The organism is Bradyrhizobium sp. 18BD (assembly GCF_054185225.1).
Window position 1 is genome coordinate 275,031 of the sequence record NZ_JAVAYL010000003.1, and the last position, 113,861, is coordinate 388,891.

105 protein-coding genes and 1 pseudogene are annotated in these 113,861 nt (G+C 63.9%); 47 read left to right on the forward strand and 59 right to left on the reverse strand.

Annotated features, from left to right (window positions below):
- Nucleotides 1–48: 48 nt before the first annotated feature.
- The 4 genes from RAD16_RS07465 to RAD16_RS07480 form a co-directional block, all read right to left on the reverse strand.
- Entirely contained in the window at nt 49–1,101 is a 1,053-nt protein-coding gene (locus tag RAD16_RS07465; RefSeq protein ID WP_458157224.1) for a hypothetical protein, read from the reverse strand.
- Nucleotides 1,102–1,162: 61 nt separating this feature from the next.
- Entirely contained in the window at nt 1,163–2,302 is a 1,140-nt protein-coding gene (locus tag RAD16_RS07470; RefSeq protein ID WP_458157225.1) for a hypothetical protein, read from the reverse strand.
- Nucleotides 2,303–2,405: 103 nt separating this feature from the next.
- On the reverse strand, nt 2,406–2,702 hold the full coding sequence (locus RAD16_RS07475; RefSeq protein WP_458157226.1) for a hypothetical protein: 297 nt from the start codon (nt 2,700–2,702) through the stop codon (nt 2,406–2,408).
- 224 nt (nt 2,703–2,926) lie between these two features.
- Nucleotides 2,927–3,889 (reverse strand): cupin domain-containing protein, encoded by a 963-nt coding sequence (locus tag RAD16_RS07480; protein WP_458157411.1) that lies wholly within the window; start codon nt 3,887–3,889, stop codon nt 2,927–2,929.
- 215 nt (nt 3,890–4,104) lie between these two features.
- On the opposite strand from RAD16_RS07480, the gene RAD16_RS07485 reads away from it, so the two are divergent.
- Nucleotides 4,105–4,875: an alpha/beta hydrolase gene (locus RAD16_RS07485; RefSeq protein WP_458157227.1), complete on the forward strand. Its 771-nt coding sequence runs from the start codon at nt 4,105–4,107 to the stop codon at nt 4,873–4,875.
- A 415-nt stretch (nt 4,876–5,290) separates the two neighbouring features.
- On the opposite strand, the gene RAD16_RS07490 is transcribed toward RAD16_RS07485, so the two are convergent.
- Together RAD16_RS07490 and RAD16_RS07495 are read right to left on the reverse strand one after the other, a co-directional pair.
- Nucleotides 5,291–7,036, reverse strand: coding sequence for a GYF domain-containing protein (locus RAD16_RS07490; RefSeq protein WP_458157228.1), 1,746 nt, complete (start codon nt 7,034–7,036; stop codon nt 5,291–5,293).
- Nucleotides 7,037–7,592: 556 nt separating this feature from the next.
- Nucleotides 7,593–8,489: a LysR family transcriptional regulator gene (locus RAD16_RS07495; protein ID WP_458157229.1), complete on the reverse strand. Its 897-nt coding sequence runs from the start codon at nt 8,487–8,489 to the stop codon at nt 7,593–7,595.
- 291 nt (nt 8,490–8,780) lie between these two features.
- On the opposite strand from RAD16_RS07495, the gene RAD16_RS07500 reads away from it, so the two are divergent.
- A complete protein-coding gene (locus RAD16_RS07500; RefSeq protein ID WP_458157230.1) occupies nt 8,781–9,515 on the forward strand; it encodes an SDR family NAD(P)-dependent oxidoreductase in 735 nt (244 codons plus the stop codon).
- Nucleotides 9,472–10,125: an NADPH-dependent F420 reductase gene (locus RAD16_RS07505; RefSeq protein ID WP_458157231.1), complete on the forward strand. Its 654-nt coding sequence runs from the start codon at nt 9,472–9,474 to the stop codon at nt 10,123–10,125. Before RAD16_RS07500 ends, RAD16_RS07505 begins: the two co-directional genes overlap by 44 nt.
- Nucleotides 10,126–10,284: 159 nt before the next feature.
- Here RAD16_RS07505 and RAD16_RS07510 read toward each other — a convergent pair whose 3' ends face one another.
- Nucleotides 10,285–10,938: a glutathione S-transferase gene (locus RAD16_RS07510; RefSeq protein ID WP_458157412.1), complete on the reverse strand. Its 654-nt coding sequence runs from the start codon at nt 10,936–10,938 to the stop codon at nt 10,285–10,287.
- Nucleotides 10,939–11,052: 114 nt separating this feature from the next.
- Here RAD16_RS07510 and RAD16_RS07515 point away from each other — a divergent pair, with 114 nt between their 5' ends.
- The gene (locus RAD16_RS07515; protein ID WP_458157232.1) at nt 11,053–11,616 is read left to right on the forward strand and encodes a TetR/AcrR family transcriptional regulator; all 564 of its coding nucleotides are present in this window, start codon (nt 11,053–11,055) and stop codon (nt 11,614–11,616) included.
- Between the two features lie 37 nt (nt 11,617–11,653).
- Here the strand turns inward: RAD16_RS07515 and RAD16_RS07520 are convergent.
- The 6 genes and pseudogenes from RAD16_RS07520 to guaA all read right to left on the reverse strand — a co-directional run.
- A pseudogene (locus tag RAD16_RS07520) lies at nt 11,654–11,794 on the reverse strand (GMP synthase (glutamine-hydrolyzing)); the annotation flags it as partial.
- Between the two features lie 11 nt (nt 11,795–11,805).
- Entirely contained in the window at nt 11,806–12,666 is an 861-nt protein-coding gene (locus RAD16_RS07525; protein WP_458157233.1) for a hypothetical protein, read from the reverse strand.
- 14 nt (nt 12,667–12,680) lie between these two features.
- A complete protein-coding gene (locus tag RAD16_RS07530) occupies nt 12,681–14,237 on the reverse strand; it encodes an AAA family ATPase (RefSeq protein ID WP_458157234.1) in 1,557 nt (518 codons plus the stop codon).
- Nucleotides 14,234–15,961, reverse strand: coding sequence for a restriction endonuclease subunit S (locus RAD16_RS07535; protein ID WP_458157235.1), 1,728 nt, complete (start codon nt 15,959–15,961; stop codon nt 14,234–14,236). The genes RAD16_RS07530 and RAD16_RS07535 overlap by 4 nt, the downstream gene beginning before the upstream one ends.
- A gap of 3 nt (nt 15,962–15,964) precedes the next feature.
- Entirely contained in the window at nt 15,965–17,428 is a 1,464-nt protein-coding gene (locus RAD16_RS07540; protein ID WP_458157413.1) for an N-6 DNA methylase, read from the reverse strand.
- Nucleotides 17,429–17,682: 254 nt separating this feature from the next.
- Nucleotides 17,683–19,281 (reverse strand): glutamine-hydrolyzing GMP synthase, encoded by a 1,599-nt coding sequence (gene guaA / locus RAD16_RS07545; RefSeq protein ID WP_232956165.1) that lies wholly within the window; start codon nt 19,279–19,281, stop codon nt 17,683–17,685.
- Between the two features lie 148 nt (nt 19,282–19,429).
- Here guaA and RAD16_RS07550 point away from each other — a divergent pair, with 148 nt between their 5' ends.
- The 3 genes from RAD16_RS07550 to RAD16_RS07560 all read left to right on the forward strand — a co-directional run bounded on the left by RAD16_RS07550 (nt 19,430) and on the right by RAD16_RS07560 (nt 20,999).
- On the forward strand, nt 19,430–19,801 hold the full coding sequence (locus tag RAD16_RS07550) for a nuclear transport factor 2 family protein (protein WP_458157236.1): 372 nt from the start codon (nt 19,430–19,432) through the stop codon (nt 19,799–19,801).
- Nucleotides 19,802–20,189: 388 nt separating this feature from the next.
- Nucleotides 20,190–20,522, forward strand: a complete 333-nt coding sequence (locus RAD16_RS07555; RefSeq protein WP_458157237.1) for a DHCW motif cupin fold protein — start codon at nt 20,190–20,192, stop codon at nt 20,520–20,522.
- 267 nt (nt 20,523–20,789) lie between these two features.
- On the forward strand, nt 20,790–20,999 hold the full coding sequence (locus RAD16_RS07560; RefSeq protein ID WP_008141931.1) for a cold-shock protein: 210 nt from the start codon (nt 20,790–20,792) through the stop codon (nt 20,997–20,999).
- A gap of 165 nt (nt 21,000–21,164) precedes the next feature.
- Here RAD16_RS07560 and RAD16_RS07565 read toward each other — a convergent pair whose 3' ends face one another.
- Nucleotides 21,165–22,463 carry an RsmB/NOP family class I SAM-dependent RNA methyltransferase gene (locus RAD16_RS07565; protein WP_458157238.1) on the reverse strand — a complete coding sequence of 433 codons (1,299 nt, stop codon included), beginning with the start codon at nt 22,461–22,463 and terminating at the stop codon, nt 21,165–21,167.
- A gap of 34 nt (nt 22,464–22,497) precedes the next feature.
- Complete coding sequence (locus tag RAD16_RS07570) at nt 22,498–22,920, reverse strand: MAPEG family protein (protein WP_458157239.1); 423 nt, start codon at nt 22,918–22,920, stop codon at nt 22,498–22,500.
- 173 nt (nt 22,921–23,093) lie between these two features.
- On the opposite strand from RAD16_RS07570, the gene RAD16_RS07575 reads away from it, so the two are divergent.
- The 11 genes from RAD16_RS07575 (at nt 23,094) to RAD16_RS07625 (ending at nt 32,434) form a co-directional block, all read left to right on the forward strand.
- Nucleotides 23,094–23,720: an acriflavin resistance protein gene (locus tag RAD16_RS07575; RefSeq protein WP_458157240.1), complete on the forward strand. Its 627-nt coding sequence runs from the start codon at nt 23,094–23,096 to the stop codon at nt 23,718–23,720.
- 4 nt (nt 23,721–23,724) lie between these two features.
- Nucleotides 23,725–24,594, forward strand: coding sequence for a tetratricopeptide repeat protein (locus tag RAD16_RS07580; RefSeq protein WP_458157241.1), 870 nt, complete (start codon nt 23,725–23,727; stop codon nt 24,592–24,594).
- Between the two features lie 89 nt (nt 24,595–24,683).
- Nucleotides 24,684–25,526 (forward strand): metallophosphoesterase family protein, encoded by an 843-nt coding sequence (locus RAD16_RS07585; RefSeq protein ID WP_458157242.1) that lies wholly within the window; start codon nt 24,684–24,686, stop codon nt 25,524–25,526.
- Between the two features lie 141 nt (nt 25,527–25,667).
- Complete coding sequence (locus tag RAD16_RS07590; RefSeq protein WP_458157243.1) at nt 25,668–26,963, forward strand: amino acid deaminase; 1,296 nt, start codon at nt 25,668–25,670, stop codon at nt 26,961–26,963.
- A gap of 8 nt (nt 26,964–26,971) precedes the next feature.
- Nucleotides 26,972–27,631 (forward strand): amino acid ABC transporter permease, encoded by a 660-nt coding sequence (locus RAD16_RS07595; protein ID WP_458157244.1) that lies wholly within the window; start codon nt 26,972–26,974, stop codon nt 27,629–27,631.
- Nucleotides 27,632–27,641: 10 nt separating this feature from the next.
- Nucleotides 27,642–28,292 (forward strand): amino acid ABC transporter permease, encoded by a 651-nt coding sequence (locus RAD16_RS07600; protein ID WP_458157245.1) that lies wholly within the window; start codon nt 27,642–27,644, stop codon nt 28,290–28,292.
- Nucleotides 28,279–29,007: an amino acid ABC transporter ATP-binding protein gene (locus RAD16_RS07605; protein WP_458157246.1), complete on the forward strand. Its 729-nt coding sequence runs from the start codon at nt 28,279–28,281 to the stop codon at nt 29,005–29,007. The genes RAD16_RS07600 and RAD16_RS07605 overlap by 14 nt, the downstream gene beginning before the upstream one ends.
- A gap of 31 nt (nt 29,008–29,038) precedes the next feature.
- Nucleotides 29,039–29,836 carry a transporter substrate-binding domain-containing protein gene (locus RAD16_RS07610; RefSeq protein ID WP_326901849.1) on the forward strand — a complete coding sequence of 266 codons (798 nt, stop codon included), beginning with the start codon at nt 29,039–29,041 and terminating at the stop codon, nt 29,834–29,836.
- Between the two features lie 56 nt (nt 29,837–29,892).
- A complete protein-coding gene (locus RAD16_RS07615) occupies nt 29,893–30,237 on the forward strand; it encodes a RidA family protein (RefSeq protein WP_458157247.1) in 345 nt (114 codons plus the stop codon).
- Nucleotides 30,238–30,298: 61 nt separating this feature from the next.
- Complete coding sequence (locus tag RAD16_RS07620; protein WP_458157414.1) at nt 30,299–31,330, forward strand: succinylglutamate desuccinylase/aspartoacylase family protein; 1,032 nt, start codon at nt 30,299–30,301, stop codon at nt 31,328–31,330.
- A 39-nt stretch (nt 31,331–31,369) separates the two neighbouring features.
- Nucleotides 31,370–32,434, forward strand: a complete 1,065-nt coding sequence (locus tag RAD16_RS07625; protein WP_458157248.1) for a LacI family DNA-binding transcriptional regulator — start codon at nt 31,370–31,372, stop codon at nt 32,432–32,434.
- A 9-nt stretch (nt 32,435–32,443) separates the two neighbouring features.
- On the opposite strand, the gene RAD16_RS07630 is transcribed toward RAD16_RS07625, so the two are convergent.
- The 3 genes from RAD16_RS07630 to guaB all read right to left on the reverse strand — a co-directional run bounded on the left by RAD16_RS07630 (nt 32,444) and on the right by guaB (nt 35,663).
- Entirely contained in the window at nt 32,444–32,770 is a 327-nt protein-coding gene (locus RAD16_RS07630) for a hypothetical protein (RefSeq protein ID WP_458157249.1), read from the reverse strand.
- Nucleotides 32,771–32,954: 184 nt separating this feature from the next.
- Complete coding sequence (locus tag RAD16_RS07635) at nt 32,955–33,992, reverse strand: NADP-dependent oxidoreductase (protein WP_458157250.1); 1,038 nt, start codon at nt 33,990–33,992, stop codon at nt 32,955–32,957.
- A gap of 180 nt (nt 33,993–34,172) precedes the next feature.
- A complete protein-coding gene (guaB, locus tag RAD16_RS07640) occupies nt 34,173–35,663 on the reverse strand; it encodes an IMP dehydrogenase (protein WP_458157251.1) in 1,491 nt (496 codons plus the stop codon).
- A gap of 475 nt (nt 35,664–36,138) precedes the next feature.
- Here guaB and RAD16_RS07645 point away from each other — a divergent pair, with 475 nt between their 5' ends.
- Nucleotides 36,139–37,629 (forward strand): MFS transporter, encoded by a 1,491-nt coding sequence (locus RAD16_RS07645; RefSeq protein ID WP_458157252.1) that lies wholly within the window; start codon nt 36,139–36,141, stop codon nt 37,627–37,629.
- Between the two features lie 96 nt (nt 37,630–37,725).
- On the opposite strand, the gene RAD16_RS07650 is transcribed toward RAD16_RS07645, so the two are convergent.
- From RAD16_RS07650 to RAD16_RS07660, 3 genes are all read right to left on the reverse strand, one after another.
- Nucleotides 37,726–39,546 (reverse strand): hypothetical protein, encoded by a 1,821-nt coding sequence (locus RAD16_RS07650; protein WP_458157253.1) that lies wholly within the window; start codon nt 39,544–39,546, stop codon nt 37,726–37,728.
- A gap of 143 nt (nt 39,547–39,689) precedes the next feature.
- The gene (locus tag RAD16_RS07655; RefSeq protein WP_458157254.1) at nt 39,690–40,382 is read right to left on the reverse strand and encodes an RlmE family RNA methyltransferase; all 693 of its coding nucleotides are present in this window, start codon (nt 40,380–40,382) and stop codon (nt 39,690–39,692) included.
- 1 nt (nt 40,383) lies between these two features.
- Complete coding sequence (locus tag RAD16_RS07660) at nt 40,384–41,454, reverse strand: Ppx/GppA phosphatase family protein (RefSeq protein WP_458157255.1); 1,071 nt, start codon at nt 41,452–41,454, stop codon at nt 40,384–40,386.
- Between the two features lie 209 nt (nt 41,455–41,663).
- Here RAD16_RS07660 and RAD16_RS07665 point away from each other — a divergent pair, with 209 nt between their 5' ends.
- Both RAD16_RS07665 and RAD16_RS07670 read left to right on the forward strand, forming a co-directional pair.
- Nucleotides 41,664–44,036, forward strand: coding sequence for a xanthine dehydrogenase family protein molybdopterin-binding subunit (locus RAD16_RS07665; protein WP_458157256.1), 2,373 nt, complete (start codon nt 41,664–41,666; stop codon nt 44,034–44,036).
- A gap of 72 nt (nt 44,037–44,108) precedes the next feature.
- Nucleotides 44,109–44,966, forward strand: a complete 858-nt coding sequence (locus RAD16_RS07670) for a tetratricopeptide repeat protein (RefSeq protein WP_458157257.1) — start codon at nt 44,109–44,111, stop codon at nt 44,964–44,966.
- A 191-nt stretch (nt 44,967–45,157) separates the two neighbouring features.
- Here the strand turns inward: RAD16_RS07670 and RAD16_RS07675 are convergent, their stop codons facing one another.
- Nucleotides 45,158–45,958: a hypothetical protein gene (locus tag RAD16_RS07675; RefSeq protein ID WP_458157258.1), complete on the reverse strand. Its 801-nt coding sequence runs from the start codon at nt 45,956–45,958 to the stop codon at nt 45,158–45,160.
- Between the two features lie 106 nt (nt 45,959–46,064).
- Between RAD16_RS07675 and RAD16_RS07680 the strand changes: the two genes are divergently transcribed.
- The 3 genes from RAD16_RS07680 (at nt 46,065) to RAD16_RS07690 (ending at nt 49,570) form a co-directional block, all read left to right on the forward strand.
- A complete protein-coding gene (locus RAD16_RS07680; RefSeq protein WP_458157259.1) occupies nt 46,065–46,568 on the forward strand; it encodes a YaiI/YqxD family protein in 504 nt (167 codons plus the stop codon).
- A 2-nt stretch (nt 46,569–46,570) separates the two neighbouring features.
- The gene (locus tag RAD16_RS07685) at nt 46,571–48,382 is read left to right on the forward strand and encodes an ABC-F family ATP-binding cassette domain-containing protein (RefSeq protein ID WP_458157260.1); all 1,812 of its coding nucleotides are present in this window, start codon (nt 46,571–46,573) and stop codon (nt 48,380–48,382) included.
- Between the two features lie 108 nt (nt 48,383–48,490).
- Nucleotides 48,491–49,570: a D-TA family PLP-dependent enzyme gene (locus RAD16_RS07690; protein ID WP_458157261.1), complete on the forward strand. Its 1,080-nt coding sequence runs from the start codon at nt 48,491–48,493 to the stop codon at nt 49,568–49,570.
- 175 nt (nt 49,571–49,745) lie between these two features.
- Here the strand turns inward: RAD16_RS07690 and RAD16_RS07695 are convergent, their stop codons facing one another.
- The 8 genes from RAD16_RS07695 to RAD16_RS07730 all read right to left on the reverse strand — a co-directional run bounded on the left by RAD16_RS07695 (nt 49,746) and on the right by RAD16_RS07730 (nt 59,347).
- Nucleotides 49,746–50,978 carry an NAD(P)/FAD-dependent oxidoreductase gene (locus tag RAD16_RS07695; protein ID WP_458157262.1) on the reverse strand — a complete coding sequence of 411 codons (1,233 nt, stop codon included), beginning with the start codon at nt 50,976–50,978 and terminating at the stop codon, nt 49,746–49,748.
- Nucleotides 50,979–51,123: 145 nt separating this feature from the next.
- Complete coding sequence (locus RAD16_RS07700) at nt 51,124–52,041, reverse strand: SDR family NAD(P)-dependent oxidoreductase (RefSeq protein WP_458157263.1); 918 nt, start codon at nt 52,039–52,041, stop codon at nt 51,124–51,126.
- Nucleotides 52,042–52,274: 233 nt separating this feature from the next.
- A complete protein-coding gene (locus tag RAD16_RS07705) occupies nt 52,275–52,754 on the reverse strand; it encodes a MaoC family dehydratase (RefSeq protein WP_458157264.1) in 480 nt (159 codons plus the stop codon).
- A gap of 6 nt (nt 52,755–52,760) precedes the next feature.
- Nucleotides 52,761–54,479, reverse strand: coding sequence for an AMP-binding protein (locus RAD16_RS07710; RefSeq protein ID WP_458157265.1), 1,719 nt, complete (start codon nt 54,477–54,479; stop codon nt 52,761–52,763).
- 127 nt (nt 54,480–54,606) lie between these two features.
- Nucleotides 54,607–55,512, reverse strand: a complete 906-nt coding sequence (mmsB, locus tag RAD16_RS07715) for a 3-hydroxyisobutyrate dehydrogenase (RefSeq protein WP_458157415.1) — start codon at nt 55,510–55,512, stop codon at nt 54,607–54,609.
- A 7-nt stretch (nt 55,513–55,519) separates the two neighbouring features.
- Nucleotides 55,520–56,587: an enoyl-CoA hydratase/isomerase family protein gene (locus RAD16_RS07720; protein WP_458157266.1), complete on the reverse strand. Its 1,068-nt coding sequence runs from the start codon at nt 56,585–56,587 to the stop codon at nt 55,520–55,522.
- Entirely contained in the window at nt 56,584–57,729 is a 1,146-nt protein-coding gene (locus RAD16_RS07725; protein WP_458157267.1) for an isobutyryl-CoA dehydrogenase, read from the reverse strand. Before RAD16_RS07725 ends, RAD16_RS07720 begins: the two co-directional genes overlap by 4 nt.
- Before the next feature lie 121 nt (nt 57,730–57,850).
- On the reverse strand, nt 57,851–59,347 hold the full coding sequence (locus tag RAD16_RS07730; protein WP_458157268.1) for a CoA-acylating methylmalonate-semialdehyde dehydrogenase: 1,497 nt from the start codon (nt 59,345–59,347) through the stop codon (nt 57,851–57,853).
- Between the two features lie 102 nt (nt 59,348–59,449).
- Here RAD16_RS07730 and RAD16_RS07735 point away from each other — a divergent pair, with 102 nt between their 5' ends.
- Entirely contained in the window at nt 59,450–60,358 is a 909-nt protein-coding gene (locus tag RAD16_RS07735; protein WP_458157269.1) for a LysR family transcriptional regulator, read from the forward strand.
- A gap of 113 nt (nt 60,359–60,471) precedes the next feature.
- On the opposite strand, the gene RAD16_RS07740 is transcribed toward RAD16_RS07735, so the two are convergent.
- Nucleotides 60,472–61,089: a TetR/AcrR family transcriptional regulator gene (locus tag RAD16_RS07740; RefSeq protein WP_458157270.1), complete on the reverse strand. Its 618-nt coding sequence runs from the start codon at nt 61,087–61,089 to the stop codon at nt 60,472–60,474.
- Between the two features lie 70 nt (nt 61,090–61,159).
- Nucleotides 61,160–61,690, reverse strand: a complete 531-nt coding sequence (locus tag RAD16_RS07745) for a PaaI family thioesterase (protein WP_458157271.1) — start codon at nt 61,688–61,690, stop codon at nt 61,160–61,162.
- Nucleotides 61,691–61,843: 153 nt separating this feature from the next.
- On the opposite strand from RAD16_RS07745, the gene RAD16_RS07750 reads away from it, so the two are divergent.
- The 3 genes from RAD16_RS07750 (at nt 61,844) to RAD16_RS07760 (ending at nt 65,531) form a co-directional block, all read left to right on the forward strand.
- Entirely contained in the window at nt 61,844–62,614 is a 771-nt protein-coding gene (locus RAD16_RS07750) for an enoyl-CoA hydratase (RefSeq protein WP_458157272.1), read from the forward strand.
- Nucleotides 62,615–62,925: 311 nt separating this feature from the next.
- On the forward strand, nt 62,926–64,122 hold the full coding sequence (locus RAD16_RS07755) for an acetyl-CoA C-acyltransferase (protein ID WP_458157273.1): 1,197 nt from the start codon (nt 62,926–62,928) through the stop codon (nt 64,120–64,122).
- Between the two features lie 113 nt (nt 64,123–64,235).
- Entirely contained in the window at nt 64,236–65,531 is a 1,296-nt protein-coding gene (locus RAD16_RS07760; RefSeq protein WP_458157274.1) for an MFS transporter, read from the forward strand.
- Here the strand turns inward: RAD16_RS07760 and RAD16_RS07765 are convergent.
- From RAD16_RS07765 to RAD16_RS07775, 3 genes are all read right to left on the reverse strand, one after another.
- On the reverse strand, nt 65,528–66,880 hold the full coding sequence (locus RAD16_RS07765; RefSeq protein WP_458157416.1) for a carbohydrate porin: 1,353 nt from the start codon (nt 66,878–66,880) through the stop codon (nt 65,528–65,530). The two genes, RAD16_RS07760 and RAD16_RS07765, sit on opposite strands and share 4 nt — an antisense overlap.
- 46 nt (nt 66,881–66,926) lie before the next feature.
- On the reverse strand, nt 66,927–67,943 hold the full coding sequence (locus tag RAD16_RS07770; protein WP_458157275.1) for a transporter: 1,017 nt from the start codon (nt 67,941–67,943) through the stop codon (nt 66,927–66,929).
- A 121-nt stretch (nt 67,944–68,064) separates the two neighbouring features.
- On the reverse strand, nt 68,065–68,841 hold the full coding sequence (locus RAD16_RS07775) for an acetoacetate decarboxylase (RefSeq protein WP_458157276.1): 777 nt from the start codon (nt 68,839–68,841) through the stop codon (nt 68,065–68,067).
- A gap of 286 nt (nt 68,842–69,127) precedes the next feature.
- Here RAD16_RS07775 and RAD16_RS07780 point away from each other — a divergent pair, with 286 nt between their 5' ends.
- The 3 genes from RAD16_RS07780 (at nt 69,128) to RAD16_RS07790 (ending at nt 71,964) form a co-directional block, all read left to right on the forward strand.
- Nucleotides 69,128–70,303 (forward strand): patatin-like phospholipase family protein, encoded by a 1,176-nt coding sequence (locus RAD16_RS07780; protein ID WP_458157277.1) that lies wholly within the window; start codon nt 69,128–69,130, stop codon nt 70,301–70,303.
- 516 nt (nt 70,304–70,819) lie between these two features.
- Entirely contained in the window at nt 70,820–71,623 is an 804-nt protein-coding gene (locus RAD16_RS07785; RefSeq protein ID WP_458157278.1) for an acyltransferase family protein, read from the forward strand.
- A complete protein-coding gene (locus RAD16_RS07790; protein WP_458157279.1) occupies nt 71,605–71,964 on the forward strand; it encodes an acyltransferase family protein in 360 nt (119 codons plus the stop codon). Before RAD16_RS07785 ends, RAD16_RS07790 begins: the two co-directional genes overlap by 19 nt.
- Before the next feature lie 270 nt (nt 71,965–72,234).
- On the opposite strand, the gene RAD16_RS07795 is transcribed toward RAD16_RS07790, so the two are convergent.
- Nucleotides 72,235–72,441 carry a hypothetical protein gene (locus RAD16_RS07795; RefSeq protein WP_458157280.1) on the reverse strand — a complete coding sequence of 69 codons (207 nt, stop codon included), beginning with the start codon at nt 72,439–72,441 and terminating at the stop codon, nt 72,235–72,237.
- A gap of 625 nt (nt 72,442–73,066) precedes the next feature.
- Here RAD16_RS07795 and RAD16_RS07800 point away from each other — a divergent pair.
- The 3 genes from RAD16_RS07800 to RAD16_RS07810 are packed head-to-tail and all read left to right on the forward strand — an operon-like array spanning nt 73,067 to nt 76,426.
- The gene (locus RAD16_RS07800) at nt 73,067–73,531 is read left to right on the forward strand and encodes a (2Fe-2S)-binding protein (protein WP_326901899.1); all 465 of its coding nucleotides are present in this window, start codon (nt 73,067–73,069) and stop codon (nt 73,529–73,531) included.
- Between the two features lies 1 nt (nt 73,532).
- Complete coding sequence (locus RAD16_RS07805) at nt 73,533–75,785, forward strand: xanthine dehydrogenase family protein molybdopterin-binding subunit (protein WP_458157281.1); 2,253 nt, start codon at nt 73,533–73,535, stop codon at nt 75,783–75,785.
- A gap of 8 nt (nt 75,786–75,793) precedes the next feature.
- Nucleotides 75,794–76,426 (forward strand): hypothetical protein, encoded by a 633-nt coding sequence (locus RAD16_RS07810; RefSeq protein WP_458157282.1) that lies wholly within the window; start codon nt 75,794–75,796, stop codon nt 76,424–76,426.
- Between the two features lie 131 nt (nt 76,427–76,557).
- On the opposite strand, the gene RAD16_RS07815 is transcribed toward RAD16_RS07810, so the two are convergent.
- The 3 genes from RAD16_RS07815 to RAD16_RS07825 all read right to left on the reverse strand — a co-directional run bounded on the left by RAD16_RS07815 (nt 76,558) and on the right by RAD16_RS07825 (nt 79,834).
- Nucleotides 76,558–77,094: a hypothetical protein gene (locus tag RAD16_RS07815; RefSeq protein WP_458157283.1), complete on the reverse strand. Its 537-nt coding sequence runs from the start codon at nt 77,092–77,094 to the stop codon at nt 76,558–76,560.
- A gap of 276 nt (nt 77,095–77,370) precedes the next feature.
- Complete coding sequence (locus RAD16_RS07820; RefSeq protein ID WP_458157284.1) at nt 77,371–78,930, reverse strand: acyl-CoA carboxylase subunit beta; 1,560 nt, start codon at nt 78,928–78,930, stop codon at nt 77,371–77,373.
- The gene (locus RAD16_RS07825) at nt 78,860–79,834 is read right to left on the reverse strand and encodes an IclR family transcriptional regulator (protein ID WP_458157285.1); all 975 of its coding nucleotides are present in this window, start codon (nt 79,832–79,834) and stop codon (nt 78,860–78,862) included. The genes RAD16_RS07820 and RAD16_RS07825 overlap by 71 nt, the downstream gene beginning before the upstream one ends.
- Before the next feature lie 94 nt (nt 79,835–79,928).
- Between RAD16_RS07825 and RAD16_RS07830 the strand changes: the two genes are divergently transcribed.
- The 4 genes from RAD16_RS07830 to glsA all read left to right on the forward strand — a co-directional run bounded on the left by RAD16_RS07830 (nt 79,929) and on the right by glsA (nt 85,641).
- Complete coding sequence (locus RAD16_RS07830) at nt 79,929–80,150, forward strand: acetyl-CoA carboxylase biotin carboxyl carrier protein subunit (RefSeq protein WP_458157286.1); 222 nt, start codon at nt 79,929–79,931, stop codon at nt 80,148–80,150.
- 216 nt (nt 80,151–80,366) lie between these two features.
- Complete coding sequence (locus tag RAD16_RS07835; RefSeq protein ID WP_458157287.1) at nt 80,367–81,530, forward strand: TAXI family TRAP transporter solute-binding subunit; 1,164 nt, start codon at nt 80,367–80,369, stop codon at nt 81,528–81,530.
- Nucleotides 81,531–81,573: 43 nt separating this feature from the next.
- Nucleotides 81,574–83,772, forward strand: coding sequence for a TRAP transporter permease (locus RAD16_RS07840; RefSeq protein WP_458157288.1), 2,199 nt, complete (start codon nt 81,574–81,576; stop codon nt 83,770–83,772).
- Between the two features lie 21 nt (nt 83,773–83,793).
- Complete coding sequence (gene glsA / locus RAD16_RS07845; protein WP_458157289.1) at nt 83,794–85,641, forward strand: glutaminase A; 1,848 nt, start codon at nt 83,794–83,796, stop codon at nt 85,639–85,641.
- 152 nt (nt 85,642–85,793) lie between these two features.
- On the opposite strand, the gene RAD16_RS07850 is transcribed toward glsA, so the two are convergent.
- The 14 genes from RAD16_RS07850 to RAD16_RS07915 all read right to left on the reverse strand — a co-directional run bounded on the left by RAD16_RS07850 (nt 85,794) and on the right by RAD16_RS07915 (nt 98,729).
- A complete protein-coding gene (locus RAD16_RS07850; RefSeq protein ID WP_211403189.1) occupies nt 85,794–86,096 on the reverse strand; it encodes a nucleoside triphosphate pyrophosphohydrolase family protein in 303 nt (100 codons plus the stop codon).
- A gap of 26 nt (nt 86,097–86,122) precedes the next feature.
- A complete protein-coding gene (locus RAD16_RS07855; protein WP_458157290.1) occupies nt 86,123–86,650 on the reverse strand; it encodes a carboxymuconolactone decarboxylase family protein in 528 nt (175 codons plus the stop codon).
- Between the two features lie 611 nt (nt 86,651–87,261).
- Complete coding sequence (locus tag RAD16_RS07860; RefSeq protein WP_458157291.1) at nt 87,262–87,621, reverse strand: Zn-ribbon domain-containing OB-fold protein; 360 nt, start codon at nt 87,619–87,621, stop codon at nt 87,262–87,264.
- A complete protein-coding gene (locus RAD16_RS07865; RefSeq protein WP_458157292.1) occupies nt 87,618–88,754 on the reverse strand; it encodes a thiolase family protein in 1,137 nt (378 codons plus the stop codon). Before RAD16_RS07865 ends, RAD16_RS07860 begins: the two co-directional genes overlap by 4 nt.
- Before the next feature lie 11 nt (nt 88,755–88,765).
- Nucleotides 88,766–89,965, reverse strand: coding sequence for a CaiB/BaiF CoA transferase family protein (locus RAD16_RS07870; protein ID WP_458157293.1), 1,200 nt, complete (start codon nt 89,963–89,965; stop codon nt 88,766–88,768).
- A 119-nt stretch (nt 89,966–90,084) separates the two neighbouring features.
- Nucleotides 90,085–90,291: a hypothetical protein gene (locus RAD16_RS07875; protein ID WP_458157294.1), complete on the reverse strand. Its 207-nt coding sequence runs from the start codon at nt 90,289–90,291 to the stop codon at nt 90,085–90,087.
- Between the two features lie 122 nt (nt 90,292–90,413).
- Complete coding sequence (locus RAD16_RS07880; protein ID WP_458157295.1) at nt 90,414–91,583, reverse strand: acetyl-CoA acetyltransferase; 1,170 nt, start codon at nt 91,581–91,583, stop codon at nt 90,414–90,416.
- Nucleotides 91,584–91,642: 59 nt separating this feature from the next.
- Entirely contained in the window at nt 91,643–92,293 is a 651-nt protein-coding gene (gene eda / locus RAD16_RS07885) for a bifunctional 4-hydroxy-2-oxoglutarate aldolase/2-dehydro-3-deoxy-phosphogluconate aldolase (protein ID WP_458157296.1), read from the reverse strand.
- Nucleotides 92,294–92,311: 18 nt separating this feature from the next.
- On the reverse strand, nt 92,312–93,268 hold the full coding sequence (locus RAD16_RS07890; RefSeq protein ID WP_458157297.1) for a sugar kinase: 957 nt from the start codon (nt 93,266–93,268) through the stop codon (nt 92,312–92,314).
- A 29-nt stretch (nt 93,269–93,297) separates the two neighbouring features.
- Entirely contained in the window at nt 93,298–94,284 is a 987-nt protein-coding gene (gene denD / locus RAD16_RS07895; RefSeq protein ID WP_458157298.1) for a D-erythronate dehydrogenase, read from the reverse strand.
- A gap of 75 nt (nt 94,285–94,359) precedes the next feature.
- Complete coding sequence (locus RAD16_RS07900; protein WP_458157299.1) at nt 94,360–95,235, reverse strand: carbohydrate ABC transporter permease; 876 nt, start codon at nt 95,233–95,235, stop codon at nt 94,360–94,362.
- Between the two features lie 2 nt (nt 95,236–95,237).
- Nucleotides 95,238–96,185, reverse strand: coding sequence for a carbohydrate ABC transporter permease (locus RAD16_RS07905; protein ID WP_458157300.1), 948 nt, complete (start codon nt 96,183–96,185; stop codon nt 95,238–95,240).
- A 66-nt stretch (nt 96,186–96,251) separates the two neighbouring features.
- Nucleotides 96,252–97,565 carry an ABC transporter substrate-binding protein gene (locus RAD16_RS07910; RefSeq protein WP_458157301.1) on the reverse strand — a complete coding sequence of 438 codons (1,314 nt, stop codon included), beginning with the start codon at nt 97,563–97,565 and terminating at the stop codon, nt 96,252–96,254.
- 102 nt (nt 97,566–97,667) lie between these two features.
- A complete protein-coding gene (locus RAD16_RS07915) occupies nt 97,668–98,729 on the reverse strand; it encodes an ABC transporter ATP-binding protein (protein ID WP_458157302.1) in 1,062 nt (353 codons plus the stop codon).
- Nucleotides 98,730–98,931: 202 nt separating this feature from the next.
- Between RAD16_RS07915 and gntR the strand changes: the two genes are divergently transcribed.
- The 6 genes from gntR (at nt 98,932) to RAD16_RS07945 (ending at nt 105,197) form a co-directional block, all read left to right on the forward strand.
- Complete coding sequence (gntR, locus tag RAD16_RS07920; protein ID WP_458157303.1) at nt 98,932–100,026, forward strand: HTH-type transcriptional regulator GntR; 1,095 nt, start codon at nt 98,932–98,934, stop codon at nt 100,024–100,026.
- Nucleotides 100,027–100,148: 122 nt separating this feature from the next.
- The gene (locus RAD16_RS07925) at nt 100,149–101,978 is read left to right on the forward strand and encodes an IlvD/Edd family dehydratase (protein ID WP_458157304.1); all 1,830 of its coding nucleotides are present in this window, start codon (nt 100,149–100,151) and stop codon (nt 101,976–101,978) included.
- Between the two features lie 134 nt (nt 101,979–102,112).
- Nucleotides 102,113–102,844: an SDR family oxidoreductase gene (locus tag RAD16_RS07930; protein WP_458157305.1), complete on the forward strand. Its 732-nt coding sequence runs from the start codon at nt 102,113–102,115 to the stop codon at nt 102,842–102,844.
- 16 nt (nt 102,845–102,860) lie between these two features.
- On the forward strand, nt 102,861–103,607 hold the full coding sequence (locus RAD16_RS07935; RefSeq protein WP_458157306.1) for an SDR family NAD(P)-dependent oxidoreductase: 747 nt from the start codon (nt 102,861–102,863) through the stop codon (nt 103,605–103,607).
- A gap of 62 nt (nt 103,608–103,669) precedes the next feature.
- A complete protein-coding gene (locus RAD16_RS07940; RefSeq protein WP_458157307.1) occupies nt 103,670–104,803 on the forward strand; it encodes a serine hydrolase domain-containing protein in 1,134 nt (377 codons plus the stop codon).
- A gap of 1 nt (nt 104,804) precedes the next feature.
- A complete protein-coding gene (locus tag RAD16_RS07945) occupies nt 104,805–105,197 on the forward strand; it encodes a GFA family protein (protein WP_458157308.1) in 393 nt (130 codons plus the stop codon).
- Nucleotides 105,198–105,199: 2 nt separating this feature from the next.
- Here the strand turns inward: RAD16_RS07945 and RAD16_RS07950 are convergent, their stop codons facing one another.
- Complete coding sequence (locus RAD16_RS07950; protein WP_458157309.1) at nt 105,200–106,111, reverse strand: DMT family transporter; 912 nt, start codon at nt 106,109–106,111, stop codon at nt 105,200–105,202.
- A 97-nt stretch (nt 106,112–106,208) separates the two neighbouring features.
- On the opposite strand from RAD16_RS07950, the gene RAD16_RS07955 reads away from it, so the two are divergent.
- The 3 genes from RAD16_RS07955 (at nt 106,209) to RAD16_RS07965 (ending at nt 108,321) form a co-directional block, all read left to right on the forward strand.
- On the forward strand, nt 106,209–107,081 hold the full coding sequence (locus RAD16_RS07955; protein WP_458157310.1) for a LysR family transcriptional regulator: 873 nt from the start codon (nt 106,209–106,211) through the stop codon (nt 107,079–107,081).
- A 71-nt stretch (nt 107,082–107,152) separates the two neighbouring features.
- Nucleotides 107,153–107,833 carry a site-2 protease family protein gene (locus RAD16_RS07960; RefSeq protein WP_458157311.1) on the forward strand — a complete coding sequence of 227 codons (681 nt, stop codon included), beginning with the start codon at nt 107,153–107,155 and terminating at the stop codon, nt 107,831–107,833.
- A gap of 62 nt (nt 107,834–107,895) precedes the next feature.
- Nucleotides 107,896–108,321, forward strand: a complete 426-nt coding sequence (locus tag RAD16_RS07965) for a hypothetical protein (protein ID WP_458157417.1) — start codon at nt 107,896–107,898, stop codon at nt 108,319–108,321.
- On the opposite strand, the gene RAD16_RS07970 is transcribed toward RAD16_RS07965, so the two are convergent.
- Genes RAD16_RS07970 through RAD16_RS07990 form a run of 5 tightly spaced genes read right to left on the reverse strand, consistent with a single transcriptional unit; the run spans nt 108,309 to nt 113,789 of the window.
- The gene (locus RAD16_RS07970) at nt 108,309–109,136 is read right to left on the reverse strand and encodes a TonB family protein (RefSeq protein WP_458157312.1); all 828 of its coding nucleotides are present in this window, start codon (nt 109,134–109,136) and stop codon (nt 108,309–108,311) included. The genes RAD16_RS07965 and RAD16_RS07970 overlap by 13 nt on opposite strands.
- Nucleotides 109,137–109,145: 9 nt before the next feature.
- Nucleotides 109,146–109,610, reverse strand: coding sequence for a TonB system transport protein ExbD (exbD, locus tag RAD16_RS07975; protein ID WP_458157313.1), 465 nt, complete (start codon nt 109,608–109,610; stop codon nt 109,146–109,148).
- A gap of 3 nt (nt 109,611–109,613) precedes the next feature.
- Nucleotides 109,614–110,534, reverse strand: coding sequence for a tonB-system energizer ExbB (gene exbB, locus RAD16_RS07980; RefSeq protein WP_458157314.1), 921 nt, complete (start codon nt 110,532–110,534; stop codon nt 109,614–109,616).
- A complete protein-coding gene (locus tag RAD16_RS07985) occupies nt 110,531–111,220 on the reverse strand; it encodes a Fe2+-dependent dioxygenase (protein WP_458157315.1) in 690 nt (229 codons plus the stop codon). The genes exbB and RAD16_RS07985 overlap by 4 nt, the downstream gene beginning before the upstream one ends.
- Before the next feature lie 19 nt (nt 111,221–111,239).
- A complete protein-coding gene (locus tag RAD16_RS07990; protein ID WP_458157418.1) occupies nt 111,240–113,789 on the reverse strand; it encodes a TonB-dependent receptor in 2,550 nt (849 codons plus the stop codon).
- Nucleotides 113,790–113,861 lie beyond the last annotated feature (72 nt).

Consider the following 113,861-nt stretch of genomic DNA (forward strand, 5'->3'; position numbering starts at 1 on the left):
CGGCCGCTATTCAAATGCCAACAGACTTCACCTGGTTTGGCGACCGCCCTACCCCTTTCGTCCCGTGCGCTTCTTCGCCTTTGCCGCGCGCTTGCGTCCCGGCGCTGCGGCTCGCGCAGGTCCACGTGTCGTACGGCCGCCGGTGTCGGCGGTCAGTTCGGGATACAGCCTTGCGAGCTTGGCGCGGTCGGGCAGCAGGTCGGCAAAGCCGTCGATCACGCGTGGCGCGGGTACACCATCGCCCGCGGCCATCGCTGCGGGTGATGCGGTCTGGCTCAGCGCCTGCAGGCGCCGGCAGGCTTCGTCGAGGTGATAGGCCTCGCCGCCGAGCGCCACCCATTTTCCGACGTCGGGATGCAGCACGAGGTTGGCCGAATGGTTGTCGGCAGAGCTGGTCGGATAGTCGACGAAAACGTCGATGCCCGACTGCACGCCGACCATCACGCCCTGCGCCGACCAGGACACCGCGACGTCGACGCGGTAGCGGCCGGGCTTCTCGAAGGCAAAGCCCGCCGTGCTCCAGAACACTTTTGCGGAGGCCGTGACGCTTTGGCCGGGCTCGAGCTCGGCAAGCTTGGCGTGCTCGCACAGGATCACGAAGGGCCGCACCGGACGCTCGTGCCCCTCGCCATCGGTGACGGTGATCGAGGCAAACAGGGCCTCGATGCTGACGTCGTTCGGCGCGCGCAGCGACACGCCGCTGTTGTTCGTCATCGTCCAGGTCAGATCCAGCGGCTGGCCGAGCGCGACGCGGTCGGTTGCCGCGGTCACCGTCAGCGCGAGCTCGGAAGGCTCGAAGTCGTGGCGGTCGGCGGCCTGCGGCGCGCCGGTCGGGAACCAGCTTGCGAACGGCCATCCGCCCGGACGAATGACGGGATCGGGCATGTGGTTAAGGTGATGACGCACATTGGTGTTGTGCGCGAGCTTGATCTGGTCCGGGAACACGCCGGGCTCGCCGGTGGCGGGACCGCCGAGCACGTCCGCGACGCTCGGCGTCGTGGTCATGATCGAATTGTCGGCCGCCGTCTCCTGCTCCTGGTGGATCTGGTTCAGCGTGTGCGTCAGCTCGTGGGTCGCGCTGCGCAGGAACGCACGCGGCACGTCGCGCTGCTTCTTGTTGGCGGCGAGCCCGAAGTTAGAGGAATCCGAGACGGGATAGCCGTCATCGGAGAAGCTGGCGCAGCCCTCGCGGGGTGTCGTACATGATGCCGCGCGAGCAGCCGAGCTTTGCGGGCACCACGATCATGTGCACGTGCCATTCGGTGTCGAGGTTGGTCGCGGGATTGCGCACGGTCGTCATCAGCGCGTGCAGATTCGCCGAACTCCAGCAATTGGTCGGCACCACGCCTGTCGGCACCGGGACGTTGACCTGGTCCTGCACCACCGTGAGCTGCCAGCCGGTCCTGGCAAAGACCGTGTCGAAAAACTCCGTGCCGCCGGCGCCGTCGGGCACCGGTGCGGGCCGCACAGCCCCGACCAGCGTGTCGATCTCCAGCGTTGCCCTGCGGAAGAACTTTGACACCCAGGCGAGCGTGACGCTGCCCTTGTCGACGCCGCCGTCGAACAGCCGCCCCTCGTAGAACGGCCCGCCGGTCAGCGAGAACGGGAACGGCGCCGGCACTTTTGAAAGCCGCAGCGTCACCGTGCGCGAGGGCGTTGCCGGGAACGTGCCCTGGAACTGGCCGGCCGGCGGCTGCGTGTAGTTGAACTGTTCGGCGACGATCGTCAGCTCGCACTTCTTCGGAAACGGTACCGCGACCGGCGCCGACACGCTGGTCACCCGGAGATAGGAGTGATAGCGCGCGCGGGGGAAGATCGGGATCTTGGGCCTGCGGATCGGAAACGGAATCAAGGGCTCATCGACCGCGCTGAGCGACGCGGCGATGCTCGTCAGGCCTGCCTCCGCGTCGCCTTCATCTTCATCCTTGTTGCCGACGGGCGGCAGCGGCGGGATCGGCGGCTTGATCACCGGTAGGCGCGAATAGAGATCGCCGCTGACGATCAGATGGTCCGCGCCGCCGTCGGGCGCCGAGCGATCGACGCGCAACGTGCCTTCGAACGACACGAGGCCGGCGATCGGCCTGAAGTTGATCTGGTAGCAGCCCTCGCGGAAATCGAGCTTGCACAGCCTGAACGGCGGAATGGGCTGCAGATCGGTCGAGGCCGGATGATCGCCGGACTCCTCATCGGTAAAGCTGATCTGGCGCGAGATTGGCGCGAGCGGCTGCATGGCCGGCGCGACCGAGGCCGCCGTCATCTTCGAAAGGCTACCACTGGCTTCATGCTCTGAGCAATTGCACATGTCGTCTTCTCCTCGTTGAAAGGTCGAGGCGATCGACGTGAGCGGCGGGCTCATTCGCGGGTACAGCCGCGTTATTCTGGTCGGCCAGGGTGTCCTTGCAATCCTACGCGCGCCGATAGGTCACAAGACAGCCCTCTGAATCCGTAAACTCAAACCGGTCGGCCTCGCGTGAGATGTGATAGGTCACAAGTTCATCGTTCGCCGTCCCGACGACGAGTGTGCTTGAGTCTTCGAGACGGTAGATTCCCGCGTCCCACCACACCATGCCCTGCCCTGCTCCGCGCAGGCCGCGGTAGGTGCCGGTCGAGAATGTGATGGTGGCAGGATATTTGTCCGCACACGCGGCCGCCGTGGTTTTGGTCCACGTCCCAACCATGCTCTGTCCGTGTTTGTCAGCCATAGTGTCTCCATAGCTTTCATCGGCCGGCGTGAGGCCGGTCGATGGCCATTTCAACATGTCATTCTGACGTGTGCAGCTCATTTGAAGCTGATGTCGCGGCAATTCACCGCGCACAATCACAACACGTATTTTGTCGCATGATTGATGTGGGCGTGCGTGTGAAGGATTTCACAGCGAGGGTGCGACAAATTGGGCGGCGGGCGTGGGCACCTACTTACGCACGTTCAATCGGAGACTTTCACTTCCGCCCCCTGCGGTTGACCTTGGCCTCCATCAAGGCGTTGAGCGGCGCGGTAGCGGCCGGGCGACAGGCCATGATGTCGATGAAAGAGTTTTGAAAACGCCGCCGCGGTCTCGTAACCGACCAGGATCGCAATCCGTGCGATCGGCTCGTCGCTGGTTTCGAGCAGGAACGCCGCTTCCGCCATGCGGCGTTCGATCACATAGCGATGCATGGACTGGCCGACGAGCTTGGTGAACCGCGCCGAAAATACCGAGCGGCCAAGCCCCACGCGGTGGCCGAGGTCGCTGAGGGTCCAGGGCCGCTCCGGGTTCTCGTGGATCAACTTGAGCGCCGGTCCGATATGCGGGTCCGAGATGGCCCCGAGCCAGCCGCCTTGTCCGGGACTGAGGGACGCGATCCAGCTTCGGAGCACCTCGACAAAGAGCACTTCCGTCAGTCGTGAAAGCGCAACACGCTGGCCCGGACGTTCGAGCGCGGATTCGCTGACCATGCGACGCAGGATCGCTTCGAGCCAGCCACCGTCCGCATTCGGCTTCAGCAGCAGCACGGGCGGAAGCAGCTCCAGCACGTTGCCAAACAGCGGCCGTGAGACCGTGAAATTGCCGCAGATCATGGTCGACAGCGGCTTTACGCGGCTGCCGTGACGAACGACGCCAAAGCGTGACGACGATCGATCGAGGTCCACGATCTGCAACGGCTTGGCGCGGCGATCGGAATAAAACACATGGGGCTCGCCGCGCGTGATGACGACAAAATCCCCCTCGGTCATCTCAAATTCTTGTCCCTGCTTCAGCGCGAGGGTCGCCGAGCCCCGGCTGAGATAGTGAAACAGGGCATAGGGCCGCGCCGGCAGCGCCAGATTCCAGGGATGACCGAGCTCGAAATGAAACAGCAGCGTCCCGCCGAGACGAACGCGATCGAGCACCTGGGCGAGGATGTCCATGCCGCCGAAGTTAGCCGGGTGGACGATCGGACACAACATCCGGACGATTGATCCCTACCGTCCGAAAAGTGGGCGAACTACGTCATGTCGCGCCGGGCCGACATCACGTGCGGCAACCATTCGCCAACGGCGGATGGAAGAACCGCGACCTGGCTGGAAACGCCCGTCCATTCCTCCGGACCTCATTCCGTCCAACATACCAACAGGAACATTCGATGCTAAATATCCTCCTCTCGGCCGCCACCGTGCTCCTGGCCGGAACGACATTGGCCGGCTCCGCTTCTTCCGCCGAACTGCCCAAGGAAGCAGCCCACAACATCGTGCTCGTCCACGGTGCTTTCGTGGACCAGACGAGCTGGCAGCCCGTTGCCGATATTCTCTCGAAGAAAGGCTACAACGTCACGCTCGTGGAAAATCCGCTCACGTCGCTCGCCGCCGATGTCGATGCAACCAAGCAGGCCCTCTCGACGCAGGACGGTAAAACCGTTCTCGTCGGCCATTCATGGGGCGGTGTGGTGATCACGCAAGCGGGCAACGATCCCAAGGTCTCGGCGCTGGTCTATGTCTCCGCCTTCGCGCCCGAGGTCGGGGACTCCCTGGCGTCGCTGGCCAAGGCCGGCCCGCCGACCGAAGGCGGCAATGCGATCCATCCCGACGCGAAGGGCAATCTGTATATCGATCCCAAGGTGTTTCCGTCGGCCGTCGCGGCCGACCTTCCTCCTGAAATCGCCGAGCACCTCGCCAACTCGCAGCTTCCGCTGAACCACGTTGCGTTCGAAGCGCCCGTCAGCATTGCGGCCTGGCGCGACAAGCCGACGTTCTACGTCCTCACCACGAAGGACAAGGTCATCGCGCCCGAGGCCCAGAAGTTCTTCGCAACCAGGATGAAGGCTCAGACGACGGAAGTCGCCGGCAGCCATGCCTCGCTCGTCGTGCATGCGAAGGACGTCGCCGAGGTGATCGAAAAGGCGGCACTCGCGAAGTGAAGGATCTGCTCCCGGCGCTTGGCGTCGGGAGCAGCTTACTATGGCTCAGAGGACGAAGGCGGGTGAAAGACTCCGGCGCCTGGCACGCGCCGGCCGCAACCGCCGGCGATCCTACGTGCCGTTCGCAAACTGCGAATACACGTGCAGCTTTCCGCGCGTACCGCGGCAAGTGGCGGTCGAACGCTATTTTAAGAATGCGGCCTATGTCGATCGTGCAACAGCACACAAGACAATTGGAACACGCTGTTGGTGGAAGACAGACGTTCGCGCTCGCCGCCAACCAACGGACGTTGTTCGGGGCTCAGCGTTCGAAGAAGCAGCGGAGGAAGAGCTGCTCCGGAGAGATGGTGCGGTGCAAGTACGAGCGGAAGACCTTTATCGAGCAGAGAATTTCGGGGGCAATTCACCCTGCACGTTATGACTGAGAAAAGAATTCGCGAAGAATGGCCGCCGCCTCTGTAGGAGGCAAATTCGTTACCTCTTGGTACATCACAATGACCAAGTCACAGTACCGAGCATAATCCGAGGAGCTAACAGCGCTCGTCAAAAGCTGGAGGTCTTTGGCTGAGTACCCCCTTGAGTTAAGCCGCGCGACAATTTTGCCCCAAGTCTGATCGTTGCTGGGCGACGCGTATTGATTTTGGCTCGAAGAGAGAATCCGCGCGTCTAATTCCAACTCTCGCTCTGTGAGTGCCGCAGGGATCGATCGAATTACACCTTGATCGCCTTGCCCCGATGCAAATCGGTAGCACGCGACCTTATCCTGACTCTGAAGCGCACGATATTGGTCAACAACAAGACGTCCGAAATCGATCAAGACAGTATCGTCAGCGCGAGGCAACAGCAGTTTTACAAGTCTGTTCAGTCTGGCTCGAGCCTCCGCGATAACTTGAGCGCGCGGCGTTCCTTTGATTGTCCCATCCGCAAAAATATCGAGTATCTCGTCATAGGATTTCGGATATTTCTGCTTCATTACCCTATAGACCGGTGCGGCTTGCTGTAGACCTTTATCCCATTCCTCGCGTGTTAGCCTGCCACCATCGCCGGCGATCGCATACTCGTCGCCATTTGTTATCCTCGTCACGACCCCGGCCGACACCAACTCCGCCTCCGGCGGTCGCCACATGTCGGCGTTTTTTGTCGCCAGCGCTCGATCAATGAACGCCGCGCTTATGCCAGACGCCGCGTATATCGACCTCTCTAGATTGCCGTCTATCTGATCTTCTCCTGCGAAGGCTCCTCTGTGAAACCCTAACCGGGCGCCCTGCTTCAGAATTCGCTCCCGACCGGCAACGAAGGCCAAGGTGCAAGCAGACAGACATTTTACATCCACATAAGTACTTAGGCCTCTGGCCTTGATTAGGGCGTTAAGCTTCTGACCTTCACCAATGCGGCCGCCGATGCTGTCCAGATGCAGGACGCGCACGCCTCTCGATGCATTTAGGACCTTCTCAAACTCATCAGAGAGCCCGAACTTTATGCCGCCGGATATCTCAGCTTCGGATCCGTTGCTCATGACTCTTATGGAGTACGAGGGGATGTCTGGATCATCCAAAAACGCGATGCGAGTTGCCTCAGCGATCTGCGGTATAGCAGTCCTTATAAGAACGCCAATTGTCTGCAAAACTCCAAGGCAAACCATGACCTTGGCTAACCCGGCCCAGGGAGCCCTCTTCCCCAGCGTAGCACGTTGATCGATCCGACGTTGCGCAGACCGCCAAATGCCAACTGATTGCCAGACCCAGAGTCCGACAATGAACGACCAGAGCGAAACATAGAAAAGCAGGATGCCGACGGGATTAATTGTCCCGCCAGTGAAGGCAGAAGCTAATGCAATGACGACAAATGCGAAGACGTTGCCAACAAAACCAATTACCCAATACGAAACGCCAAGCGGGTATTCACCGCGCCAGTGTTGAGCAACGAAGTTCTGTCGTTTCGAACTGCTCGATTGCTCAAAGGGCTCCTCGAAGGTCGAGGGGTCCAATGGACTCTTCCGCGCTACTCCAAACGCGTCATCGACCTTCTGCCAATCAGAAAATCCATTACGCCAAACCCGAACGAGACTTGGGTTCGGATGGTATTGAATGCGGTTATCCAGTTCGCGGCGGTCCATCGGGCCGCGCTGGTTTTCACCGTCCCATAAGTACCATTCAGTCATTTCCGGCCCCCCGGGAATGGAACGACACTATTGGTTTTAGTGACCTCATGCAACGTATGCGCGAGAGAGCCGCCTCTACGACTTATTGCGAAGCAGAATAGTCCAGACTGCCCGCTGTTGAGCCCCTAGGTACTCCGCACTACACGTGACGCCAAGTGTCAACGTATTCGCATCGACTTCGATCAATCGCACTTGTTTAGCCCGAATTGTCGTGTCAATTGCAGCGGCCACTTCGTTGCGAAATCTCTCGGATCTGCGGGTGAGTTACGGGCCCCCCTACTCCCACTCGATTGTTCGCATCGTGCCTAATGAGTTGATTTTTCGTTGCAAAAAATTCTCCGCCTTGAAAATTCCCGTCGCCCGAACCGTCAGATGTGCATGGCTTTTGAATTCAAACAGGAATTTGATCGCTTCAGAAAATCTCCGCTTTCAGCGACTATCAATATCGATCGGTCCACCCTTCACGGATCAACCAGCAACGCCGCACCGCCGACATAACCGAAGTCTACCGTCAGCAGCGCGACTACGGCAAGCGCCGCCGGCGACCGGCCGCGCGTCAGTCGCGCGATATGGACAGTCCCGAGAGAAGCGGCGCGTACGCGGCGAGCCTGCGGGATACGAACTCGGTGAAGAGCCGCACGCGCTTCGTCTTGCGTGTCTCTCCCTGTGTGAGAAGCCAGAGCGTTCCGTACATGTGCAGTTCGGTGCCCGGCACCCTCACCAGTAGGGGGTCGGCGTCTCCGACGAAGCACGGCAGTGTCGTCATCCCGAGCCCTTGCCGTGCTGCAACGATCTGCGCCTCGGCGTCCGTAGTCCCGAACGGAACCCCCGTGGTGCGAACCTCACCCTCGTGGGCCCAGTCGGGGATTCCATGAATGCTTATGACGATCCACCGGATGGGATCGGGTGCGCCCGCACGCCAGGCGGCCAGTCGATCGCGGGAGATGTAGACGCCGCCGAACAGCTCCGGTCCCTTCACGCCATGAAGATTGAGCGGCAGGGTTTTGCGGTCGTAGACGACGCGGATCGCGACGTCGGCCTCCCGGTTGGTCAGATTTGCCAGCTCGCCGGACGACAAGATGTCCATCTCGATGTCCGGATGCAGACGCGCGAAATCGGCGAAATCAGGCATGAGCAGGTGTGTCGCGAGGGGCGGCGCCAGCGTCACCCGCAGGAGCCCGCGCACGCTCTGATCGCGCCCGAAGATGCGCGTCTCCAGCAGGTGCGACGACGTCTCCATCTGGTCTGCGAACTCGAGGACCTCCTCGCCCGCGGCCGTCAGGCGGTAGCCCGACGGCAGCTTTTCGAACATGTGCACCCCGAGGCGTTCCTCGAGCTGGGCGATGCGTCGCAGCACGGTCGAGTGGTTCACACCGAGGCGCTCGGCGGCGGCCCGCACCGAGCCTCCGCGCGCGACGGCTAGAAAGTAGCGAACGTCATCCCAGTCAATCATGGTGCAATCCAGCACCGCCGGGGGTGCGCCTTTCCAAGTCCGTGTCCAACACAGCGAACCGCATCTCGTATGTGAGCAGCATGGGGGGCCATCATAGCCTAGCCGACACGCGCGGCCCAATTCCGAACGGCTGACATCGATCGTCGCGGCTGGCGTCAGTCGTCCAGCCGGATCGATTTCGCACCACCGATGTGCGTGCTTCCGCACTCAACGCCCGACGGCGGCAGGCCTATGTCGACGTTCTCGGGGGCCTCCCCGAACGACCAAAGGCGGAGCCTGAAAGGAGAAATCATGGGAAAGCTTGAAGGTAAGGTTGCAGTCATCACGGGTGGATCGAGCGGCATGGCGCTGGCGAGCGCCAAGCGGTTCGTTGATGAAGGCGCCTATGTCTTCATCACGGGCCGTCGGCAGGAGGCGCTCGACGAGGCCGCCAGGCTGATTGGCCGCAACGTGACCGGCGTGCGCGGCGACGCGGCCAATCTCGACGACCTCGACCGCCTGTTCGACACGGTCAAGCGGGACAAGGGCAAGATCGACGTCCTGTACGCGAGCGCCGGCATGGGCGAAGCCGTCCCATTGGGCGAGATTACCGAGCAGCATTTCGATGCGGCCTTCGGCCTGAATGCGCGCGGCACGCTGTTTACGGTTCAGAAGGCGCTGCCGCTGTTCAGCGATGGCGGATCGATCTTCATGACCGGGTCGGTTGCTTCGGTGAAAGGCTTTCCTGGCTACGGCGTGTATGCGGCGAGCAAGGCGGCGTTGCGCTCATTCGCACGCACGTGGCTCAACGAACTGAAGGGCAGGAATATACGGGTGAACGTGCTGAGCCCGGGGCCGATCGCCACGCCGATGCAGGACCAGGTTCTCACCGAGGAGGCGAAGCGGATGTTCGAATCCCTGATCCCGCGGGGAAAGATGGGGCGTCCTGAGGAAATTGCGGCGGTCGCGGTGTTTCTTGCTTCCGACGATTCCAGCTTCGTGAATGGGGTGGAGCTGTCTGTCGACGGCGGCTTCTCGGCCATCTGAAAATCGGAGACGTATTATGAGCTACGCGATTATAGGATTCGGCAAGGTTGGCCAGGCCCTCGCCCACGCCTTCGCCCGTAAGAACATCAAGGTGGCCGTCGCGAGCCGCCGGCCTCCCGAGGCGTTGGCGCCGCAGGCTCAAGCGATTGGACCCATGGTCGTCGCCAGGTCGCTGCGGGATGCACTCGAGGCCGACACAATCATCCTGGCGGTGCCGTTCGGGGAGCATCGCGAGGTTGCGAAGGCCCTGCCGAGCTGGAAAGGCAAGACGGTGATCGACGCGATGAACGCGTTTGGAGAAGAGCTGGACGGCCTCCCGTCCTCCGCCTTCGTCGCGAAGGCGTTCACCGGCGCCAAGCTCGTGAAAGGCTTCAATCACCTGGTTGCGGCCAAACTGGCTGCCGATCCGGTCGTCGAGGGCGGGCACCGGGTCGTCTTTCTATCTGGTGACGACGAGGACGCGATCGCTCCCGTGGCGGCTTTGGCCAAACAACTCGGGTTCGCACCCGTCAAGCTCGGAAAGCTCAACGAGGGCGGCGCGCTGGTGGGGGCACGTGGCCGCATTTGGGGCCAGCTCATCTTCCAGGATTTGTTCAGGAAGGAGCAGTAGTCGACCTGCGACCGTGTGGTTGGCCCGAGGAGCGAGTAGCCCGCATGAGCACAGCGATATGCGGGACACCACACGACGTGCTGATCGGAAGCACCCGGATGTCGCTGCGCTCCATCCGGGCTATGCTTGCCGGTCCGCCCTTGCGCAAGACGATCTCAATCAAGATGCCGTGGTCGGCTCGGACATTGTTATCCGGTTCTTGACGCTAGGACGTTCCTGCATCCTTGCATACCATGCCAAAAGAGCCTCGCACCCCATCGGCACCGGCACGCTCACGAGTCCCGCGAAGATCAAGCCGCCTATGAGGGTGATATCGGCCATCGTAAACGCCTCGCCGGCGACGAACGGCTGTTCTTTCAGAATGCCGTCAAAGTAGTGCATCCCCCTGAGTGCCTTGTCGCGCTGGCGGAATCCCCATTCGGGGTTCTGATAGATCTCGACATGAGGCCCAAGACCCGGCGTGGCATGGTGGAAATAGACACTGATGGCATCGAGTACTTCCAGTTCGGCGCGCTTGCTCATCATGTGAATAACGCCCTTTTCGCGCGGAGTCCGGCCGGTCAGCGTCGGCGCGCCATCGAGCGCATCAAGGTACTCGGTAATTGCCGTGCACTCGCCAATGAAGGTCCCGTCGTCGAGTTCGAGCACCGGCAGGGTGCCGGAGTAGTTCTTCGCGAGGAATTCGGGCTTCTTGTGCTCGCCCTTGTAGAGATCGACCAATACGAACTGCACGCGCGACCGCAGGTTCTTTTCGGCTAAGGCGATGCGAACGCGAGCCGGATATGGACCTCTTGGCCAATCGTAGATCTTCATCATGACACCTATTTTGTCTACCTGTCACTTGGTAGGCCCGATATGAAGGCTTCCAATTCGGTTGGTCAATCCCTACCTGTCACTTGGTAGATAACGAAGCAGCGAGGCGACGAAGTGAGTTCAAGCGCTCGGGAGGCCATCTTGGCGGCCGCAAAGCGGACCGCGCAGGCGCACGGCTATGGCGGCCTGAATTTCCGCGATCTCGCGGACGAAGTCGGGATCAAGGCCGCCAGCATCTACCACCATTTCCCAAGCAAGGCCGATCTCGGCGTGGCCGTCGCACGGCGCTACTGGGAGGACACCGCCGCCCAACTCGAGGCGATGCTGGCAGAAACCGCCGATCCCCTCCGCTGCCTGCGTCGATATCCCGATGTGTTTCGCAGAGCCCTCGAGAGCAACAATCGCATGTGCCTCTGCAGCTTCATGTCCGCGGAAGTCGAGGACCTGCCGGGCGCAGTAAAGAAGGAGGTCCAGATATTTGCCGACGTCAACGTGGCGTGGCTGAGCAAGCTGTTGGTGGCTGCGGGCCTGGTCAGTTCCAGAAAGAGCGAACAGCGGGCCCGCGCCATTTTCGCCGCCATCGCCGGCGCGCAGCTCATCGCCAGAAGCCGCTCCGATATTTCGCTCTACGACGCGACGATCGACAACTATCGCGCCGCGGGTCTTCTGCCAGCATAGATGGTCCCAACATCGGACCGCAGTGAGGCGGTGCCCCCTACTCCCACTCAATCGTGCCCGGCGGCTTACCGGTCACGTCGTACACCACCCGGTTCACGCCCTTCACCTCGTTGATGATGCGCTTGGCGGTCTCGCCCAGGAAGCGCATGTCGAAGGGATAGAAATCACCATCAATGCCAAGTCACGACATCAGACCATCTGATCGACCCAGTCGTGTTCACGATATCCTCTGAGCACGATTTCGCAATATCTTGAGAATTCTGCCGTTGGATCGATCATACGCTTGAGATCCGCCTTGATATCTCGCAATCGAGCTTTGGCACTCGGCTCCCCGTTTCTCAGATCGCGGTGAGCTTTCGTGCCATTTCTAACTAAACGTTTTATCTGCCGAGCGAGCCTTGCGCGTTCCTTCACAAAGTCCGGATGATCAAGATTGAGCAACGATATGCCCAGGATAGTTCTTTTGTATTCCCAAGCATCCTTATCGCGAGATCTCGGCCTCGGGCGGCCAAATTCATCGAACGTCAGTAAATCTACGTCATCAGCATCGGTTGGATCAAGAATGACCGCATGTTCATCGTAGAGAAGCTCGACATCACACTCATCTTTTACACGGGCGGCCTCGTCTCGAACTGGGAAATAGTTCCACTTTCCTCCCAGACTCTCGGTCTCCGGATTGCGTCGCGGAGCATTGCAAAACCGACTGCTATAACGATAATTCCTCCAATTGAATGCGAGCCACCAGTAGCCGTTATGATCCGGATTCGCCTCGACTTCCGGCCAGCTAGGATAGCGGCGAATTTTTCCTTTCGGGCGGAAGTGGTCAACATCCCGATCACCGCCTCGAGAGCGACATTCACTGTACCAACACTTACCATGAAAAAGATCGGCCAACGGCTGCTTGAGATCCGACCAATTCGCGTTATCGGAGATGTACTGGTTGCGCTGGTCGGCCGACATCTCCCGAAGCTTTTCAAGAAGTTCCCCGGCTTTCGCCTCGAATGCCTGAACTTTTTCGCCCCAAAGCTCGTCGATATCGATGAAACGCATGCGGCAGCCTGGACCTATTCTTTGCTCTCGATCTCGTTGAGAATCTCTTGCGCAACGCGGATCTCCTCCCGCCTCTGCTCAGTGGTCAGCAGCGTCTGATGCGGTAGCAGCGCACCTCGGCGAGCCTTTGCATTAAGATAATCTGCATATTCAGGATCATCGACACTCTCATCATAAAAACCGCGAGTGCTTAGCAGGCGATTCAGGCGACGCAATTTGCGTTTGTCAGCCTCGGTGAGTTTGTCCTTAGCAATCAACTCGGTTTTTGCGTCGAGAAGCCGCTGGGTACCGCGATCAAGCGTTGTCGGTAGATCGAACAGTTCACTTCTTAAGATCGTTGCAACACCCATTCCTCGTGGATCGCTCATCGGTTGGTGAGCAAATACAGCGCGGGTTACTGGATCACGATCGGTGATAAGGACCTGCTCCCTACGGAGGTCGCTTAAGACTAGTGGGTCGTGGGAACTCATGATGATGTGGCTATGTCGGTCTGCACCGATGAACTGGCTGACCAACTCGATATACTCCGTACCCCACCGAGGATTAAGATGCGTATCCGGTTCATCGAGTAGAAAGAGCGACTCTTCCTCACTGTTAAAACGCAACAGACCAAGCACCATGAGCAATTGCTGCTCGCCCTCGCTCAACTCCCGAAAGGTAAGACCGCCTTCAACATGCTTTGCCCGCACCCGCACTCGCACTTCCGCTAGAAGCTCGTTGATATAGGTGCTCTCCAACCGGGCAAAAAGTTCTGCTGGTGACTGATAGTGTCCGATCAATGTTGAAAGACGTGTTGCGTCGGGCAAGAAAAGATAGATTTCTTCGCGACGCTCCTTCCTCCTAAAGTCCAAATCGACAGAATGCGATAATCTCATCGGTGCCAGGGCAAGGGCGTAGAGCGTTGATAGGAAATCGGCAACGACTCCGCGTGCGCGCCAAAAGCGAGAGTCACCCACCGCACTTTTCCAGCCAGGTTGGCGCATGATGAAGAGCACGGACTCGAGTCCCTCGATGCCAAGCTTGTCTCGCAGCAATGAAATCGTGCTCTCGTCCTCGTAGCCAAAGAATGCCAGGAGAGCAAATTGACTATGCACCAACCGACCGTAAAAGAGATAGCGATGCGCATCCTCTCTGCCGTTCAGCAACGCGTCGTAAAATCGCTTCTGATGACGCCGAAAGTGTTCTTCAAGGCGTAAACTCATCCCCGAATAGTAACCGAATACTGTCCGCGGCAGATATGGGGAACGCTCCTTCCGTAGATCACCGGCCGGAACACGGATACGCCCACTGTCACTCTTCATAACATTGACAACTAAGCGCGAGCTCCGTCGGTCAGGATCGCAATCGACTTCGACCTCAATTCCATTGCACTCGTAAGCCAATTGATAACGGAATTTAGAAGGTTCACCGAAATCCAGGTCGCGGAAAATTTCGACAATTGCTTCGATAAGGTTGGACTTTCCTGAACCATTCTTCCCAACGAGTGCGGTTATCGGCGACCTAGTATCAAACACCACTTCAAAAGCCCGAAGATTCCTGTAGTTCCAGAGCTTCAGCGATCGTAGCCTCACCCGACGCTCCTTAGCACAATCAGCGGTAGCCCTGAACGATCCTCGATTATCTCGCCGTTCCGAATAGCGTCACGTAGAGCGAGAAAAAAAGACTCGATTTCATCGGGGGAATAGCCAGACGCAGCGAACAACTGCTCCGGGCTGAGTGCACCACCTCCATTAATCAAGGCGACGCTGATTTTCAAAGGCTGCGCTTCGGATTTTTGGGCTATGGTTGGCCTCCTAGACACTCGCCTATCGGATGCGGGCGATCGCGATCGTAATTCACTCTTTGAGTTGATTTCTGTTTTCGGAGAGAGCCGCTTCTCAAGATCTGCTCCAAGAAGATCGGCAATCTCAGCAAGCGCGGCATCAACGTTCGTGGTCGGTATCACTAGTTGACCTTGCAGAGCTTCTTCAATCATGGTGCTGCCAAGCCGTTCAATGACCTGTCCTGCTTCTTCTCCTTTGACCAGTACACCGGCCAACGACGCGAGCAATTCGTCGATACGCTTGACCACAAGCTCGGCTTCGGCCTGCGGTGCCAACGGCAGCGCTATTTCCATGACGCGAGCTTTGTTAAGTGCAGGCTGGCTATTACCTTCCGCAAGACGACGCGTTTTCTCATAGTTGTACCAGAGGAAATAAAACAGATACCCAGAAGGAAAACCGGCGTCTCCAACGCGGATGGCGGCGGAATTTTGATTGTTGCAAGCATCAATATCGAGGATCGCGACCTGGCCCCTCGTTTTCCCTTCCCCGATCATTGCTAACAATACCGTGCCAGCTGGGTGCAGCAGAGCGGAGGACCGTTTGAGGCCAAGCGTCGTGATCGTCTCCCGAGTGGAACTAATCCGATTGAATTTGATTTCGCCACTGCTCACCCACGGGATTGCGCCACCCCAATATGCAGCGTTGCTCCGGCTCGGCGTTGCGCCGACGTACACGTCGAATAGCTCACCAATGCACCTCGTTGTCCACGTCGGGACGGCAAGATCCAAAGCCTCGTTTAAAGCGGGTCTGATCTCCGCAGTCTCGTCGCGGCGTGGCAGCTGTGCGGCGTTAGGCTTGCGTCGATTGACGATCGGGCGAGCCTCTATAATCCGCGCCGCCCAAGCTTCTCCAGACTCGACATTGGCATTATCGCGCCGCCAGTCGGCTGTAATTTCGCCCCGGAATGCAGACCCAATCACCTCCTGACGGTAGGCTGCGACTCTCCCAGGCAAGCTTTGGAGGAGATCTTTCGCACTAAGTAGCTGGTACCAATAACTTTGGAGGATCGTAGCGATCCTTCGCTGCTCCACGAGAGGAGGAAGCCTGACTACGAAACTCGACAGCTGCGAGAAGCTTACTCTCGGACGGTCACCCTTGGAAAGTTGCACCGCAAAGTCGGTAAAACCAGGTGACGCGAGCAGGAATTTGAGAAACTCGGCGGAAACCATCTCTCGTCGCAAAAATACGATGAACTCAGTCGAGCAAACGCCATCGAAATCTGGACAAACTACTTTCACAAGATTCGGACGCAAACGAGCGTACAGCACATCACCCGCTGAGAAGCAAAAAACACCGGCTTTCACATCGTTGCTGCGGCCAGTCCCCAGCAGCCGCATCCCCTTCGCTTCGACGTGCTCCAGACCGATAAACGGTACACCAGGGAGTGTGGCAGGATCGACTCTCACGACTCGCGGTTCAACGAGCTCCCCAAGCATCACCTCGATCCAGTCAGGAGGAAGCGTCTCGCTCAAGGATCACCGCCGCAAGGATCGAAGCGATGTCTGAACCGCTTGAACGCGCTCAAGCGCCTCGCTCAGCGTTCCCATGACATCGCTGACGAGTTGCTCCGATGTGCTTCCACGTAAGAAACGCGCATCTCCATCGTCCAACCAAGCCAAATTGAGGCTGTCACCCCTTGCGGCAATTTCCTTCCTCGTGAACCGACGAAACCGACCGCGTTCACCAGTATCCCGCCGCTGAGAAAGACCGTAGGGATCGTCGCCGAAGGCGCTTACGAATTCGTCGAACTGTGAACGTTCCAATCGAGCCCGCTTGGTGAACCGCTGAGAATTCGCTCTCAAATCGTAAAACCAAACCTCTTTGGTCGAATCCTGGCCTTTAGTATTTGCCTCATCGCGACAGAAAAACAGCACATGAGTTCGAACATCCGGTGCATAAAAAATACCGGTGGGGAGTCGTAGGATTGTATGCAGACGACAATCCCGCATTAATTCACGCCGGACAGCTGCACCTGCACCATTCTCGAAAAGCGCATTATCGGGTAGCACGACTGCTGCGCGGCCGCCGTCAGGAGATAGACTACGGACAATATGCTGAAGGAAATTAAGTTGCTTACTTGAGGTCCGAACCGAAAGATCTGAGCGCACCGGCACCTCGCTTCGTTTCGTACCGAAGGGCGGGTTGGACAACACGACGTCCGCCAACGCCAATCCTTGACCGTCGTTTCCCAGCGCGTCTCCGATTTTGAGATCTCCGCCGATCCCATGCAGCAGCATATTCATTCGACCGAGACGGCATGTGCTGGGAACAAGCTCTAAACCATAGAACGCGTCGCGTCTCTGGAACTGCCTCTTCTTTGGAGACAGAGCAACAAGGTCCTTGGTCCGTTGCTTGATAAAACGATCCGCCGCCACCAAGAATCCCGCGCTACCAGCCGCCGGGTCCTGCACGCGCTCTCCCGGTCTCGGCTGAACAACATCGACTATGCAGTCGATGAGCGGCCTCGGTGTAAAATATTGCCCCGCGCCAGCCTTAGACTCCTCCGCGCTCTTCTGTAGCAATCCCTCATAAGCGGTGCCGAACTGGTCTACATCAGCTCGGTACCAATCGACTTTGTCAAACTCTTCGAAAATCCTCTGCAATGCCAACGGACTCCGAATGGAAGTCCTCGCATTCTCAAAAACTGACCGAACGTAGCGCGACCTGGCTCGCCCCAGGCGAGCAAGAAGCTGGCGATAGCCGTCGAGAAGATCGTTCCCCCGCAGACTACGGAGCTCGTGCCAATGACATCCCTTCGGCAAGCGCAACTCGTCCACTACCCCAGACGGACTAGCGGTGTGGGTTCGGTGTTCGTCGGCCATCTTCAAAAAAAGTAAGAACGTCAGCTCGCCCACATACTCATGATAAGTAATCCCGTCATCACGGAGAAAATGACACAGCCCCCATAACTTCTGAACGATATCGGATTCTCTAAGCATATTATCGTGTTTCGACCCTGATATTCGATGCTCGATTGACAAGAAGGAAGGGATCTGGAGAACAACCGCCGAGTGCAATCGAACCTCCCCATGGATCCTCGCCAAGCTGCTACTCCGGTATACTAGATCTAGATGAGTCGCGCGTTGTAGCTTCGTTTGTATACGAAGTCCTAAAGACAATAGGTGACAAAGATGTTCTCGGAGCGGCTTAAGGCAGAGGCTCCAGCAGGCCTCTCACAGAACGACTCTCCCCCTCACTCCCACTCAATCGTCCCCGGCGGCTTGCTGGTCACGTCGTACACCACCCGGTTCACGCCCTTCACCTCGTTGATGATGCGCGTGGCGGTCTCGCCCAAAAACTTCATGTCGAACTGGTAGAAGTCCGCGGTCATGCCGTCGGTTGAGGTGACGGCGCGCAGGCCCACCACATAGTCGTAGGTGCGGCCGTCGCCCATGACGCCGACGGTCTTGACGGGGAGCAGCACAGCAAAGGCCTGCCAGATGTCGTCGTAGAGCCCGTGCTTGCGGATCTGGTCGATGTAGACGGCATCGGCCTTGCGCAGGATGTCGAGCTTGTCCCTGGTGATGTCGCCGGGGCAGCGGATGGCGAGGCCCGGGCCCGGGAACGGGTGGCGGCCCACGAAGATTTCGGGAAGGCCGAGCTCGTAGCCGAGCTTGCGCACCTCGTCCTTGAATAGCTCGCGCAGAGGCTCGACGAGCTTCATGTTCATGCGCTCGGGCAGACCGCCGACATTGTGGTGCGACTTGATCGTCACCGAGGGGCCGCCGGTGAAGGAGACGCTCTCGATCACATCAGGGTAGAGCGTGCCCTGCGCCAGGAAGTCGGCGCCGCCGAGCTTCTTGGCTTCCTGCTCGAACACCTCGATGAAGAGGCGGCCGATGGTCTTGCGCTTCACTTCCGGGTCGGTGACGCCTTCGAGCTCGCCCAAAAACTGCTTGGACGCGTCCACGTGCACGAGCGGGATGTTGTAATGGTGGCGGAACAGGTCGACGACGGTCTTGGCTTCATCGAGGCGCAGCATGCCGTGATCGACGAACACGCAGGTGAGCTGGTCGCCGATGGCCTCATGGATCAGCACGGCCGCGACGGCTGAATCGACGCCACCGGAGAGACCGCAGATCACCTTGCCCTTGCCGACCTGCTGGCGGATCTTCTGGATCTCCTCCTCGCGGAAGGCGCGCATGGTCCAGTCGCCGGTGAGGCCGGCGATCTTGCGCACGAAGTTGCGGATCAGCTTGGCGCCGTCGGGCGTGTGCACCACTTCGGGATGGAACATCAGGCCGTAATATTTGCGCTTCTCGTCCTGGATGATCGCGAACGGCGCGTTCGGCGAGGTGCCGGCGACGGAGAAGCCCGGCGGCATCTTGGTGATGCGGTCGCCATGGCTCATCCAGACCTGGTTCTTGCTGCCTGACGACCAGACGTCCTCGAACAGCTTGCTGTCGGCCTTGACCTCGACGTCGGCGCGGCCGAACTCGCGGTGATGGCCGCCCTCGACCTCGCCGCCGAGCTGGGCGGCCATGGTCATCTGGCCGTAGCAGATGCCCATCACGGGCACGCCGGAGGCGAAGATCAGTTGAGGGGCGCGGGGCGAGCCGGCCTCATGCACCGACTCCGGCCCGCCGGAGAGGATCACCGCCTTCGGCTTCATCTCCTTGAAGGCCTCTTCGGCCTTGTTGAACGGGACGATCTCGCAATAGACGCCGTCCTCGCGCACGCGACGCGCAATCAGCTGCGTCACTTGGCTGCCGAAGTCGACGATGAGAATCTTGTCGTGCGCCGAGGCCACGGAGGGCGTCGACGCGGAGCGGTCGTTCTGTGCTGCTGTCATGGCAAGCAGATACGCGATGAGCCCCCTGCCCGCAACCGCACACGGAGCGCGCCCACATGCTTCTTTGGGCATGGACAAATCTATATAGGTAAGTAATATTGACCTAATTGCCCCAATGCCAAACAGGGGCCAATCAGGGAGATTGCTCATGTCACAGCACCATCAGCCATCGACGCTCGCCGCGCTCGGCCGGACCTGGGTCGAGGCCTGGAACGCGCGCGATCTCGAGCGCGTGCTGACGCTCTACGACGAGGCCGCCGTGATGACCTCGGACCGCATTCCCGTGATGGGGTTCGACGCCAGCGGGACCGTGCGCGGCAAGGACGCGCTGCGGGCGTATTGGGGCAAGGCGCTCGGGCTGTTGCCGGGGCTGCATTTCACGCTGATCGACGTGTTCGTGAGCCCGGATAGCGTGGTGGTGTTTTACGAGAACGAGCGGGGGACGAAGATCTGCGAGTATCTGCGGGTGAATGATGCGGGGCTGATCGTGCAGGGATCGGCGAACCATTTGCTGCATTAGTCGCGGCCCTTCTGGCGCAGCGATTTCGCTCTCTCACCGTCATCCTGAGGTGCGAGGCATGGGACGCAACGCGTCCCATGGGGAGCCTCGAAGGATGCGCGGCCCGGATGCAGGATGCAGCCGGGCTGTCGCCCTTCGAGGCTCGCCCTGCTTCGCAGGACGAGCGCCTCAGGGTGACGGTCAAATAATGGAGCACGCTGCTTCCACATCGTCATTGCGAACGGAGCGACTTGTCCGCCGAAGCCTTGGGCGAAGGCGGAAGCAATTCACGCTGCCGCCGCGGAGACAGTCCTGGATTGCTTCGTCGCAAGTGCTCCTCGCAATGACGGAGACTGCGGCCGGCGCGTGCGCTAACAACAGCCCGCCGGCTTTGAGACAGGATCCTCCCATGAAACTCCCCACCTCCCCCTTCACCGTCACCGACTGGAGCAAGGTCGAGGCCACCACGCATCCTGGCGAGACCGGGCAAGCCCTCTGGCGGACGCTCAATATCGGCGAGCTCCGGGTGCGGATGGTCGAGTATTCGCCGGGCTATCTCGCCGACCATTGGTGCGACCGCGGCCACGTGCTGTATGTGCTCAAGGGCGAGCTCTGTTCGGAGCTGCGCGACGGGCGCAAGTTCAAGCTGACGCCCGGGATGAGCTACCAGGTCTCGGACTTCGGGGACGCCGCGCACCGGTCCTCGACAGCCACCGGGGCGACGCTTTTCATCGTCGATTGAGGTACCCCAAACGGCTTATATGCACCGCAAAATAGCAAAGTTACGCGAGGTGCCGGGTCGCGGGTGGTGCCTTGAAGTGGCCCCAAATTCTCGCTATATTGTGATCATCGATACTTGGCCGAACGACTGGGCCGCTTCGCCTCGTCTCAGACAGGCGCGCACGCTTCAGATGATTTCTCCAAAACATCGACTCATCAGGACTATGGGCGCAAGGCTGCGTACCGGTCCGCGTGCGTACCGTCTCTAACTAACTAAAGGAAATTTCCCATGGCTATGGGCACCGTGAAGTGGTTCAACACCCAAAAGGGTTATGGTTTCATCCAGCCGGATGACGGCCAGAAGGACGTTTTCGTCCACATCAGCGCCGTCGAGCGCGCTGGCCTCTCGTCCCTCAACGAGGGTCAGAAGGTCTCGTTCGACATCGTTGCTGACCGTCGCAGCGGCAAGTCGTCGGCTGACAATCTCCGCGTCGGCTAATCGCCCGCGCACCAGCGTTCTGACCACGGACGTACTGGCAGAACGCCAGAGCTAGAAAGCCCCGCGACCGGGATCGGTTGCGGGGCTTTTGTTTTTGGGCAATCTCTCTACCGTCGTCATTCCGGGGCTCGCGAAGCGAGAGCCCGGAATGACAACGTTGATCAGCTACGCCTTCTTCAGCATCGACACGAAGAACCCGTCCGTGCCTGTGCGCCGCGGCGTCATCAGCCATCCCTCAGCCGACTGCAGCGCGGCTTGTGCAAAATCGTCCGCCTTGTCCCAGAGTACGCTCGCGGTCTGCTCGGGCGGCACCACCTTGAATTCCGGATGGCGGTCCGTGAACGCCCTCACCTGCTCGCCGTTCTCCTCCGACAGCACCGAGCAGGTGATGTAGGCGATGCGGCCGCCGGCCTTCACCAGCGGAACCGCTCGGTCCAGCACCTCGGCCTGGTCGCGCAGGCGGATCTCGAGCGCGCCGGGGCGCATGCGCCATTTGGCGTCGGGGTTGCGACGCCAGGTTCCGGTTCCCGTGCAGGGCGCGTCGATGACGACGAGATCGGCGGTGCCGCTGATGTCGGCCAGGGGATCGGCCTCGCCCTTGGGCGTGCGGACGTCGGCGTTGTGGACGCCGGCGCGCGACAGGCGCTCGTGGATCGGCACAAGCTGGCGCTTGTCGCGGTCGGTCGCGATCAGCCGGCCCTTGCCCTGCATCAGCGCTGCGAGCGCCAGCGTCTTGCCGCCGGCGCCAGCGCAGAGATCGATCACCTGCTCGCCGGGTTTTGCCGCGGTGAACTGGGCCGCAAGCTGCGATCCTTCATCCTGAACTTCAACGCCGCCCTTGATGAAATCCTCTTCCGCCTGGATGCCGGGGTTGCGCGCATCGGCCGAAAGCTCGATGCGGAGGCCAGTTGCGGACCACGGCGTCGGTTTCGCATGAAGATGAGCAAGCGCCTTCAGCACCTTGTCGCGATTGGACTTTAGCGTATTGACGCGCAGATCCAGCGGCGCCCGGCTCGCCATCGCGGCGGCCTCCGCGGCGCGGTCCTCGCCGAACATCTTTGCCAGATGCGGATCGAGCCATTCAGGATAGTCGCCGGCGATCGCAGCCGGCGCGTCCTTCAGCGAGCGAGATGCGAGCGCGGCCTGCTCGGCCTCCGTCAGCGGCGCCGGCGCATACCGGCTGCCGTCGAACAATGCGGCCATGGTCGCCGTGTCCATGTCGCGCTCGAGGCGGAGCATGCCGATCAGCCGCGCCCGCGCGGTGTCGGCGTCCATCAGGAAGGCGCTCGAGGCATAGCGGCGCAGCACGTCCCAGACGAGGCCGGCGATCGCGGCGCGATCGCCGGAGCCGGCGAAGCGGTGCGCGGTGCCCCACTCCTTCAGCGCCTTGGCCGCAGGCACGCGGTCCTTCTCGATGGTGTCGATGAGTTCAATGGCTGCGGACAGCCGGGCAGCGGGAGTCATTTGAATCTTTCAGGTAAGGTCCGACGGCTAACCGTCAGATCAACAACAGCATCTTCAGCGCGAAGTAGATCCACATCGCGAGCAGCACCAGCACGCTGGCGAGCCAGATCGTGGAGCGGCGGCCGAGATCGTTCGAGGAGACGAACACGCCGGCATGGGCAAACCGCGTCACCACGAACACCCAGGACATCAGCACGATGAAGAGATCGGCATGGCGTAAGGGGAGTGCCAGCGCGATCAGGACGTAGAACAGCACCGGCAGTTCGAACTGGTTGCGGTAGCAATTGGCGATTTGTGTGGCGCCCTTGGGCCAGTTCGGCTCGCCGAGCGCAATGTCGCGGATCTTGGTCTCGCCCGAGACCAGCGCCTTCCGGCGCCCGAGCACCATGCCGATCAGAAGTGCGAAGGTAAGGCCGACCTGCACGAAGACAGGCAGCAGGACCATTTGGATGGACATCGGAACTTTCCCGTAAGGCGGACGGCCGCGGACCGTCATTAGCCGCGACTGCTGCCGCTGACAATCAACGAGTTGAACCGGCGTTCCCGATCTTGCGACCAACCGGCGATCGTCAAAGCGATTTTGGGCCCGCCGGGCCGCAAGACGAACCAGCGCCAAGCCGAGCCAGCGCCATGAACGCCCTGTCCAGCCTGTTGTCCGAATCCGCTGACGGCCAGCTCGGCATCCTGATGTCGGCGCTGTCAGGCATCGCAGCCGCGCTCGCCGTCGCGCTGGCGATGACGGTTTACTTCCGCCTGAGCTACAGAACGATCTATTTCACTTGGCGCGACGTCGTCAGGCACGGGCTGACGGCGCTCGCCGCCATCGCCCTGCTCGGCTTTGCCGCCTACGACATGCGCCACGCTGCGCTCGCCTATCTCGGCCTCAATCCGTCGAAGCCGGCGGTCGAGTTCGAGATCCGCATGCCGAGGGAAACGCTGACTTCGGTGTCCGACAGCCAGATCGAGCTGCACACCGTCCGCAACCAGACCCAGGCGCTGGTCGATGGGGTGCGCGACCTCGCCGACGGGCGCGCGGTGCTGCGAGGCGCGGTCGCGCTCAACCATCGCACCGCCGATCGCGTGCTGGTCGTGAACCTGCCCGGCAAGGGCACCTTCGAATTCCGCCTTCGCCTGCCCGCCGAGCCGCATCGCACCGAGCAGTTCGGCCCCTGGCATCTCGCCGACCGCATCGCCTCGCCCGCAACGGGCAACGTCACCCCTCTGGACGCCTACACCATCCGCTATCGCGTGCTCTGACATCATGCTCCGAACGAAATACCGCGCCGTCGCCGCGCTTGCCCTCGCCGCGCTGCTTTGCCCCACACTGCGTTCGCCCGCCATCGCCGGGCCAGCCGACATCGCCACCTGCGACCGGCTCGCCGCGCATCCCACCGATCCGGACAAGCCTGCCGACGTGACAGGCAATCTCGATATCGCCGATGCCGACATCCTCGTCGCACGGAACGCCTGCAAGGCCGCCGCCGCTGCGCCCGATGCCCCGCGCCGCATCTGGATGGAGCTCGGCCGCGCCTATGATTTCAACCGGCAGATGGCCGAGGCGGCAAATGCCTATCGCAAGGCGGCGGATGCCGGCAGCGCGACAGCGATGACCGGGCTCGGCGTGCTCTTGATCAAAGGCGACGGCATCAAGAAGAACACCGCGGAGGGACGGATGCTGATCGAGAAAGCGGCAAATGCCGGTGATGTCGACGCCATGGGCAACCTCGCCGCGCTCTGCGGCGCCGGCATCGGCGGCAAGGCCGATGCCGGGATGGCGCGCAAATGGTACGCGAGGGCTGTCGAGGCGAATTCGAGCGAAGCCATGTATCAACTGGGATTGATGACCCAGGACGGCGATGGCGGCCCGAAAGACGATGTCGCCGCCAAGGCCCTTTTCGAAAAGGCCGCCGCGCTCGATCACGCCGACGCAATCGAGCGGCTCGGCGCCTATGCCGAAGCCGGCCGCGCCGGCGAGAAGGACGCCAAGGCCGCGATCGCCTATTACAAGCGCGCTGCCGCGCTCGGCAATGAAGATGCCGCCAAGGCGCTGGAGCGCCTGCGTTGCCCGTTCCAGCTCAAGGACCGCAGCAATGGCAAACCCGTCGGACGGATCTGCTTTGACGGCGGATAGATCCGCCATCGCCTGCTTTAAACTTTGTTTCATCGCAGGTTTTGCGCGCGCGTCATCGTTCCGACGTTTGGCCGCGCGATACTACGCCCATGTCCGAATTTCGCCTCACGCAGATTTCCGACACGCATCTCGGCCGGCGCTTTCCCGGCCTGATCGCAAACTTCCACCGCGTCAGTGAGCACATCGACGCGAACAGACCCGATCTCGTGATCAACACCGGCGACGTCTCCTTCGACGGGCCGACCAGTCGCGACGACATGGAATTCGCAAAGGGCCTGCACGAGGCCCTGCCCGTCGACTGCCGCTACATTCCCGGCAATCACGACATCGGCGACAATCCGACCGCGATCGGGCCGGCGCCGAAGCCGCCGGTCACCGAAGCCCACCGCCGACAATTCTGCGACATCATCGGCGAAGACCATTGGTCGTTCGAAGCCGCCGGCTGGTGCTTCATCGGCCTCAACACGCTGGTGATGAATTCGGGCCTCGCCTTCGAGGCCGAGCAGTTCGACTGGCTGGCTTCGGAAGTCGCGCGCGTGAACGGCAGGCCTGTCGCGCTGTTCCTGCACAAGCCGCTGTTCCTCAACCTGCCCGATGATCCCGAACTGCCTGAGACCTCGATCCGCTATGTGCCGCAGCCGGCACGCGCACGGCTGATCGAGATGTTCGCGCGTGTCGATCTGCGCCTCATCGCCAGCGGTCACGTGCATCAGCGCCGCGACTTCACGTTCGGCCACACGCGCCACGTCTGGGCACCGTCCGCCGGCTTCAGGATCAACGACCAGCGGCAGGACCGGATCGCGATCAAGGAGACGGGCTTCGTCGAGTACCGCTTCCAGGCCGACAGCTTCGAGGTCCGCCACCTCAGGGCGGCCGGCCAGGTCGATGTCGACATCGAGGAGCTGCTCGCCCAGATGGGCGGCGAGCACTAGCCCAATTGGCGGGCAAGAATCCCTACCAAAATACCTCAGTGCATCGAACTTGACCGGAAAATGGCTAAAATGGCCTAATGACAACGTTGTCATTACGACATATCGTTCATTTGGCGGTCGAGAACCGCTGAGGGAGCGACGATGCAGTTCTTATCCCCATGGGATAGCCAACGCCTTTCGAGCACGACACGGGGCATTCCCCTGGTCGATGGCCTGTCCCCCAAGGACATCGGCAATCAGCGCTGGTCGCCTTCGCGGGGTGATCTCGCTTTGCCCGCCCTCACCCTCGACGAAACCAGCTTCGCGGCCAACCGCGACCTCTTCCTGGCCTGGTGCGCGAGCGCGGGCGTCAGCGTCGCGCCTCACGCCAAGACGCCGATGTCGCCGGAGCTCGCCCGCTCGCTGCGCGCAAATGGCGCGTGGGGCACGACGGTTGCGAACATCCAGCAGGCCGCCGTGCTGCTCGCAAGCGGCGAGCGGCGCCTGCTGCTGGCCAACGAGATCGGCGGGCTCGCAGCGGGCCGGCGGCTCGGCGCGCTGCTCAGCGCCTATCCCGACGTCGAGCTTCACGCTTTCGCGGATTCACCGGCCGCCGTCGCAGCGCTTGCCGAAGCCGCGCGGATCGCGGACCGCAGTGAATTGTCGGTGCTGGTCGAGCTCGGCGCAGGCCGTGCCGGCGCGCGCGACCACGCCGCGATCGAGGCGACGATCGCAGCGGTGCTTGCCGCCGATCGCCTCGTGCTCGCCGGCGTTGCGACCTATGAGGGCGCGGCTGCGACCGCCGATGCCGACGCGACGATGCGCGCCATCGCGGCGCTGCTGGCGCGCACCATCGAGACCTTCGCGCTGGTGCGCGCCGCCGTCCCGCAGCGGCCGTTGATCATGAGCGCCGGCGGCTCCGCCTATTTCGACATCGTCGTGAAGAGGCTCGCGCCGGTCGCGCAGGCCGATGGCAATGCCAGTGTGATCCTGCGTTCGGGCGCGCTGTTCTTTGCCGATCACGGCATCTATGCGCGCGCCTTCGCGGAGCTGGACCGGCGCGGCGGCCTTCTCATCGACGGGCTGCGCCATTCCGCCGTGGAGAGCTTTCGTCCCGCGCTGACGCTCTGGGCCGAGGTGCTGTCGCGCCCCGAGGCGGGCCTTGCGATCGCCGGCTTCGGCATGCGCGATGCGTCCTTCGACCAGGGCCTGCCCGTCCCCTTGCGCGTCTTCCGCGACGGTGCCGAACAGCGGGCGCTCGCAGAAGCCTTGTCGGTCACACGCCTCAACGACCAGCATGCGTTCCTTTCCATCCCGCCCGACAGCGCACTCGCGGTCGGCGACGTCATCGCCTTCGGCATCTCGCATCCCTGCACCTGTCTCGACCGCTGGCGCGTGATCTTCGGCCTCGACGCCGACGGCGTCGTGACGCGCGCCCTCCCCACCCAGTTCGGCTGAGCGCGGCGATGAATTTCCTGCCGCTCTGGCGCTATCAGAACCAGCTCATCGACGGGGCCATCGTCACGCTCGAGCTGACGGTGATCTCGGCGCTGGCCGGGCTCGTGATCGGCATTGCCGGCGCGGTCGCGCTGAACGGCCGCATCAAGCCGTTGCGCTGGCTGGTGCGCGGCTACATCGAGCTGTTCCGCAACACGCCGTCGCTGATCCAGATCTTCATCGTGTTCTTCGTGCTGCCGAACTTCGGCTTGAAGCTGCCGGCCTTCGAGGCCGCCGCCGTCGCGCTGTCGCTCTATTTCGGCGCCTATTCGGTCGAGATCATCCGCGCCGGTCTCGACTCCATCCCACGCAACCAGGTCGAGGCCGGCCAGTGCCTTGGGCTGTCGGGCTGGCAGGTGTTTCGCCACATCGTGCTGCCACCGGCGCTGCGCAACGCCTATCCGGCCGTGACCAGCCAGTTCGTGCTGCTGCTGCTCGGCACCTCGCTCGCCTCGCAGGTCGCCGCTGACGAGCTGTTTCACGTCGCCGGTTTCATCGAGAGCCGCACCTATCGCAGCTTCGAGGTCTATGCGGTGATCTGCGCGGTCTATTTCGCGATGGCGATGTCGTTCAAGGCGCTGTTCGCCATCATCGGTCTGGTGGCCTTCCGCTGGCCGCGGCGGCGCTGAGGGCAAGGCGATGCGATCCTTCACCCTCATCGATTTCGTCTCGCTGTTCGCGGCGCTGCGCTGGACCGTCGCGCTCGTCGTGCTCGCGCTCGCTTTCGGCGCGCCGCTGGCGCTTGGGCTCGCCATGGGCCGCATCAGCCGCTTTGCGGGCCTGCGCTGGGCGATGGCGGCGTGCATCCAGGTGATCCAGAGCGTGCCGCTGCTTGGCCTCCTGTTCTTTTTCTATTTCGGCATGCCTGTTTTCCTCGGCATCCAGGTGCCGGCCCTCCTTGCCGTGACCGTCGCCTACACGCTCTACACCGCCGCCTTCCTCGGCGAGATCTGGCGCGGCGGGCTGGAGGCGGTGAAGCAAGCGCAATGGGAGGCCGGCGCCTGTCTCGGCCTCTCCGCCTGGCAGCAATTCCGTCACATCATCGCACCGCAGGCGTTGCGGCTGTCGCTGCCGCCGACGGTCGGATTCCTGGTGCAGCTCATCAAGGGCACCTCGCTCGCCTCGATCCTCGGCTTCGTCGAGCTCGCCCGCGCCGGGCAAGTGGTGAGCGCAGCGACGTTCCAGCCGCTGCTCACCTATGCGCTGGTCGCCGCGATCTATTTCGCGCTGTGCCTGCCGCTCACGCTCTGGTCCCGCTCCTTGGAGGCCCGCCTCGATGGCTCTCGTTGAAATCCGCGACGTGCACAAGGCATTCGGCAAGGTCGAGGTGCTCAAGGGCGTCTCGCTCGACGTCGAGGAAGGCGAGATCGTCACGATCATCGGCCGCTCCGGCTCGGGCAAGTCGACGCTACTCCGCTGCATCAATGCGCTGGAGAGCGTCGATTCCGGCGAGATCCGCGTCGAGGGGCAGAAGGTCCACGCGAGGATGCCCGACCTCAAGAAATTCCGTCAGCGCGTCGGCATCGTGTTCCAGGCCTTCAACCTGTTTCCGCATCTGAAGGTCGAGCGCAACATCACGCTTGCCCCGCTCCTCACCGGCCGCATCGAGAAAGCCAAGGCGCGGGCACTCGCGCAGGACGTGCTCACCCGCGTCGGCCTCGCCGACAAGATCGACGCCTGGCCGGAGCAGCTCTCCGGCGGCCAGCAGCAGCGCGTCGCCATCGCACGCTGCCTCGCCATGGCCCCTCACCTGATGCTGTTCGACGAGGTGACGTCCGCGCTCGACCCCGAGCTCGTCGGCGAAGTGTTGAAGGTAATGGAGGCGATGGCGAAGCAAGGCATGACCATGATCCTGGTCACCCACGAGATGGGCTTTGCCCGCAACGTCGCCAACCGCATCGTCTTCATGCACCAGGGCCGCGTCTGGGAACAGGGACCGCCGGCAAAACTGTTCGCCAACCCCGAGACTCCCGAGCTCGCAAGCTTCATCACTTCCGCAAAATGATCATCCAGCCATCCGCCACCAGGAGAGAGTCATGAGACCACTGAAGTCGCTGTTTGCAATCGCAGCCACCGCGCTCGCCGTGATCGCCGCCCCCGGCCTCGCGCAAGCCGACAAGCTGCAGGACGTGCTCGGCTCCGGCAAGCTGCGCGTCGGCCTGCTGACCGATGCCGCGCCGTGGGGCTTCAAGGATGACAAGGGCGAGATCGCCGGCTTGGACGCCGATCTCGCCAGGCTGATCGCCGCCGACATGGGCGTGAAGCTCGAGCTCGTGCCGGTGACGGGCGCAGCGCGCATCCCGAGCCTGCTCTCGGACAAGATCGACATCCTGATCGCCGGCCTCGGCGCAACGCCCGAGCGCGCCCAGCAGGTGATGTTCTCGCAGCCCTATGCGGTGGTGAATCTCGGCGTCTACGGCGCAAAATCGCTGCCCGCCGCCACCGGCAAGAAGCCGGACAATCTCGACGGCCGCAGCGTTGCGGTGGCCAAGGGCTCGACGCTCGACGTCTGGCTCACCGACAACGCGCCGAAGGTGAAGCTGGTGCGCTTCGAGGACACACCGGCCGCCATCGCGGCCTATCTCGCCGGACAGGCCGACACCTTCGCCGAGAACAGCGCCATCGCGCTGAAGGTACAGGACCAGAACCCGACCAAGGAGGTCGAGCTCAAGTTTCTGATCCGCCAGTCGCCGGCCCATGTCGGCGTCCGCCAGGGCGAGCAAAACCTGCTCAACTGGATCAACACCGACATCTTCACCAACAAGCTCAATGGCAAGCTCGGCGCCCTGCAGCTGAAATGGTTCAAGGAAGAGCAGACGCTTCCGACGCTGTAAGCTCGCACACGGCTCCCGCATCATGCGGGAGCCGGCCTTCACGAGGAGAATTCGAGATGATCAAACGTTACGTCGTCGGCTCGCGCATGAGCCAGGCTGTCGCCGCGGGCGGCATGGTGCATATCGCCGGCCAGGTCGCGGACGACCGCAAGGCCGGCATCGTGTCGCAGACCCAGCAGGTGCTCGCCAAGATCGACGCGCTCTTGAAGGAGGCCGGCTCCGACCGCTCCAAGCTGATCGCGGTCAACGTCTTCCTGCCGCATATCACCGACTTCGACACCATGAACTCGGTCTACGACGCCTGGATCGATCTGGCCAATCCGCCGGCGCGTGCCTGCGTTGAGGCCCGTCTCGCCGATCCCGATCTGCGCGTCGAGATGACCGCGGTCGCCCTGCTCTAAAGGCACAGTTTAATTTCCACCTTCGGCCGGCGTCGGCGACGACGCGGCCATGAGGCCTCTCATGCATACCGGACTGTTTCACGACATCGACTTCGAGAAGGACCAGAAATGGTCCGGCCATCTCGGCATTCCCTTCTCGATCGATCGCTCCCCCTACTTCCAGCTCAAGATCCCGATCTTCCGGATCAAGAACGGCGCCGGCCCAAAGCTGCTGTTGATGGCCGGCAATCACGGCGACGAATATGAGGGCGAGATCACGCTGACGCGGCTGTACCGCCTGCTCGATGCCAGGGCCATCAAGGGCGAGATCACCATTCTTCCGTTTGCCAACCTGCCTGCCGTGATGGCGGCGCGCCGCCGCTCGCCGCTGGACGAAGGCAATCTCAACCGCGCCTTCCCCGGCGATGCCACGGGCACGCCGACGTTTCGTCTCGCGCATTTCCTCGAGCACGAGCTGTTTCCGCGGCACGACGTCGTGTTCGACCTGCATTCCGGCGGCACCTCGATGGCGCATCTGCCCTGCGCGCTGATCGAGCGGCAGGGCCCGCCCGAGATGTTCGGCCACGCGCTGCGCCTGATGGAGGGGCTCGGGATGCCCTTCGCTTTCGTCGCCGAGAACGGTGCGACTGCGCCGACCTCGATGGCTGCGGCCGCACGCGCCGGTGCCATCGGCCTCTCAGGCGAGTTCGGCGGCGGCGGTACCGTCACGCCGCAGACCATGGCGCTGACCGCGCGCGCGGTCGATCGGCTGCTGCTCGCGATCGGCATCGTCCAGGCGCCCGTGCTGGGACCACATGCGCCGGTCGAGCGCGCCACCGAGCTGCTGGCGCTGCAAAGTCATGCGCAAGCGGTGTTCGCCACGCGACGCGGCTGGTTCGAACCTGCGGTCATGGTCGGCGCGCGCGTTGCGGCCGGCGACATCGCCGGCTGGTACCACGATTTCGAGCGCCCGGAGCTGACCGAGGAGGTGCTGCGCTTCCCCGCCGACGGCATCGTGATCTCGCAGCGCCTGCACACCGACAGCCAGAGCGGCGATTGCCTGGTCCAGGTCGGCCGCGCCTTGAAGCGCGAGGAGGTTTTGACGACGGGCTGAGTTCGATTAGCCTCATCTCGCATCACCGATCAGGATTCGATGACCGATCCGGCAAAGCCAGGCTATGACGACGTGGTGCGCATTCCGGCGCCGCCCGGCCGCGCGAGCGCGACGGGACGGCCGCCGCGCATCGAGGAGGTGGCGGAACGCGCCGGCGTTGCGCCGATCACGGTGTCGCGGGTGCTGCGGCACCCCGAGAAGGTCAATCGCGAGACCCGCGAGCGCATCCTCGAAGTGATCGAGGCGACCGGCTACGCCTCCAACCCGCATGCGCGCGCGCTGCGCTCGGGCCGGTCCAACCTCGTCGTCGCCTTCGTCTCCAACATCCTCAGCCAGCAGTTCGGCCTCGCGGTGCGCAGCTTCGCCGCCACGCTTGAGCCGGAAGGTTTTGAGGTGCTGGTCGGCCAGACCTCCTACTCCTATGCCAAGGAGGTCGCGATGATCCAGTCGCTGCGCGGCATCCGCCCCGCAGCGGTGCTGTTCACCGGCGTGATCGAGCTCGAGGAAAACCGCGCGGCGCTTGCCGAGCTTGGCATTCCCGTGATCGAGACCTGGGCGTTTCCGCGCGATCCCATCGACATGCTGGTCGGCCTGCCCAATGCGGACGCCGGCGCGATGGCAGCACGGAGGCTGGCCGAGGCTGGACATCGCCGCGTCGCTTTCGTGGGCCGCAGCAGCGGCCGTGGCGCGCTGCGCCGCGACGGCTTTCGCAAGGCGGCCGCACGGCTCGGCCTCGATATCGTCCACGAGATCGGCGTCGGCGAGATCACCGGGCTGGTCGACGGACGCGCCGCCTTCACCACCCTGCTCGCGCGCGGCGGCGACGTCGATGCCGTGTTCTGCGCCAACGATCTGCTCGCGACCGGCGCGCTGATCGAGGCTCGTGCCCGCGGCCTGTCGGTGCCGCGCGACCTCGCCGTGCTGGGCTTCGGCGACAACGACGTCGCCGACCAGATCACGCCCGGCCTCACCACCATCTCGTTCGACGCGGCGGCGGTGGGACGCATCGCGGCGGAATTGCTGCTGGCGCGGCTCTCCGGCGCGCCGATGGCCGCGCAACAGCTTGCGGTCGAATTGTCCCTGATCGAGCGCGGCAGCGTCTGAAGCTGCCGCTTACGCGACGCTCTTGAGATCCTGCTGGATCGCAGCCAGCAGCGACTGCAGCGCCGCGCTGTTCACGGGCTTGGCCTCGGCGACGACAGGCTGGACGCTGGCGCTCGGCGCACTGACGGTCTGGACACTCGCACGCGGCGCAGCCTTGACCGGACGCTTCGGGAATGGAGGCCGTGGAGCGGGCAACGGGCCGAGAGCGAAATCGCCCTCCTCCTCGCTATGCACGAACTTGCCATGGATGACGTCGTCATGGCGGCCCATGACGAACATGGTCGCCCAATAACCGGCGGCCAGGAGAATTATGCAGAAAATACCAATCTCTAACATCGCGACACCTAAAATATGCGCGATGATTCAATGCCTTCGCCGGCCCGTCAATGAACCGACGGTCACACCTGCGGCTTTTGCGGGCAGGTGTGGCCAATCGGTAACTCATTATTAACCATCGATGTCCGGTGTGTGACGCCCGTGCAACGATGGGTCGTCCAGACCTTGCAACTAGGCCTTGCAGCTATGTCTTATCTTGCCCGACCCGGACCAGCTGCTTGCCGAAATTGGCCCCCTTGAGCAGGCCCATGAAGGCGCCGGGCGCGCTTTCCAGGCCCTCGGTGACGAACTCCTTGTACTTGACCTTGCCGTCGCGGACCCAGCCGGACATGTCGCGCAGGAAGTCGCCGTGGCGATTGGCGAAGTCGGAGACGATGAAGCCGCGGAAGGTGAGCCGCTTGGTCAGCGTCGCACGCATCATCGCGCCCGCCCATTTCGGCGGCTTAGCCTCGGTGTCGTTGTAATGGGCGATCAGGCCGCAGACCGGCACGCGCGCGAATGGATTGAGCAGCGGGAACACCGCCTCGAACACGGCGCCGCCGACATTCTCGAAATAGACGTCGATGCCTTTCGGGCAGGCATCCTTCAACTTCGCGGCCAGATCGGGATCGCGGTGACCGATGCAGGCATCGAAGCCGAGCTCCTTGACGACGTAGTCGCACTTGTCCTTGCCGCCGGCGATGCCGACCGCGCGCGCGCCCTTGATCTTCGCGATCTGGCCGACGGCCGAGCCGACCGCGCCGGAGGCACCGGCGACGACGACGGTCTCGCCTGCTTGCGGCTTGCCGATGTCGAGCAGGCCGGTATAGGCGGTCATGCCGGGCATGCCGAGCACGCCGATCGAGGTGGAGATCGGGCCGAGCTTGGGATCGACCTTGATCAGGCCCTTGCCGTTCGAGATCGCGTTGGTCTGCCAGCCGGTCCGTGCGCGGACGATGTCGCCGACAGCGAAATCAGGATTGTTGGAGGCCACGACCTCGCTGACCGCCTCGCCTTCCATCACGCCGCCGATCGGCACTGGCGCTGCGTAGGACGGCCCATCACTCATGCGGCCGCGCATATAGGGATCGAGCGACAGCCAGATCGTGCGCAGCAGCACCTCGCCCGCGCCGGGCGCCGGCACGGCGAATTCCTCCAGACGAAAATCAGACGGTTTTGGTTCGCCGACGGGACGCGCGGCGAGTACGATGCGCTTGGCTTGCTGAGATTTGCCTTGGGACATGATGGCTTCCTCCACTTTACTGTCATTGCGAGCGAAGCGAAGCAATCCAGTCGCGTCAACACAAAAGGCTGGATTGCTTCGTCGCTAATGCTCCTCGCAATGACGAGCTCGCGGGGCATGACACCGTCATTTTGGCGAGCGCGTCGCAATCGACACGCAGCCGAGAGTGGAGCGAAGCGACTAACCGCCGCCCGGATAGTTCGGCGCCTCGCGCGTGATGGTCACGTCGTGGACGTGGCTCTCACGCAGGCCCGCGCCGGTGATGCGGACGAACTGGGCCTTGTCGTGCAGATCCTTCATGTCCTTGGCGCCGACATAGCCCATCGCGGCGCGGAGGCCGCCGGCAAGCTGGTGCATGACGTTGCCGACCGGGCCCTTGTAGGGCACCTGGCCCTCGATGCCTTCGGGGACGAGCTTGAGCGTGTCCTTGATGTCCTGCTGGAAGTAGCGGTCGGCAGATCCGCGCGCCATCGCGCCGACCGAGCCCATGCCGCGATAGGCCTTGTAGGAGCGGCCCTGCCACAGGAAGACTTCGCCGGGCGTCTCGTCGGTGCCGGCGAGCAGCGAGCCGACCATCGCGATGTCGGCGCCGGCGGCGAGCGCCTTGGCGAGATCGCCGGAGAACTTGATGCCGCCGTCGGCGATGACGGGGATGTCGGACTTCTTCGCAGCCTCGACCGCATCCATGATCGCGGTGAGCTGGGGAACGCCGACGCCGGCGACGATACGCGTGGTGCAGATCGAGCCCGGGCCGATGCCGACCTTGATGCAGTCGGCGCCCGCATCGATCAGCGCCTGCGCGCCGTCGGCGGTGGCGACGTTGCCGGCGACGACCTGCACCGAGTTGGACAGACGCTTGATGCGGTTCACGGCGTGCAGCACGTGGCGCGAATGGCCGTGCGCGGTGTCGACGACGACGAGATCGACGCCGGCATCGATCAGCCGCTCGGTGCGCTCGAAGCCGGTGTCGCCGACGGTGGTGGCGGCGGCGACGCGGAGGCGCCCCTGGGCGTCCTTGCAGGCGAGCGGATGGGCGACCGCCTTCTCCATGTCCTTGACGGTGATCAGGCCGACGCAGCGATATTGCTCGTCGACGACGAGCAGCTTCTCGATGCGATGCTGGTGGAGCATGCGCCGCGCTTCGTCCTGGCTGACATTCTCGCGCACCGTGACGAGGCCTTCATGCGTCATCAGCTCGGAGACTTTTTGCCGGCGGTCGGTGGCGAAGCGCACGTCGCGGTTGGTGAGGATGCCGACCAGCTTGCCGGGCGTGTTCTTGCCGGCGCCGGTGACGACGGGAATGCCGGAGATGCCGTGGTCGCTCATCAGCTTGAGCGCGTCGTCGAGCGTCGCATCGGGGCTGATGGTGAGCGGGTTCACCACCATGCCCGACTCGTAGCGCTTGACCTGCCGCACCTGGGCGGCCTGCCCTTCGGGATCGAAATTGCGATGGATGACGCCGAGGCCGCCGGCCTGCGCCATGGCGATCGCCATGCGGGCTTCGGTGACGGTGTCCATGGCGGAGGCCATGATCGGAATGTTGAGCGGAATGGCGCGGGTCACGCGGGAGCGGATGTCGACCTCGCCTGGCATCACGTCCGACAGGCCCGGCTTCAACAGCACGTCGTCGAACGTAAAGGCTTCGCGAATGCCTTGTTGCACCGTGGCCATGTGCCAACTCCTTCCTGCGGCCCTGCCGCAAATAGCAATGGATGAGCGCCGCCCTCGGCGTACCTTGCGGCATCGCCGTCGAATCGGAGCCCATCGGTGGGGTTGACGCGGGTCGATAGCACGCCCGCGTGACGAATCAAAGCAATTCGGCCCGCCGGCCAGCCATGCACAGGCTTTTTAAGTAAATTCGGCGTGGAAAGCCCATCCGAACAGTCATTCCGGGGCGCGACGAAGTCGCGAACCCGGAATCCATCCCGCAACGGTTGCTGCAGCCCAATGGATTCCGGGTCGCGCCAGGAGGCGCGCCCCGGAATGACGGAGAGCGACGCCGGCATCGAGCGCAACCCTGAGGAGACGGTCACACCGTTGTTACGCAGGATTTAGGTGCTATGCGTTGATCCGCAATGGCCCGCACAAGGCGACGGTGATAAGCCGCAAGTCCACCCCTCCTTCTGATTTTCATTACCAATCCGTCATGGTCGACAAGCAACGCGTCATTCCGCTGATCGTGGCCACTGCTCTCTTCATGGAGAACATGGACTCGACGGTGATCGCCACCTCGCTGCCGGCGATCGCAGCCGATATCGGCACCAGCCCGCTGACGCTGAAGCTCGCCATCACCTCCTACCTGCTGTCGCTCGCGGTGTTCATTCCGGCGAGCGGCTGGACCGCCGACCGGTTCGGCGCGCGGATGGTGTTCGCGATCGCGGTCGGCGTGTTCATGGTCGGATCGGTCGGCTGCGCGCTCTCGACCTCGGTGACCGACTTCGTGTTCGCGCGCATCCTGCAGGGCATGGGCGGGGCGATGATGACCCCGGTCGGCCGCCTCGTGCTGCTTCGCTCGGTCGACAAGAGCGCGCTGGTCAACGCCATGGCCTGGGTGACGATCCCTGCCCTCATAGGCCCCGTCATCGGCCCGCCGCTCGGCGGCTTCATCACCACTTACGCGTCCTGGCACTGGATCTTTCTGATCAACATCCCGATCGGGCTGCTCGGCATCTTCATGGCCTTGAAGTTCATCGACCCGATCAAGAGCGAGAACCCGGAGCCGTTCGATCTCTACGGCATGGTGCTCGCGGGCGTCGGGCTTGCCGGCATCGCCTTCGGCCTATCCGTCGCAGGTCTCAATCTGCTGCCCTGGGGCACGGTCGCGGCGCTGGTCGTGGGCGGCGCGATCTCGATGACGCTCTATGTCCTGCACGCGCGGCGCACGGGATCGCCGGTGCTGGACTTCTCCCTCTTGAAGCTTCCGACGCTGCGCGCGGCGATCCTCGGCGGCTTCCTGTTCCGTCTCGGCATCGGCGCGCTGCCGTTCCTGCTGCCGCTCCTGATGCAGATCGGCTTCGGCCTGTCGCCGTTCCATTCCGGCCTCGTCACCTTCGCCTCCTCGCTCGGCGCCATGGGCATGAAGACGCTGGCCGCGCGCCTGATCCGCGCCTTCGGCTTCCGCAATCTGATGACGGTGAACGCGATCGTCAGCGCGTTTTTCCTCGGCGTCTGCGCGCTGTTCACGGTGACGACGCCGCTGCTGATCATCATGGTGATCCTGGTGGTCGGCGGCTTCTTCCGCTCGCTCGAGTTCACCGCGATCAACACGGTCGCCTATGCCGACGTCGAGACGCCGCAGATGAGCCGCGCCACCACGCTCGTGAGCGTCAACCAGCAGCTCGCGGTCTCCGCCGGCGTCGCGGTTGGCGCGGCCTCGGTGGAGACGACGATGTGGCTCAGCCATGTCAGCGAGCTCAATGCCGCCGTGTTCATGCCGGCCTTCGTCGTGGTGGCGCTGACCTCGGCGGCCTCGAGCTGGTTCTTCTGGCAGATGCCCGCCGATGCCGGCCACGAGATCTCCGGCCGCAAGGCGGTCGAGATCGCCAGCCGCAAGGGCGCCGGCAAGGGCGCGGCCAAGGCCGCCGTGAAGGCGGCGACCGAGGATACGCAGGACGTGCGGGACCAGCGGCTCGGCTAAAGCGCGATGAGATTAGGATAGATCGTCATCGCGCTTTAGGTGTTGTCTGAGCATGATCTTTTCGGAAAACCGCTGCGCACTTTTCCGGATCATGCTTTAGGGCCCGACGACCGACGGCAACACCCGGTAGAGCGAAACGCCCAGACCCAGCGTGTCGGACAGAGTGAGCTTTCCGTTGATGACGGTGCCCGTCAGCGTGGTCTTCTGCAGCTCGGACGAATGGTTTGCATCAACCAGGAAGAGCGCCAGATTGCTGTGCGTCGCATCGATCAGGTAGCGCTCCGCCGTCACCGGCCCGTTGACGAAAGGCAGATTGTCGACGTCGAGCGAGAACGCCTCCGGCGTCTCGGCCGAAATGTTGGTACCGAAGACGCGCGTCGCGTCGTAATTGTACAGCATGATGTTGGCGGTGGAGCTGCTGCTGTCCCATGTCGCGAACGCATTGAGGTGGGAGCCGGATCCGCCGGTCAGAGCAGCCTGCACGCGCTGGCCGGACATCTTGTTGTACATCCTGAAGAGGTTCGCGACCGGCTTCGGATAGTAGTCGGCCGGATTATCGCCGTGCGGCACCTTGTGCAGCAGGCTGGCCTGTCCCGTGTAAGGCGCGATGTTCGGATCGCCCTGGCCGTCGCCGATGATGAGGTACGATCCCATCGAGATCTTCTTCTTCACCGCTTCGAGCAGGAACGCCGCCGTCCAGGCTGCCCCCTTGTGCGAGTAGTTGACGTCAGTCGCCTCATAGGCCGTAGGGCCCCATTCCGACAGGAACAGCTTCACGTCGGGCATGTTGGCATTGCTCGTCTTCAGCGCATCCAGCTTGGCCTTGACCGTGTCGACCAGCTTGTCGAAGAACGCAAATCCAGCGGTACCGTCCGTCGAGCCATAATAGTGGAACGAGAAGCGATCGAGCCGCGAGTTGAATTTTGACAGGAAGGTCTCTGCCAGCGGATTGAAGGTCTGGTCGAGGAAGACTTCCTCCAAGGTCGGAAGATTCTCCGCCGGATAATAGTTGAAGCTCAGTCCAACCAGGGCCGGCCCGGCCATTTCCAGCGTCTTGCCGTTATAGTTCGGGTTGGCGGCGAGTTCGTTCCTGATGTTCACGATCGCCTGTGAGAAGACCTTCTGAACCGGCAAGAGCTGCCTGGGCAGACGGCGCACGTCGAGCTGATAGGGATAAGACAAGGTCGGGTCGTCGGCATTGGACATCGTGTGGGATTGCAGCGGGGGCCACTGTTTGAGGACATATTTGGCCGGGTCCATCCACCACAGCCAACGGCCCCATGATCCCAACGGCTTGAGCGTATAGGCGGACGGATTGGTGTCGCTCCAGTTCTCCGGGGCCGTATCGGCGATATCAACCTCGTTGCTGACCTCGAAGATGACGGATGGCGCCCCACCGTCGAACGACTTCTTCGCGATATAGCGCACGAGAGCATCAGCATATTTCTGGAAAAGTGCCGGAGCGGGTCCGTTCGCAGCCCAACTCTCGCCAGGGCCGTATTGCACGAAGCGCGGCGGCATGAAGGCCCCGACCGCCACGTGAGGCGAGAGCCCGCGATTCAGGGCCCAGTCAAGATGCCACCCCAGAGGCTGGCAGTCGCCCGGATGGAAGACGCCGTCCATGGTGTAGCCGAACACATCGCCGGTCTGATCGACGTCGCAATAGACATCGCTGAGCAGCAGGCGCGTCCGCTTCATCCCGGTATCGGTGATGATCTGGTTGAACTGGTCGAGCGCCTGTTCGGACGGGCTGTTGGCGCTCTGGTAGATCTTCTTGAGATCACCGAGATCGTCATTGCCGCTGAGACCGATATTGTAGGGCGTCTGCGTGCTGACAACGATCGAGGTGTCTGCACGCGACGTCGTGGCCGAACCGAGGCAGAGCGACGCAAAGGCCAGGAAGGACACCGAGACCAAAAAGAGGCGATGCTTGCAAACGCGCAAGCGCTGACGACACAGGCACTGCATGGATTGATCTCACCCGCTTGAATTGCAAGTGAAGGATCTACCAGCTCAAGATGTTATCGATGTGAATGTTATGTTAGTGCGAGAGTGACACGTCAGTTTGTGTCCGGCTGCCCACCCCGAAACCCTGTCGCGAGCACATAGCGCTCGGACGAATCCTGCCGGCTTGCAGCGGGCTTGACGTGGCGCACCGTGGCGAAGTCGCGCTTGAGCTGGGCGAGCAGATCGGCGTCAGCGCCGCTCTGGAACGTTTTTGCCAGGAACGTGCCACCGGGCTTGAGCACATCGCAGGCAAACGCAGCCGCGGTCTCGACCAGGCCGACGATGCGGAGCTGGTCGGTCTTGCGGTGGCCGGTGGTGTTGGCGGCCATGTCGGACATCACGATATCGGCGCCGCCGCCGAGCATCGCGGTCAACTTGTCCGGCGCGTTATTGTCCATGAAATCGAGCTGCGCGAAATCGACGCCGGGAATCTCGGGCATCTCCAGGAGGTCGATCGCGACGACCTTGCCCTTGCCTTCGGTCGAGCCGACGCGCTTGGCGGCGATCTGGCTCCAGCCGCCGGGCGAAGCGCCGAGGTCGACCACGGCCATGCCGGGCTTCAAAAGACGAAACTTGTCGTCGATCTCGAGCAGCTTGAACGCGGCGCGCGAGCGGTAGCCTGCGGCCTTGGCCTTGGCGACATAGGGATCGTTGAGCTGCCGCTCAAGCCACAGCTTCGACGACAGCTTGCGCTTGCCGCCCGTCTTGACCTGGACGTGCAAGCGGCCGGTGGTGTCTTTCGCCATCTCACCAGCTCCTGAGCGCGCCGTCCTCGCGCATCATCTCGACCAGCATGCCTTCGCGCAGGCCCCGGTCGGCGACGCGTAGGCGCGGCAGCGGGAAGGCGCGGCGGATAGCATCGAGGATGGCGCAACCGGCCAGCACGAGATCGGCGCGCTCGACGCTGATGCAGCTGTTGTTGGCGCGGTCCTCGTAGCTCATGCCGAGCAGCTTGTTGATGGTCGCGGTGATGTCGGCATCGTTCATCCAGATGCTATCGATGCGGCGACGGTCGTAGCGCGCCAGATTGAGATGGATGCCGGCGAGCGTCGTCACGGTGCCGGACGTGCCGAGCAGATGCATGTCGGCGAGATCGCCGCCGTGCTGTTCCGCGAACGGCGCCACGTGGTGTGCTACCTCCTGCTCCATCGCGGCATAGATCTCCGGCGTGACGTCGCGGCCGCCGAACTGTTCGGCGAGCGTGACCACGCCGTACGGGATCGACATCCAGGCCTTGATGCGCGGCTCCGGGTTTTCTGGATCGCGCTCGATCCGCACCAGCTCGGTCGAGCCGCCGCCGATGTCGAACAGGATCGCGCCCCTGCCCCGGGGATCGACCAGCGGCGAACAGCCGAGCACGGCAAGCGAGGCCTCGGTCTCGCGGTCGATCACCTCGAGCTCGATGCCGGTCTCGGCCGCGACGCGGCTGCGGAAACCTTCGGCGTTCGAGGCCGCACGGCAGGCCTCGGTCGCGATAAGCCGCAGCCGCCGCGCTTTCCGCAGGTTGATCTTGTCGCGGCAGATGCTGAGCGCGGCGATGGCGCGCTCGATCGCGGCCTCGCTGATGTTCCCCGTCGCCGAGACGCCCTCGCCGAGCCGGATGATGCGCGAGAAGGAATCGACCACGCGAAAGCCATCGCTGGTCGGACAGGCGATCAACAGCCTGCAATTGTTGGTGCCGAGGTCCAGCGCCGCATAGACGCCGGTTCCCGCTTGCGCGGGGACGGCCGGTTCGGGGGCAAACGCCACCGCCGCCATCGACCCCTCCAGCTCACCGTGCGGCACATGGCCGTCGCGGAGCCGCGTGTGGTCATTCATACAAACTGTCTTTCCGCGGCCGGTCGGGCCGGTCTGGAATTGATTTTTCGCCTGAAACATTAGCAGCGCGGCGGGTATGCGCAACATCGCATCACATGGGACCATGCCCATTCGTGCGTTGTCGTGAACGCGGTGGCGGGTTATCTGAACGGGGTCCGGTCCCCCGCTGCCGCGAAAATGCGCAAATGCCGGCTTTTCAGGTCATTTCCATGCAAGAACACACCAAATCCTCCACGCTCGAAAACGCTATTGCACTGCAAAAATATGGCGTCGGGCAGCCGGTCCGCCGCAAGGAAGACGACACGCTGGTGCGCGGCAAGGGCCGCTATACCGACGATTTCAACCTCCCCGGCCAGGCCTACGCCGTGATCGTCCGCTCCACCCATGCCCATGGCGTGATCCGCGGCATCGGCACCGATGCCGCCAGGGCGATGCCGGGCGTGCTGGGAGTGTGGACCGGCAAGGACCTCGATGCCGCCGGCTACGGCCCCTTCACCTGCGGTCTGCCGCTGAAGAACCGCGACGGCTCGCCCCTGCTCCAGACCAACCGCCAGCCGCTCGCGACCGACAAAGTTCGCTTCGTCGGCGATCCCGTCGCCTTCGTGGTCGCCGACACGCTGGCCCAGGCGCGCGATGCGGCCGAGGCGGTCGAGCTCGATATCGAGCCCCTGCCCGCGGTGACCGATCCCGAGGAAGCCGCCAAGCCCGGCGCGCCGCAGCTTTACGACCACATCCCCAACAACGTCGCGCTCGACTACCACTACGGCGACATGGACAAGGTCAATGCCGCCTTCGCCGGTGCCGCCCACGTCACGAAGATCGACATTGAGAACACCCGCGTTGCCGTGGTCTCGATGGAGCCGCGCGTGGGGTTCGCCTCCTACGACAAGAAGACCGAGCGCTACATCATCCAGATGCCGACGCAAGGCGTCGCGGGCAACCGCGCCAACCTCGCCAAGAACCTGAAGGTGCCGAACGACAAGGTGCGCATCCTCACCGGCAATGTCGGCGGCTCCTTCGGCATGAAGAACGTCAACTATCCCGAATACATGTGCATCCTGTACGCGGCGAAGGAGCTTGGAAAACCGGTGAAGTGGCTGGACGAGCGCTCCACCAGCTTCCTCTCCGACAGCCATGGCCGCGCGCAGAAGATCCATGCCGAGCTCGCGCTCGATGCCGAGGGGCACTTCCTCGCGGCGAAACTCTCCGGCTACGGCAATCTCGGCGCCTACATCACCGGCGTTGCGCCCGGCCCGCTCTCGCTCAACACCGGCAAGAATTTTTCCAGCGTCTACCGCACGCCGCTAATGGGCGTGGACATCAAGACGGTGCTGACCAACACCACGCTGATGGGCGCCTATCGCGGCGCCGGCCGGCCCGAGGCCAACTACTACATGGAACGCCTGATCGACCGCGCCGCCGACGAGATGGGCATCAACCGCCTGACGATGCGCAAGCGCAACTTCATCAAGCAGAACCAGATGCCGTTCGCGGCCTCCTCGGGCGTCACCTATGACAGCGGCGACTTCCAGGCCGTGTTCAACAAGGCGCTCGAAATCTCCGACCACGAGAACTTCGCCAAGCGCAAGAAGGAGAGCAAGAAGGCCGGCAAGCTGCGCGGTATCGCGGTCGGCTCCTATCTCGAGGTCACGGCGCCGCCGAGCGTCGAGCTCGGCAAGATCGTGTTCGATCCTGACGGCACCGTGCAGCTCATCACCGGCACGCTCGATTACGGCCAGGGCCACGCTACCCCATTCGCGCAGGTGCTGTGCCAGCAGCTTGGCGTGCCCTTCGAGAGCGTGAAGCTAGTGCAGGGCGACAGCGACATCGTCCATACCGGCAACGGCACCGGCGGCTCGCGCTCGATCACCGCCAGCGGTCAGGCCATCGTCGGGGCCTCGAAGCTCGTGATCGAAAAGGGCAAGCGCGCCGCCGCGCACATGCTGGAGGCGTCCGAGGCCGACATCGAGTTCGCCGACGGCAGCTTCACGATTGCCGGCACCGATCGCAGCATCGACATCATGGAGCTGGCCAAGCGCCTGCATGACGGCAAGATGCCGGAGGGCGTGCCTGATAGCCTCGATGTCGATCACACCAGCGAACCGGTCGCCTCGGCCTTCCCGAACGGCTGCCACGTCGCCGAGGTCGAGATCGATCCCGATACCGGCGTGGTGCAGATCGTGCGTTACAGCGCCGTCAACGATTTCGGCACGGTGATCAACCCGATGCTGGTCGCGGGCCAGCTCCATGGCGGCGTCGTCCAGGGCATCGGCCAGGCGCTGATGGAGCACGTCCGCTACGACGAGAGCGGCCAGCCGATCACCGGCTCGTTAATGGACTATGCGCTGCCGCGCGCCGAGGACGTCCCGTTCATGGAAGTCGGCGATCACCCGGTGCCGGCCACCACCAATCCGCTCGGCAGCAAGGGCTGCGGCGAAGCCGGCTGCGCCGGCAGCCTGTCCACGGTGGTGAACGCGGTGGTCGATGCGCTCTCCGACTACGGCATCAAGCACATCGACATGCCCTTGACCCCGGAGCGGGTGTGGCGCGCGATTCAGGATGCGAAGGGCAAGGCGGCGTAGGGCAGATCTTCAGCCGCACGATCAGGGCGGCGACGCGTCGCCGCCCGACATTCGACCCTTGGCAGTGACGGCATGCTGCGACGACTGAAGATCATCTTCCACTATTTCCAGGCCGACGCCGCCGCGCGGCGCGGCAGATTCGATCGCGCCGCGGAGTGCCTCAGCAAGGTCCTGACGTTCGACCCTGCCAACCCCGCCGCCTATCATGACCGGGGCGTGGCCCAGCAGGGAATGGGCGACTACCGCGGTTCGATCGGCGACTTTGACAAGGCCATTGCCATCGCTCCGAAGACAGCGGCCGCCTATTCCAGTCGCGGGGTTTCCTGGAAACTGCTGGGCGATTTCGATCGCGCCCTCGCGGATCAGCTCGCGGCCATTGCCCTGTCCCCGCGCCTCGCAATTGCCCACGCGGAACTCGGTGCGGTCAGTCTGTTCAGACAAGACTTCGACGGCTCCATTCGCAGCCTGACGACAGCGGTTGATTTGGCGCCTCGTGAGGCCAGCCATCTGATGCTCCGCGGAGTGACACTCTTCTGTCGCGGAGATTTCAAGGCCGCCGTCCCTGACCTGCAACGCGCCTTCGAGATCGGGAACGACACCTATGCTCTGTTGTTTCTGCATCTAGCGCGTGCCAGGGCGGGCGCGAATGCCTCAGCGGCGCTGGAGGCGGACGCAAGCAAGGTGAGAATCTGGCATTGGCCGTCCGCGGCCGTCGGACTTTACCTCGGACGGCTCTCGGCCGACTCGACGATCGCGGCCGCCGGCACGCCCGAGGAAATCGGTGAGGCCCACTTCTATCTCGGACAATGGCACCTGCTCCAGGGCGATCACGCCGAAGCAAGGACGGCATTGCAGGCGGCCACCCAGGCGTGCCCGCCATGGTTCAACGAGCACGTCGCTGCCGTCGCGGAATTGCAGCGCCTCGGATAGAGCGAGGCCGGTTGAGGGTGCAGCCTGCGCCTACGCCGCTTCCGCACCCACAACTGTCGTCGCCCGGCTTGACCGGGCCGCCCAGTACTCCGAGACAGTAGTGATTCTCGGATAGGCCGCGGCGTACTGGATGCCCCGCCTTCGCGGGGCATGACAGCGGGTGTGAGGACGCAGAGTGCCTCTTCCCGCTCTTAAGCCGCCGCCTGCTCGCGCGGCTGGTAGATCGCGGTGTGCTGGCAGTGCGCGATCGGCGTCGTGCCGTTGGCGACGACGAGAGCGTCGAGCTCGACGAAGCGGTGGCCCTTCTTTTCGTAATTCGCGGTGACTTTCGCCCGCGCGGTGATCTCGTCACCGGCGCGTGCGGCTGACAGGAGCTGCATGCGGCTGCCGACATGGATCCACGGGCCCAAAATCGTGTTGTCCACCAGCACGCGGTTCATCACGCGCTGGATCAGGCCGGGATGGCCGAGCCCCTCGCGCACGAAAACCGGATCGGTCTCCCTGACGTCAGTGAGATAATCGGCGGCGTCCTGCCCGGCCCAGCGGCGCGGCGTGGTGCCGAGCCATTTGCCCATTTCGAACGTCGCGGGGCTGACCGGCTTGCGCTCGGCCACAACGGGGGTCTCGACATAATCGCTCAACGACACCACCGGCGCCGCCGCCGGCAGCGAGGCCGTCCCGGTGGCACACAGCTCGGTGCGGCTGAAGACCTCAATCGTCAGCAGGCCGTTGTGCTCGGTCGCATCGACATCGGCGGTCTCGCCGTCATAGACCGGCTTGATGAAGCGCGCCTCGACCAGCCCGCGGGACAGGAAATCGCGGCCCCAGCGCGCCACCGGCACGTGCATCATGTAGGCGAAGACGTCGACGCCCGGCACCAGCCCGCCGGAAAAGCCGAAGCGGCGCGCCACCGTGTCGTCATGCATCTTGTTTTCGGACTGTTTGGCGGTGTTGTAGGCCTCGACGCGCCAGGTTTCGAGCCGGTTCGGCATGGGGCATATTCCCTGTATTCTTGTTGTTTCGGGACCGATCGTAGGCCCCCGGGAACATCGGTCAATCCCCTCGCCTTTAGGGCCCGAATGGGGTACCACGCGGCGAATGACTGACACCCCCACCCGCATCTATGTCGACGCCGACGCCTGTCCCGTGAAGGACGAGATTTACCGCGTCGCGCTCCGCCACGGCGTGCCCGTGAGCGTCGTCGCCGGCAACTTCATCCGCGTGCCCCACGATCCCCTGATCGAGCGCATTGCCGCAGGTAGCGGCATGGACGCGGCCGACGACTGGATCGCCGAACGCGCCAGGCCGGGTGACGTCGTCATCACCTCCGACATTCCGCTGGCGAGCCGCTGCGTGAAGGCCGGCGCCGACGTGATCGCGCCGAACGGCAAGCCGTTCACGGAAGAGTCGATCGGCATGACGCTGGCGGTCCGCAATTTGATGACGGATCTGCGTTCGGCCGGCGAAGTCACCGGCGGCCCGCGCTCGTTCTCGCCGCGCGACCGCTCTGCCTTCCTCTCGGCGCTCGACCAGACGTTGCGCCGGATCCAGCGCCGCCGCGCTGACCAGGCCGCTACGAGCCAGAATTTGGGTCAAGGCTGATCATGGCGCCCCCGCTGATCCAACTCAAAGACATCAAGCTCACCTTCGGCGGGACGCCGCTGCTGTCAGGCGTCGAGCTCAACGTCGCGCCGAGCGAGCGCGTCTGCCTGATCGGCCGCAACGGCTCGGGCAAGTCGACGCTGCTGAAGATCGCGGCCGGCCTGGTCGAGCCCGACGGCGGCACGCGCTTCGTGCAGCCGGGCGCGACCGTCCGCTATCTGCCGCAGGAGCCCGATTTCGGCGAGCACAAGACCACGCTGGCCTATGTCGAGTCCGGGCTCGCCCCCGGCGACGACCAGCACCAGGCGCGTTATCTGCTGGAGCAGCTTGGCCTCACCGGCGATGAGGACCCGCATAATCTCTCGGGCGGCGAGGCCCGCCGCGCGGCGCTGGCCTATGTGCTCGCGCCCTCGCCCGACATTTTGCTGCTGGACGAGCCGACCAACCATCTCGATCTCGCCACCATCGAATGGCTGGAGCAGGAGCTCGACAGCCGACGCAGCGCGCTGGTGATCATCAGCCACGACCGCCGCTTCCTCACCAATCTGTCGCGCTCAACCGCCTGGCTCGACCGCGGCAAGATCAAGCAGATCGACCGCGGCTTTGCTTCGTTCGAGAGCTGGCGCGATGAGGTGCTGGCGGAGGAAGAGCGCGACCAGCACAAGCTCGACCGCAAGATCGTCGACGAGGAGCACTGGCTGCGTCACGGCGTCTCCGGCCGGCGCAAACGCAACGTCAAGCGGCTCGCCAATCTGCATACGCTGCGCGACCAGCGCCGCAACTATCGCGGCACCGCCGGCAGCGCCTCGCTCGCCGCCGCCGAAGCCGAGCAATCCGGCAAGCTGGTGATCGAGGCGAAGGGCATCACCAAAGCCTATGGCGAGCGCAAGATCGTCGAGAATTTCTCGACCCGCATCCAGCGCGGCGACCGGCTCGGCATCATCGGCCCGAACGGCGCCGGCAAGACCACGCTGGTCAATCTGCTCAGCGGCGGCGCGCAGCCTGATTCCGGCATCGTGCGACTGGGCGCCAATCTGGAGACGGCCACGCTCGACCAGCACCGCGAAAGCCTCGATCCCAAATCGACGCTGGCCGAGGCGCTGACCGGCGGCCGTGGCGACCAGATCATGGTCGGTGGCAAGCCGAAGCATGTGGTCGGCTACATGAAGGACTTCCTGTTCGCCCAGGAGCAGCGCGGCACGCCGGTGGAGGTGCTCTCGGGTGGCGAGCGCGGCCGGCTGATGCTGGCGCGCGCGCTGGCCAAGCCCTCGAACCTGCTGGTGCTGGACGAGCCGACCAACGATCTCGACCTCGAAACGCTCGACGTGCTCGAAGAGATGCTCGGCGACTACGAGGGCACGGTCATCCTGATCAGCCATGACCGCGACTTCCTCGACCGCGTCGTCACCTCCGTGATCGCGCCCGAGGGTAACGGCAAGTGGATCGAATATGCCGGCGGCTACAGCGACATGCTGGCGCAGCGCGGCGCGGATCTGAAGCGCGAGACCGCGAAGGCGCAGCCGGTTGCGGAGAAGAAAGAGGAGCGCACGGCTGCGCCCGCCTCCGCGCCGAAGCGCAAGCTGAGCTTCAACGAGAAGCACGCGCTGGAAACGCTGCCGAAGAAGATGGAAACGCTGCAGGCGAACATTGCCAAGCTGCAGCGGGTGCTCGACGATCCCAATCTCTATGCGAAAGATCGCAAGAAATTCGACGACACGTCGGCCGCCATCGCCAAGGCGCATGAAGAACTATCCACCGCCGAAGAACGCTGGCTCGAACTTGAAATGTTGAGAGAAGAGATCGAGCAAGCATAGATCGTAGGATGGGTAGAGCGCAGCGAAACCCATCGCGTAACGGGAATTGGTCCTGATGGGTTTCGCTTCGCTCTACCCATCCTACGGGGCCGAAAATAGAGAGAGCCAATGACCACTCCCCTCGCCGCAAAAATCGCCCGTGAATATGGCACGCCCTGCGCCGTCATCGACATGGACAGGGTCGAGCGCAACATCGCGCGCATCCAGAAGGCCTGCGATGACGCCGGCGTTGCCAACCGGCCGCACATCAAGACGCACAAGAATCCGACCATCGCCAAGATGCAGGTCGCGGCCGGCGCCAAGGGCATCACCTGCCAGAAGATCGGCGAGGCCGAGATCATGGCCAATGCCGGCATCGACGACATCCTGATCAGCTACAATCTGCTGGGCGAGGAAAAGATGGCGCGTCTCGGCGCGCTGAATGCCAAGACCAGGATGACGGTCGCCGCCGACAATTCGACCGTCGTTGCGGGCCTGCCGAAGGCCGCCGCGGCCTCGGGCCGTCCGCTCTCGGTCGTCGTCGAGTGCGACACGGGCCGCAAGCGCGCGGGCGTCGAGACGCCGGCGGAGGCGATCGCGCTGGCGCGCGAGATCGCAGCCTCCAAGGGATTGGAGTTCGCCGGTTTCATGCTCTACCCGACCGAGACCGGCTGGGGCGATGCGCAGAAGTTCTTCGACGAGGCGCTGGTCGGCGTCCGCGCGCACGGGCTGGACGCAAAAATCGTCTCGACCGGGGGCACGCCGAACCTCGTCAATATCGGCAAGCTCAAGGGCGGCACTGAGCATCGCTTCGGCACCTACATCTACAACGACCGCATGCAGGTCGCGGCCGGCTCGGCGACCTGGGACGACTGCGCGCTGCATATCTATTCGACCGTGGTCAGCCGTGCCGCGCCCGAGCGCGGCATTCTCGATGCCGGCTCGAAGACGCTGACGACGGATACCGGCGGCCTCGACGGCCATGGCCTGATCCTGGAGCATCCCGAAGCCAAGATAGCGAAGTTCGCCGAGGAGCACGGCTTCCTCGACCTCTCCCGCAGCAACACACGGCCCAACGTCGGCGACATCGTCCGCATCGTGCCGAACCACGTCTGCGTCGTCGTCAACATGATGGACGAAGTCGTGATGGTCCGCGGCGAGGAGATCATCGGCACCCTGCCGGTGGCGGCGCGGGGGAAGCTGCGGTAGGCGGTTCAGCGCCCGCACATCCTTCGAGGCTCCCGGCGCGATGCTTTGCATCGCGCCACTCGCACCTCAGGATGACGCTCTCTCTTGAGCCATGCTTGGGGTGAGACCGCGCTCTCTCGTAGCCGTCACCCTGAGGTGGCCGCTTCTTCAGCGGCCCTCGAAGGGCGACGGCGTTCTACGAGCGCTTCAACCACTCCAGCATACCCCTGCCCGCCGCAGCCCCGGTCGCGAACGAGGCCTGGAGCAGATAGCCGCCGGTCGGGGCTTCCCAGTCCAGCATCTCGCCGGCGGCGAATACGCCGGGCAATTTGCGTAGCATGAAGTTTTCGTCGAGCTCGTCGAAGGCGATCCCGCCCGCGGTCGAGATCGCGCGATCGATCGGCGCAACACCGCTGAGCTGAACCGGAATCGCATTCACCAGATGCGCCAGCTCCGCCGGCGACAGCGTTGCCAGCGACCGGCCGGATGCAATGGCCGCCTCCTGCATCAGCCCGATGCCGACAGGTGACAATTGCGCGGCCTTGCGCAGGAAGTTTGCCAGCGATTGCTTGCCGCGCGTGCCTGACAGGCGCGTGGTCAGCGCCGCAGTGGTGAGATCCGGCCGCAATGCAATGGTCAGCGTTGCCTGCCCGAGACCCAGCACCGCCTCGCGCAACTCGGCCGATAGCGCGTAGATCGCGCCGCCCTCGATGCCGGCGCGCGTGATCATCGCCTCGCCGCGGATCGTGTACACACCGACCGACAGCGCCACACCCTTGAGCGGCTGGCCCTCAAAACGATCACGGAAAACGTCGGACCAGGCGACAGTGAAGCCCGAGTTCGCGGGCCGAAGCTTCGAGATGGCAACACCTTTCGCGGCAAGATAATCGACCCACGCACCATCCGATCCGAGCCGCGGCCAGCTCGCGCCACCGAGCGCCAGCACCGTTGCGCCGGCGGCGATGGCACGCGGGCCATCAGCCGTTTGGAACTGGAGCCGCCCCTCCGCATCCCAGCCGGTCCAGCGATGCCGGAACGCGAATTGCACGCCCGACGCATCCAGCCGCCGCAGCCAGGCACGCAGCAAGGGCGAGGCCTTGAACGTCTTTGGAAACACCCGCCCGCTGCTGCCGACGAAGGTGATTTGCCCCAGGCCTGCGCTCCAGTCGCGCAGCGCATCGGGCGGAAACGCCTCGACCGCGGCGCGCAGATGCGGCAGCGCCTCGCGGTAACGGGTGAGGAACTCTGCTAGCTGCTCGCTATGGGTGAGATTGAGCCCGCCCCGGCCCGCCATCAGGAATTTGCGGCCCGCGGACGGCATGGCGTCGTAGATGGTAACGCGGACGCCTCCCTGCGCCAGCTCCTCCGCCGCCATCAAGCCGGCGGGGCCGGCACCGATGACGGCGATGTGGGTGTCACGTGAGGTCATGGCGGGAGTTTAGGGCAGATTCTCGCGCCGGAAACAGCGTCATTCCGGGGCGCGCGCGGCGCGAACCCGGAATCCATGGAGCGGCAGAGACGGTGGCGCGATGGATTCCGGACTCGATGCTTCGCATCGCCCCGGAATGACGGCCTCAGAGCTTGATCCCTGCCCGCGCCGCGGCCTGCGCGACATATTTCTGCGTCTGCTCGAACGCACCCTGCAACGCCCTGGCCTTCGACATGTCGCTGATCTCGGCGAAATGCGCGGCGATCGCGTCGGGCGTCCATTCAGCTTCCGGCAGGTTGATGCCTTCGCTCTCCAGGATCTTGATGACCGCGAACGATCCTGCACCGGCGCCCATGATGGTGCGGGTCGGCGCGTCCTCGCTCAGCATGTACTCGACCGCGGGCGTGATCGCGTTCGGCTTCATCAGCTGCAGCGCCTGCGGCGGCAGCAGCTCCTCGGTCATACGGGTCGCCGCCGTCGGCGAGATGATGTTGACGCGGATGTTGGTCTTGCGGCCCTCTTCCGCAAGCACGTTCATCAGGCCGACCATGCCGGACTTGGCCGCGCCGTAATTGGCCTGGCCGAAATTGCCGTAGAGACCGGAGGACGAGGTCGTCAGCACGATGCGACCGTAATTGCGGTCGCGCATGCCGGCCCAGGCTGCCTTGCAGCAGTAGAAGGTACCGACGAGATGCACGTCGAGCACCTTCTGGAAATCGGCAGGCTCCATCTTGCCGAACGACTTGTCGCGCAAGATGCCGGCATTGGCGCACATCAGATCGACGCTGCCCCACTCCTTGGTGGCGCGCTCGACCATGGCGGTGACCTGCTCGAAATTCGAGACGTCGGCGCCGTCGGCCATCGCGGTGCCGCCCGCTTTCCGGATCTCCTCGACCACGGCCTCCGCCGGCGAGAGCGAGCCGCCGGTGCCGTCGCGCGCGCCGCCGAAATCGTTGACGACGACCTTGGCGCCGCGGCTGGCGAGCCCCAGTGCATGCGCCTTGCCGAGACCATTGCCCGCGCCGGTGACGATGGCGACGCGTCCGTCGAACCTGATTGCCATTTTGCAGTTCCTGCTTCTTCTTCCTTCTCCCCTTGTGGGAGAAGGTGGCGCGAAGCGCCGGATGAGGGGTATGTCGCCGCAGTAGAGATCGTGGAGAGAGACCCCTCACCCGGCTTCGCTTTCGCGAAGCCACCCTCTCCACAAGGGGAGAGGGTTAGAGGGCTCCGCATCGATTTGGACAGCTTTTGAGCAGCGATAGATGGCCGGGTCAAGCCCGGCCATGGCGGCCCGCCTCAGGCGAAATAGGTCAGCCCTAGCCACTCCGCGACCAGCGCGGGCTTGTCTTCACCTTCGATCTCCACCGTGACGTTGGTGCGAGTCTGGAATTCGCTTGGCTTGCGCAGCTTGGCTTCGGCCAGCACGAACCGGCCGCGGACGCGCTTGCCCGAGCGCACCGGGGAGATGAAGCGCAGCTTGTCGAAACCGTAGTTCACCCCCATCGTGGCGCCCGCAACCGCGGGCATCACCTCGTAGGACATGATCGACAGCAGCGACATCGTCAGGAACCCGTGCGCGATCGTGGTGCCGAACGCCGTTTCCTTCCTGGCTCTTTCAGGATCGACGTGGATGAATTGGTGATCCTCGATCACGTCGGCATAGGCGTCGATGCGGGGCTGGTCGATCAGGTGCCACGACGATCCGCCGATCTCCTTGCCGACCATGGCCTGATAGGCTTCGAGGGAAATCGGCGGCTTCTTCCAGACTTCGTTCATATCGTTTCAGGTCTCACTTCTTGTTTTCGGCAGCTCCGGAAAATCCTCCTCGCGGAATTCCCGGCCGCGCAGCGGATCGTTGCGATCATCGTCGCGTTCAAGCCGTCGTAGCTGCACCCGGCGGATTTTGCCAGAGATCGTCTTCGGCAGCTCAGTCACGATTTCTAGCCGGCGGATGCGCTTGAACGGCGCAAGGCGCGTGTGCAGGTGCTTGAAGATGGAGAGCGCCGTCTCCGGCGTCCGCTCCGCGCCCGAGGTCAGCAGCACGAAGGCCTTGGGGATCGCGAGCCTGATGGGATCGGGACTCGGCACGACAGCGGCTTCCGCCACCAGCTCGTGCTCGAGCAGCACGCTTTCCAGCTCGAACGGACTGATGCGGTAGTCGGATGATTTGAACACGTCGTCGGAGCGTCCGACGAAGGTGAGATAGCCGTCCTCGTCCTCGAAGACGACGTCACCGCTGCGATAGAGCGCGCCGTCCGCGCCGGACAGTTTTCCGTCGTCGCCCTGATAGCCCTGCATCAGACCGGCGGGACGATCGGCGCCGAGCAGCAGCGCCACCTCGCCTTCCTTGGCCGGATGGCCATCAGCGTCACTCACCTGCACGCGATATCCCGGCAGCGGCCGGCCCATCGAGCCGACCTTGATCTTTTGCCCCGGCGAGTTGCCGGCAAGCGCGGTGGTTTCGGTCTGGCCGTAGCCGTCGCGGATGGTGAGCCCCCAGGCGGCCTGCACCTGGTCGATCACCTCAGGATTGAGCGGCTCGCCGGCGCCGCAGACTTCGCGAAGGGCGACGTTGAACGAGGCCAGGTTCTCCTGGATGAACAGCCGCCACACCGTCGGCGGCGCACACAGCGTGGTGACGCCGCAGCGGCCGATGGTGGCGAGCAGACCTTTCGCATCGAAGCGCGGCTGGTTGACCACGAACACGGTCGCGCCCGCATTCCACGGCGCGAAGAAGCTGCTCCAGGCGTGCTTGGCCCAGCCGGGCGAGGAGATGTTGAGATGGACGTCGCCGGGCTTGAGCCCGATCCAGTACATGGTGGAGAGATGACCGACCGGATAGCTGCGCTGGCTGTGCCGCACCAGCTTTGGCTTTGCCGTGGTGCCTGAGGTGAAATAGAGCAGCATCGGGTCGTCGGCCTTGGTCACACCGTCGGGCGCAAAACGCTCCGGCGCTTTCGCTGCCTCGTCATAGGCGAGCCAGCCTTCAGAGGCGGCGCCCACCACGATGCGCACGATATTCTCGGCACCGAGGCTTGCGAATTTCGCGACCTGATCGTGCGCGGCGACCACCGCCCTCGCCTTGCCGCGATCAAGCCGGTCGCGCAGCTCGTCGGCGGTGAGCAGCGTGGTTGCGGGAATGACGACGACACCGAGCTTCATCGCCGCGAGCATCGTCTCCCACAGCGGAACTACATTGCCGAGCAGCAGCAACAGGTGATCGCCGCGCTTCAGGCCCTGCGCGCGCAGGAAGTTGGCGACCTGGTTGGAGCGCTGCGAGAGCGCCGCGAAGGACAGCTTTGTCTGCTTGTCCTGCGCAGCATCGACGATCCAGAGCGCGGGCCGATCCTTGCTGTCCGCATTCGTCGCCAACTCGGCGTCGAACCAGTCGAGCGCCCAGTTGAAGGGAGCTGGATCGGGCCAGCGGAAGTCTCTGACCGCCGTCTCGTAGTCCATGCGGTGCTGCAGCAGAAACGCGCGCGCTTCCAGAAATGTCGTCATGATCAGAGCCCGTCGAATTGATCTTCGAGCGTAGCCCGGATGGAGCGAAGCGCAATCGGGGCCAGCCAGGGCCCCGAACGGAACTATCCCGGATTTCGCTTCGCTCCATCCGGGCTACGAAGCCCCGCTATTTTCCAGCGAGGCCGCGAACGTGCTTGATAATTCCGGAAAAATCCACCCCGCCTTGGCCGGCTGCGTCGAAAGACTGATAGATCTCCTGCGCATGCTTGCCGAGCGGCGTCGCCGCGCCCGCGGCCTTGGCGGCGTCCTGCGCCAGGGTCAGGTCCTTCACCATCAGCGCCGAGGCGAAGCCCGGCTTGTAGTCGTTGTTGGCCGGCGAGGTCGGCACCGGGCCCGGAACCGGGCAATAGGTCGTCAGCGACCAGCACTGGCCCGACGAGGTCGAGGCGACGTCGAACAGCGCCTGGTGCGAGAGACCGAGCTTCTCGCCGAGCGCAAAGGCTTCGCTCACCGCGATCATGGAAATGCCGAGGATCATGTTGTTGCAGATCTTGGCCGCCTGCCCTGCGCCGGCGCCGCCGCAATGGACGATCTTCTTGCCCATCTTCTCCAGCACCGGCTTTGCCGCCGCGAACGCATTCTCCTCACCGCCGCACATGAAGGTGAGCGTCGCGCCCTTGGCGCCGCCGGTGCCGCCGGAGACCGGTGCATCGACCGAGAGCACGCCGTTCTTGGCGGCCAGCGCATGCGCCTGCCGCGCGCTCTCGACGTCGATGGTCGAGCTATCGATGATCAGCGTGCCCTTGGTCATGGCGGGGACGACCTCGTTCCAGACGCCGAGCACATGCTTGCCTGCGGGGAGCATGGTGACGACGACATCGGCGCCCTTCACCGCGCCCGCGGCGCTGTCGGCGATGCCGGCACCGTCGGCCTTGGCTTGCGCGCGGGAGGCTTCGACGAGGTCGAACGCGACAACCTTGTGGCCGGCCTTGACGAGGTTGGCCGCCATCGGGCCGCCCATGTTGCCCAGACCAATGAATGCGATCGTGGCCATCTTCGTATCCTCCGCTATAGCGTTGTTAGTTGAACGTCAGCTCGTCAGCGCCGATCTCGGCAAGATACGGCGCCAGCATCTGCGGCGTCACGTCCTCGACGCGGGGCGGCGACCAGGTCGGACTGCGGTCCTTGTCGATCACGGCGGCGCGCACGCCCTCGCGGAAATCGTCGCTGCGGAACACCTCCAGCGCGGCGCGATATTCGCGCACCAGGCACTCTTCGAGGCTCGACGCGGTACGCGCGAGCCGCAGCAGCTTCAGCGTCACCACCATGCCGCGCGGGGATTTCTCGTTGAGCGTCTTCAGCGTCGCCAGCGCGAATTCCGAACCATCGCGCTTGAGCGCCGCAAAAATGTCTTCCATGCGGTCGAAGCCGAACAGCGCATCGATAACAGGCTCCTTCGCGGCGACCGGTCCCGCGGCATCACGAGTCGCAAAGCCGTTGATGAGCTTGGTGACGTCGGCTGCTGTTACGCCAGGGCTAACCTTCGTCAGCGCCTCGCGCAGCTCCGGCCACTTTGCGGCCGGCACCACGGCATCCGCGAATTTTGCGTGGATCGCGTCCGGCCCATTCATGGTCTGGCCGGTCAGGCCAAAATAGGTGCCGATCTCGCCAGGCGAGCGCGACAGCAGCCAGGTGCCGCCGACATCGGGGAAAAAGCCGAGGCCGACCTCGGGCATCGCCAGTTTGGTGCGATCGGTGACGACGCGATGGCTGGCATGGCCTGACAGCCCGACGCCGCCGCCCATGACCAGGCCATCCATGAATGCGACATACGGCTTCGGATATTTCGCGATCCGCGCGTTCATGACGTATTCCTGGCGCCAGAACCGCGCGCCGAGGTCGCCGCCTCCGCGCGAGCTCTCCCAAAGGCCGCGGATGTCGCCGCCGGCGCAAAGGCCGCGCTCGCCGGCGCCTTCCAGGATGATGACCGCGACCTCAGGATCGGTCTCGAAGCGGTCGAGCGCCGCGTCGATGCCCTTGGACATCTCCAGCGTCATGGCGTTGATCGCCTTGGGCCGGTTGAGCCGGATCACGCCCGCCGCGCCCTCGCGGCGAACGATGAGATCGCCCTCTTCCACTGAACTCATCGCGCGCCCTCGATCAATTTGCGCGCCACGATGAGCCGCATGATTTCATTGGTGCCTTCGAGGATCTGGTGCACGCGCAGATCGCGCACGATCTTCTCGATGCCGTATTCGCTCAGATAGCCGTAGCCGCCGTGAAGCTGCAGCGCGTGGTTGGCGACCTCGAAGCCGACATCGGTGCCGAAGCGCTTTGCCATCGCGCACAGCATGGTGGCATCAGGATCCTTGCGGTCGAGCGCGGCGGCAGCGCGCCACAGGAAGGTGCGCGCAGCCTCGAGCTCGATCGCCATGTCGGCGAGGCGGAACTGCAGCGCCTGGAATTCGTCAAGGCGCTTTCCGAACGCCTTGCGCTCCTTCATGTAGGCGCGCGCCTTGTCGAGCGCGGTCTCCGCGCCGCCGAGCGAGCAAGCCGTGATGTTGAGGCGGCCGCCGTCGAGGCCGGCCATCGCGATCTTGAAGCCGACGCCCTCCTCGCTCAGGCGGTTCTCGACCGGCACGCGGGCGTTCTCGAACATCACCGCGCGGGTCGGCTGCGCGTTCCAGCCCATCTTGCGCTCATTGGCGCCAAAGGACACGCCCGGCGTCTTGCCATCGATGACGAGCGTCGAGATGCCGCCCGGGCCATCGCCGCCGGTGCGCACCATCGCGACCAGCAGATCGGTGCCGCCGGCGCCGGAGATGAACTGCTTCTGGCCGTTGAGGACGTAATGATCGCCGTCGCGCACCGCACGGGTGCGCAGCGCCGCCGCGTCCGAGCCGGCGCCCGGCTCGGTCAGGCAGTAGCTGGCGATCAGCTCCATGCTGCAGAGTTTCGGCAGCCATTTGTGGCGCTGGGTGTCGCTGCCGAAGGCATCGATCATCCAGCTCGCCATGTTGTGGATGGAAATGAAGGCCGAGGTGGTCGGACAGCCCGTCGCCAGCGCCTCGAAGATCAACGCGGCGTCGAACCGCGTCATGGCGGAGCCGCCGACATCCTCGCGGATGTAGATGCCGCCCATGCCGAGGGCTGCAGCTTCGCGCATCACGTCGACGGGGAAATGCTTCTCCTCGTCCCAGCGCAACGCGTGCGGCGCGATCTTCTCCGCCGCAAACGCCAACGCCATATCGCGAACCGCGACCTGATCCTCGTTCAGAGCGAACTGCATGCTGCCGCCTACCCTTTCACTTCATCGTCATTGCGAGCGCAGCGAAGCAATCCAGACTGTCCCCGCGGAAAGACGCTGGATTGCTTCGTCGCTACGCTCCTCGCAATGACGATCGAGAGGACTACTTCATCAGCGGGATCGAGAACTCCGCACCTTCCTTGACGCCGGACGGCCAGCGCGAGGTCACCGTCTTGGTCTTGGTGTAGAAGCGGACCGAGTCCGGGCCGTGCTGGTTGAGATCGCCGAAACCCGACTTCTTCCAGCCGCCGAAGGTGTAATAGGCGATCGGCACCGGGATCGGCACGTTGATGCCGACCATGCCGACGTTCACCTTGGCCGCGAAGTCGCGCGCGGCGTCGCCGTCGCGGGTGAAGATGGCAACGCCGTTGCCGTAGTCATGGTCGGACGGCAGCGCCAGCGCTTCCTTGTAGTCGTGCGCGCGCACGACCGAGAGCACCGGGCCAAAGATCTCTTCCTTGTAGATCCGCATGTCCTTGGTGACGTTGTCGAACAGCGAACCGCCGAGATAGAAGCCCTTCTCGTAGCCCTGCATCTTGAAGCCGCGGCCGTCGACGGCGAGCTTCGCGCCTTCCTTGATGCCGATGTCGATGTAGCTCTTGACCTTCTCGACCGCCTCGCGGGTCACCAGCGGACCGTAGTCGGCCGACGGATCGATCGAGGTGCCGATCTTGAGCGACTCGACGCGCGGGATCAGCTTTTCCATCAGACGGTCCGCGGTGGACTTGCCGACGGGCACCGCGACGGAAACCGCCATACAGCGCTCACCGGCCGAGCCGTAGCCGGCGCCGATCAGCGCGTCGACAGCCTGGTCCATGTCGGCGTCGGGCATGATGATGGCGTGGTTCTTGGCGCCACCGAAACACTGGCAGCGCTTGCCGGTCTGGGCAGCACGCTCATAGATGTACTGCGCGATCGGCGTGGAGCCGACGAAGCCGACAGCCTTGATATCGGGATCGTCGAGGATGGCGTCGACCGCTTCCTTGTCGCCGTTGACGACGTTGAGGATGCCGGCCGGCAGACCCGCCTCGATCATCAGCTCGGCGAGCAGCATCGGCACGCCGGGATCGCGCTCGGACGGCTTCAGGATGAAGGCATTGCCGCAGGCGATTGCGGGCGCGAACTTCCACATCGGGATCATCGCCGGGAAGTTGAACGGCGTGATGCCAGCGACGACGCCGAGCGCCTGGCGCATGGAGTAGATGTCGATGCCGGGACCGGCGCCTTCGGTGTACTCGCCCTTCATCAGATGCGGGATGCCGCAGGCGAACTCGGCGACTTCGAGGCCGCGCTGGATGTCGCCCTTCGCATCGGGGACGGTCTTGCCGTGCTCACGCGCGAGCAGCTCAGCGAGCTTGTCGTAGTCGCGCTGCACCAGCTCGACGAATCTCATCATCACGCGGGCGCGGCGCTGCGGGTTGGTCGCGGCCCATTCGGGCTGCGCGGCGCGCGCGTTCTCGACGGCGGCGCGGACCTCGGCCTTGGACGCCAGCGCGACCCTGGCCTGGACGTCACCGGTCATCGGCTCGAAGACGTCCGCCGTCCGGCCCGACGTGCCCTTCACTTCCTTGCCACCGATGAAATGTCCGACTGAACGCATGGAATGATCTCCTTGAGGGCGAGCTTGAACGCTTTGACAAATCCTATTGACCTGCATTTTATAGGATTCAAGTCTGAGATATTGCACCATAGATGTGCGAAAATGCTGGATCAAGGTCACATCGACTGGGACGACTTTCGCTTCGTGCTGGCCATCGTGCGGGGCGGCTCGGTGTCGGCTGCGGCAAAACAGCTCGGCGTCGATCATGCGACCGTGATCCGCCGCGTCGACCGGCTGGAAAAGCACCTTTCGGCAAAGCTGTTTGACCGGCGCAAGACAGGTTATCTCCTCACCGAGGCCGGCCAGCGCGTTGCCGACAGCGCCGAGGCGATGGAATCGACCATCGTTGCCAACCAGGAGCAGGTCGGCGGCTCGGTCGCGCGGCTGACCGGGACGGTGCGGATCGGCGCCCCCGACGGCTTCGGCACCGCCTTCCTGGCACCGCGGCTGGCGCCGTTCGCCGACCGCTATCCCGACCTCGATTTGCAACTTGTAGCCACTGCGCGCTTGTTCAGTCTCTCCAAGCGTGAGGCCGACATCGCGATCAGCCTGACCATGCCGAAGGAAGGCCGCATCGTCGGCCGCAAGCTGCTGGACTACCGCCTCGGGCTCTATGCCGCCCCCGCCTATCTCGACCGCTTCCCGAAAATCGCCTCGCGGCAGGATTTGGTGCAGCACCGCTTCGTCGGCTATATCGAGGAGCTGCTGTTCACACCCGAGCTCGATTACCTGCCGCAGGTGTCGCCGCGGATTTCCGCGCGCTTCCGCAGCGCCAATCTGATCGCGCAGCTCAACGCCACGCTCTCAGGATTCGGCATCGCCGTGCTGCCGCATTTCATGGCGAGCGACTATCCGCAGCTCGTCGCGGTGTTGCCGGAGGAGATTTCGATCACGCGGACGTTCTGGATGCTGATGCACGCCGACAGCAAGGACCTCGCGCGGATCCGGGCCGTGGCAGACTACATCGGGGAGATCGTGGAGCGCGAGCGGGCGTTGTTTGCGGGAAGGTAAAGCACCGCTCCCGTAGGATGGGCAAAGCGAAGCGTGCCCACGTTGTCTAACGTGAACGTGGAGTGATGGTGGGCACGGCGCATGCGCGCCTTTGCCCACCCTACGGCATCTCGTTACTGCTTCGCCTTCTTCGCCGCCGCGACCTTCGGCTCACGCTTCGTGCCTTCAAGCGCGCTGTCCTTGCCCGCCTTCAGCACCTCGTCCGAGAGCTCGCTGGAGCCGGCGATCCGCGCCAGCAGCATGGTGCCGGCCATGGTCGCCAGCGTTGCGATTGCCTGCTTGCGCGCAGCCTTGCGCGGAACGTTCGGGATGAAATCAGTCATCATCTCGACCATTTCGTCGAGCTTGCCGGCAAAGGCTTTTCGCGTCTTCGGGCTTTCGCGGGCGATTTCGGCTCCCAGCGCAGGGATCGAGCAGCCATGGCCGGGATTGTCGCGGTGGAGCGCCGAGAGATAAGTCTCGACGATCTGGGCGAGCTGCTTCTCGGGCGCGATCTGATCGGATTGCTTGCGCCAGTGCTCCATCGAGCGGTCCATGGCGTAGGCAAACGCCTCGATCACCAGCGCCTCGCGCGAGTCGAAATGCGCATAGAAACCGCCATGGGTCAGGCCTGCTTCCTTCATGAGGTCGGCAACGCCAATCCCGTGGGCCCCCTTTTCGCGCAGCCGCACGGAGGCCTTCTTCACGATGCGATCGTGGGTTTCCTGCTTGTGTTCCCGGGAATAGCGCATTCGGGTCTCATTGAATGTCGGAGATCATCTCATAGCACAGAAATGGACCAGCCGGTGAATTAAAATCATGTTAAGTTGTTGCGCCGATCATCGAAAAGGTTGCAGTTGCATGGACTGCGAGCGCGCCCTTGCCATCGCGCACGAAACCCTCGGTGTAGCTGGTCTGACGTCCCAGCTTGATCACTTTACCTTCGGCCGAGATCAGCCCGGAGCGAACCGACAGCGGGCGCAGGAAGGTCATCTTCAGGTCGAGGGTCACCGACGATTGCCCAGCCTCAAGCCGTGTCGAAATGGCGCAGCCCATGGCGGTGTCGATCAGCGCCGCGGCGGTCGCCCCGTGCAGGAGGCCGATGGTATTTTCGAGATCCTCGCGCGGCTCCAGTTCCATCACGATCCGGCCCGGCTCGACCACGCCGACGGTGAAGCCGATCAGTTTTGCGAAGGGCGGCGGCGGCAGGCGGCCATCGCGAATGCCGAGCATCGCGTCCATGCCTGACAGCCCCATGGCGACTTTCGCAACCGGCGCCGGCACCTGCCAGTCCACCACGCGCTCGCGGCGGAGCGTGGACGAAAACAGGTCGAGTTGATCGTTGTCGGTCATGACGGCCTCTTTATATGATTTACGTCATACTATGTCACGGACTTCGCGCTGGCAACTTCGTCCCCACCCGCTTGACAACACGGACGTTTCGGCCCGGAAGTGATCCTGACCGGCGCGCCTCGCGCCCGTCCACGAAACCTTCGAGATGCCACGATGGAAATGCTCAACAATCACTGCGGCGTGACGCGCGATGCGCGCGGCGTCGTTCATGTCGCGATCTGCAACGCCGGCTCGCTGAATATTCTGGGCTCGCCTGTGACCGACGCGGTGCGCGAAGGCCTGCAGCAACTCTCGTCCGATCGCAGCATCCGTGTCGTGGTGCTGCGCGGCCAGAGCGAGAAGAGCATGATCGGCGGCGCTGACATCAAGGAGATGGCCAGGCTCGACCAGACATCAGCCGAAGCCTTCATCAGCCGCCTGCGCGATCTCTGCGAGGCCGTGCGTCAGTTCCCCGCCCCCGTGATCGCGCGCATGCCCGGCTGGTGCCTCGGCGGCGGGCTCGAGGTTGCTGCCGCCTGCGACCTCCGTATCGCCGCGCATGATGCGCATTTCGGCATGCCGGAGGTGCGCGTTGGAATCCCCTCGGTGATCCATGCCGCGCTGCTGCCGCGCCTGATCGGCTGGGCCCGCGCCCGCTGGCTGGTGATGACGGCGGAAAACATCGACGCGCCGACGGCGCTGGCCTGGGGCCTGGTCGACAAGGTCGCGCCGGCGGGCGGGCTGGATGCCGCGGTCGAGCACCTCGTCACCGCGCTGCTCGAATGCGGCCCCGAGGCGCTGCAGTCGCAGAAGGCGCTGCTGCGGCAATGGGAGGAGCTGCCGCTGACGGAGTCGGTGAATCTCAGCGTCAAGGTGTTCGGCGAGTCGTTCCTGACGGACGAGCCGACGCGGCTGATGCAGGCGTTCGTGAACAGGAAGCGGTAGGCTGCCTCAAAGGCGGAGTCATGCCCCCGCGAAGGCGGGGCATCCAGTACGCCGCGGCGCCAGTTGCAAAAGCAAGGTCGCCTACGCAGGCCTCTGGAATACTGGATTGCCCGCCTTCGCGGGCAATGGCAGCGGAGTGTGGGGCGACAACTGCGCCGACGCCGAAACACGGCGTCGACCAACCTCCTCCAATCGAACGACCAAATCTCATCCGGACCACGACATTTTCTCATCCGTGCCGCGGTTGCATTTTTTGCATCGCATCATATGATGATCGTAATCTTACACACCGCTCGCAGGGAGTTTTTGTCATGGCCGAAGCTGCAGATCCCGTCGTCGTCGTCTCCGCCGCCCGCACCCCGCTCGGCCGCTTCATGGGCGAATTGTCGCCACTCCCCGCGCACAAGCTTGGCTCGCACGTGATCGGCGCGGCGCTGGAACGCGCCAAGCTTGCGCCGGAGAAGGTCGACGAGGTCTTCATGGGCTGCGTGCTGCCGGCAGGACAAGGCCAGGCGCCGGCGCGCCAGGCCGCGCGCGCGGCCGGCTTGCCCGATGCGACCGGCGCCACCACCGTCAACAAGGTCTGCGGCTCCGGCATGAAGGCGACCATGCTGGCGCACGACATCATTCGCGCCGGTTCCGCCGAGATCGTCGTCTCCGGCGGCATGGAGAGCATGAGCAACGCGCCTTATCTGCTGCAGAAGGCGCGCGGCGGCTATCGCGCCGGCCATGACCGCATCATCGATCACATGATGATGGACGGGCTCGAGGACGCCTACGAGACCGGCCGCTCGATGGGCGATTTCGGCGAAGCGACGGCAGAGGCCTATCAGTTCACCCGCAAGGACCAGGACGCCTATGCGATGGAAACGCTGAGCCGTGCCCGCAAGGCGGTCGAGGGCGGCGCCTTCAAGGCCGAGATCGCGCCGATCACGCTGACCGAAAAGGCCGGCCCGCGCATCATCGCCAATGACGAGCATCCGCTCAAGGTTGATCCCGCCAAGATCCCGGGCCTGAAGCCAGCGTTCCGCGCCAACGGCACCATCACGCCGGCCGCGTCCTCCGCCAACGCCGACGGCGCCGCCGCGCTGGTGCTGACCAAACGCTCACTCGCCGATCGCAATGGCCTTCCTGCCATCGCCGAGATCAAGGGCCACGCTACCCATAGCCAGGAACCGCAATGGTTCACCACGGCACCGATCCCGGCGATCCGCAAGCTGCTCGACAAGGTCGGCTGGAGCGCAGGCGATGTTGATCTGTTCGAGATCAACGAAGCATTTGCGGTCGTCGCCATGGCGGCGCAGCGCGATCTCGGCATTCCCCGCGAGAAGCTGAACATCAACGGCGGCGCCTGCGCGCTCGGCCATCCCATCGGCGCCACCGGCGCGCGGCTGATCGTGACGCTGCTGCATGCGCTGGAGGCCAACAACCTCAAGCGCGGCGTCGCGGCGCTCTGCATCGGCGGCGGCGAAGCCACCGCGATCGCCGTGGAGCGTCTCGCGCATTGACGCGACAACGTCCGAAAATGAGGGAAGTCTGTCATTTTAGACTTCCCTTCCTTGTGCCAGACTGCATCAATGACGCGGGTCTCTCGGAGCCCGCCAACCAATATTGAGGGGCGATGATCTCGAACTGGCTCGCGGCAGCACTCGGCCGCCGCAATATCCACTACGGCTTGGTGATGGTCGGCGTCACCTTCCTCGCCGCGCTGATCAGCGCGGGCACGGTCGGCGCGCCCGGCGTGTTCATCGTTCCCTTGCAGAAAGAGTTCGGCTGGAGCACGGCGGAGATCTCCTCCGCGCTGTCGATCCGCTTCATCCTGTTCGGGCTGATGGCGCCGTTCGCGGCCGCCCTGCTCAACCGCTACGGCCTGCGCAACGTCACGCTGGCGGCGCAGCTCATCGTCGTCTCGGCGCTTGTGCTCTCGCTCGGCATGACCGAGGTCTGGCAGCTCATTGCGCTCTGGGGCGTGGTGATCGGTATCGGCACCGGCATGACCGCTTTGGTGCTGGGCGCCACCATCGCGACGCGCTGGTTCGCCGCACGGCGCGGCCTCGTCGTCGGCATCATGACCGCGAGCGTCGCCACCGGCCAGCTCGTGTTCCTGCCGCTGCTGGCAAGCCTGACGGAACGCTTCGGCTGGCGCCTGGCGCTCGGATTCGTCTGCGTCATGCTCGGCGTCTCCGCCGTCGCGGTCCTGCTTGCGATGCGCGACCGGCCGAGCGATGTGGGCTTGCGGCCGTTCGGCGATGAAGGCACCGAGCCCCTACCCGCCCCGCCCGCGAGCCATGGCTCGATCACGGCGGTGGCGCTCGGCACGCTGCGCGACGCCTCGAAGTCGAGCGCGTTCTGGATCCTGTTTGCGACCTTCTTCGTCTGCGGCGCCTCGACCAACGGCCTCGTGCAGGTACACCTGATCCCGATGTGCCTCGATTTCGGCATCCCGCAGGTGCAGGCCGCGAGCCTCCTCGCCGCGATGGGCATCTTCGACTTCTTCGGCACCATCATGTCGGGCTGGCTGTCGGACCGCTACGACAACCGCTATCTGCTGTTCTGGTATTACGGCCTGCGCGGGCTGTCGCTGATCTTCCTGCCGTTCAGCGATTTCTCGTTCTACGGCCTGTCGATCTTCGCGATGTTCTACGGCCTCGACTGGATCGCCACGGTGCCGCCGACGGTGCGCCTCACCGCGCAGAAGTTCGGACCCGAGCGTGCCAATCTGGTGTTCGGCTGGATCTTTGCCGGCCACCAACTCGGCGCCGGTAGCGCCGCATTCGGCGCCGGTCTTTCGCGGACGGTCTATCAGAGCTATCTGCCCGCGTTCTTCATCGCCGGCGCGCTCTGCGTGTTCGCCTCGCTGATCGTGCTCGCGCTGTCGCGGCAGCCGAAGCCGCAGGCCAAACCTGCGATGGCCTAATATCTAATCGTGGTGGTGACGCCGAACACCGCGGCGTCACCGATCCGCGAGACACCGGTCGGATCGTTCGGATTCGGAACGCCGCCGGAGGGACGCCACACATACTGGAAGTAAGGCGCGATCAGCCAGCCCGGCTTGATGTGCGCCTCGTAGATCATTTCGAGCAAGGTCTCGTTGCTGCGCACCGGCCCCAGGACGCCACTGTAGAAGTTGGTGTCGAGATCGAGATTGCGCGCGGTGTTCGAGATCCGCATATACGCCATCGCCACGCCGAAACGGTCGAGCGGCCGGCCGGGCGTGAAGCCGACAAAGCCGATGCCGCCGTCCAGATAAAGGTCGATCAGGTTGCGATCCGGCGGGCTGTAGGCGATGCGGCCGAACGCGGTGATACCGGGGATCGAGGCCGACGTGGTGTTGTCCTTCACCTCCGGCGGCCGGTACAGCACCTGCTCGATCACGGCGAAGATGCCGTAATTGCCTTTGAGCCTTGCCGGAATGCCGCTGCCATCAGGATCGGCGATCGACTGCCCTTCCGCCGTAAAGCGCTGGCTGTCGAACGAGCCGTAATGCTTCCAGGCGCCCGGCGTGAAATTGCCGGCGAGCGGACGCCCGCCGATATCGATGTCGTAGTTGAAGCGGACCTGTCCGATCAGCCAGGGCGGATCGTTGACGCGGAAGGCAAGGCCATGATGGTCGCGCAGTTGCGGATCCTGATCGCCCGGCCCCGAGGGATCGCCGTTGAAGACGGCGCCGAACAAAGTGACCTGGTCCGACAACGTGGCCTTGACGCGAATGCCGGGCACCGCGATCGGCGGCGCCGGACCACCGGCCGGCAGGTTGGACGCCTTGATCGCAGGCCAGCCGAAGGTGCCGTTGATGAAGAGATCGTCGGTCTCGCTGTCGAAGAACTCGACATCGGCGGCCTGCTGGCCGGCCCTGATGTTCAGGCGGTCGTTGAAGAAGCTCTGCTCGAAATAGGCGTTATAGAGCCGCTGGTCGGGCAGCGCCTCGATCTCGCTGATGGTGGCGAGGTTCTGCACGTAGTTGCGGGAGAGCCCCTGCCCGTAGATCACAAAGGCATTGGCGTAGAAGCGCCCCCCGGTCCAGCCGACCAGTTTGTCGAGATCGGCATCGACCGACAGATCGAGCCGGCCGAAATGGATGGCGCCGCGTTTCACGCCGCCGGAGACGTTGGCGATGTTGTCGGCGATATAGGTCGCGCCGAAATTCAGGCCCTTGTTGGCGATGCCGTCATGCCATTCGTTGAACCATTTCGGAAACAGCCATTCGGCCGCGCTCTCGTCCTTGGCGCCGGCGAACGCGCTTGTTGTCGTGCAGGCCAGTGCCATCGCGGCCGCAAGAGATGCATGGGCACGCACAATCACGATCGATACGCTATTTGAAGATGCCCGTGCGCCGCATGAACAGATAGGCTGCGCCGACCGACGAGGCCATCAGCAATGCCGCCCAGATAAATCCCTCGTCGACATCGGTGAGCGGCAGGCCTTTCGTGTTCATGCCGAAGATTCCCGTGATCAGCGTCGGCGGCAGCAGCAGCGAGGTCACGATCGAGAGCGTGTGGAGGTGGCGGTTGCTCTCCTCCTCGTTCTTGAAGCGCAGCTCCTCTTCGAGCAGGCGGCTGCGTTCGCGCAGCTCGACGATGTCGTGATCGAGACCGTCCAGACGCTGCGCCAGCTTGCCGGCCTGGATCCGCAAACTTGGCGACAGATGGTCGGTGTTCTTCTGGTCGAGGCGGTGGAACAGCACCCGCAGGCCCGTGAGCTGGCGATGCAGCCTGACGCAGGTGCGGCGGAGGCGGCCGAGATTGCGGCGCATCTCCGACTTGGCCTCATCGGCCAGAATCCGCTCCTCGATGTCGTCGATCTCCTGGCCCAGCTTGTCGGCCATCCGGTCGAGCGTGTCGGCGACCTCGTCGACGATCTTCTCCAGCAGATGGGCGACATTGTCGACACGGTAGCCGCCTTCCAGCACGCGGCGCGTCGCGTCCGCCGAGCACAGCGCATGATGGCGGCCGCTGACGAGAAGGTGCTCGGTCATGGCGAAACGCAGGAACGCGGTCTCCTCCGTCGCGCGGTCGATGTCGCGCACGAGATCGGAGAACACGCCGTAGACGCAGTGGTCGATGACGTGAAGCTGCTGGAACGTGTCGTTCGACAGCAGCAGTTCGCGCGCCAGCGGCGGCAGCTGCGATGACGCGATCCACGGCCGCACGCGACCATCTGTCAAATTGAAATGCAGCCACAGACGGCCATCATGGCTGAACTCGATCGGCTGGTTGATCGGAAGCGGCTCGGCGCTGCCGTCGCTGTGCAGGCGGAACGCCCACACCAGGCCCGGAATGGCGGGGCCGGTGTCCTCTATCGCGCTGACAAGCTTCGCCGGCTCAGCCATGCCTACCCCCAAGTCAACGTCTCACGTCCATGCAGCCCAACTCGGGGGAGGCCGTTACCAGCCTCCTCCGGACCTCTGGCAAGTACTCAATTACGGCTGTGTTACAGTTTGATGATGCGCCCTACTCCGCGGCGAGCGACGTCGCGGCCTCGGCTTCCTTGACATAGTCGTGCACGACGCGGCCGAACGGCAGCGTCAGGTCGGCGATGTAGTGATGCGCGCCGAGGCAGCGGCGAACCGGGAAGTCGGCAACGGGTGCATTGACATGCGGCACCAAATGCAGCCGGCCCGGCCCCATCCACGAGCCCTTCGGCACGATGTCGATCAGGTTGATGGCAACGAGCTGGCAGATCTCGAGCCGGCCGTCGACGCCCGGGATCATCTTCAGGTTGATCTGCGTCTTCGACAGCGTGGCGCGGGTGAGATCGCCGTTGCCGGCCATGCTCTCGTGCTTGTAGCCCATCGTGCCCATGGCGACGAGCTGGCCGGCATATTCCAGCGTGCCCGTCAGCGTGTCCTTGACGATCTCGAGTTTCGGATGGGCGTACTTCTTCGGAAAGCCCCAGATCTCGCGGCCGGCCGCGATCGGCGGATCGTCGTCCAGATACATCTGCGAGACGAAGTTGACCTCCTCGCCGTTGAGGCGCGCCGGAATGACGAGACCGGACTCGGTGTAGCTGCCGAAGCCGGAGGAGTCCGGCATCCTGATCCATTCGTAGTGCACGATCGGCTGCTCGATCGGCTCCAGCGGCTCAGGCAGGCCGGCGCGGATCAGGTCCGGATCGGTCTCGTAGGTGATGACCAGGAATTCGCGGTTGATGAAGCGATAGGGACCGGCGGGATAGCTCGGCCCGGCGGCTGGCATGGACGGAAGTTTCAGCAGATCTTCCCTGCGCATCGCGCCTCTCCTGTGTGATGTCTGTGATGTCGGCCCGGCAGCTCGCAACCTTAGGCCAGATTGCTAGCCGCCGTCATTGACTGCGATGTGAAAGATTTCCGTCAGGCCCGCGACCGCCGCCATTCCCGCGGCGGCTGGCGCGCATGCGCACGCTGCCTCGTCGCCCACTCTGTCATCACCCCGTCACCGCCGGACGCAATCGTTTGGCTGGCTATTTTTGGAGCATGATCCTCTCGGAAAACCGCTGCGCACTTTTCCGGATCATGCTCTGCAGGGAGGCACACCTATGGACGCCCGCACGTCGCAACCGGCTCATCAGACCCATCAGCCTCCCGCACGCGGCTGGCGGCCCGAGCGCTGCGACCGCGTCGCGCTGGTGCTGCAGGGCGGCGGCGCGCTCGGCGCCTACCAGGCCGGCGTCTACCAGGCGCTGCACGAGGCCGGCATCGAGCCCGACTGGGTCTGCGGTGTTTCAATCGGTGCAATCAATTCCGCCATCATCGCCGGCAACAGGCCGGAAAAGCGGCTCGAGGCGCTGCGCATCTTCTGGGAGCGCATCACCAACCGCAAGATCTGGCACTACACGCCTGACGGCGACGTCTTCCGCCAGTGGCGCAACCTCACCAGCGCCTGGATGACCTCGACGCTCGGCCAGCCCGGCTTCTTCACCCCGCACCAGGTCAATCCCTGGTTCAGCCCGGTCGGCGCGCGAACCGCGACGAGCTATTACGACACGGTGCCGCTGAAGGAGAGCCTGCTCGAACTCGTCGACTTCGACCTCATCAACGAGAAGAAGGTCCGCTTCGCGGTCGGCGCCGTGAACGTGCTGTCGGGCAATTTCATCTATTTCGACAACTCCCATGACGAGATCGGGCCGGAGCACATCATGGCCTCCGGCGCCCTGCCCCCGGCGTTGCCAATGGTGCGGATCGGCACCGACCATTTCTGGGACGGCGGCATCGTCTCAAACACGCCGCTGCAGCATCTGCTCGACCAGGAGGACGCGCTCAATTCGCTGGTGTTCCAGGTCGACCTGTTCAGCGCACGCGGCGTGCTGCCGCGCTCGATCCAGGACGTGATGGCCCGCCACAAGGACATCATGTATTCCTCGCGCACGCGCCACAACACCGACGTCTATCGCCGCACGCACAATCTCAAGGTCCTGCTCTACAAGGCTCTGGCCAAGCTCCCCGAGGAGCAGCTCACCGACGAGGACCGCCAGCTCAAGGCGAGCCTCTGCCGCATGCCGGAGATCGCGATCCTGCATCTGATCTACCAGCAGAAGGCCTATGAGGGTGACGCCAAGGACCATGAGTTCTCGGGCACCTCGATGCGCGAGCACTGGACGAGCGGCTACGAGGACACCAAGCGCACGCTGAAACGCCGCGACTGGATCAAGATGCCCGACGAAGGCATGGGCCTCGTGGTGCACGACGTGCATCGGGAGACGGAGAGCGCGTAAGACGCGCTTTGAGGCGAGCCCTCAAACAAAAAGTGCGAAAACAACCCCATGCACAGTAGCCGGAGCATTTGGGATCAATGACTTAGCGTGCCAGCACCGCGGTTTGACTCGTCGGGCAAAACAGGAGCATGATGGCATCGTCGCGCAAGACGCTTTTGCTTTCATGCATCGCCCAACAAATTGGCGCTACGACACTTGCGCGATATCCCAAGCTTGCGGACTACCGCCGCCTCACCGAGCACGCATGGTCGCCCTCAATCTGTATGCCGTCAGAAGCGTCCTGATAGTCATTTGGTCTGTCGACGGTTCATTCCCAGAGACGACCTCTTACCAAGAACAGCGTGTCTCACTGCCGGGGTGCAATCCAGCGCTGTCATCGTAACTTCGCAAAGGCTCTGCAAACAATGCATCGCGCGACGTGGCGCCATCCCGATTGATGGCGCGTTTTTTGCGCAGCCGCGACCGAGTCTCATTCAAGACTTGCGCGACGGCGTAAGGCAATTCGAGAGGACTTCCGTGACCATCGGCCAACGACTCGACGAGGTTCAGGGATTTGGACCTGGTTTTGATTTTCTGCGCATATTCCTGGCCGTCAGCGTCGTGCTGATTCACGCTCCGCTGATTACCGGAACGTGGTCTCCGCTCGATCCGGTTTGGATGTTTCAATTTTCGATCCTGCCGATGTTCTTTGCCCTCAGCGGCTTCCTGATCGGGAGAAGCGCGCAACGGCTCGCGTTTAGCTCTTTCATCCTGAACCGAGGCTTCCGCATCATGCCGGCCCTGGTCGTGGAAATCGTTCTCTCTGCACTAATTCTCGGGCCGCTCGTAACGAGCTTGGATATCGCCTCCTACTTCAGCGACGAACGGTTCTTCAAGTACTTTCTCAGCATTGTCGGAGTCATTCAATACGAGCTCCCGGGCGTCTTTGAGAACGCCCACTATACGAGATTTCTCAACGGGCACGAGGCGGGGATTGTCAACGGGTCGCTGTGGACCGTCCCGCATGAGATGTTCTGCTACCTCATCATGTCCGCCATCATTCTCCTGGGACTGCTCAAGAGACCTCTCTTGGTGCTGTCGTTGACGATTCTCGTCGTGTCCGGTGGCATCGCGCTTCAACTAACGGCTCCGCATCCGGGCCGTATTCTTGACTCGCTCACTTACATCTTTGCCCAACGTGGCTCTGCCCGTCTTATCCCAGCGTTTCTGGCTGGATTGCTCTTCTATCAATTCCGGTATGCTATACCGTTCAGGTGGTCGCTCGCGGCGGCTTGCTTCGCCGGCCAGAATGGATCGCATCGGTGCTCGTCCAGGCCATAACCACACCGATGCTCGCCTACATCACGGTCTTCCTGGGATTGACGCCGCTTCCAAAGCTCGGAATTCTCGGCACGGGTGATTACTCCTACGGGGTCTATCTCTATTCCTGCCCGATCCAGCAGAGTGTGAACTGGTTGCTTCCGGATATTCGCAGCAATACCTTCAATTTCGTCACCAGCTTGGTACTGACGGCGCTGTTCGCAGCCTTCTCCTGGCACTTCATCGAGAAGCCTGCACTCGGGTTGCGGAAGAGTTTTTCTTTGCGGCGGCCCGCACATCAAGCCGAGACGCTTGCCGTCGAATCGACACCGCTCACGGTACCCTCTCGGGAAATCGCCTAGACGGAGAGTGCAAGCGTGGCATTTCGCGACTGAGCAGTTCGCGGTCGCCTGAAAAGAGGTTTCGCACCGAAGCGTGGCGCATCCCCCCTTCTCAGACCGCGATTTGGCAACGCTCAAGGATACAAGTCTCTCCCGTGCAAAGTCATTTGCACGAGGGAGAGGCACCGTCATGTCCCGTTGGCGAAGTTCAGAGTCACAACCTTTGTGCTATCAAGGGGCGAAACACCGCGAATAGGCGGCTTGGTCTCGATGCCATGCGCCGCTGAAGCATCACGCTTGCCTGCGGTAACTCATCGGCCGTGCGATAACGAGTTGACCGTTCATTTCGTCACCGCTGATGGAGCCGTCGAACCGAAACTGCATTCCATCCATGAGGACTTCCATGTTCACACTGTTGCCGGAAATGGAAAAGTTCGCGGGAAAGATCTGGCCGTTCTCGCTTAATCCATAGCCGCCGAGCGTCTTCACAACCGTCAACACGCCCCCCGACGGATTGACCCAAGACCCAACCAGTGGATCCTTCGGGATAGGAGGAGGCTGCGGCGGAGGCGGAGGATCCGGAATCGTACCGTGTCCTTGACAGGTGTTGCAATTCAACTTTCCCCGCCCGCCACAAGGACCGCATATGGGAAAGTCGAGACCACCGCTTCTGTTGGGAGTGGCCCTCCCCTGACCTTTGCCGTTGCACGCAAAACAGGTGATCTTGCCGGCACCGAAACACGAGGGACAGATCATCGCTCGCCTCTCAATAAACCCAAGGTTGTTGAACCTTATTGGGCCATCCAGACGGCAGCAACACGGAACCGCAGGCGCAAAATCACAAACGAGAGACCCGTCGACCCGTTCGGCTTTCCCCTGGTCTTCGGGACAACCGCCATATGACTTCGACGACGCTCTCGCGCACGAGCAAGGTCACACTTCCAAAATCGCACGACAGATCCGCCCCGCGCCAATCCGCGCCATTGGCGAGCGCGCGCCCGATGCCATACGATGGGCATTAGGACCGACGCGCGGGATTCCGCCGTAACCGAGGCAGCGATGGCTGCGCTTGGACAGCTTACTTCGGCCGTGCGGACGGCAAACTCTCGAAGGACGCACCGACATGATCGAGCTCACCGTCAATGGGACCAGGCGTCAGGTTGATGTCGTTCCCGAGATGCCCCTGCTTTGGGTCCTGCGCGACGAGCTCGGCATCACCAGTCCCAAATATGGTTGCGGCGTCGCGCAATGCGGCGCCTGCACCGTCCAGATCGACGGCATGGCGGTCCGCTCCTGCCAGGCGCATATCGGCGAGGTCGCGGGTAAGTCGGTCGTGACGCTCGAGGGGCTGGAAAAAAGGGAGCAGCATCCGGTCATCCAGGCCTGGATCGAACATCAGGTGCCGCAATGCGGCTACTGCCAGACCGGCCAGATCATGCAGGCCATCGCGCTGCTCGATCTGATCTCCAATCCGACCGACGAGGAGATCAACCAGGTCATGTCCGGCAATCTCTGCCGCTGCGGCACCTATCCGCGCATTCGCGCCGCGATCCACGCGGCCGCGGCCAAGAAGATGGCGGAGAAGTGAGATGGGCCATATGCAGAACCTCTCACGCCGCGCCTTCGTTTTCGGCTCCGCCGCGATCGCCGGCGGCATCGCTTTCGGCGCCTTTGGCACGGCGGAAGCCGCCGCGACCGCCGCTGACAATCCGCTGGCCGCCGGCCTCGGGCCGAACTCCGTCACCTTCAATCCCTGGGTCGAGATCAGCCCGGACAAGATCACGCTGATCGCGCAGCATGCCGACATCGGCCAGGGCGTCGGCTCGATCCAGCCGATCATGATCGCCGAGGAGATGGACCTCGATCCCGGCCAGTTCGAGATCCGGTTCGCAACTGCCAGCCCCGCTTATTTCAACACCGGCTTCGCCGACGAGTTCGCCCCGTTCGTGGCCGCGGACCAAAGTCCGGCCGCCGAGGAAGCGCGCGCCAAGACGCTCGAATGGCTGAGACAGGCCGGCCTGCAGATGACCGGCGGGTCGAGCACGCTGCCGGACACCTATGAGAAGCTGCGTGTTGCCGGCGCGGTCGCGCGCGAGACGCTGAAGGCGGCCGCCGCCAAGCGGTCGGGCGTCGCTGCGGCTGAACTGCGCACCCAATCGGGCCATGTGATCCTGCCCAACGGCACCAAGATCGCCTATGTCGATCTCTCCGCGGATGCCGCAAAAATTCCGCCGGTGCTCGACGCCAGGCCGCGCGATCCGTCGACATGGCGCATGCTGGGCAAGCCGATGACGCGCCTCGACATTCGCGAGAAGGTCCTGGGCGAGCTGAAGTTCGGCATCGACCTGAAAACCGACGGCATGCTGTACGCCTCCGTCAAGCTGAACCCCAACAAGGGGCAGCCGCTGAAATCCTACGACGCCAGCAAGGCGCGCGCGATGCCGGGGGTCAAGAATATCCTCGAGATCAAGAACGGCGTCGCGGTGATCGCGACGAACAGCTGGTACGCCATGAAGGCGGTCGATGCCGTCGTTTGCGAGTGGGCACCCTCGGCCTATCCCGCCGAGCAGGCCGATCATTGGAAGGTGCTCGAATCCTCGTTCAAGCCCGAATTCCTCGGCAAGGAGTGGCGGAAGACCGGCGATATCGAGGCCGGGTTGAAGACGGGCAAGCTCGTCGAGGCTGAGTATCGCGCACCCTATGTGGCGCATCAGCCGCTCGAGCCGCTGAACGGGATCGGCCTCGTCACCGACGCGGGGATGGAGATCTGGGTCGGTCACCAGAGCCCCCGCTTCGTGCAATATGTTGCGGCAACCGCGATCGGCCTGAAGCCCGAGCAGGTCACCTTCCACAATCAGTGGAGCGGCGGAAGTTTCGGCCACCGTCTCGAATACGAGAACGTTCGCGTGCTCGCCGAGATCGCCAATCAGATGAAGGGAACGCCGATCAAGCTGGTGTTCTCGCGTGAGGAGGATTTCCTCCAGGACATTCCCAGGCAGATCGCGATCGCCCGGCACCGCGGCAGCGTCGACAACAGCAAGATCGTCGCCGCCGATCTGCAACTGGCCTCGACCACGCCGCTCAAGGGGCTGCTGGAGCGTTCGGGCACGCCCTCGAAGGATCCTGACGGGCAATTGGCCGCCGGCCTGTGGAATGTCTATTACGACATCCCCAATTTCCGGGCCACGAGCTACGAGGCGCAGGGACTGTCGCCCAGCACCACGTGGCGATCGGTCGGCGCATCGACATCGGGCTTCTTCACCGAAAGCTTCATCGACGAGCTGATCCATGCCGCCGGGCTCGATCCCATGACGGCGCGCATCGCGATGTGCAACGTGCCGCACTATCGCAAGGTGCTGGAGACGGTCGCGGAGATGTCGGACTGGAAAGGACCGCTCGGTAACGGCCGCGGCCGCGGCGTCGCCTTCGTCGAGTCGTTCGGGACGCCGACGGCCGAAGTCGTCGAGGTCTCGATGACGGACCGAGGCATCCGGATCGACAAGGTCTGGATCGCGGTCGATGTCGGCAAGGTCGTCGATCCCGTCAATTTCGAGAACCAGGTGCAGGGTGGCGTGATCTGGGGTCTCGGCCACGCCATCAATTGCGAGCTGACCTACGCCAAGGGCGCTGTGCAGCAGACCAACTACAATCACCACGAGGCGATGCGGATCTACCAATGCCCTGTCATCGAGGTTCGCGGGCTGGAGAACGATCCGAAGGTGAGAGGCGTCGGTGAGCCGCCCGTTCCGCCGGCCGCGCCTGCGCTTGCGAATGCGATCTTCGCCGCGACCGGCAAGCGCATCCGCGAAATGCCCTTCAACAAGTTCATCGATTTCGTCTGAGGCACGCCATGAAGAGATCACTGATCGCGGGCGTCTTCGCGGCCTCCTCCATCGCGGCCCTCACGGGCATCGTCGTCGCCAAGGACGAGCCCGCCAAGGACGTGCTGCCGCCGGGCAGCGTCAGCCGCGCCGAGGGGCTGGAGGCCTGGAAACGGATCGAAGCCGTGGTGACGCATCCGCGCTGCGCCAACTGCCATGTCGACGCCAAGGCGATCCCGATCTGGACGCCGGCCGGCGAAACCAAGCCGCGCGTGCACGGCATGAACATCCACGGCGGCGAGAGTCGGATCGGGGCCGAAGCCATCCCCTGTTCGACCTGCCACATGACCTCCACCCAGGCCAATGAGCCGGCACCCGCGCCGCCGCGCGCCGGCATCGACTGGCAGCTTGCGCCGGTCGAGTTCATCTGGTTCGGCAAGAGCGGCGCGGAGATCTGCGCCCAGATGAAGGATCCCAAGCGCAACGGCGGCCGCGACGCCGCCGGCCTCGTCGAGCATCTCCGGCACGATGCATCCCTGAACGGATTCATCCCGCGCGGATGGGCGCCCGGCGCGGGCCGCTCGACGCCGCCGGGCTCATTCGAGGAGCACGTCAAGGACGTGGCGCTGTGGGGAGCGGCGGGACAGCCTTGCCCGAATTGACGCTGTTGCCGACTCGTCATTGCGAGCGAAGCGAAGCAATCCAGACTGCGTCCGCAGAAACAGCCTGAATTGCTTCGTCGCTTCGCTTGTGATCTCCGCCGCCGAGCGGCCCACGCAGCCCCGCCACGTCCTCAGCCGCGCGGATTGACGATCGCGTACCCCCGCAGCGAGCGCGCATGCATGCGCGTGGCGTGACCGCCCGAATTGGCGTCATAGGCCATCCATATGTCGCCGCCGAGATGCTGCTCCAGAACGAAGACGTGGCCGCGGCGCGCCGCGACCATGCCCGGCGCCGGCGAGGTGCGCGGAAAGCGCAGCCAGTTCGAGGCGAGATTCAATTCCGGCACGACGCGGCCGAACACCCGGATCGCCGCGCCGCAGCCGCAGAACGACGACGGGCAGCCGGCCGGACGGCCGCCGATGACGCGCTCGCCGGAGACGCTGATCGTCGTTGCGGTGTTACCCGCGTCGGTGATCGTCATCTGCGTCGCGCGATAGGCTTGCAATGACTGCCGCGAAACTCGCTCGCGGCGTGGCTGCGCGTAAGAGAAATCGCAGGGCATGGTGACGTTGCATTCGCGGGCTTGAAGCGTGCGGTAGGGCCGCGCCTCCGCAGCAATGGAGGTCGCGGCAACGACGAGACACGCAGAAACAACTTGCTTGATCATTTGCAGGAATCCGAATTGGAGGACCCTGCCCCGCGACGAGAGACCAATATTGATTTGGCTGAAATGAGCCTGAAGCGCGGCGGAAAATGGCTGCCCTCGGGCGGAGTTAACGTGAGTTAACCTCCTCGCGCGCGTAACCAGGCGCGCAACAACCGTCATTGCGAGCGAAGCGAAGCAATCCAGACTCCTTCCGCGGAAAGATTCTGGATTGCTTCGTCGCCAGCGCAAAATTGCTCCGCAATTTTGTCGGGGCCTCCTCGCAATGACGGGGAGAGCCTACGGCCTGATCGTCATGTTCTCCGGCGGCCCTGCTTTCCGCAGCGGCTCGGCGAGACGCGCGAACTCGCACAGCAGCGAGCGCGTCTTGCGGGGATCGATGATCTCCTCGACCCAGAATTTTTCGGCCGAGCGGAACGGTGAGCGCAGCTTGTTGAGCCGTTCCTGGATCTCGTTGAGCTTCTCCGCCTTGTCTTCGGCCGCGTCGATGTCGGCGCGGTAGGCGGCTTCAATGCCCCCTTCGAGCGGCAGCGAGCCCCAATAGGCCGACGGCCAGGCGTAGCGGATCGAGAAGCGGTCGGCCGGCTGGTGCACGACGCCGGCGACGCCGAAGGCGTTGCGCAGGATCACGGTGCACCAGGGCACCGTGGTCTGGTTCACCGCGGCCATGGCACGGACGCCGTGGCGGATGGTCGCCGCCTTCTCGGCATCGAGGCCGATCATGAAGCCCGGGCAGTCCATGAGATAGACGATCGGCAGATGAAAGGTCTCGGCGAAGTCGACCCAGCGCACCACCTTCTGACACGCATCCGCCGTCCACGAGCCGCCGTAATGAAAACTGTCGCTGGCGAGCACCATCACCGCCCTGCCCTCGAGCCGCGCAAGGCCGACGATAACAGGCTTGCCGAAATTCCTGGCAACCTCGAAGAACGAGCCCTTGTCGACCACCGCGTCGATGATCGGGCGGATCTTGTAGACCTGCTTGCGGTTCCGCGGCACCGCGTTCATCAGCGCTTCCTCGCTGCGCTCCGGATCATCAGCGCAGGGCAAGGTCGGCGGCAGCTCGTAAACCGACGACGGCAGATAAGACAGGAATCGCCGCGCGCAGGCAAAAGCCTCCTCTTCCGTATCGACGGCATGATCGACCGCGCCGGCGCGAGTCTGGATGTCGGCGCCGCCGAGCTCTTCCTTCGAGAGGTCCTGCCCGAGCGCCTTCACCACCGGCGGGCCCGCGACGAACATCGCGGACTTCCGGGTCATGATCGAATAGTGGCTGGCGGCAAGACGCGCAGCGCCCAGGCCTGCAACCGAGCCGAGACCGAGTGCGACCACCGGCACCCGCGACAGGTTCTCGGTCGTGAAGCGATACCAGCGGGTGCCGCCGATGCCGCCGGGCAGATTCGCCGCACCCTTGGTCTCGATCGTCTTGACCGAGCCGCCGCCGCCGGAGCCTTCGATGATGCGAAAGATGGGCAGACGGAAGTCGTGCGCCATCTCTTCCGCCATCAGCGGCTTTGCCGAGATGGAGGCATCCGCAGAGCCGCCGCGCACGGTGAAATCGTCACCGACCACGACCACGGTGCGGCCGTCGACGCGCGCACGGCCGAACACGCAGTTCGCCGGCGTCAGTTTCTTGAGATCGCCGCTGGGATCGTACTCACCGATGCCGGAGACGGCACCGATTTCGTGAAAGCTGCCTTTGTCGATCAGCTTGTCGATACGCTCCCGAACAGTCAGCCGGCCCTGGTCATGCTGTCGCTTGACCTTGTCAACGCCGCCCATCTCCCGCGCGAAGGCTTCGCGCCGGGCGAGCTCGTCGAGTTCCGGCTTCCAGTTCATTCACTCCCTCCGAATTGATCGGCTTGTTATTGTTATGCACGGCCATTGCGACCGGTTTGCGCGAGATGCGGTTGTTGAAGACGTCGCCTTCCGCGCCCTCCATCAGGCTGCCGAGCGAGCGGCCGAGCGCGAGCATCAGCGGCGCGACCTCGGCATGCAGACGCTCTTCGTCGTACATCGCCGAAAGCAGACCGATCGTGATGACGACGAAGGTCTGGTACTGCGGCGACCAGATCGGCACCGCGAGCCCGTTGATGTGCGGGCTCCACAGGCCGCAGGCCACGACATAGCCGCGCTCGCGCAACGACTGCCGGTTCGCCTCGATGCGGGGCTTCAGGATCTTTACAGCCTCGGGCGCCTCGCGCTCCATGTCCGCGATGAAGGCATCGCCGAATTCGGGCGATAGCGCTGCGGTGTAGGCCGCGCCAGCCGCGGTCGACGCCATCGAGATGCGGCTGCCGGTGCCCTCGTGCAGGCCGAGCGCGGTCGCCGACCGCGCGAACTGCAGATAGACGAGATGGAAACGATCGGGCACGACGAAGCCGACGGTGCCGGGAAGCTGCTCGGCAACTTCCTGCAGCCGCTGCCGGATCATGCTGCGCAGCTGCGCGCCCTTCATCATCGAGGCGCTCATCGCCACCGCGCTCGGGCCGATGCGATATTTCTGATCGCGCGGCAGATAGACCAGCTGGCCCATGCGCGTCAGCGTGTGCGTAAGCCGCGACACGGTCGAGCGCGGCAGACCGCAGCGATTTGAAATCTCGAGATTGCCGAGCCTGCTATCGTGGCCCTCGAAGCATCGCAACACGTCGAACGCGCGCGACACCACCTGGATGACATCACCCTCACCGGCTTCACCAGCGAGCGCACCTTGCCTGCTTAACCGCTCCGAACGTCGTCCCATGATCCCTACCATTTGTTCCGCTGTGCGGAATTAAATTCCACTTGCAGACGAAGCTACCTCAGGCATTTTGCGGCGACAACAAAAAGGCGATGGCATGCCAGAAATTAAGATCGTCACGGAGATCGCGGGTCGCATCTGCTCAACTCCCGTGCAAGTTGGAGGAACCGTTGCCGATGGCGACGACGTTGTGGTCGTCGAAGCGATGAAGATGGAGATCCCCGTGCCCTCGCCCGCGAGCGGCACCATCACATCGCTTCTCGTCAAGCTCGACGACATCGTTGCCGAAGGACAGGCGATCGCGATCGTCGCGAACTGAATACGCATGAATCGCAGCCTTGGTTGCGCAATCTTCATGTGGCCATCCTTCGAGAGGCCCGCTTGCGCGCGCGACAATCTGTCTGCCGCGCGCCTGCATGCGCGGTACGGCGTTGCCATCGCCTGATGGCGATGACATGATCAGTTTCAAACAAATCTTTGTTTCAAACAAAGAACGAAAATCTTCGCGGCAAAGCGAGGATCATTGGAGGGAAACATGCTTCGTGGGCTGGTCATGCTCGCGCCTGCCTTGGTTGCGGGCATTTCTTTTGCGTCTACACGCTACGCATTCGCCGAAGACATCAAGCTGCCGGCGACATTGACGTTCACCGCCTATGACACCGGCACCGCCGGCTTCAACATCGCGGTCGGTGTCGGCAAGATGATGAAGGACAAGTTCGGCACCGACGTGCGCGTGTTGCCCGCAGGCAACGACGTCGCGCGGCTTGCGCCGCTGCGTGCCAAGCGCGCGGCCTCGTCGGCGATGGGATCGGGCACCTATTTCGCGCAGGAAGGCGTGTTCGAGTTCGGCGCCAAGGAATGGGGACCGCAGCCGCTCCAGATCATGCTGTCGACCGTCGATTGCAATTGCGGTTCGCTTGGCGTTGCAGCCGATGCCGGTGTGAAAGATCTGAAAGACCTGAAAGGCAAGCGCGTCGGCTTCGTCGTCGGCTCGCCCGCGCTGAACCAGAACTCGCTCGCGGTGCTCGCCTTCGCCGGGCTGACGCAGAAGGACGTCAAGGTCGTCGAGTTCGCCAGCTACGGCGCGATGTGGAAAGGCCTCGTCAACAACGACACCGACGCCGCGTTCGGCACCACCATCACGGGCCCTGCCAAGGAAGCCGAGACCTCGCCGCGCGGCCTGATCTGGCCGCCGCTGCCTGCAGGCGACAAGGAAGGCTGGGCGCGGATGCAGAAGGTCGGCTCGTTCTTCTTCCCGCAGCTTGCGACCTGCGGCGCCGGCATCACGCCCGACAAGCCGATCGAGCTCGGCAACTATCCCTACCCGATCTTCGTCGCTTACGCCTCGCAGCCGGCCGACCAGGTCTACGCGATGACCAAGGCGATGATCGTGAACTACGACGCCTATAAGGACTCCGCGCCCGGCGCCGGCGGCCTCGCCGCCGAGCGGCAGACCAAGAACTGGGTGGTGCCCGTGCATCCCGGCGCAGTGAAGGCGCTGAAGGAGGCCGGTCAATGGTCCGACGCGCAGGATGCCCACAACAACAAGCTGTTCAAGCGGCAGGAAGTGCTCGGCGCTGCGTGGACCGAGTACGGCAAGTCCAATCCGCCGGCGGATGACAAGGCGTTCCTCGACGGCTGGATGAAGGCGCGTGCGGCGGCGCTTGCGAAGGCCGACATGCCGAACGGGTTCGATTGACCGCCACACTGCCTGCCGCAGAACTGTTTGAGGGAGAGCGCCGATGTCAGAGACTGCGGCAGCGCCGGCGAAAAAGATTGAATTCGAGGATCCGCATCTCGGCGCCGCTGCCGATCTGCAGGAAGCCGAGGTCACGCGCGTCCGCACGTTGAAGGGCGCGTGGCGCTGGGTGCTGATGGCCGCCACCGCGGCCACCATTCTTCTCTGCGTCAATCAGCAATTCTCGCTGCGCTTCTTCATCGACTACACCCAGCTCAACACCGAATACTTTTACTTGCTGATCGCGTTGATGCTGCCTTTCACCTTCCTGATCTTCCCGGGATCGGAGAAGGCGCCGCTCGATCGCATCCCCTGGTACGACCTCCTGCTATTCGCGGCGACCTTCGGCTCGGCGATCCAGCTGATGCTCAATATCCGCAAGGCCGCCCAGTTCGGTTGGGAGTTCGACGGCGCGCCCACCAACGTTATCGCCGCCGGGCTCGTGATGTGGTTCGTGCTGATGGAGGCGCTGCGCCGTACCGGCGGCTGGAGCCTGCTGCTCAGCGTACTGCCCTTCACGCTCTATCCGCTGTTTGCGGATTCCTCCTGGCTCGGACCGTTCCGCGGCACCCAATCGACGCTGCAGCAGACGACTTCCTATCACATGCTGTCCGGCGAGAGCCTGCTCGGGATTCCCATTCAGGCCTTCGCCGATACCGTGATCGGCTTCCTCGTGTTCGGCACCGCGCTGATGATGACGGGCGCGGGCAAATTCTTCATCAACATCGCCTTTGCGATGTGCGGCACCTTCCGCGGCGGCGCGGCCAAGGTCTGCGTGTTCGCCTCCGGCCTGCTCGGCACCGTCGGCGGCAGCATCGTCTCCAACGTCCTCACCGCGGGAACGATGACGATCCCGGCGATGAAGAAGACCGGCTTCACGCCGTCCTATTCCGGCGCGATCGAGGCCTGCGCCTCCACCGGCGCGGTGCTGGCGCCACCCGTGCTCGGCGCCACCGCCTTCGTCATGGCGCAGTTCATGAACACCGGCTATGCCGACGTCGCGCTCGCCGCGACCATTCCCTCGATCCTCTATTATGTCGGCCTGTTCGCGCAGGTGGACGCCTATGCCGCCCGCCACAAGTTGAAGGGCCTGCCGCGCGCCGAGCTACCGCGGTTCTGGGATGCTTTCAAGGACGGCTGGTACTATCTGTTCGTGATCGTCGTGCTCGTGGTGATGCTGCTCTACTTCAAGCGCGAGAGCCACGCCCCGTTCTACGCCTCCGCACTGCTGGTGATCCTGCATCAATGGTCGGGACCGGCGCGCTGGAAGCTCGGCAACACGCTGGTGCTCGTCGGCTCGATTGCGGCGACGGCCGCGATGTTCTGGTTCGGCGTGCTCAACGCCGCGCTGTGGGGCATGTGCCTGCTGGCCGCGCTGAACGAATTCTTCCCCGGTAAGAACTGGGGTGGCGCACGCTGGCTGCAATTCCTCGAGCTCAACGGCAAGACGTTCGTCGAATTGATCGCGATCCTCGCCGGCTGTGGTCTCCTGATCGGCGCCTTCTCGCTCACCGGCGTGATCTCGAGCCTTGCCAACGACCTCCTCAGCATCGCCGGCGGCGATGCCTTCCTGCTGCTGATCATGTGCGCCATCACCAGCCTGATCCTCGGGCTCGGGCTGACGACCACCTCCTGTTACATCTTCCTCGCCATCCTGGTCGCGCCCGCGCTGGAGAAGCTAGGGTTGAACAAGATGGCGGTGCACATGTTTATCTTCTACTGGGGCATGCTGTCCTCGATCACGCCGCCGGTGGCGATCGCCTCCTTCGCGGCGGCCGGCATTGCCGGTGCGCCCGCGATGAAGACGGGCTGGGAGAGCATGTGGGTCGGCAGCATCATTTACTTCATCCCGTTCTTCTTCGTGCTCAATCCGGCGCTGCTGCTCCAGGGCAGCAATCCGTATCTGGAAGCGTTCGGGCTCACGGGATTGGCCTGTTTCGGCATCGTCTTCATCTGCGGCGGCATCCAGGGCTACCAGGCTTTTGTGGGCGACCTCCGCGGCGCCGGTCTGGTGGAATGGCCATTGCGCGTGCTGCTGGTGATCGGCGGCTTCGTGATTGCCACGCCCGGCGGCGGGATCATGCCGCTGTCGCAGATGCAGGTGACGCTGCTGGGCCTCGCGATCCTCGTTCCCACGATCCTGATTGCCCTGCTGCTGGTCCGGCGGCAGGCCCTGATGCCGGACGGGTTGCGCACACCCTGATTGCGTTGCACAAGAGAGGCGATGACACCGCTTTCGCCGCTCGCCTCCGCCTGGACCCGCTCGAAACCGCCCTTGCTGCGGTTTCTGGGCAATTGTCTCAACGAATTCTCGGCCGAGACCTCGGGCCACGTCGCCGACTACATCCCTGAACTGAGCAAGGCCGACCCTGCCTATTTTGGCATCAGCCTCGCGACGCTGGATGGCCACGTCTACGAGGTCGGCGACTCCAGGGTGCCCTTCACCATCCAGTCGATGTCGAAGCCGTTCGTGTTCGCGCTGGCGCTGGATCTCCTGGGCGCGGCCAAGGTCGAGAGCGCGATCGGCGTCGAACCGTCAGGCGATCCCTTCAACTCGATCCGCCTCAACTCCGAGAACCATCCGTTCAACCCGATGGTCAATGCCGGCGCGATCGCCTGCACCGGGCTGATCTATGATAGCAAGGGCCCCGAGGCGTTCGAGCAGATCCGCCTCGCGCTCAGTCGCTTTGCGGGGCGCGACCTCGCCGTGGACGAGGCGGTCTACAGTTCGGAAAGCCAGACCGGCGACCGCAACCGCGCCATCGGCTATCTGCTCAAGACCAACGCGGTCATCTCGGACAATGTCGCCGGCGTGCTCGATGTTTATTTCCGGCAATGCGCGGTGCTGGTCACGGCGCGCGACATCGCGGTGATGGCGGCGACGCTCGCCAATCGCGGCGTCAACCCGGTGACGGGCGAGCAGGTGCTGAGCGCCTACGCGATCTCGCGCACGCTGTCGGTGATGACCTCGTCGGGCATGTACGACTATGCCGGCGAGTGGATCTACCGGATCGGCATTCCCGCCAAGAGTGGCGTCGGCGGCGGCATCCTGGCCGCGCTCCCTGCCCGCCTCGGCCTCGGCAGCTATTCGCCCAGGCTCGACAAGCACGGCAACAGCGTGCGCGGCATCAAGGTCTGCGAGGCGCTGTCCTCGCATTACGATCTGCACATGCTCAATCGCAGCGACGATGCCCGCAACGCCGTCATCGCCGATTACGACATCGGCAAGAGCCCGTCCCGCCGCGTGCGCCGGCCGCAGGAGCGCGAGATCCTCGCTGCGCATGAGCAGGAGGTGCGGATCATCGAGCTGGTCGGCACGCTGTCGCTGTCGGCGGTCGACTATGTCTCGCGCCGGCTCGCGGGCCGGCCGCGGCCGCAATTCGTGATCTTCGATCTGCACCGCGTCACCTCGACCACGCGCGCCGGTGCGCGACTGGTGGCCGAGGCGTTCGAGGAACTGGCGGCGCTGAACGTCACCGTCGTGATCTCGGGCGTCCGCCGCGCCTCCAAGGAGTGGGACAGCTTGCGGGAATGGACCGCGGAGCTGAAGAACGTCCGCGATTTCTACCTGCTCGACACCGCGATCGAATGGGCCGAAGATCAGATCGTCTACCGCTATGGCGGCTCCATCGATTTCCACGAGACCACCGAGCTGTCAGAACAGCCGCTGCTGGCAGGCATGAGCGAGGAAGAGCTGACCGACCTCGCCTCGATCTGCACGATCAGGACCTATCAGTCGGGCGCGAAGATCATCACCACGGGCGACCCGGCCTCCTCCCTGTTCTTCCTGCGCAGCGGCGCGGTGCATGTCACCCTGCCCGACGGCGTACGGCTGGCAACGCTCACCGCCGGCATGGCCTTCGGCGAGATGGCGCTGCTGGAATCGACGCGTTCAGCCGACGTGTTCTCGGACATGGCGGCGACCGCGTACGAGGTGCCGCTGAAGGATTTCGAGCGCTTCCGCAAGCAGCACCCGCGCGCCAGCGAGCGCGTCATGCGCAACCTCGCGCAGCTCCTCGCCGATCGCCTGATCGTCGCCAATGCCAAGGTGGATATTCTGACGTCGACGTGAGCGCTAGGCATGCATTTGCATGGGGTCGTCATGCCCGGGCTTGTCCCGGGCATCCACGTTCTCTGTGCTGCGTGGCAAGGCGTGGATGGCCGGGACAAGCCCGGCCATGACGCTGCGGGGACTGTCAGTGCTCCCAACATACGCCTCATGCTCTACCGGCTCGCCGCCTCGCTGATCCGCCGCTTGATCTTGGCGGCGCTGGCCTTCAGCAATTCAGATGGCTGTTGGCCGGTCGCGGCGCACAGGCAGGCCCAGTAGTAGATGACATCGCCGAGCTCTTCGACCAGACCCGCCTTGTCGAGCCAGTCGTCGCGCAGCAGCTTCTTGATGTGCTCGGCGACCTCGCCGGATTCACCGGCGAGGCCGAGCCCGAGATAGGACAGCCGCTCGTTGGACGGATGCTCATCGACTTTCGCAATGGTTGCGGCCCAGGCCGCGTATTCATCGATCGTCATGAGCATCCCTCGCAATAAGCTTCGGATCAGCCCACCACTTCGGTGACGGGCTGGAGATCGATCTCGAACGTCTCCAGGAACTTTGACGTCATGATGTAGAAGCCGACCGAGAGCTGCAGCTCGACCAGCGCGGCCGGCGTCAGCTTCGAGGCAATCGCCTTGAAGGTCGCGTCCGTCGGCTTGTTCAGTTTCACGATCTCGTCGGTGAAGGCGAGCGCGGCGCGCTGCACCTCGTCGAAGCAGGTCGCCGCCTGCCAGTTCTCGAGTGCCTCGTTCTGCTCGTCGGTGACGCCGACATTCTTGCCGATGCGCTTGTGCGCGACGATCTCGTAGGGCGCCTGGCACAGAATGCCGGTGCGGGTGATCGCAAGCTCGCGCACGACCGGGTCAAGCTCGCCCTTGTGACGGATGGCGCCGCCGAGGCGGCAATATTGCTCAAAATAGCTCGGCGAATGCGCCATCATGCGGAAGATGTTGGCGTGGCGGTTCTTGTCGAGGATTTCGCGGGTACGGTCGGACGCCCCAATCGGATCGCTGTAGTTGATGCGGGCCATGATCTCGGATTTTCCTTGAGCCTTTGATGCTTATTGTCGTTTTCGGCGGCAGCTCCGTGAAACTCTAATTGCGGGCGGACGCAGGAGCAACAACATCGAGTCAAAATGCCGCCGCATTGCTGATCGACCTTGGCACAGTCGATATTCGCCGTGTGGGGACAAATCGCGGTGAATACTCGCAAGGGGTGTTCCGAGTAAAAACAATTGGCCATCGGGTGCGCAGCGCGCGCAACGATGAGTCACGCCCAAGTCTAGGGAGAAAAAGGCATGAAGGAAGCCACCAAGGGGGCAGCCTCGGGAGCGCTCGCGCATATGCTGGCGGTGACGGCGATGCTCGTCATCGCCAGCATCCTGTTCTACGGGCGTTGAGTTCGTTGCGTTAAGCGTTCCAGAGTTTTCGTCATTCCGGGGTGGCCCTCGCACAAGCCAGACCCAGAATTCCCGTTCCAGGTTCGGTCCCCAGGACCGCCCCCGAATGACGAATCCCTCCCCTGCCTTTGGCAGTCGTAGTCCGATGGAGCGAAGCGCACTCCGGGACGGGCTCACGGCGGGGAACGAAACCCGGATTTCGCTTCGCTCCATCCGGGCTACGTGTCCTTACTTGAATCCCGCTATTTATCCTTGGCGAAGAACGGCACGAGCTTTCCGGCAAACGGTTTGAAGCTCGCGATGACCAAATCGCCGATGGCTAGTCCGTTGTCGCCATGGGCCATCATCCGAAACCCCTCGGCGCAATCGACCAGCAGGATGTTGTAGGGCACGTGCGCGCGCGTCTCGGGCGTGGCGGCGCGGCAGACCAGCGAGGTCGCATAGACCCTGCCCTTGCCGCTGGCGCGCGCCTCGCGCGGATCGGCGGTTCCGCACGCTGCGCAGAAGGCGCGGTGGAAATACTGGACATGACCGCAGGCGGTGCAGGTCTGGTAGGTGATGGCTTGTTCGCCCTTGGTCCAGTCGGATAGAGGCTCGCTCATCGCACCCGCTCCAGAAACATGCTGACATGGGACGACAGCACGCCGCCGTCGCCGTGCAAGAGCGCGATCGAGGCGTCGCGCACCTGGCGATTCGCGGCCCGCCCCGTCATCTGCAAATGTGCCTCGACCAGATGCGCCATGGCGCCGCCGACACCGCAATGGCCGTAGCTGAGCAGCCCGCCGTGGGTGTTGAGCGGCATCGCGCCATCGCGGCTGAAATGCCCGGCGCGGACGCGCGCAGCCGCCTCGCCGCGGCCGGCAAGGCCAAGGTCTTCCAGCAGCATCGCGAGCGTGATCGTAAAGCTGTCGTAGATTGCGGCATAGCGCACGTCGGAGATCGCTAGGCCCGTGGCCTCCTTGGCGCGGGCGATGGAGATCTCGGCGCCGAGCTCGCTGAGCGCCGGTGCGGCCGTGACATGCTGATGGGTATGCGCCTGGGCGCAGCCGCGAATGCGCACGCCGGCCTCCCCGGTCCGCTCGCGGCTGATGACGAAGGCGGCGCCGCCGTCCGACACAGGACAGCAGTCCAGCAGTTTCAACGGCATCGCCACCGGCTTCGAGGCCATGACATCGGCAACCGTGATGGGGTCGTGGAATTGCGCGCCGGGATGGGTGCAGGCATGGGCGCGCATCAGCACCGCGAACTCGGCGAGGTCCTGTTCGGTCACGCCGTATTCGTGCATGTAGCGCGTGGCGACGAGGCCGTAATAGGCGGGAATGGTAGGTCCCAGCGGCACCTCGTAATCGGGATGGCCGACCTGGGCCAGCGCCTGGATCGAGGCATCGCGGCTCTGCCCGGTGAGGCGGTTCTCCCCGGCGACGACGAGGACATTGCGGCAGACGCCCGATACCACGAGGTGATGGGCGAGCATCGTCATCGCAAGGCCCGTGGCGCCGCCGACCTGCACGGCGTGGGCGTAGGACGGACGGATGCCGAAGTGCTCGGCGAAGACGGTCGCCAGCATGATGTGCGGCGAGACGGTGGAGTAGCCGCAGAGGATGCCGTCGATCTCGGCGCGCTCGAGGCCCGCGTCGTCGAGCGCGAGTTGGGCGGCCTCGCTCATCAGGTCGAGCGAGGATGAGCCTTCGTGCTTGCCGTAGGGCGTGAGGCCGACGCCGGTGATGAAGCTCATGGTGCCTCCTCCTACTCCGGCGCCGCGCGCGTGACGCCGTCGCGGACCATGGAGGCGATCTCATCGGCGGAGTAGCCGATCTCGCGCAGAATCTCCGCGCCGTGCTCGTTGAGGCGCGGCGCCAGCCGCGCGGGCTCGGCCTCGGTCTCCGACCAGCTCGCCGTCACCTTCATGCTGCGGATGGCACCTTCGGTCGGATGGTTCACGACGGGGAAGAAGTTCGTCGCTTCGAGATGTTCATCGTGCAGGATCGAGGCGAGATCGTGCATCGGCATCACGGGCACGTCGGCCTTGGTCAGAAGATCGATCCATTCCGCCGTGGTGCGGGTCTCGAAGATGCGGGCGAGCTCGGCGTAGACGACGTCGATATTGGCGGCACGTCCTGCAAAGGTCGCGAATTTGGGATCGGCGCGGAGATCGTCGCGGCCCGTCGCCTTGAAGAAGTTCTCCCACTGCTTGTCGTTGTAGACGATGACGCTGAGATAGCCGTCCGAGGTCTTGTAGGGCCGGCGGTCGCGCGAGAGATGGCGGGCATAGCCGCCCTTGTCGAGCGGCGGCTCATAGGTGAGCCCGCCCATGTGGTCGCCCATGACGAAGCCGGCCATGGTCTCGAACATCGGGATATCGACGCGCTGGCCGCGGCCGGTGCGGTCGCGATGCACGAGGCTGGCGCAGATCGCGCCGACGGCGGTGAGGCCGACGATGCGGTCGACCAGAGCGTTCGGCACGTAGCGCGGCACGCCGTCGCCGGTCTGCGCCATCAGCGCGGGCAGCGCGGTCGCGCCCTGGATCAAATCGTCATAAGCGGGCTTTGCCGCGTACGGTCCATCCTGACCGAAACCGAACACGCCGGCATAGACGAGGCGCGGGTTGATGGCGGAGACGACGTCGTAGCCGAGCTGGAGCCGCGCCATCGCCTGTGGACGGACGTTGTAGACGAGCACGTCGGCGTCCTTGAGCAGCCGCAGCACGGCGTCACGGCCGGCGGGCTTTTTCAAATCGAGGCAGATCGAGCGCTTGCTGCGGTTGGTGTTGAGGAACACCGGGCCCATGCCGGCGTGCCGCATCGGGCCGATCAGGCGGGTGACGTCGCCGTCGAGCGATTCCACCTTGATGACGTCGGCACCGTAATCGCCGAGCATCTGGGTCGCATAGGGCCCCATCAGCACGGTGGTCATGTCGACGACCTTGATGCCCTTCAGCGGCCCCATTCGCATCCTCCCGATTGCGCGGGCTCTCAAGGCGGCGCCGCGATTTCGGTCCAGCTAAAGGCAGCGGCGCCGCGCGCGCAAGGGCGGCCGGCGTATGGCCGCATGCGCGGCACCGCCTGCTATTTCTTCTGGCGGGATTCGCGGATCTTGATGAGGCGGTCGAGCTCGTCGTTCTGCTGGTTGATGCGGTCGGCGATGCGCGACTCGCTTTGCTCGCCCGAGGCGGCTGCGGCCTGCTCGATGAGCTGACGGATATTGTCCTCGAGGATCGCGATGCGATCGTTGAGTGCGTCCATCGACAGCGAAGATTCGTAGTCATTGCCCATGATGCTTTTCCGCAAATCAATCAGGAGCGTTAAGGTGGGCAAAGCGAAACTTGCCCACCTTGATCTAGCGCAAGGAAATGGTGGGCGCGGCGCTTTCGCGCCTTTGCCCATCCTGCGAGAGCTTACTTCAGCGGCTCCAGGACGGAGACGTAGTTGGCCACTGCCGCGCCGCCCATGTTGAAGATGCCGCCGAGCTTGGCGTTCTTGAGCTGCATGCCCTCGGGCGCCTGACCGGCGAGCTGCATCGCGGTCATCACATGCATGGAGACGCCGGTGGCCCCGATCGGGTGGCCCTTGGCCTTCAGGCCGCCGGACGGATTGACGGGCAGCTTGCCATCCTTGAGCGTCCAGCCTTCCTTGATGGCGCGAGCACCCTGCCCCTTCGGCGTCAGGCCCATCGCTTCGTACTCGATCAGCTCGGCGACGGTGAAGCAGTCATGGGTCTCGACGAAGGAGAGATCGTTGAGCGTGATGCCGGCCTGCGCCAGCGCGCGCTGCCAGGCGACCGTGCAGCCCTCGAACTGGAGGATGTCGCGCTTGGACATCGGCAGGAAGTCCTGGGCGTGCGCGGTGGCGCGGAAGCCGATTGACTTGCTCATGCCCTTGGCGGTCTCGGCATCGGCCAGCACCAGCGCGGCGGCGCCGTCAGACACCAGCGAGCAGTCGGTGCGCTTGAGCGGACCGGCGACGTAAGGGTTCTTCTCGCTCTCGGCGCGGCAAAAGTCGAAGCCGAAGTCCTTGCGCATCTGGGCGAAGGGATTGGCGACGCCGTTTTTGTGGTTCTTGGCCGCGATCAGCGCCAGTGCATCGGACTGGTCGCCGTATTTCTGGAAGTAGGAGCTGGCGATCTTGCCGAACACGCCGGCAAAGCCGCCGACGGTGTCGCCGTCCTCAGGCAGGTAGGACGCCTTGAGCAGGTTCTTGCCGATCTCCGGGCCCGGGGTGCGGGTCATCTGCTCGACGCCGACGACCAGCACGACCTTGGCGGCCCCTGCGGCGATCGCGCGCAGGCCCTGATGGACGGCGGCGGAGCCGGTGGCGCAGGCGTTCTCGACTCGGGTCGCCGGCTTGAAGCGCAGATTCGGGTCGGCCTGGAGCACCAGCGAGGCGGTAAAATCCTGCTGCGAGAAGCCGGCGTTGAAATGGCCGAGCACGATCTCGTCGACGTCGGAGGCCGCAATGCCGGCATCGGCCAGCGCCTCATTGGCAACGCGGGTGACGAGGCTTTCGACAGTCTCGGTGTCGAACTTGCCGAACGGCGTATGCGCCCATCCGACGATGCTGGCGGTCATGGTCTTCTCTCCCTAGGGTCTCTTCCTGACCTAAGTCTTAGCCCAGGGATGGCAAGACTTCACGCAGGTTTAAGGGCCTGGAGGGTGCGCTGGCAGATGGCAGTTATGCCGGCCCAGTTCCCGGCCCTGATCTCGGCCGTCGGGCACAGCCAGGAACCGCCGACCGCGACCACATTGGGCTCGGCCAGCCAGGTCGCCGCATTGGCCTCGCCCACGCCGCCGGTCGGGCAGAACCGCACGTTCGGGAACGGCCCGCCGAGGGCGCGCAGGCCCTTGATGCCGCCGGCCTGCTCGGCCGGGAAGAATTTTGCGACGTCGAAGCCGTGCGACAGCGCCAGCATTAGCTCGGAGGCCGTGGCGATGCCCGGCGCGAACGGCAGGGAGCTATGGGCCGCGGCCGCAAGGAGATCGGGGGTCAGACCCGGGCTGATGCCGAACGCGACGCCGAGCTTCTCGACGCGGGTGAAGTCGGCCGGATTGAGGATCGTGCCAATGCCGACGACCGCCTCGGGGACTTCGGCCATCATCGCCCGCGCCGCCTCCAGCGCAACCGGGGTGCGCATGGTCACCTCCAGCGTGCGGACGCCGCCGGCGACCAGCGCGCGCGCCAGCGGCACGGCGTCCTGGATGCGCTCGATGGTGAGGACGGGAATGACGGTCGCGGCCTTGAAGAGCGCGACGAGGTGGTTCTGTTGGGCAGCAGTGGGCATCTGAGGGATCTTTTCGTTTCACTTGGTCGCTTGACGCGTGGGCGCAGCGCGGTGCCGCTTCTTCGGCGGCATGGCATAGCCCGGAATGATGGCGCCGGGATAGCAGATCACGAGGCTGGCGAGACGATGCCCGGCCTGGGCCGCCTCCTCCGGCTCGGCCCCCGTGAGCCGGGCGGCAATATAGGCCGCGGCAAAGCTGTCACCGGCCGCGGTGGTGTCAACCACCGGCTTGGTCATTGGTTCGGCACGGACTTCGCTGGTCCCGCCCGGAAAGCGCAGCAGGCTGACCGGCTCCGCCAGACGGAACACCAGCTCGGGCGTGGGAATCCGCGCCATCAATTGCTCATGGCTCTCGCCGGGATAGAGCGCGAGCAGATCCTCGGTCGAGGTCAGCACGATGTCGGCGGCGGCGAAGGCCGCCGCAAACACCTCGCGTGCGACGTCGCGGTCCGGCCAGCCGCGTGCACGGAAGTTGGTGTCGAACACGAAACGCGTGCCGAGCAGACGCGCGCGCTTGATCGCGGCGAACAGCCGCTCGCGTCCTGCTGCGTCGTAGATCGAGAGCGTGATCGCGGAGAGATAGACGATGTCGTAGCTCATCAGCGAGTTGAGCAGTTCGTCGGTCTCCGGCAGGCTCATCAACTGGCGCGCCGCCGCGCTGTCGCGCCAGTGGAAGAACTGGCGCTCGCCCTTGGCGTCTAGCTGGATCATGTAGAGGCCGGGCAGCTTGCCCGGCAGCCGCACGACCCGCCTCGTGCCGACGCTCTCCGCATTCCAGGCCGCGATCATCTCATCGCTCAGGGCGTCGTCGCCGAGTGCGGTGAGATAGTCGACCTTGACCTCCAGCCGCGCCAGGTACACCGCCGTATTGAGGGTGTCGCCGCCGAAGCCGCGCGAGTAGAGCCCACCGCCCTGCCCGCCTTGAGCCTGCCGGAGCTCGACCATGCATTCACCGATGCAAGCAACGCTCGCCATCGTCATATCCACGCTGTTCATCTGATACGTCAGGCGACGAAATTGCCGCCCAGCTCGTCTTCGATGTGGATGCGGATGATATCGTCGAAGGTCTTCTCTTCGGTGGTGAAGCCGAGCTCACGCGCCCGCTTCGCCTCGAAATTGCGCGGCCAGCCGCCGACGATGCCGACGATGAACGGATCGAGCTCATGCTTGATGCGCGCGGCGACCTTGTCGCCGGCGACCCGCCGGAGCGCCGCGATCTGCTCGCCGACCGTTGCCGAGAAACCGGGCATGGTCAGGTTGCGACGCGGGCCGACCTTGGCGAGGTCCATGGTGCCGGCATGCAGCAGGAAGCCGACGGCCGAGCGCGGCGTGGCGTGCCAGTGGCGGACGTCCTCGGAGACCGGGAGCACCGCTTCCTTGCCGGCGAGCGGCTCGCGCAGGATGTTGGAGAAGAAGCCCGATGCCGCCTTGTTGGGCAGGCCCGGCCGGATGCAGATGGTCGGCAGGCGGATGCCGATGCCGTCGAGGAAGCCGCGGCGCGAATAATCGGCCAGCAGCAATTCGCCGATCGCCTTCTGGGTGCCGTAGCTGAGCAGCGGGGTGTGGAAGAACTCGTCGCCGATCGCATCCGGGAACGGGGCGCCGAACACCGCGATCGAGGACGTGAACACCACGCGCGGCTTGTAGCCGCCGCCGACCAGGCGGATGGCGTCGAGCAGCATCCGCGTGCCGTCGAGGTTGATGCGGTAGCCCTTGTCGAAATCGAGCTCGGCCTCGCCCGAGACGATCGCCGCGAGATGGAAGATCACGTCGGGGCGGCCGGCGATCAGCTTCTCGGCGGCGCCCGGCACGGCGAAATCGCCGAACACGGTCTCGACGGGGAAACCGGCCTTTTCCGGCTTCTTGGGCTCGACCACGTCGTGCATGGTCAATTTGGTGATGTCGCTCTTGCCGAGCCGGCCGTCGCGCAAGAGACGTTCACACAATTTGCGGCCGACCATGCCGGCGGCGCCCAGAACCAGAATGTGCAAGAGCCTACTCCTTCTTATTGGCCGGAACGCGCCGCTCTTGAATTGGTTTGGCGCGTTCTCAGGCAGGCCCCGCGATCATTCCTTCACGGCGCCGGTCATCGCCGACACATAGTACTCTACGAAGAAGGAATAAAGGATAACTACGGGGACCGAGCCGGTCAGGGCCGCCGCCATCAGCGCGCCCCAATGATAGACGTCGCCGTTGACGAGCTCGGTGATGGCGCCGACCGGAATGGTCTTGTTCTCCGAGGAGGAGATGAAGGTCAGCGCGTAGATGAACTCGTTCCAGGACAACGTGAAGGCGAAAATACCCGCCGAGATCACCCCCGGGAGCGACAGCGGCAGCGTGATCTTGATCAGGATCTGGAGCCGCGTCGCACCGTCGATCAGCGCGCATTCCTCGAGCTCGTAGGGAATGGTGCGGAAATAGCCCATCAGCAGCCAGGTGCAGAACGGGATCAGGAAGGTCGGATAGGTCAGGATCAGCGCCAGATTGCCGTCGAACAGGCCGAGCTGGAACACGATCGCCGCCAACGGAATGAACAGGATCGAGGGCGGCACCAGATATCCGAGGAAGATCGCAAGGCCGACATAGCGTGAGCCCTTGTAGCGCAGGCGCTCGATCGCATAGGCGGCGCAGACGCTGGCGAACAGCGAGATGAAGGTCGAGGACACCGAGACGATCACGGTGTTCCACATCCACAGCGGATAGTCGGTGTCGAAGAACAGCTTCTTGATGTGCTCCAGCGTCGGATTCACGATCCAGAATGGATTGTACTTCTCGTAGTCGTACATCTCCGCGTCCGGCTTGAACGTCGCGACCGCCATCCAGTAGAACGGGAACAGCAGGAAGAAGATGATCAGGCCGAGCGGAAGATAGACGCGCAGGAACTTCCGCGGGAAGCTCTCGAGGTAGTCCATTCCGACGCTTTGGTCGTCCATCGTGGTCATGGTCAGTCCCTCCCGCCCTGCTGCCAGCGGGACCGCTGAAGCCCGAAGAAGCTGAGCAGGATCGCTGCGACCAGGAACGGAATCATCGCGTTCGAGATCGCCGCGCCCTCTCCGAGATTGCCGCCGGTGATGGCGCGCTGGAACGACAGCGTCGCCATCAGATGCGTGGCATTGATCGGCCCGCCCCGCGTGATGGTGTAGATCAGCTGGAAGTCGGTGAACGTCATCAGCACCGAGAACGTCATCACGACCGCAATGATCGGCGACAGCATCGGCAGCGTGATGTGGCGGAAGCGCTGCATGTTGGTGGCGCCGTCGAGATTGGCGGCCTCATAGAGCGAGGGCGAGATGGTCTGCAGGCCCGCCAACAGCGTGATGGCGACGAACGGCACGCCGCGCCAGATGTTGGCGGCGACCACCGACCAGCGCGCATTCCAGGGATCGCCGAGGAAGTCGATATAGCGCGTGATCAGGCCGGCCTTGATCAGCACCCAGGAGATGATCGAGAACTGGCTGTCATAGATCCACCAGAACGCGATCGCGGAGAGCACCGTCGGCACCACGAAGGGCAACAGCACGATGGCGCGGATCATCGACTTGAACGGCAGCCGCTCGTTGAGCAGCAGCGCCAGATAAAGCCCGATGGCGAATTTCACGATGCTTGCGGTGACGGTGTAGAAGATGGTGTTGAACACCGAGAGCCAGAACACCGAGTCCTTCGCCAGCGAGACGAAGTTCTGGAAGCCGATATAGCGCCCGACGCCGCCGATCTTGGTGTCGGTCATGCCGAGCCAGAAGCCCAGCGCCAGCGGGTACGCCAGAAACAGGATCAGGATCGCGATCGCCGGCACCATGAACATCGCGCCGAGAAAATTCCGGCTCTCGAATGCTCTGGTCCAGAGGCTGGAGCGGTTGACCTGCGCGACGCCGGACTCGGCCAAGACTGCCATGTCGGATTCCCTCAGAAGAAGAGTCACGGCGTCCGGCGAACCGGACGCCGCGCAGATTGAAGCTGATCAGACCTGGTAGTAGCGCTTGGCGCGTTCGGCGGCACGCGCAGCCGCCTGCTTCGGCGTCGCCGAGCCCGAGGCTGCTTCCGCGAACATGTCGACGACGACGAAGTCGCCCATCACGGCGGCGGAGGCATAGCCGAGATCGCCGGCAAAGCCGTTGTCGCGGCAGCGCTTCAGGCAGTCGCGATACGGGGTGATCTTCGGATCCGACGTCCACACCGGGTTGTCATTATAGGCCGGCAGCGGCGGAGACACGTAGCCGTTGGAAGCGACCTCCCAGGCGTCGTAGTTCTCCTTGTCCATCATGAACTTGATGTATTCCTTGACCGCCTTCGGATACTTCGAGTGCTTGTAGCCGTAATAGACCAGCACGTTCTGCTGCTCGGTCGACACGCCCACGGGTCCGATCGGCATCGGCGCGTGGTCCATGTCCTTGGCGATCTCCTGCTGCTTCGGATCGGTCGAGTTCTTGCCGACGGTCCAGATCGAGATGCCGTTCAGGGTCAGGCTGAGCTCGCCGTTGAGGAACGCCTTGTTGTTGTTCGAGTCGTTCCACGACAGCACGCCGGGGATGAAGGTCTCGTAGAGCTGCTTGACGTATTCGAGCGCGGCGACCGTCTCGGGCGAGTCGATCACGACCTCGTTCTTCTCGTTGACGACCTTGCCGCCGAACGCCCACAGCGCCCACTGGCACCAGCCATTGGCATCGCCCGTGGCGTGACCGAGCGCGAAGCCGGCCGGCGTGTTGTTCTTCTTCAGGGCCTGGCACAGCTTGAGGAAGCCGGCGGTGTCCTTGGGGAATTCGTCAAAGCCCGCGGCCTTCACATGGCTGATGCGGTAGTTCAGGCAGCCGCCGGTCGCGCCCTGCGGGATCGCGATCCAGCCACTCCCCTTCTTGCCGTACTTCTCGGCGACCGGATACCAGCCGCCATACTGGGCGCCGAGATGTTCGGCGACGTCGGTGACGTCGATCAGCTTCTCGGGGAATTTGTGGGGATCGTCGAGCGTGCCGATGATGAGGTCTGGGCCGGCGCCGACATTGGCGGCGACCGCCGCCTTCGGGCGGATGTCTTCCCAGCTCTCGGCCTCGAGCTTGACCTTGACGCCGGTCTTCTCGGAGAACTTCTTGGTCTGCTCCGCGAACTTGTCGAACTCGGCCTGAATGAACTGCTTCCAGCGCAGCACGCGGATCGACGCATTCGGCTCCGGCGTGTTGGTCCACTCCGCCGCGCGGACCGGGACGATGCCCGGGCCGGCCAGCAATGCAGCGCCGCCCAGGCCAGCTTTAAGCACACTTCGCCTGTCGAAATTGCTCATCGTTCTCTCCCTGAATTTTATATTTGTATTTTGGTAGTCTTAGGCAGCTCTGCCTGGGCAGTTCCGCTTTGGCGGTTCTGCTCAGGCAGTTCTGCGACGTCGCTACAGGCGTTTGCCCGTAGCGTCGTCGAACAGATGGACCAGCGACGGGTCGGGCTTCAGCCGGACCTTGTCGCCCGGATTGAACTGGTGCCGCTCGCGGAAGACCGCGACGACCTGCTCGCCGCCGACCTTGGCGAACACCTGGGTCTCGGAGCCGGTCGGCTCGACCACGAGGATTTCAGCCTCGGCGCCGTCATCGGCGATGGTGAAGTGCTCCGGCCGCACGCCGTACACCGCGGGACGACCGTCGGATGCCGCCGGCGCATTCTTGAGCGGCAGCTTGACGCCGTTCGGGCCCTCGAAGGTCGCAACACCGTTCACACGGACATTCCCCTTCAGGAAGTTCATCGAGGGAGAGCCGATGAAGCCGGCGACGAACTGGTTGTCGGGCTTGTCGTAGAGCTCGAGCGGCGTGCCCATCTGCTCGACGATGCCGTCATGCATGACGACGATCTTGTCGGCCATGGTCATGGCTTCGATCTGGTCGTGAGTGACGTATACGGTGGTGGTCTTCAGCCGCTGATGCAGCTCCTTGATCTCGGTGCGCATGGCAACGCGCAGCTTGGCGTCGAGGTTCGACAGCGGCTCGTCGAACAGGAAGACCTGGGGATCGCGCACGATGGCGCGCCCCATGGCGACGCGCTGGCGCTGGCCGCCGGAGAGCTGGCGCGGATAGCGATCGAGCAGCGGCGACAGCGCGAGAATCTCGGCGGCGCGCTTGACGCGCTTGTTGATCTCGTCGGCGCCGGCATTCCGCAACTTGAGCGAGAAGCCCATGTTGTCGGCGACCGTCATGTGCGGATAGAGCGCGTAGTTCTGGAACACCATCGCAATGTCCCGCTCCTTGGGCTGGACATTGTTGACGACGCGGTCGCCGATCGAGATCGTGCCGGAGGTGATGTTCTCGAGACCGGCGAGCATGCGCAGAAGCGTCGACTTGCCGCAGCCGGAGGGGCCAACCAGGACGACGAACTGACCGTCCTCGATCGGAATCGTCACGCCGTGCAGGACTTCAAAATTGCCGAACGATTTCCGCACGTCGCGGATTTGCACAGACGACATCTAGCTCCCTCCTCGAAAGTCCACGACGCCTCGCGCGCCGCGACCGTCTTGTTCTTTCAGACTTCACCAACCGAAGCCCGATCTTAACGGGCGACATTGTCGGCAGTTTGTGCGGTTTTGGCAATTTGTCTTTGGTTAGTCGTTGCTGGTAGCGCTGTCAACGATCCTTTGTTTGCGACAGTGGCTATGCTAAGAGCAGCAAATGGGTCGAAAACGCACCAAGTCAGGCAAAATCCGGCTGGCGGAAGTCGCCGAGCTTGCCGGCGTGAGCCCGATTACAGCGTCCCGCTTCTTCCGTAATCCCGAGGCGTTATCGGTCGCCAAACGGACGCGGGTGGAGAGCGCCGCCAGGGAGCTCGGCTATGTGCCGAATCTTGCGGCACGCGCGCTGGCCTCGCAGCGCACCGAAGTGATCGGTGTATTGATCCCCTCTCTCACCAATAACGTGTTCTCGGACGTGCTGCGCGGCATCTACGACGCGTCCGAAGGCAGCCGCTACTCGATCCAGTTGTCCAACACCCGCTACAGCATCCTCCAGGAGGAGAAGCTGCTGCGGCTGTTTCTGGCGCAGAAGCCGGCCGGGCTGATCGTCACCGGCATCGACCAGACCACGGAATCGCGCACGATGCTGGAGGCGGCCGACTGCCCGATCGTGCAGATCATGGAGATCGGCCCCAACCCGGTCGACATGATGATCGGCTTTTCCCACTATGACGCAGCCCGCGCGGCGATAGCGCACCTGTTCGAACAGGGCCACCGCAAGATCGGCTTCGTCGGCGCGCGCATGGACCCGCGGGTCCAGCGGCGGCTGGACGGATATGTCTCTGCCATGAAGGATGCCGGCCTGTTCGAGCAGCGCCTCGTCGTCACGACGGCGACACCGACCTCGGTCACGCTCGGCGGCGCCCTCTTCACCGATCTGCTGGCGCGGGAGCCCGGCATCGACGCGGTGTTCTGCGCCAATGACGACCTTGCGCTCGGCGTGCTGTTCGAATGCCGCCGCCGCGAGATCGCGGTGCCCGAGCAGATCGCGATCGTCGGCTTCAACGACCTCGAATTCATGGCTTCCGCGGTCCCGACCCTGACCAGCGTGCGCACCAACCGCTACGAGATGGGCAAGACCGCCGCCACCATGCTGATCGAGGCGATCGACGGACGGCGCCCGGAGCAGCCGGTGCTCGACCTCGGGTTCAAGGTGATCGAGCGGCAGAGCTCGTCGTCGCGCCATTCAGACAACAGGCCAGCCGTCGGCGGCGCGCCGAACAAAATGGTAGCGTTACCAAGTGGCCATGACTAGTATCGAACTTGTGAGGAAACGACCCGCCAACGGGCCGGCACACCATCGCTCACGCCGTTGGGCATCGCACAAGCCGACACCATAGAACGGACGCCAGTGCGTTTGCATTGCAGGAGAAACCAATGACAAAAAGACCAACCAATGGGCATGCGCCCGCCAGCAACGGCGCTCGCCGCCATCTCCGCTCGCAGGATTGGTTCAACAATCCGCATAATCCGGGCATGACCGCGCTCTATATGGAGCGGTATCTGAACTACGGCCTCACCCGCGCCGAGCTGCAGTCCGGCAAGCCGATCATCGGCATCGCCCAGACCGGCAACGACCTCTCCCCTTGCAACCGCCACCATATCGAGCTCGCCCACCGCGTCCGCGAAGGCATCCGCGAGGCCGGCGGCATTGCGATGGAATTCCCCACCCACCCCATCCAGGAGACCGGCAAGCGCCCGACCGCGGCGCTCGACCGCAACCTCGCTTATCTCGGCCTGGTCGAGATCCTCTACGGCTATCCGCTCGACGGCGTAGTGCTGACCACCGGCTGCGACAAGACCACGCCGGCCTGCATGATGGCGGCCGCGACCGTGAACCTTCCCGCGATCGTGCTGTCGGGCGGCCCGATGCTGAACGGCTGGCATGCCGGCGAGCGCACCGGCTCCGGTACCATCGTCTGGAAATCGCGCGAGCGGCTTGCCGCCGGCGAGATCGACTATGAAGAGTTCATGGAGATCGTGGCGTCCTCGGCGCCCTCGGTCGGCCATTGCAACACGATGGGCACGGCCTCGACCATGAACGGTCTTGCCGAAGCGCTCGGCTTCTCGCTGCCGGGCTGCGCGGCGATCCCCGCCCCCTACCGCGAGCGCGGCCAGATCGCCTACGAGACCGGCAAGCGCATCGTCGAGATGGTCTGGGAGGACCTCAAGCCGTCGGACATCCTGACCCGCGAGGCGTTCGAGAACTGCATCGTCATCAACTCGGCGATCGGCGGCTCGACCAACGCGCCGATCCACATCAACGCGCTGGCCCGCCACATCGGCGTCGAGCTGTCGATCGACGACTGGCAGAAGGTCGGCCATGACGTGCCGCTGCTGGTCAACATGCAGCCGGCCGGCTTCTATCTCGGCGAGGAATTTCACCGCGCCGGCGGCGTGCCGGCCGTGGTACGCGAGCTCATGAAGCACAAGCGCATCCACGAGAACGCGGTCACGGTCAACGGCCGCGGCATCGGCGAGAACTGCAAGGACGCGCCGGTCCCCGATAATGACGTGATCTGGGCCTACGACAAGCCGCTGGTGAAGGACGCCGGCTTCCTGGTGCTGAAGGGCAATTTGTTCGATTCCGCGATCATGAAGACCAGCGTGATCTCCAAGGAGTTTCGCGATCGCTACCTCAGCAACCCGAAGGACCTCAACGCCTTCGAGGGCCGCGCCATCGTGTTCGAGGGTCCGGAGGACTATCACGAGCGGATCGACGATGCCTCGCTCGACATCGACGAGCGCTGCGTGCTGTTCATCCGCGGCACCGGCCCGATCGGCTACCCCGGTGGCGCCGAGGTCGTGAACATGCAGCCGCCGGCCGCCCTGATCAAACGCGGCATCCTGTCCCTGCCCTGCATCGGCGACGGCCGCCAGTCCGGCACCTCGGGCTCGCCCTCGATCCTGAACGCCTCGCCGGAAGCCGCCGCCAATGGCGGCCTCGCGATCCTCAAGACCGGCGACAAGGTCCGCATCGACCTCAACAAGGGCAGCGCCAACATCCTGATCTCGGACGACGAGCTGAAGAAGCGCCACGCTGACCTGAAGGCCAGCGGCGGCTTCAAGCATCCGCCGAACCAGACGCCGTGGCAGGAGATCTATCGCAACACCGTCGGCCAGCAATCGACCGGCGCCTGCATGGAGCTCGCCACGCGCTACCAGAACGTAGCCGGCACCTTTGGTGTGGCGCGGGATAATCACTAGCAGCCACACCGTCATTGCGAGCGAAGCGAAGCAATCCAGAGATTTGTCCACGGAGACAGTCTGGATTGCTTCGTCGCTTCGCTCCTCGCAATGACGAGAACTAACAAACAGATCTTGGTGAGGAGAAATACAACATGGCAGACCGCCTCAAGGGAAAGCGCGCCGTCATCACGGCTGCGGCAGCAGGCATCGGGCGCGCATGCGCCCTCGCATTTGCGCGTGAAGGCGCAACCGTCATCGCCACCGACATCAACGAAGCCGGCATCGCCGGCCTGACCAAGGAAGGCATCGCCGAGGTCGCCAAGCTCGACGTCCGCAACACCGTCGACGTCAACGCCTTCGCCAAGCGCATCGGCAAGATCGACATCCTGCTCAACGCCGCCGGCTTCGTGCACCACGGCACCATCCTGGAGTGCTCGGAAGAGGATTTCGACTTCTCGTTCGACCTCAACGTCAAGTCGATGCACCGGACCATCAGGGCGTTCCTGCCCGACATGCTCGCGGGCGGCGGCGGCAGCATCGTCAACATCTCGTCCTGTGCAGCCTTGAGGCCGCCGGCCAATCGCTACGTCTACAGCTCATCGAAAGCGGCGGTGTCGCTGCTGACGCGGGCGGTCGCGCTCGACTTCATCACCAAGGGCATCCGCTGCAACTCGATCTGCCCCGGCACCGTCGAGACCCCCTCGATGCTCGACCGCGCCGCCGCGCAAGGGCCCCAGGGCAAGGAGATGTTCATCTCCCGCCAGAAGATGGGCCGGCTCGGCACCGCCGACGAAATCGCCAACATGGCGATCTATCTCGGCAGCGACGAGAGCGCCTTCACCACCGGCGTCGACCTCGTCGTCGACGGCGGCTACATGCTCTGACGCCAAAGGCCCCGGCATGAACAAGATCGATCTCAACGGACGCGTCGCTGTCGTCACCGGCGGCGCGCAGGGCTTTGGCCGCGCCATCACCGAGCGCTTCGTCGCCTCCGGCGCCAAGGTCGCGATCTGGGATTTCGACGCCGCCCTGGCTGAGAAGACCGCCAAGGAAATCAGCGACAGCACCAAGGTCTTCAAGGTCGACGTCACCGACACCGCAGGCGTCGAGCAGGCCCGCGATGCGACGCTGGCCGCCTTCGGCAAGATCGACATCCTCGTCAACAATGCCGGCATCGCCGGGGTCAACAAGCCGGTCTGGGAGACCGACCTCGAGGAATGGCGGAAAGTTCTGCGCATCAACCTCGACGGCCCCTTCATCGTCTGCAAGGCGATCGTGCCCACAATGCTCAAGCAGAAATACGGGCGCATCGTGAACATCGCCTCGATCGCCGGCAAGGAAGGCAATCCGAACGCCTCGCACTATTCGGCGTCCAAGGCCGGCCTGATCGCGCTGACGAAGTCGCTCGGCAAGGAGCTCGCCGCGCATGACATTCTCGTGAATGCGGTGACGCCGGCTGCGGCGAAGACCGCGATCTTCGATCAGATGACGCAGCAGCACATCGACTTCATGCTGTCGAAAATCCCCAAAGCCCGCTTCGTGCTGGTGGAAGAGCTCGCCGCGATGGCGGCGTGGCTCGCATCCGAAGATTGTGCCTTCTCCACCGGCGCGGTGTTTGATATTTCCGGGGGACGGGCGACCTACTGAGAACCTCCTGAGACATGGTCCGCCCGAGGGGGCGGACCATGCGTTTTGGGCGTCGGGATTTCATGAAGCTCACAGCGGGCGCAGGCGCGCTGCCGCTGCTGTCATCGGCTACGCTCGCGCAGCTCGTCCCCAACCCGCCGAGCATCCATCCGCCCTCGCCGGCCGAGCGCGGCGCCATGGCACGGCTCGCGCACAGCTTCATGGACAAGTACGGCGTGCCGGCACTGTCCTTCGCGATCGGCTATGCCGGCACGGTTGTCCATGAGGATGCCTTCGGTCTTGCCGATGTCGAGCGGAACGAAGCCGCGACGCCGCGGCATCTGTTCCGGATCGCCAGCGTCAGCAAGATGATCACCTCGGTCACGATCTTCCGCCTGATCGAGGAGAACCGCCTCAAGCTGACGGATCGCGTGTTCGGTCCGGGCGCGCTGCTCGGCACCGATTACGGACAGCCGCCCTACTCGCCCGGCATCGACCAGATCACGCTCGAGCATCTCTTGACCCACACCGCCGGCGGCTGGAGCAACGACAACCGCGATCCCATGTTCACGCATCCGCGGATGGATCATGCCGCGCTGATCGCCTGGACGCTCGCCAACCGGCCGCTCGACCGGCCGCCGGGCCAGCGCTACGCCTACTCCAATTTCGGCTATTGCGTGCTGGGGCGCGTGATCGAGAAGCTCACCGGCCAGCCCTATGCCGAGCATGTCCGGGCTGAGATGCTGGCGCGCTGCGGCGTCACTGACATGACGATTGCGGGCAACACGCGTGACCAGCGCCAGGCCGGCGAGGTCGCCTATTACGGCCAGGGCGACAACCCCTACAACATGAATGTCCGGCGGATGGATTCCCACGGCGGCTGGATCGCGACGTCGGCGGATCTCGTCCAGTTCCTGATGCATGTCGACGGCTACGCGAAGCCGGCGAACATCCTGCGGCCTCGCACCATTCAGGTCATGACCACCGCGCCCAGCTACAGTCCCGACTACGCCAAGGGTTTTTGCATCAACAAGTTCGACAATTGGTGGCACAATGGCAGCCTGCCGGGCACGAGCACGATTGCCGTGCGCACCCATGGCGGCTTCTGCTGGGCCGCCTTCACCAACACCAGACGCGGGAATTCCGACATGGATGGCGATCTCGACAATCTCAACTGGAACATGGCGCGCCAAGTCGGCGAATGGCGGGTGGCCTGAGATGATCCGGGAAGGTGGATGCCTGTGCGGGGCGGTGCGGTTCAAGGCGGAGGGCGAGCCGCTCAACGTGCGCATCTGCCATTGCCGCATGTGCCAGAAGGCGATGGGCGCGCCCTATTTTGCTCGCGCACAGTTCGACCAGCGCGCGCTGACCGTCGAGGGCGAGACCCAGCGTTATGCCTCGTCCGAAGCCATCGACCGCGTCTTCTGCAAGCGCTGCGGTACGCGCCTGTTCTCCTGGCGGCGCAACGGCACGCTCGCGGGTGTCTCGCTGACGACCTTCGACGACCGCAACGCCTTCGCGCCGACCGAGCACATCTGGGTCTCGGAAAAGCTTTCGTGGCTGAAGCTCGACGACGGCCTCGTGCAATATCAGGGCACCATCCCAACGTGATGTCAGGGCCGGCTTGAAGCGGACGCGTTCGCCGGCCGGGCGCGTTCGCCCGTCGTCGTCGCGATCCAGATCCCGGAAAAGACCGCGACGATGCCGGCCGCGAGATTCCAGCGCAGCGGCTCGGTCAGCAGCCAGGCCCCGACCACCGACGCCGTGACCGGATTGACCGTCACCGAGATCGCGACGCGCGTCGGCGTCGTCCGCTCCAGTGCGAAGGCCCAGAGATAAAAGGTCAGCGCCGCGCCGAACGCGCCGAGATAGGAGGCTGCCAGCCATTGCGGCGCGCCGAAGGCTGCGACCGGCGCGAAGCTGCCGCTGATATAGGCGAGCGGAATGAGGCAGGCCGCGCCCGCCGCCATGCTCATCGTGGTGAAGGCGAGCGGGCTGGCGCGCTGGATCAGCGGCTTCGACCAGATGCCGTAGAGCGCCATGCACAGCGCCGCCGCCACCATCAGGAGATCGCCGCGCCATGCACCAGATGGCGCCGAGGTCAAATCGGTGAGCAGCGCAATTGCGACGCCAAGCGTCGCGACCACGACACCGATCGATTTGCGCCAGGTCAGAGCTTCGGCGCCGAGTGCGGCCCCGATCACGAGCGACAGCAGCGGCAGCGTCGACAGCGCGAGCGCGCCGCGCGCGGCGGTGGTGAAGATCAGCGAAGCGTTGAACAGGATCGGAAACAGAGCAAAGAACAGAACGCCGAGGGCGACGGCAGCCACCCAGTCGCCCCGCTCCGGCCAGCGATCGCCGCGTAGCAGCGTCAGCGGCAACAGCAGCGGAAAGCCGATGCCGAACCGGAACGAGCCTATCGCCAGCGGATCGATGTTGCCCACCAGATAGCGCGTGGCACCGATTGAGGTGCCGCCCAGCGCGCTCGACAGCACGGCGGCCAAAACGCCGAAAGTCTCGCCCACGCTCCCTCCCCAATGGATCTAATGGCTTTGCGGGCAGCATATGAGGCGCGCCGAAACAGGGAATGGAATTTCCGTCATGCCAGGACAAATTTGCGTCATGAGCCAGCCCAATCTCGACCTCGATCTTCTCAAGGCCTTCCTTGCCGTCGCCGAGCATCGCTCCTTCACGCGCGCGGCCGCGACGCTCAATCGCACCCAGTCGGCGGTGAGCGTCCAGATCAGACGCCTCGAGGAACGGCTGGACGCCAGACTGTTTCACCGGACGCGATCGGGCGTGGCGCTGAGCGAGGCCGGTCGTGAGCTGCTCGTCTACGCAAGGCGGCTGCTCGACCTCAATGCGGAAGCGATCGGCGCACTTCGTGCGCGCCAGCGCGAGGCCGTGGTTCGCCTCGGCGTGATGGACGATTATGGCACGATCGTCATTCCACCCTTGCTGGCGCGCTTCGCCGAAAGCCATCCGGAGATCCGGGTCGAGATCGAGACCGGGCTGACCGCAACGATGCCGGCCCGGCTCGGCGAGGCCTATGACCTCGTCATTGCCATGCACGCCGAAGGACACGGCGATGGCGAGCTGCTCCGGCGTGAGCAGGCGGTGTGGGCTGCCGCCAAATCCTATCCGAGCCGAACGCAGGACACCCTGCCCGTCGCGCTCTACCCGCCCGGCTGCCTGTTCCGGCAATGGGCCGCGGATGCCCTCGATGGCGCCGGCCGGCGCTGGCGCCTCGCTTTCGTCAGCCGGACGCCTGCGGCGGTTGAGGCGATCGCGGCGCAGGGGCTCGCCGTCACGGTCGTGAAAGCCGGCACGTTGCCCCCTCGCCTCCGGATCCTGTCGGCGCGCGACGGCCTGCCGCCGTTGCCGGGAGCGGACATCCGCCTCCACCGCGCGCGCAATCTGTCGCGGCCGGCGACGCTGCTGGCCGATCATTTACAGCTTGGGATTTCGGAACCGGCGTCCCATATCCTGACCTGACGCGCTGCCCCACCACCGGATTGGCCGGGTTGGCTGCAAGGTCACGAGGCACAAACCGGGACGGACGAGCTGTGAACGTTTCCTTCTATGACATTTCAGTGTGGGTGCTGCCGCTGGTGCTCGCCATCACCTTTCATGAGGCCGCGCACGCCTTCGTGGCGCATCGTCTCGGCGACAACACGGCCTGGCAGCTCGGCCGCGTCAGCTTCAACCCGCTCCGCCATATCGATCCGTTCGGCACCGTGATCCTGCCGGCGATGCTGCTGTTCGCGCATTCGCCGTTCCTGTTCGGCTATGCCAAGCCGGTGCCGGTCAATTTCCGCAAGCTCAACCATCCCAGGCTCGACATGGTCTGGGTGGCGCTGGCCGGGCCCGCTACCAACATCCTGCTGGCGCTCGCGGCGGCGCTTGCCCTCCACGCGCTGCCCTTCGCCCCGGCCGGGTCGGCGCAGTGGATCTTCGACAACATCAAGAATGCGCTGGTGATCAACGCCATCCTGGCGGTGTTCAACATGATGCCGATCCCGCCGCTCGATGGCGGGCGCGTCGCGGTCGGGCTGCTGCCGCGCCCGCTCGCTCTACCGCTGGCCCGGCTCGAACCTTTCGGAATGCTGATCCTGATCGGCCTGCTGATCCTGCTACCGCTGGCAGGCTCGCAGTTCGGTCTAAATCTTGATGTTATTTCAGCAATACTGCGAACGTTGACCGGTTATGTGATTCAGGCTGTTCTCTTTCTGACCGGCAATGCGTAGTTGAAGCGAACACCCGAACACGAGCCGAAGGGCCAGAGGCCGACTTGGTCAAAGCTGCCGATATGCTGATCGCGCGACGCGCGGATACCCGTGCCCGCGCCGATTTTGCCACCTGGAAGATGATGGCCAAGCTCAACGGCTCGTCCGCGCTGCCTCCGGAGGCCCAGGAGTTCCTCGCCAGCTACAACAACCTGCTGGCGCAGATGAGCGAGGGTGAGGCCACGGAGGCCACCATCGGCGCGATCTACAAGGCCTACTATGCCGAGATGGGCGGCGCAGGAACCCCGCCCGACGTCCGCACCACCCGCGCAGCCGAACCGGCCGCGGACAATGTTACCGCTTTCCGCCGCCCGGCCCCGAAGCCGAAGACGACCAGCTTTTTCGGGAGTGGCGCGGCCGCCGGAACCCAGAAACGGCCCCTCCCGGTGGCGCTGATCTTCGCCTGTCTGGTCGTCGTCTATGTCGGGATCCGGCTTTACTGGCGCTGAGCCGACTTCTTCTTTTTCTTCTCGTCCGGCGGCTTGAACTTGATCTCGACCGTTCGTTCGAAACGGTCCTCGTTCAGGGCGACAGGCGGCTGCGGGAATGGGTCGGACTTGCGGACCATGGCGATCGCGGCGTCATCGAAGGCCTTGTCCCCGGACGAGGCCACGACGTCGACTGACAGCACATTGCCCATGCGGTTGAGCGCAAAGCTCACCTTGGCCGTCTCGTTTTTGGGCTCCTTGCCCTCCGGATTGACCTTGTGCGCCGAAAGATGCGCGCTGATCTTGCGGTTCCAGTCCGCGGTGAGCTTCAGGAGGTCCTTGCCGATGCCAAGCACGGGCGCCATCGCCTTCTCGGCCTCGCGCGTTGCGTCCTCGAAGGTCTGGCGCTCCATCGCGACCGACTTCTGCGCGGCCTCCATGGCCGGCGTTTCGACGGCGGCGATCTTGGGATCGTCGTCCTGCTCTTTCTTCGGCTTGTTCTCGGTGACGAGGCGATCGGCCTCCTCGACCTGTTGCGGCCGGTCCTGGGGAAGGTCCGTCTCCTTCACCTCGGCCTTTTGCTCGGGCATCTCCGGGCGCTCTTCCTGTTCCTCGGATTCCGTCGGCCCGGGCGGCCTCTCGGACTCCTGAACCGGCGGCGACGTCATCTCGACCGCGAACTCGGCCCCGGCCGCGCCCAACCCTTCGTCACCATTGTCGGCCTGCAGGTTTGCGAGCGCGAGCGCAGCCCCACCGACATGGAGGACGATGGCCGCGATCGCGGCCAGGATCCAAAGCCGGCGGGATGATCTGGGTTCGAGCTCGACATCGGACATGGCGAACCTCTAAGGCTGCGCGGGGCTCACGGCAGGCGCTCCCGCCGCCGTGGGAGGCCCCTCGAGCGCAACAAGCTTCACCTTGGTGTAACCGCCGGAGCGCAACAGCTCCATGACGCCCATCAACTCGCCATAGGGCACCGAGCGATCGGCGCGCAGAAAGAGGTACTTGTCCTTGCTCATGTCGGCCATCGAATCGAGCGTCATGATCAGCTCGGCCCGGAACACGGACTCCTCGCCGATCGCGAGCGTCATATCGCGCTTGATGCTGAGATAGGTCGGCTTGTCCGGCTTCTTCTGCGGCATCGCGCTCGAGGTCGGCAGATCGATCGGCAGGTCGACCGTGGACAGCGGAGCTGCGACCATGAAGATGATCAGCAGCACCAGGATGACGTCGATGAACGGCGTGACGTTGATGTCATGCGTTTCCGAGAAATCGTCCTCGTCGTCATTGTCCGTGAGCGAAACGGCCATGGTTCACTCCGCCGCGCGAGAATGCAGGCTGCCGTGGCTGCGGTCGAGATCGCGCGAGAGCAGACGTGCCGCCGCGCCCGAGGCACGGCTGACGAGCTCGAGATAGCCCTTCGTCACGCGCGAGAAGTGGTTGTAGATGATGACGGCCGGAATGGCGGCGACGAGGCCGATCGCCGTCGCGAGCAGCGCCTCGGCGATGCCGGGCGCGACGACGGCGAGGTTCGTGGTCTGCGACTTCGAGATGCCGATGAAGCTGTTCATGATGCCCCAGACCGTGCCGAACAGGCCGACGAAGGGCGACGTCGAGCCGATGGTCGCGAGCACGCCCATGCCGATGCGGATGCGCCGCGCCTCCGCGCGCACGATCTCCTGGAAGCTCGAGGCCGCACGCTCCTTGATGCCGTCATCGCTGGCGAGGCCAGCCGACATCCGCGCCTCGTTCAGCGCCGCCGCCAGGAAGGACGGCAGGATGCCCTGCTTGGTCCCGAGCGCCATCTGCGCTTCGGCGAGCGAGCGTGCCTGGGCGACCTTCTTCAGCGCCGAACGCAGTTTTGCCGAGGCGACCGACAGCTCGAACGACTTGGCGATGAGGACGGTCCAGGTCATCAGCGAGGCGAAGGCGAGCCCGATCATCACCGCCTTCACGACGACGTCGGCCGACATGAACATCACCCAGGGTGATAATTCCTTCATGCCGGGCACACCGACGGACACCGCTTCGGCCTTTGCGGCCGCCGGTGCGGAAGCCGTGGGAGCCGCAGGGGCTGCCGCCGCCGGGGCGGAAGGAGCCGGACTGGCGGCGGGCGCCGCGGCCGCCGGCTGCGGCGCCGGGGTCTGTGTCTGGGCAGAAACAGGGGATGCGAGCCAGGCGGCCGCCAGCATCACAGCGGCGGCAAGGCTTGCTTGGGGGGACATGATCTTCATACTTCGGCCCAGTAGCGAATGAGGTTGTGATAGATACCCGTCAATTTGACCGTTTCGGGATCGTCACGCCCGAGCCGTTCCACCAGCGCCTGTATCGCGGTGTCGAGGTCAAAGATCATGCTCCGGGCTTGATCGTCCCGTATCATGCTCTGAAGCCAGAAGAAAGACGCAACCCGCGTTCCCCGGCTCACCGGCGTGACAAGATGCAGGCTGGTCGAGGGATAGAGCACGCAGTCGCCGGCTGGCAACTTGACTTCGTGAGAACCGTAAGTGTCCTCGATCACAAGTTCGCCACCGTCATATTCTTCCGGCTCGGCGAGGAACAGCGTGACCGACAGGTCTGTGCGGATGCGAAGGCCGGTCAGCCGGTCGCCGCGGATCGCGTTGTCGACATGCAGGCCGAAATGGTGGCCGCTGTCAGCCGCATAGCGGTTGAACAGCGGCGGGAAGATCTGGAGCGGAATTGCCGCCGCGATGAAGCGCGGGTTCGACGTCAGCGCCGAGATGATGCGGTTGCCGAGCTTGCGCGCGACCTCGCTGTCCGGCGGCAATTGCTCGTTGCGCTTGACCATGGCCGACTGCGACCCCGCGGTCGAGCGGCCATCCTCCCATTCGCTGGCATCCATGATGCGGCGGAAATCCGCCACATCATCCTTGCTGAGAACGTTTTCGATGCATGTCAGCATGAAGCTCGTTGTTGCTCCGTCAGTAGCGCGCTGACAGCACCAGGTAAGCGGCACGCCCCGGTGCTTCCAGCACGAAGGGCGCAGCGCTCTGGTACAGCGCGTCGTAGTAGCGCTTGTCGAAGATGTTGTTCACGAACAGCTTGACCTGCCAGTTCTTGTTAATCTTGGCCTCGGCGAACATGTCGAAACGCCAATAGCTTGGAAGCGACGTGCCCTGGTTGGCCGCGAGCAAAGTGCCGCCGTAAATTTTCGAGCGATACACCGCCTGCCCGCCCAGCTCCCAGGTGTCGTTGATCTGATATTTCGAGAGCAAGCTAAAGGACTGATGCGCAATGTTGGCGAGCGGACGACCGACATTGGTCGGATACAGTGCCTTGTTGGCCGACGGGGCCAGCGACTGCGTGACCTCCGACTCCATGAGCACGAGCCCGCCAAAGACACTCCACTTGTCGGTGATCTTGCCGCTCACACCGAGATCGATACCGCGAATGCGGTAGGCTGCTCCGGCCGTGATGCACGATATGTTGCCAGTCGTTCCGGCCGGATAGACGCATCCCAGGGGAGCTGCAGCGGCGGCGCTGCCCACGTTCTGCGACTCGCGTGCATTCTCTTTCGTCGTCTGGAACACCGCTGCGGTCAGGAGCAGATGACGGTCGAATAGCTCCCATTTGGTTCCGAGTTCGATAGCCTTGTTCTTCTCGGGGCCGAATATCTGCGTATTGCCGCCCGGCAGGTTCGGGTTCAGGCCGCCATAGGCCGTGCTGGTGCCGTCGAATTCGGCGCCAACCGGGTTCGCCGAGGTCGCATATGCCACATAGACACTACCGTTCGGCGCCGGCTTCAACGTCAGGCCGAGGTTGAAATTCGGAATGAGAAACTCTGCCGATTGCTGGCCAGGACTGCCGACCTTCCGCGTGTTGATGCTGTAATCGTCATAGCGGAAACCGCCGTTCAGGATCACCAAGTCACGATAGTTTGCGCTATCCATGACGTAGCCGCTGACGGTGTCGATGCCGATCTTGGTGGGACTTCCGGTAAGGCTCGGAATCCCGAAGGGAAGATTGGTGTATTGCGGAGCGAACACGCTGACGTCGGTCTTCGATCCGCCGCCGCTGAAGGGCGTGCCGGTCGTCAGCTCCGAGCTGAGGCCAGTATAACTATCGATCGACGATCTCTCGCGATCGTACTCGACACCGCCGAGCAAGGTATGTCTGAAGCCTACATCGTCGTTGAAGTTGTAAGTTGCCTCGGTCTGGTTGGCGAACACGTCCGTGACCTGGAATCGGCTCTGCGGATTTGCACTCAGCGTCGAGGCCGAGAGCGGATCGACAAGCTTCGGCGCTTCAGGAAGCGTACCGATGTAATTCTGCGTCGAGCGGGACGCGCGGATCTTGTTGCTGACCATCAGGTCGGGGGTGATCTGCACTTCTGCGTTGATTGTGCCGATGTCCTGGCCGGTGCGGAAGAAGTCCCGGTTGACGAAGCCGTACCAATTGTTGCGATTGACGCCAAAGTCCGGGAAGGGCCCGCCTGCAGTGGTGAGTGCTTGATTGGCCGCGTTGAAGGGGCCGGGCCTGTAGTACGGCACGCCGAAATCCGGAAGGCCGGTCAGTTCGGTATGGATGTAGTTGCCGGTGACCTTGACAGCATCGGTTGGCTTCCAGGTCGTGGCGACGAAGGCGCCGTTTCGATTATCGGTGACATAGTCGCGGCCAGCGACATTTGCATCCTGGAACAGCCCGCCGGCTCGGATGGCGAACGTCGGATCGATCACCTGGTTGACGTCGAGCACCACACGCTTGGTCTGGTCGGTGCCAAACGTGGTGTCCATGTTGTAGAAGTTGCCTGCTGTCGTCGCTTGCTTGGTGACGATGTTGATTGCACCACCGGCGACACCGCGGCCCGCGAAGGTCGAGCCGGGACCGCGCAGGATCTCGACCTGCTCGGTGAAGAAATTCTCGCGGACGCTAACGCCGGAGTCGCGGACGCCGTCGATAAAGATGTCGTTGCGGGCATCGAAGCCGCGGATGAAGAAGCGGTCGCCGAAGGCATTGCCGCCCTCGCCCGTTCCCAGCGTCACGCCGGCCGTGCTGAGAATCGCCTGCTTCAGCGTCGTGGCGTTCTTGTCCTCCAGGACGTCCTTTGTGAGCACCGTGATCGATTTCGGTGTGTTGAGAATCGGCTCAGGGAATTTACCCGACGCCTGCACGCGGGTGGCCATGTAGGGCGCTGCCGGATTCGCGTATGGATCAGCATCTGGCGCAACAGCATTTGCGGACGGTGCTTGCGCAGCCTGCTGGCGCTGCGCGGCACGGCGCAGCGCGTTGCGCGCGCGGACCTGATCGGGCGTCGGCTTCGAGGCCGTCGGACGCGGACGCTGCACCGGCGCATCGACCGTTACCGGCGGCAGGTTCGACTGCTGCGCCTCTGCGCCGCTCGACACCGACGCGACCGCGATCAAGCTCGCGACGGCCGAGACCTTCTTGCCGGAAATTCCTGCGGACTTCTCATCCACTGGATTGAATGCTGCGACCGAACGCAACGACTTCGGCGCGACCACCTGCCCCATTACCAAACGCCCCATTTTCAAGTTCGCTCATTCAGTTCGATGAGCGGTTAGGCTGTTGGTATCGACGGCAAA

Excerpts from the sequence above, each read along its gene's own strand:
- RAD16_RS07470 (WP_458157225.1), bottom strand. The coding sequence starts at position 2,302 with ATGTGCAATTGCTCAGAGCATGAAGCCAGTGGTAGCCTTTCGAAGATG.
- RAD16_RS07475 (WP_458157226.1), bottom strand. The coding sequence starts at position 2,702 with ATGGCTGACAAACACGGACAGAGCATGGTTGGGACGTGGACCAAAACC.
- RAD16_RS07480 (WP_458157411.1), bottom strand. The coding sequence starts at position 3,889 with ATGGACATCCTCGCCCAGGTGCTCGATCGCGTTCGTCTCGGCGGGACG.
- RAD16_RS07485 (WP_458157227.1), top strand. The coding sequence starts at position 4,105 with ATGCTAAATATCCTCCTCTCGGCCGCCACCGTGCTCCTGGCCGGAACG.
- RAD16_RS07490 (WP_458157228.1), bottom strand. The coding sequence starts at position 7,036 with ATGACTGAATGGTACTTATGGGACGGTGAAAACCAGCGCGGCCCGATG.
- RAD16_RS07495 (WP_458157229.1), bottom strand. The coding sequence starts at position 8,489 with ATGATTGACTGGGATGACGTTCGCTACTTTCTAGCCGTCGCGCGCGGA.
- RAD16_RS07500 (WP_458157230.1), top strand. The coding sequence starts at position 8,781 with ATGGGAAAGCTTGAAGGTAAGGTTGCAGTCATCACGGGTGGATCGAGC.
- RAD16_RS07505 (WP_458157231.1), top strand. The coding sequence starts at position 9,472 with ATGGGGTGGAGCTGTCTGTCGACGGCGGCTTCTCGGCCATCTGAAAAT.
- RAD16_RS07510 (WP_458157412.1), bottom strand. The coding sequence starts at position 10,938 with ATGAAGATCTACGATTGGCCAAGAGGTCCATATCCGGCTCGCGTTCGC.
- RAD16_RS07525 (WP_458157233.1), bottom strand. The coding sequence starts at position 12,666 with ATGCGTTTCATCGATATCGACGAGCTTTGGGGCGAAAAAGTTCAGGCA.
- RAD16_RS07540 (WP_458157413.1), bottom strand. The coding sequence starts at position 17,428 with ATGCTTAGAGAATCCGATATCGTTCAGAAGTTATGGGGGCTGTGTCAT.
- guaA (WP_232956165.1), bottom strand. The coding sequence starts at position 19,281 with ATGACAGCAGCACAGAACGACCGCTCCGCGTCGACGCCCTCCGTGGCC.
- RAD16_RS07550 (WP_458157236.1), top strand. The coding sequence starts at position 19,430 with ATGTCACAGCACCATCAGCCATCGACGCTCGCCGCGCTCGGCCGGACC.
- RAD16_RS07555 (WP_458157237.1), top strand. The coding sequence starts at position 20,190 with ATGAAACTCCCCACCTCCCCCTTCACCGTCACCGACTGGAGCAAGGTC.
- RAD16_RS07560 (WP_008141931.1), top strand. The coding sequence starts at position 20,790 with ATGGCTATGGGCACCGTGAAGTGGTTCAACACCCAAAAGGGTTATGGT.
- RAD16_RS07565 (WP_458157238.1), bottom strand. The coding sequence starts at position 22,463 with ATGACTCCCGCTGCCCGGCTGTCCGCAGCCATTGAACTCATCGACACC.
- RAD16_RS07570 (WP_458157239.1), bottom strand. The coding sequence starts at position 22,920 with ATGTCCATCCAAATGGTCCTGCTGCCTGTCTTCGTGCAGGTCGGCCTT.
- RAD16_RS07575 (WP_458157240.1), top strand. The coding sequence starts at position 23,094 with ATGAACGCCCTGTCCAGCCTGTTGTCCGAATCCGCTGACGGCCAGCTC.
- RAD16_RS07580 (WP_458157241.1), top strand. The coding sequence starts at position 23,725 with ATGCTCCGAACGAAATACCGCGCCGTCGCCGCGCTTGCCCTCGCCGCG.
- RAD16_RS07585 (WP_458157242.1), top strand. The coding sequence starts at position 24,684 with ATGTCCGAATTTCGCCTCACGCAGATTTCCGACACGCATCTCGGCCGG.
- RAD16_RS07590 (WP_458157243.1), top strand. The coding sequence starts at position 25,668 with ATGCAGTTCTTATCCCCATGGGATAGCCAACGCCTTTCGAGCACGACA.
- RAD16_RS07595 (WP_458157244.1), top strand. The coding sequence starts at position 26,972 with ATGAATTTCCTGCCGCTCTGGCGCTATCAGAACCAGCTCATCGACGGG.
- RAD16_RS07600 (WP_458157245.1), top strand. The coding sequence starts at position 27,642 with ATGCGATCCTTCACCCTCATCGATTTCGTCTCGCTGTTCGCGGCGCTG.
- RAD16_RS07605 (WP_458157246.1), top strand. The coding sequence starts at position 28,279 with ATGGCTCTCGTTGAAATCCGCGACGTGCACAAGGCATTCGGCAAGGTC.
- RAD16_RS07610 (WP_326901849.1), top strand. The coding sequence starts at position 29,039 with ATGAGACCACTGAAGTCGCTGTTTGCAATCGCAGCCACCGCGCTCGCC.
- RAD16_RS07615 (WP_458157247.1), top strand. The coding sequence starts at position 29,893 with ATGATCAAACGTTACGTCGTCGGCTCGCGCATGAGCCAGGCTGTCGCC.
- RAD16_RS07620 (WP_458157414.1), top strand. The coding sequence starts at position 30,299 with ATGCATACCGGACTGTTTCACGACATCGACTTCGAGAAGGACCAGAAA.
- RAD16_RS07625 (WP_458157248.1), top strand. The coding sequence starts at position 31,370 with ATGACCGATCCGGCAAAGCCAGGCTATGACGACGTGGTGCGCATTCCG.
- RAD16_RS07630 (WP_458157249.1), bottom strand. The coding sequence starts at position 32,770 with ATGTTAGAGATTGGTATTTTCTGCATAATTCTCCTGGCCGCCGGTTAT.
- RAD16_RS07635 (WP_458157250.1), bottom strand. The coding sequence starts at position 33,992 with ATGTCCCAAGGCAAATCTCAGCAAGCCAAGCGCATCGTACTCGCCGCG.
- guaB (WP_458157251.1), bottom strand. The coding sequence starts at position 35,663 with ATGGCCACGGTGCAACAAGGCATTCGCGAAGCCTTTACGTTCGACGAC.
- RAD16_RS07645 (WP_458157252.1), top strand. The coding sequence starts at position 36,139 with ATGGTCGACAAGCAACGCGTCATTCCGCTGATCGTGGCCACTGCTCTC.
- RAD16_RS07655 (WP_458157254.1), bottom strand. The coding sequence starts at position 40,382 with ATGGCGAAAGACACCACCGGCCGCTTGCACGTCCAGGTCAAGACGGGC.
- RAD16_RS07660 (WP_458157255.1), bottom strand. The coding sequence starts at position 41,454 with ATGAATGACCACACGCGGCTCCGCGACGGCCATGTGCCGCACGGTGAG.
- RAD16_RS07665 (WP_458157256.1), top strand. The coding sequence starts at position 41,664 with ATGCAAGAACACACCAAATCCTCCACGCTCGAAAACGCTATTGCACTG.
- RAD16_RS07670 (WP_458157257.1), top strand. The coding sequence starts at position 44,109 with ATGCTGCGACGACTGAAGATCATCTTCCACTATTTCCAGGCCGACGCC.
- RAD16_RS07675 (WP_458157258.1), bottom strand. The coding sequence starts at position 45,958 with ATGCCGAACCGGCTCGAAACCTGGCGCGTCGAGGCCTACAACACCGCC.
- RAD16_RS07680 (WP_458157259.1), top strand. The coding sequence starts at position 46,065 with ATGACTGACACCCCCACCCGCATCTATGTCGACGCCGACGCCTGTCCC.
- RAD16_RS07685 (WP_458157260.1), top strand. The coding sequence starts at position 46,571 with ATGGCGCCCCCGCTGATCCAACTCAAAGACATCAAGCTCACCTTCGGC.
- RAD16_RS07690 (WP_458157261.1), top strand. The coding sequence starts at position 48,491 with ATGACCACTCCCCTCGCCGCAAAAATCGCCCGTGAATATGGCACGCCC.
- RAD16_RS07695 (WP_458157262.1), bottom strand. The coding sequence starts at position 50,978 with ATGACCTCACGTGACACCCACATCGCCGTCATCGGTGCCGGCCCCGCC.
- RAD16_RS07700 (WP_458157263.1), bottom strand. The coding sequence starts at position 52,041 with ATGGCAATCAGGTTCGACGGACGCGTCGCCATCGTCACCGGCGCGGGC.
- RAD16_RS07705 (WP_458157264.1), bottom strand. The coding sequence starts at position 52,754 with ATGAACGAAGTCTGGAAGAAGCCGCCGATTTCCCTCGAAGCCTATCAG.
- RAD16_RS07710 (WP_458157265.1), bottom strand. The coding sequence starts at position 54,479 with ATGACGACATTTCTGGAAGCGCGCGCGTTTCTGCTGCAGCACCGCATG.
- RAD16_RS07720 (WP_458157266.1), bottom strand. The coding sequence starts at position 56,587 with ATGAGTTCAGTGGAAGAGGGCGATCTCATCGTTCGCCGCGAGGGCGCG.
- RAD16_RS07725 (WP_458157267.1), bottom strand. The coding sequence starts at position 57,729 with ATGCAGTTCGCTCTGAACGAGGATCAGGTCGCGGTTCGCGATATGGCG.
- RAD16_RS07730 (WP_458157268.1), bottom strand. The coding sequence starts at position 59,347 with ATGCGTTCAGTCGGACATTTCATCGGTGGCAAGGAAGTGAAGGGCACG.
- RAD16_RS07735 (WP_458157269.1), top strand. The coding sequence starts at position 59,450 with ATGCTGGATCAAGGTCACATCGACTGGGACGACTTTCGCTTCGTGCTG.
- RAD16_RS07740 (WP_458157270.1), bottom strand. The coding sequence starts at position 61,089 with ATGCGCTATTCCCGGGAACACAAGCAGGAAACCCACGATCGCATCGTG.
- RAD16_RS07745 (WP_458157271.1), bottom strand. The coding sequence starts at position 61,690 with ATGACCGACAACGATCAACTCGACCTGTTTTCGTCCACGCTCCGCCGC.
- RAD16_RS07750 (WP_458157272.1), top strand. The coding sequence starts at position 61,844 with ATGGAAATGCTCAACAATCACTGCGGCGTGACGCGCGATGCGCGCGGC.
- RAD16_RS07755 (WP_458157273.1), top strand. The coding sequence starts at position 62,926 with ATGGCCGAAGCTGCAGATCCCGTCGTCGTCGTCTCCGCCGCCCGCACC.
- RAD16_RS07760 (WP_458157274.1), top strand. The coding sequence starts at position 64,236 with ATGATCTCGAACTGGCTCGCGGCAGCACTCGGCCGCCGCAATATCCAC.
- RAD16_RS07765 (WP_458157416.1), bottom strand. The coding sequence starts at position 66,880 with ATGGCACTGGCCTGCACGACAACAAGCGCGTTCGCCGGCGCCAAGGAC.
- RAD16_RS07770 (WP_458157275.1), bottom strand. The coding sequence starts at position 67,943 with ATGGCTGAGCCGGCGAAGCTTGTCAGCGCGATAGAGGACACCGGCCCC.
- RAD16_RS07775 (WP_458157276.1), bottom strand. The coding sequence starts at position 68,841 with ATGCGCAGGGAAGATCTGCTGAAACTTCCGTCCATGCCAGCCGCCGGG.
- RAD16_RS07780 (WP_458157277.1), top strand. The coding sequence starts at position 69,128 with ATGGACGCCCGCACGTCGCAACCGGCTCATCAGACCCATCAGCCTCCC.
- RAD16_RS07800 (WP_326901899.1), top strand. The coding sequence starts at position 73,067 with ATGATCGAGCTCACCGTCAATGGGACCAGGCGTCAGGTTGATGTCGTT.
- RAD16_RS07805 (WP_458157281.1), top strand. The coding sequence starts at position 73,533 with ATGGGCCATATGCAGAACCTCTCACGCCGCGCCTTCGTTTTCGGCTCC.
- RAD16_RS07810 (WP_458157282.1), top strand. The coding sequence starts at position 75,794 with ATGAAGAGATCACTGATCGCGGGCGTCTTCGCGGCCTCCTCCATCGCG.
- RAD16_RS07815 (WP_458157283.1), bottom strand. The coding sequence starts at position 77,094 with ATGATCAAGCAAGTTGTTTCTGCGTGTCTCGTCGTTGCCGCGACCTCC.
- RAD16_RS07820 (WP_458157284.1), bottom strand. The coding sequence starts at position 78,930 with ATGAACTGGAAGCCGGAACTCGACGAGCTCGCCCGGCGCGAAGCCTTC.
- RAD16_RS07825 (WP_458157285.1), bottom strand. The coding sequence starts at position 79,834 with ATGGGACGACGTTCGGAGCGGTTAAGCAGGCAAGGTGCGCTCGCTGGT.
- RAD16_RS07830 (WP_458157286.1), top strand. The coding sequence starts at position 79,929 with ATGCCAGAAATTAAGATCGTCACGGAGATCGCGGGTCGCATCTGCTCA.
- RAD16_RS07835 (WP_458157287.1), top strand. The coding sequence starts at position 80,367 with ATGCTTCGTGGGCTGGTCATGCTCGCGCCTGCCTTGGTTGCGGGCATT.
- RAD16_RS07840 (WP_458157288.1), top strand. The coding sequence starts at position 81,574 with ATGTCAGAGACTGCGGCAGCGCCGGCGAAAAAGATTGAATTCGAGGAT.
- glsA (WP_458157289.1), top strand. The coding sequence starts at position 83,794 with ATGACACCGCTTTCGCCGCTCGCCTCCGCCTGGACCCGCTCGAAACCG.
- RAD16_RS07850 (WP_211403189.1), bottom strand. The coding sequence starts at position 86,096 with ATGACGATCGATGAATACGCGGCCTGGGCCGCAACCATTGCGAAAGTC.
- RAD16_RS07855 (WP_458157290.1), bottom strand. The coding sequence starts at position 86,650 with ATGGCCCGCATCAACTACAGCGATCCGATTGGGGCGTCCGACCGTACC.
- RAD16_RS07860 (WP_458157291.1), bottom strand. The coding sequence starts at position 87,621 with ATGAGCGAGCCTCTATCCGACTGGACCAAGGGCGAACAAGCCATCACC.
- RAD16_RS07865 (WP_458157292.1), bottom strand. The coding sequence starts at position 88,754 with ATGAGCTTCATCACCGGCGTCGGCCTCACGCCCTACGGCAAGCACGAA.
- RAD16_RS07870 (WP_458157293.1), bottom strand. The coding sequence starts at position 89,965 with ATGGGGCCGCTGAAGGGCATCAAGGTCGTCGACATGACCACCGTGCTG.
- RAD16_RS07875 (WP_458157294.1), bottom strand. The coding sequence starts at position 90,291 with ATGGGCAATGACTACGAATCTTCGCTGTCGATGGACGCACTCAACGAT.
- RAD16_RS07880 (WP_458157295.1), bottom strand. The coding sequence starts at position 91,583 with ATGACCGCCAGCATCGTCGGATGGGCGCATACGCCGTTCGGCAAGTTC.
- eda (WP_458157296.1), bottom strand. The coding sequence starts at position 92,293 with ATGCCCACTGCTGCCCAACAGAACCACCTCGTCGCGCTCTTCAAGGCC.
- RAD16_RS07890 (WP_458157297.1), bottom strand. The coding sequence starts at position 93,268 with ATGGCGAGCGTTGCTTGCATCGGTGAATGCATGGTCGAGCTCCGGCAG.
- RAD16_RS07900 (WP_458157299.1), bottom strand. The coding sequence starts at position 95,235 with ATGACCACGATGGACGACCAAAGCGTCGGAATGGACTACCTCGAGAGC.
- RAD16_RS07905 (WP_458157300.1), bottom strand. The coding sequence starts at position 96,185 with ATGGCAGTCTTGGCCGAGTCCGGCGTCGCGCAGGTCAACCGCTCCAGC.
- RAD16_RS07910 (WP_458157301.1), bottom strand. The coding sequence starts at position 97,565 with ATGAGCAATTTCGACAGGCGAAGTGTGCTTAAAGCTGGCCTGGGCGGC.
- RAD16_RS07915 (WP_458157302.1), bottom strand. The coding sequence starts at position 98,729 with ATGTCGTCTGTGCAAATCCGCGACGTGCGGAAATCGTTCGGCAATTTT.
- gntR (WP_458157303.1), top strand. The coding sequence starts at position 98,932 with ATGGGTCGAAAACGCACCAAGTCAGGCAAAATCCGGCTGGCGGAAGTC.
- RAD16_RS07925 (WP_458157304.1), top strand. The coding sequence starts at position 100,149 with ATGACAAAAAGACCAACCAATGGGCATGCGCCCGCCAGCAACGGCGCT.
- RAD16_RS07930 (WP_458157305.1), top strand. The coding sequence starts at position 102,113 with ATGGCAGACCGCCTCAAGGGAAAGCGCGCCGTCATCACGGCTGCGGCA.
- RAD16_RS07935 (WP_458157306.1), top strand. The coding sequence starts at position 102,861 with ATGAACAAGATCGATCTCAACGGACGCGTCGCTGTCGTCACCGGCGGC.
- RAD16_RS07940 (WP_458157307.1), top strand. The coding sequence starts at position 103,670 with ATGAAGCTCACAGCGGGCGCAGGCGCGCTGCCGCTGCTGTCATCGGCT.
- RAD16_RS07945 (WP_458157308.1), top strand. The coding sequence starts at position 104,805 with ATGATCCGGGAAGGTGGATGCCTGTGCGGGGCGGTGCGGTTCAAGGCG.
- RAD16_RS07955 (WP_458157310.1), top strand. The coding sequence starts at position 106,209 with ATGAGCCAGCCCAATCTCGACCTCGATCTTCTCAAGGCCTTCCTTGCC.
- RAD16_RS07965 (WP_458157417.1), top strand. The coding sequence starts at position 107,896 with ATGCTGATCGCGCGACGCGCGGATACCCGTGCCCGCGCCGATTTTGCC.
- RAD16_RS07970 (WP_458157312.1), bottom strand. The coding sequence starts at position 109,136 with ATGTCCGATGTCGAGCTCGAACCCAGATCATCCCGCCGGCTTTGGATC.
- exbD (WP_458157313.1), bottom strand. The coding sequence starts at position 109,610 with ATGGCCGTTTCGCTCACGGACAATGACGACGAGGACGATTTCTCGGAA.
- exbB (WP_458157314.1), bottom strand. The coding sequence starts at position 110,534 with ATGAAGATCATGTCCCCCCAAGCAAGCCTTGCCGCCGCTGTGATGCTG.
- RAD16_RS07985 (WP_458157315.1), bottom strand. The coding sequence starts at position 111,220 with ATGCTGACATGCATCGAAAACGTTCTCAGCAAGGATGATGTGGCGGAT.
- RAD16_RS07990 (WP_458157418.1), bottom strand. The coding sequence starts at position 113,789 with ATGGGGCAGGTGGTCGCGCCGAAGTCGTTGCGTTCGGTCGCAGCATTC.